The following is a 95,629-nucleotide window of genomic DNA, read 5'->3' as shown; positions in this document are numbered from 1 at the left end:
ATGATGGCGCAGATGGCGTACAGCCTGAAAGGCGTGGAACCTTATCAGATGAGTTTTAAGCAGTCCGCACTGTATCTGAGAAGTCATCTGAGCCTGCTACCGGGCATCTCACCGGGAAAAATACCGCGGATAATGGAAGAGATAATGGCGATGGCGCCAGGGCTGGTGCTGCCGGAAAGAAGAGTGCGGCATTACCCAAGGGCGGTAAAAAAGAGGCCACAACGTTATCCGTTGCGGCCTCCATTAAGATCTTAACTGACAAGCATTACGCAGAAATGCGGCGTTTTTGTTTCTGCGGATCAGGTGCGCACCCATAATCGCTGACTCACCATCCCGCCGAACACGTTCACCAGCAGGCCGAGAATAATCACTGACGCACCGAGAATTTCCTGCGCTGACAGGGTTTCGTCGAGTACCAGCGCAGCGCTAAGAATGCCCACCACGGGCACCAGCAGTGACAGCGGCGCCACGCGCCAGGTCTCATAGCGACCGAGCAAATTGCCCCAGATCGCGTAGCCGACAATAGTGGCAATAAACGCGAGGTAAATCAGCGCCAGCACCGTCTGCAACGAGATATTCAGCAGGCTGGTGACGATTGCTGCTTCGCCATCAAACCACCATGAGCAGGCGAAAAAGGGCACCACCGGCACCAGTGCACTCCACACCACCAGCGACATCACCGGCACCTTACGGTTACGCAGAATGATCTTGTTGGTGATATTGCCCAGTCCCCATGACAGCGCCGCCGCCAGCGTCAGCATCATGGTAGTGAGCGTAATCCCGGCAGTGGTTTGCCCCTGCATGCCCGCCGTTGCCAGCATAAACATGCCAAGTGTCGCCACCAAAATCCCGGCGATGTGGTTCCAGCGCAGTTTTTCCGCCAGCAATAAAGCCCCCAGCAGCAGCGTAAAGAACGCCTGCGCCTGTAACACCAGTGAGGCCAGTCCTGCTGGCATGCCGAGTTTGATCGCCAGAAACAGGAAAGCGAACTGACCAAAGCTGATAGTCATGCCGTACACGATCAGCCAGCGCAAAGGGATCTGCGGCCGCTTCACAAAGAAGATCGCCGGGAACGCCACCAGTGCAAAACGCAATCCCGCCAGCAGAAACGGCGGCATATCGTGCAGACCCAGTTTGATCACCACAAAATTCACGCCCCACGCCACCACTACGCACAGGGCTAACATCATATCTTTTACTGACATACTCGTTCCTTACTACAGCCGTTTCAGGCAGTCGCCGTCATCGGAGTGGCAATGTCTGCACAACAGTCATCGCCGATAACACGAAAAAAATCATCCACATTCAGCGCCATGGAACGCTCCAGCGCGCCGGCGTTAAACCACAGCGTGCCGACATCACGCAGGCGCGCATCGACGCGCAGCGCCAGTCGGTCATCAAAACTAAAGGGCGGCACCGCGCCCATCACACACTGCGTCAGTTCCTGTGCTTTCTCTGGCGCGGCAAAGCTCGACTTCTTGCCACCAATGGCGCGTGCGGCACTTTTGAAGTTGATCTTGCAGTCGCCCGGCACTATCGCCAGCAGGTAACGCGCATCGGCACCGTCAGGCATCGTCACTTCCAGCACCATCGCTTTGGCCGCCTGATTGAGATCGTTGCCGCGAATGCCGCTGATCACATCGGTCTGACCGATGGCCTCATGCTCCACCACGCGATAGTCTGCGTGGTGTTGATCCAGCAGGGCGGTGATTTTTTCATAGGTATTCATCTTCATCTCCTCGTCGAAGGCCCGGTATTAACTCCAGGCAATGGCGTGCTTCATTTTTTTGTCGGTCAGGCCAAAGAAAAAGCCCATGGTGATGCGCGTGTCGCCTTCCACGCGATCAATCTCGTGATAAAACGCAGGATTAAACAGATAGATGTCACCGCTGCGTGGGGAGAACTCACACGCCTCGCTTTGCTCAATCACGCCAGTCTGATAGCCGAGTTCACCTGGCGTTTTGAAGCGCTCATCCACCGGATGCCACTTCTTGTTGAATATCCGCAGTTCCCCGCCCGCGTGACACTCCTGCAAACAGACCACACAGCTCAGTTGATGCAGGATGTGGGTGACGGCCAAACCACTGCCTGCGGCATCGCGTACGATGTTGTCGTTATGCAGTGGATTGGCGACGCCATTGGCATGAAAGCGCACAATCGAACCCGCATAATCGCCCAACTCCGGCTCGCGGGCAGTGTGCAGACTCTCCAGACGCAATGAGTGCTTCACCCAGTTGTAAACCTGATCGCGCAGGCAGTGCAGTGACGCTGGCAGTGCTGGCTGGATGTCGCGCAGCTCGGTGAAGTAATTTTCGGGTGCGCGAGTGTGTTTAGCCAGATAGGGGCCGAGCGTGGTCAGTGCGCCATTTGGATAGCGCGAGACGCGCACCTGATCGCGGCACTGTTGCAGATCGTCCACCACCGCTTCGCGCACTTCAGGCGTCAGGAAATTGCGCAGCACCAACAGCGGCACGCGCGCGGTCACGATGTCATCCAGCCAGGTGCTTTCGACGAACATTTTTGGATGGATAACGCGTATCTGATTGAAAATGGCCATGCTGATCACTCCCCAAGTGGAAATTCATGAAGTTCATGGTTGTTCATGCGACGCCAGTCAGACGCCGTGCCCAGTGCAGCAATAGGTTCAGAAGAGATAAAAGTGGTGCTGTTATTTTGATAATGATGCAACGTGAAATAGTCAGGATAAGGGGTGTCATCGGGATGCCACTGCCACGCCCAGGCTTTATCCCGGGTGACAAAAATCGCATTAGCCGCACTGCCACCCGGTGCCACGCGCGCCATCTTGCTGCGCAGGTAGTCACGGGTAAAATCGGCAGGCGTCACCTGGTCGACGATATATTCAAGGTATTCGGCGGAGTCAAAGCGCGATTCCGCCATGCCCAGTTGCGCATAGACCGTGGGTAAAAAGCCGTTGTGCATCATGTACCACTGCGTCGCGCCGCTGGTGCGCCACAGCGGATGGGAAAACTCGATGCCGTGATTTTTGCTCAGCGTGGCGTGGCGGACATGTACCGCCAGAAAACGACTATGACGCAATGCATCAACATCAATGCCAGGCAGCGCATCAGCAAAGGTGCCAGTGCCATGCAGGGTGCGAATCTTTCCCTGATCCAGCCACAAACAGCCCCAGCCATTCGGGTGCTGTTTGATCGGGCCGTCATGCGTGGCGGTTTCGCCACAGCTCATGGCGCGTGCGGCGTCCAGTACCGCTGCCGCATCAAACTGGCCGCTTGACAGAATCATTCTGCACATAGAAGATCTCTCCGGGGGGCTAAGGACGGAACGTCGAGAATCTGCTGGAACACCGCTAACACATCGTCACGGCTGTCTGCGGCAAGACGGAAGGTGGCGAGGATACCCGCATGGCGGGTGAGATCGGCGTAGAGCGAGGATCGCGGCGAGACGGCCAGCGCGGGCAGATTGAGCGGTGGCAATAACTGACCGCGCTGATGTTGGGCGATCCAGCGTTCCGCAGCGTCGTACTGCAGGCGCTGACGCAGGCGCAGGCGACCAATGGCCTGGGCTTGCTTAGGGAAGTGCAGCACCGGCAAACCCCGTCCGGCTTCAATCTGAAACGCCACCTCCGCCCAGTTAATGCCGGTAACTTCTTCGACCAGATTCACCACGCCCATGCCCGATAAGCGGAAGCCCATTTCGAGGAAGTGCGGTTCACCGTTCACCATGATGAAATCGATGTGGAAGGCGCCCTGGCGATAGCCAAAGGTCTCACAGCAAAAGCTCATCAAACTGGCAAAGGCAGCAGGCAGCTGTTGTGCAGCCATCGCCACATGGCCGGATTCGTAAAAGCTGATACAGCCTTCTGCATCGATGTGGTGCTCGATCACCTTCTGACAGCAGGTCAGCGCCACCGCGTGTCCGTTATCCACCACACCTTGTAGTGAATATTCGTCGCCCGGCAGCCAGCTTTCGACAATAAAGCCGCTAAAGCCGCGCCCGCCGTAGTTCATGGTCTCCACCAGCTTGCCGATCACCGCATCGAGCTGGCTGGCCTCTTCCACCAGCCAGATCCCTAATCCGCCGCCGCCATCTACCGGTTTGATCACGCAGGGATACAGCAGTGCATCACGCGCGTCACGAATGCTCAGCGGTGAGGCAAAGAAGCGAAACTCCGGCTGTGGAAAGCGTGGCCAGGCTTTACGCAAGGCCATGCGCTGTGCGTACTTATCCGGCGGAATAAAGCAAGGTCCGGCATCCGGCCCGGCCAGCAGTTCGCGTACGCGACCGGCGCTGGCGTTGTAGGCTTCAAAGCCTGCCAGCACCACCTGAGGATGTTCCAGTAAGCCCGCGCGCAGACAGGCTTGTAACACATCCCACGGATTTTCCGGGCGATCGAGACGCACAATCAGATCGAACGGCAGCTGAATGCTTAAGCTTTGATAGTCGACAAAGTCGCCCATCTCCGCCAGCACGGTAAAATAGCCCTCACGTTTTGCCACCGCACAGTACGGATTTTGCCCGTCACGCGTGGCACCAATCTGCAGGAAAATCTTTCTCATCGCGTCGCCTTACCGGGTTATCGCCCGGAGATCACTTCAGTGACGATGTCTTGCAAGGCACCGTTGTTGACCTGAATCACTGCTTTGTGCGGATCGAAACGCAGCACGCGTGAAAGCGCATCGCCGCGCGTGCCATCCAGCAGCGTATTGACCTGTGCACTGCGCCAGCACTGGCGCATCTGTGCAATCGTCAGGCCGGAGAGCTGCTCCAGCTGCTGTGCCAGCAGCAAATCATCGCTATCGCCGCATAGCAGCGCCCGCACCGCCTGTTCATCAGGCGCCTGATCGAGCTGTTGTAGCCAGACATTGAGCTGCTGGCCCTGCGCGATAAACGGCGAATAGATCATGCACACCAGCTGGGTTTCGTTGAGGCCAAACGCCTGTTCGGCAAACTGCGCTGCACGCTGGCGAGCACGTTCAATCGCCGCATCGTCCTGATAACGCGCCGCCATTTCCGCAATCAGCTGCGGCGGGAAATCTTTCTTCTCCATCAGGCCGAGCGCAAAGCGCACATATTCGCGAATGCCTTCGGCGTAGCTACGCTGCATCAGCGTCTCCGCTCGCAGACCGCGAATATGTGCCATTAACGTCGGGTTGCCGCAGTCCGATTCAGAGAAGCTGAACATCAGCTCATCGAAGCGGAAGTGCATGAACTCGGTGAGTAGCGACCAGTGCGCACCCGCTTCATAGGCGGTGTCCTGATAGATGTTGAAGAACAGCGGATCGCGTGCCAGCTGCCAGGTGATGCGATGGGCCGGGGTAACCTGCTCGGCGCCGTAAATGTCGGCGAAATAGCGTTCTGCCACGCCATCCAGGGTTTGCAGAAAGCCGCTAAAGCCGCGCGATTTGTCGGCGACCGGCGCATCAAACAGGCGTGAAAGATGGCGTGCCCAGGCGAGGTAAGCGGTTTGCTCCTGCGGCGAATCACCAGTGATGATCACATCCACGCCGCCCTCGTAGTGCGCGGCAAGGCCAAACGAGTTCACCATGCTGAGGTTGCAGGCGTTACAGAAAGTGGAGCGCGCATCGGCACGAAAGCGATGGCCATTCATCAGCACATCGTTGCGATTCTGCTGGCGTACGCTGTCGGGCATCGGCAGATGACGTTCGAAGTGGCGGATTTGCAAGCCATCAGTCACCAGGCATTCGGTAAAGTCATCACCCGGAATGTGCAGTGCACGATATACGCGGTCGATATTTTCCATCACGCTGTCGTTCATCGCCGCATGACGATTGGTGCTGATGCGCAGCTGGAAGGTGCTGCCCTGCTGCTGCCAGATCAGCCCCTGAATGTAGCGCACATACGCCACCATATAGCTGCTGTCTTTCCCGCCGCCATAGGCGAGTAGCACGCGATTGTTAGCGGGATTGTCGCTATCGGGCAGGGCGGCAAGTAAGCGTTGAGAACAGCGTTGAGCAGAATCGATAATCGCGGGCGTCAGATAACCTTCAATTTCTCTCATCATGGTGGACAGATTATTCATTTTTCACTTCATCCTTTGGCTAATAAAATCGCCGTTACCGTGCTGGCGGCAACGGGCAGGAAAAGGGGCCACGAAGTTGCAACGGAATGAATGTCTGAAGCTGAATTAACAGATGCAGCCTAAAGTACTTTGAATGTAATCTGATGGATACGCACAGATCAGCACGATATAGGGTGGAACAGATGGCGGATGGAACGGGTGAACAGGAGAGTCAGAGTAGTCGTTACCGTCAGATTGCAGAGCAGATAAAACAGGCCATTCACAGCGGATCGCTGCCGCCCGATAGCCGTTTACCGTCGGTGCGCACGCTGGCGACGCAGTACAGCGTCAGCATGACCACCGCGCTGAAAACATTACGCACGCTGGAGGATGAGCACTACGCGGTGGCGCGTCCTAAGTCCGGCTTTTTTGTGGCACCCCTTAAGGTTCCGGTGACGTTACCGGCAGCGATCAACAGCGAACAGCCGCGTGAAGTCGCGCCGCTGGACGAGCAAACCGAGCTGCATCTGGCCATGCTGGGCTCCGATTGTCGTGTGCGGCTGGATCTGGCCAATGGCGATATCTCGCTCTATCCGGTCAAGAAAATTGGATTGCTGATGCGCCAGATGGGGTACAGCAAACCGGCACTGCTCGGCAACACGGTGAAAGGCACCGGCTATGCGCCGCTGAAAGCCGAAATTGCGCGCCGTGCGGTGGATTATGGCTGCAATATCAGCGCCGATGACATCCTGATCACCAACGGTTGTATCGAAGCCATCTCACTGGCTTTGCGCGCCACCACCCGCCCCGGCGATATCGTGGCAGTGGAATCGCCGTGCTACTTCGTGCTGTTGCAGATGCTGCATAATCTCAATCTGCGCGTAATTGAAGTGGAAGCCGGGCCGGAAGGTTATGTTAACGTCAGCAAACTTACCGCGCTGTTTCAGCGTAAAGCGGTGCAGGCCTATCTCACCATCAACAACATCAATAATCCGCTGGGGAAAAGCATTCCCAACGAGCAGAAAGCCTATATTGCGCGTCAGGCCGATGAGAATGATGTGGTGATTATTGAGGATGATATTTTCGGTGATACGGCGTTTGGCGATCGCCGTCCGTTCCCGATGCGCGCCTTTAGCCCGAATGCCATTCTGTGCAGCGGCTTCTCGAAAACGGTGGCGCCCGGTATCCGCATTGGCTGGGTGCACAGCAGTAATTACATGCGCAAAATCGCCTCGCTGAAATACACCACCAGCATGGGCACCTCGGTGTTGTCACAGGCAGCGATTGCTGAACTGCTGCGCAGCGGCGGTTACGATGCGCATCTGCGCAAATTGCGTCGTGAGCTGAAGAATCAAATCCACCATATGCGCCAGGCGGTGTTGCGCTACTTCCCTGCGGGCACACGTGTATCGGATCCTGAAGGCGGCTATGTGTTGTGGGTGGAAATGCCCATTCAGTCGTTAAACGTGCGTGCGCTGTTTCTTAAAGCGCGTAACGCGGGTATCGGTATCGCGCCGGGACATATCTTCGCCACCGATCATCGCTACGATCACTGTTTCCGGCTGAACGCCGGTTTTGGCTGGAATGCGGAAGTGGAGGAGGCGATCAAGCAGCTGGCGCAATGGTGCCAGCTATCGCTGGTGGCGGATAAATAGAGATTATTTGGAAGTAGTTCACAAATTTAAATAAACATCGGCTGCTGTGTTTATTATTCACTACCAGTTAATGGAATCACTAATTTATTCTTGTCTGGCTTGGTTTATCATTAAATATATGAAATAGATGACAAGGATAAGTAATGAAAATTTTTGGAAAGGATATCCCTACACGTGGATTCATTATTTTCGCATTGTGGATTTGGACTTTCTTTACCCTATCGCATGAATCCTTACCCTATGTCCCGGTGAATAATCCTGGATGGGTTGGCGTAGTAGCATGGTTATTTATGCTGATCGGAGCCTATGCTTTTTATTCAAGCCTGTTCCGATTTTACGACTGGTACAATAATAAATAATGCATCAACGCCTCCCGATTAATTTCGAGAGGCGTTTTAAAAGATTGGTTTAGCCAATCTTCTCCAGCTCTTCCGCCAGAATCTGCACCGCGCGTTCAATCTTCTCCGCATCCGGTACATAGTTCATGCGCATACATTGATGTGTATGCGGCCATTCCTGTTCCAGACCAGGGAAGAAGAAGTGGCCCGGCACCATCAGCACGCCGCGCGCTTTCAGGCGCTGATACAAGGCTTCGGTGCTGATCGGCAGATCGCGGAACCACAGCCAGAGGAAAATTGCCCCTTCGGGTTTGTGGATCAGGCAGCGTTCTTCCGGCAGATAGCGGCGCAGAATGGCAATCGTCTCGCTGACCTTGGCCTGATAGAACGGCTTGATCACCTCTTCCGACAGACGCAGCAAATCGCCACGCACAATCATCTCAGTGGCGATCGCCGGGCCGATGCTGCCTGGCGCTAAACTGATAATCCCATTCATGTTGCCAATCGCGCTGATCGTGCTCTCATCGGCGACGATAATGCCGCAACGTGCACCCGGCAGGCCGAGTTTCGACAGGCTCATGCACAGAATGGTATTTGGGTTCCACAGCGGACGGGCTTCGCTGAAGATAATGCCGGGGAAGGGCACACCGTAGGCGTTATCGATCAGTAGTGGCACGCCGTGCTGCTGTGCCAGCGCATCCAGCTGCATCAGCTCGTCATCGGTGATCACGTTACCGGTCGGGTTGGTTGGGCGCGACACGCAGATCAGGCCCACGTCCTCATTCAGCGGCAGGTGGTCGAAATCGACGTGATACTTGAACTGACCTTCTGGCAGCAGCTCAATGTTCGGCCTGGCGGAAACAAACAGATCTTCTTCCAGTCCGGCATCGGCGTAACCGAGATACTCCGGTGCCAGCGGGAACAGCACGCGTTTTTTACTGCCGTCGGCGCGACGACCCGCGAACAGGTTAAACAGATAGAAGAACGCGCTCTGGCTGCCGTTGGTCAGCGCAATATTTTGTGCGGTAATCGGCCAGCCCAGCTCTTCACGCAGCATTTTCGCCAGCGCATCCAGCAGCAGCGTTTTACCACGCGGACCGTCGTAATTGCACAGCGCTTCGCTCAGTTTTCCGTCCTGATGCATCTGCAGCAGCAGCTGGTTGAAGTAGTCATTAATGGCCAGGATCTGCGCCGGATTGCCGCCGCCAAGCATAATGGTGCCGGGCGTGCGCAGGCCTTCACCCATGTCTTCCATCAGACGTGAGATGCCGGAATGTTGAGTAAATTTGTCGCCGAACTGAGAAAAGGACATAGGAAGTTAAAACATTGTAATCGGGAATGGGCAACCACCATAGCGCCCGCCACGGGCAGGCGCAATGGCTAAAGCAGCAAGCTTAGGCCTGGATCTGGGGGTTAACGCAGTTTTTCTCGACTTTGCCGCTCAGCGCAGCAATCAGATTGTCCACCGCATCACGTGCCATGCCGTAACGCGTTTCATGGGTGGCTGAGCCGATGTGCGGCAGCGCTACCACGTTTGGCAGCTTGAGGATCTCCGCATCAGCGGGCACCGGCTCCACTTCAAACACATCCAGACCGGCTGCGTGAATCGTGCCGTCCTTCAATGCCGCCGTCAGCGCCTGCTCATCCACCACCGGGCCGCGACCTGCGTTAATCAGGATGGCGCTGGGTTTCATCATCTTGAGCTGTGCAGCGCCAATCATATGATGTGTCTGCTCAGTCAATGGCAGGCTGATACAGACAAAATCACTCTCTTTCAGCAGCGTTTCAAGGTCACAAGCACGCGCACCGAAGCGGGTTTCCGCCTCTTCATGCTGACGGCGTGCGTTGTAGAGAATGTTCATGCCAAAGCCGAAGTGCGCACGCTGCGCCAGCGCCAGGCCGATACGGCCCATGCCAAGAATCCCCAGGGTTTTGTGATGCACGTCGATGCCGAAATGTTCTGGTCCGATGCTTTTCTTCCATTCACCGGCCTTAACCCATTGATCCAACTCGGTGACGCGACGGGCGGTGCTCAGCACCAGCGCCATCATGGTATCGGCCACGGTTTCGGTCAAAACGGTTGGCGTGTGCATCAGCAGTACATTGCGCTGATTTAAGGCTTCGACATCAAAGTTGTCGTAACCCACAGACACGGTAGAACAAGCGCGCAGTGCGGGCATCTTTGCCAGCAGATCGCCATTTACCTTACCACCAGAACCCAGCAAACCCTGTGCTTCAGCAAACTGTGCGGCATGCTGTTGCACAGTTTCGGGGGAGACGTCATGCACTTCGGTGACGGTAAAATGGGCATCCAGTTTAGCGCGCAGATCGTCTGGCAGGCTCTTATAAAGAATCACAGCAGGTTTCATCATTTGCTCCCTGTAGAACGTGTGACGGGCGACCTGAGCCGCCCGGAAAAGTCATTTCTTACGCTTTCAGGCGTGCTTCGCCCCATGAATCGGTGCTGTCTTGTTCTCCGCGGGCTTGACGATTAACGTCAGCCACACCGAGACCAGCAGCGCGGCACCCATAAAGATATAAGAGGCAGCAGGACTGCCGGTTGCGCCATTAAGATAGCCTACAATCCACGATCCGATGAAGGAACCGAGTGCGCCCATGCTGTTAATCAGCGCCATGGCACCGCCAGCAACGTTGCGTGGCAGCATCTCAGTAATCAGGGCAAAGAACGGGCCGTAAGGGGCATACATCGCGCCACCGGCAATCACCAGCAGCGCATACGACAGCCAGAAGTGGCTGGAACCGACCAGATAGGAGCCAAGGAACGCCAGCGCCCCAATCAGCAGCAGCGGCCAGACAAACAGCTTACGGTTTTGCTTTTTGTCAGACGCCCATGACACCACGACCATCGCAATGGTCGCCACCAGATAAGGCACTGCTGAAAGCCAACCCGCCTCGACCATGCCCATCTGTGTGCCGTTACGCAGAATCGAAGGCAGCCACAGTACGAAACCGTACACGCCAATGCTCCAGGCAAAATATTGCATGCACAGAATGATCACATTGCGATTGCGGAAGGCTTCGCCATAGTTACGCACCGCTTTGATGCCTTCCTGCTCTTTCTGCAACTGCGCCTGCAGTGCTGATTTCTCTTCGTCGCTCATCCATTTGACTTGTGCTGGCTTGTCCTGCACCAGGAACCACCAGGCCACGGCCCAGATCACCGCCGGGATGCCTTCGAAGATAAACATTTCACGCCAGCCGAAAGCATTAATCAGATAGCCGGACACCACCGACATCCACAGCACCGTGACCGGATTGCCGAGGATCAGGAAAGTGTTGGCGCGCGAACGTTCCGACTTAGTGAACCAGTTACTGATGTAAATCAGCATCGCCGGCATCACCGCCGCTTCCACCACGCCGAGCACGAAACGAATCGCTGCCAGCATCGGAATGTTGCTTACCACGCCGGTTAATGAGGCACAACCGCCCCACAGAATCAGGCACCAGAAAATCAGCTTCTTCACGCTGCGGCGTTCGGCATACACCGCGCCGGGGATCTGGAAGAAGAAATAGCCAAGGAAGAACAGGGCACCCAACAGCGATGACATGCCTTTGGTGATGCCGAGATCGTCATTAATCCCTGCGGCAGAGGCGAAGCTAAAGTTCGCCCGGTCCAGATACGCCAGACTGTAGGTGATAAACACGATGGGCATGATAAACCACCAGCGTTTTGGCGCGATTGTCTGCGATTTCATGGGTGACTCCTCTGTTTTGAGGCGGGCACATTCAATGGATGCGCCTCGAAATAATCGGGTTGTGTAGAGACAGACGGATTAACCAGGTACACCTGAATGCGTACCCTCCTGCAGGGTCACCGATTAAGGCAACCGCTTAATTAAAAATCGCCCAGCGCCGCGCGCGTCGGCAGGCCTTCACTGTCGCCGGCGACCTGAATCGCCAGCGAACCAATCTTGTTACCGCGCAGAATCGCCTGTGGCAGCGATTTGCCCTCCAGCAGTGCGCTGATCAGGCCCACGGCAAAACCATCGCCCGCGCCGACGGTATCCACCACGTTATCGACGAGAATCGGTGCGACATTGCCCTTTTCACCATCGGCGGTTTTATACCAGGCGCCGTCGCAGCCGGTTTTGATCACCACAGCCCGTACACCTTTATCCAGATAGAAATCGGCGATGGCTTCTGGCTGACGATAGCCGGTCAGAATGAACCCTTCTTTCTCACCCGGCAGCACCCAGTCTGCGTACTCTGCCAGCAGATTCAGCTGCTTACGCATTTCCTCCTCGCTGCGCCATAACACCGGGCGCAAATTCGGATCGAAGGAGATGGTTTTGCCGCGCGAACGCATCTCTTTGGCCGCATGTTTGGTCAACTCAAGCGAGCTGTCGGAGATCGCCGCCGCCACACCGCTCAGGTGCAGATGACGCGCGCCACCAAAATAATCCGCATTAAAATCGTCTGGTGACAGATGGCTGGCGGCGGAGCCAGCGCGGAAATATTCCACTTCAGGATCGGAACCGTCATCGACGCGCGACTTGAGCTGAAAACCGGTGCGATAGCGGGTATCGGTGGTCACACAGTGATGATCGACCTTCTCTTTCGCCAGCTGTTGCAGCGTAAAACGGCCGAAACTGTCATCGCCGACGCGGCTGACCCAGCCGACCTGTAAACCAAGGCGCGCCAGGCCGATGGCTACATTCAGTTCGGCACCGGCAATACGTTTGACGAAGCCCTCTGCGGCGGCGAGATCCCCGCTTTGCTGAGCGATAAACATCGCCATCGCTTCGCCAATCGTGACCACATCCAGTTGCTTCATCATCGACTCCTTACAGCGCACGTAGCAATTCAACGTAATGGCGTGTCACGGCCAGCAGATCTTCGCCTTCGAGTGGGAACTCGATGCCGCGCGGCGCATCAGCAGGCAGTGCGTTAAGCAATGTGCGCCAGCTGCCGTCGGTTTCGTCCAGCGCCACCGCACGGAAGCTCTCGCCATGTGGCACCGCGGCTTTCACGTGAATGTAGCTGACGTAACGGCTGAGCTGCGCCGCTGCCTGCAAGGCGTCTTCGCCGGTCCACTGCCAGTTGCCCATGTCGAAGGTCATATCCAGCGGCAGGGCGGCATCGCAGGCACGATGGAAGAAGGTCTGCATCGGGGCCAGTTTGCTGTCTGGCGTTTGATCGTTTTCCACCACCACGGTTACTGGCGATGCGGCGAGTACCTCAACCAGCGCAGCGTCGGAGAGATCGACAAAATGGCCGAGGGCGATTTTCAAACGCTTAGCGCCAATCTGTTCGGCTTCCAGCAGGAACTGCCCCAGACGAGGGTTGAGCGAGCCATCTTCCAGCCACAACGCTTCCGGCACCGAGTAGCTGGCACTGAGCTGCTGTTGAGCAATTGCCTCGTTGAGCGAATGCAGTCTCAGCAGATCATCTTCGCTGAATAGCTCACGACGGATTTCTACGCCATCCGCGCCAGCGGCTTTGATCAGCGGCAGCAGGGCGGTTTGACCACCTAACTCAGCGACTTTGTGCGTGCCGTAGGCGGCGGTCACCACGATGATTTCCGGATGTGCCATGTTGTCTCTCCTTTGAACTCGGAAGGATGCGGTCTGAGCCGCCCATTGTTTTAAATCGATGTCTTTAAAAAAACCTAAATGGAACCGGTTCCAAATGAAAGGAAGAGAGTGTGGAATTATGATCCTGCTCACGAAGTGAGCCAGAGAAAAGGGGATTAGCGCAGCGGCTGGCTGGAGCCGCGCACAATGAGCTCACCGGGGAAAACCTGCTCATTGATCGGCTGCTCATTACCGTCAATGCGTGAGATCACCTGTTCCAGCGCCGCATAGCCAATTTGCCAGGTGGGCTGTTTCAGGGTGGTGATACCCACGCCTGCCAGTGCGGCCCACTCCAGCTCATCAAAACCAAGCAGGCCAATGGTTTCACCCCAGCGCTGTTCGAGACGCTGCAAGGCGCGCGCCACCTGTAAGGTCAGCGCACCGTTAGCGGCCATCACCGCGCAGCGTTTGTCACTGTGGCGTTGCTGGAATGTCCGCAGCACCTGCTCCAGCTGTTCTGGCTGATGCAGGGGGACTTCGGCGTTTTCCGCCATCACGCCGGCGTGGGCTTTGCTGGTGTCATAGAATGCGCCAAGGCGTTCACGGCGGGTGTTGACGCTACCTAAGGGTTCGCTGAGGAACAGCAGGGCATCGTAACCGTTGTCCAGCAGATGCTGGGTGGCAATTTGCGCGGCTTCGGGGTTATTCAGGCCGACCACATCACAGGCGAAGTCAGGGATTTTGCGGTCGATCAGCACCATCGGCAGCATCGACTGCTGCAGGCGCTTCAGCACCTCTTCGTGCATCCCGACCGCGTTCACCACGATGCCCTCAACCTGATAGCTGCTCAGCAGTTGCAGATAATACTGCTCGCGATCGACTTCGTTGTTGGTGTTACACATCAGCAGCGTAAAGCCCTGCGCGCGGCAGGCCGCTTCGATACCGCTCAGCACATCCACGGAATAGGGATTAGTAATATCCGCGATAATCAGGCCAATCAGCCGCGTGCGGCCACGCTTCAGGCCGCGTGCCATCTGGCTGGGACGATAATCGAGGTCGGCAATCGCCTGTTCAATACGGGCTTTGAGATCGGGCGAGAGCAGATTCACTTCGCCATTAAGATAGCGGGAAACGCTGGTTTTACCGGTTTTTGCCGTGCGGGCAACGTCACTGATTGTGGCTCGTGGCGGCCTGGTTTTCATCGCATACACCTGAATAATAAAATCAGGCGAAGACTATCACAGCGCGGCGCGCACGCAATCATTGTGCATCAGAAGTGAGGCGCAACATCGGTTGCCACAGCGTCTGGAGTTCCTCAAGCGGTGCACCTTCCAGTAGTTGCAGCACCATTTCGGCCACGCGTTCGCCAATGCGCTGCTGCGACAGTTGCAGAATCGCGTTCACCGGATGATCGATAATGGAGTCATGCGGCAAGCCATCATAGACATAAAGTGGGATCGCCCGCGCGCCGCTTAAACGGTCGGCCTGCTGCAACGCGATGGCCGCACCTTCACCCAGCGGGGCACAATCCGTAATGATGGCCTGAGGCGCAATATCCTGCGCCAGCCAGCGTTGCGTTTGCTGATAACCGGCACGACGCGTTACCGGCAACGCGGCCAGCATGGTAGGCGCGATCGGCGGTTGGTGCTGCGTGAGGGCATCGATAAAGCCGTGGCGACGATCGAGGATATACGTGCAGGGCTCGTTGCCGCCAAGATAGGCAAGCCGCGACAGGCCTTGTTGCAGACAGTGTTCAGCGGCCAGCAGGGTGCCTGCATGATTATCGTAATCAAACCAGGCATAAGGTTGCGGCAGCTGGCTGCGGCCCAGTGTGAGAAAGCGATAGCCTTTCTGCTGCAAACGCTGCAGACGGATATCATGCGGTTGGGTATGGGTGAGAATCAGCGCATCCAGCGCGCCACTGCGCAGCAAGCGCATCAGCGTGCGGTGCTTATCCTGCGGTTTATCCGGCAGGATCATCAGATCAATGTCATGCTGAGCAAGGCGTTGATCCAGCGTCAACAGCATTTCACTGTAATAGCTGTCATTCAAAGAGGCGGTGCTGACCGGGAAAACCAGCCCGACGGCATTGGCGCGCCCGGTCTTCAGACGGCGCGCGGCATCATTCGGACGATAGCCGCGGGAAGTGGCTTCTTCTTCAATACGTTTACGCGTGGCGGCCGCAACATCGTCATAGCCATTTAGCGCACGACTCACGGTGGTAACAGAGAGGCCGAGGGCAGCGGCAATGGCTTTGAGCGACATGATGACGTTTTCCACTGATCAAATTTTGATCACGCTAGCATAAAGTATTTCACGGCTCTATTGGTTGACGATTATAGAGCGTTATCTGATACAAAAAGCGTCAATTGCGGTGTAAAAACGTGCGGAAAAGCCGATCTGCAGAAACAGATCGGCGAGCGGGATTAACCCAGTGGACTCAGCGTGATCTCGACGCGGCGGTTTTGTGCTTTACCCGCTTCGGTGCTGTTGCTGGCCACCGGATTATCCGGGCCCATGCCCTGCGTGCGCAGACGGTTCTGGGCTACGCCTTGCAGAATCAGGCCGCTGGCCACACTCTCCGCACGCTGTTGCGACAGGCGCATATTCAGCGCGCGCGTACCGGTGCTGTCGGTGAAGCCCACCACATTGACGGCGGTTTTAGGATACTCTTTCAGCACCATCGCGACACCTGTTAAGGTGTTAGCACCTGCGGGTTTCAGGTTGCTGCTGTTAGAGTCAAAGGTGACGTTATTCGGCATATTCAGCACGATGTTATCGCCCTGACGCGTCACGCTGACGCCAGTACCGCGCATTTTGTCGCGCAGCTTCGCTTCCTGCACATCCATGTAATAGCCGACGCCACCGCCCAGCGCCGCACCGGATGCGGCACCAATCAGCGCGCCTTTGCCGCGATCTTTCTTCGACGATGACAACACGCCAACGCCTGCACCCAGCACGGCACCTAAGCCCGCGCCGATGCCGGATTTCCCGGCCTGCGATTCGCCGGTATAAGGATTGGTGGTACAACCGGACAGCACAACGCTGCCGCTGAGTAACAAGGCCAGCGTCAAACTACGCTTTTTCATTGAAAATCCCTCACAAAGTCACACGGGGAAAATGCCCCAAAACGGCACTATTATGCCGTTCAATAATGGGGAAATGCGTGAGGGTCAGTCTTAAAGTGTAAAGTTTTGCGTTAAAGATTATCGGGATGGCAGAAACAGCTGGTTTGATGATCGTTAATCAGCCCGCACGCCTGCAAAAATGAATGGCAGGTTGTGGGACCGACGAATTTAAAACCACGCTTCTTTAACGCCTTAGAGAGCGCAATGGCAGGCTCGGAGGTGGTGGGCGCCAGCTTGTAATCAGCGAAACGGTGCAAAATCGGCTGATTATCGACGAATGACCAGATAAAGCGTGAAAAGTCTTCGCCTTCCGCTTCCAGCGCCAGCATGGCTTTGGCGTTATTGATGATCGCCTCCAGCTTGCCGCGATGACGAATTAATCCGCTGTCTTGCAGCAAGCGCAGCATGTCTGCCTCATCCATCAACGCCACGGCCTGAGGATCAAATTCGTGGAACGCGCGACGATAGTTCTCACGTTTCTTGAGCACGGTGATCCACGACAAACCCGCCTGTTGTCCCTCAAGGCAGATCATTTCAAATAAGGCCCGCTTATCAGTTTGCGGCACACCCCACTCATTATCGTGGTACGCCAGATAGAGTGGATCCTGTGTTACCCAGCCACAACGTTGCATATTACTCTCCCTAAGCATGAGGAAAATACAGTTAATCCCTTGACGTATTACAGAATCGATTAATAGTTAATCAATGGGTGCCGATAATCAATAAACCTGAATCTTAACGCCCGTTTCCTTTCTGGCTCGTCAGGAGTCTTTCATGTTGCAGAAAAGTGAGTGGACAGGCCAGCACAATCTCATGCTGGCTTTTGGCAGTGTGTGGCTGTTATTTGCGGCGCTGCCGGCTTACGCCTGGGATGAATCGGGCGCGGATTATGTGCCGGATTACAATGCGATACTTGCTGAAAAGATTTCCAGTAATCACCTGATGTTGACAGAAGATCGTGACATCAGCCTGATGGATGCCGCGCTTAATTCACCGGATGAGAGCGCGATGGTGCTGCACAGTGAAAAAGCCAGCGTGGGGAATGCCCCCTTTGCTAACCGCTATTCGGCAGGCTGGCAGATGCCGATGAGTGCGACGCTGCGCACCGGTCCGGTGGCGCAATTCGCGGTGGATGATTCGCGAGTGAGTTGCCCGAAGTGTGAATTTGTCGATGGCAATCACGCCGGACATATTGCCTCACTGGGCTGGCGCGTTGATTCCACCCTTGACTGGATTTCACCCTGGGCACAGGTTAGCTACAGCCATCAATTGAGTGATGAAAATGCGTCATCGCTGCGCGATCGCCCCGAGGAGATCGGCCATGAAAGCAACTGGGTGGATGTCAGCGTGGGGGCCAATGTGCCGTTTGGGCAAAATATGGCGGCTTTCGCCTCCTTCTCGCAAACCGGTGCGGTGATCAGCGGTGAACAGTTTATTTACAGCCTTGGCGTCAGCGCCAGCTTCTAAATCCTGCGCGATCCATCGCGTTAAAACAGGTACACTGACCGCTTAGCGCTGAATCTATCGGCGCTCCGGGTTGGTCAACGTCAGGTTTCTTCATGTCAGTTAAAATCTTATCTTCAACGCTGGTGGGGCTGGATGGCTTTTGCCAGGATCCGCTTGCCGTGTTGCAGCAGGCCGATAACGGCGTGCTGGCGGTGCTGCACAACAATGCGCCCGCTTTTTATGCGCTGACACCGCAGCGTCTGGCACAGTTGCTGGCGCTGGAAGCCGCAGCGCAGCAGCCAAATGATGTCACGCTGGATGACAGCCTGTTCCATACCGATGCGGCACCGATTGCCACACCGGTAGGCAAGTTTGCCATGTACGCGGGCTGGCAGCCGGATCACGATTTTCAGCGGCAGGCCGCCATCTGGGGTGTGGCGCTGAATGAACCGGTCACCGCAGCCGAACTGGCTACCTTTGTGGCTTACTGGCAGGCCGAAGGCCGACTGTTCCATCATGTGCAGTGGCAGCAGAAACTGGCGCGCAGCGTACAAATGAACCGCGCTGCTAATGGCGGTCAGCCCAAGCGCGATATCACCCAGATCAGCAATACTCAATATGATATTCCCGATGGATTCCGAGGTGAGTGATGAAAACGCCGAACGATCTTTTCAGTCGCCTGAAAAAATTTATGCCTGCGGATGTGCAGCCGAAATTTAAAAACGGTGAAGAGCTGCTGGCGTGGAATCAGGAGCAGGGCCGTCTGCGCTCTGAAGCCATCGTGCGCGAAAACCGCGCCATGAAAATGCAGCGTATCATGGGCCGTTCCGGTATCCGTGAGCTGCACATGAACTGCTCGTTTGATAACTATCGTGTCGAGAATGATGGTCAGCGCAAAGCACTCGCGCTGGCGCGGGAGTATGCCGCCGGGTTCGACAACAGTATCGCCAGCTTCGTGTTTTCTGGCCGCCCTGGCACTGGAAAAAACCATCTGGCCGCCGCCATCGGTAACGACCTCATTCTGCGTGGCAAAAGCGTATTGATTGTCACCGTGGCCGATTTGATGTCGAGCATGAAAGGCACCTTCAGCGGTGGCAGCGACATCACCGAAGAGCGCTTGCTGCAGGATCTTAGCCATGTGGATCTGCTGGTGATCGATGAGATCGGCATGCAGAGCGAATCCCGCTACGAAAAAGTGATCATCAATCAGATTGTCGATCGTCGCTCATCGTCAAAACGCCCAACCGGCATGTTGTCGAATCTGGACCCGGCGGGAATGAACGGCTTATTAGGTGAGCGCGTGATGGATCGTATGCGTCTCGGCACCAGTTTGTGGGTGCGCTTCGATTGGGAAAGCTATCGCAGCCGTGTACGCGGTGATGAGTATTGAGTCAGGTGGGCGCGCGATGAAAGCAGCCGGTAAAGGCCCCGCATTACTTCGATTAAACAACCTTAAGCGCGTGATGACGCAACTGCGTAGCACACGTATTACTTCCCGCCAGGATATCGCGCTGGCGCTGCAGCTGAGTAAAAACACCGTATCCCTGATTGTGGATGATTTGCTGGCGCAGGGCCTGATTCACGAACTCGGCCCGGTGAGCGTGGCAGCGGCTGGACGCCCAAAAATCGAAATTTCGCTACGCGCGGAAAAGCTAAAAAGCGCCGGCATCATGGTGGAGCGCAACGCCATTCACTGGCGCGTCTGTGATTATTTCTCGCAGGTGATTGCGGAACAGACCTGGCAAACGGCGACCGCCGATCCTGAGCAGCTGCTGCGTGAGCTGGAGGAAGTGTGCCAGACCTTGCACGCCGCGCATCCTGAACTGCTGGGCATCGCCGTAGGCTTTCCCGGCATTATCGATCCACAGCGTGGCCGGGTGCACTTTTCCGCCCATCTTGGCTGGCAGGATGTTGATGTCCTGACGCCGCTGATCAGCGCCTGCCGTTTGCCGCTGCGCATTATGCATAACGTCAAAGCCGCTGCGCTGCTCTCGGTGGAGCAACTCGATCTGGATAGAGCACAAAGCCATTTTTATCTGCGTATCGGTGAAGGGGTTGGCGGTGCGCTGGTGGAACAGGGCGAAGTGTTTGTCGGCAGCAGCTGGACCGCCGGGGAGATTGGTCATTTGCAGGTGCAACCGAAAGGGTTGCGTTGTAGCTGTGGACGTTCAGGCTGCCTGGAAACGCTGATCAGTCAGCCCGCAATTCAACAGCAGTTGGGGCAGCGTAAAACAGGACTGCGCTGGCAGAATGCCGCCAGTGAACCGCAGATCGTGAGTGAAGTGATGGCGTTAACCGGTCAACATTTGGGCCACGCCCTGAGCCATGTGATGCAGCTGGTGAACCCGGCGAGCATCATTATTGATGGGCCGTGGAATACGCATCCTGCCTTTATCCAGGCGGTTGAAGAAACGGCGCAGGCCAGCACGCTGGCCTTTACCTTCTCCCACACGCAGCTGCATTTCCTGCCGCAGCGTATTGATCCTGCCAACGGTTTGGCGCTGGCGGTGATTGAGCAATATGAGCGCGCCATCTCTTAGGCGCGCTTCATCACATTAATGCCGTGGAATATCAAATGACTCGCTGGGTTTGGTCGTTAAGGTGCTCTGTGGCAAATCAGCCTCAACGTTAAACTTCTCCAGCACCAACCCATGAATTTTCTCCAGCGACACGCCCGCGGTCTCTGGCAGGTAGCGGAAGGTAAAGAAGTACATTCCCAGAGAGAAAATCGCGAACAGCAGCAGAGGGAAACCACCGTGGAACAGATCCAGCAGCATCGGGCTGCTGTTCATGATCGGGAAAGTACTGCTGATCACAAAGTTCGCCAGCGACATGGCACAGATGGAAATCCCGACGCAGATCGAACGAATTTCGGTAGGGAAGATTTCGCCCAGCACGGTCCAGACAATCTGGCCCCAGGTCATGCCAAAGAAAATCATATAGGCAAACAGTCCCACCACCGCCAGCATACCCGGCAGGTGATAATAGAACGCGATGAACGAGTAAGCGAGGCAGATGCAGGAGGTGATGGCCCCCAGCAGCAGCAGCTTACGGCGGCCAATTTTATCAATCACCATCATGCCCGCCAGCACGCCAATAAACTGACAAATCGACAGCCAGAAGGTCTGCAGCAACGCCGAATCGGTGCTGCCCGCCACGTTCTTCAGCAATGTCGGACCGAAGTACTGAATGACGTTAATGCCGCTGATCTGGTTACCGACCGCCAGACCGATACCGATGATCAACAGCGGAATGGTGGTTTTATCCAGGCGCAGGCGCGATTTATGTTGGTGTGCGGTTTTGTCTGAGAACGAGTGTTTGATTTCATTGAACACGCTCTCGGCATGCTCGCGGTTGGAAATTTTGGTCAGCGTATCCAGCGCTTCATCGTATTTGCCCTTGAGCACATTCCAGCGCGGAGATTCCGGGATAAAGGCGATGAAGAAGATGAACAGTGCACAAGGCACCAGTGCAGTAGCCAGAATATAACGCCAGCCCATGTTAATCATCACCTCGGGCAGCGTCGATTTGGTGATGAAGTAGTTGGTCAGTAACACCACCGATTGTCCACCGACACAGCATACCGCATAGAGTGCAGTGGTACGGCCGCGAAATTTCGAGGGCGACAGTTCCGCGAGGTAAATCGGCGAAATCACCGAGGCGAGGCCAATCGCCAGCCCACCAATGATGCGGAACAGCACAAACACCGTGAAGTTGTGGGCGATGGCGGTGCCGATCACCAAAACGGTGAACAGCAACGCGGTAATGGCGAGCGATTTTTTGCGTCCGAGTTTGTCGCTCAGTCGCGGGGCAATAAAGCAGCCCACTAAGCTACCCAGCAGAATGTTGGAAACGGCCCAGCCGGTTTCTGCGGGGGTTAACTGGAAATATTCACTTAAAGGTTCGATTGCACCGGAGATAATTGAAGAGTCATAGCCCATTAGCAGTCCGCCAAATGCCGCGACGGTACAGCAGAGTATGACGTACTTCATGTTGTAGCGTTTTTGCCTGGTATCCATTGTTATAGCCCCTTGTCTCTACGGCCTGAACGTTACGTGTTCAGAAAGAGGAGTGGTGTAGGTTATCGATGTTCAGCGTTTTTCACTCAAGGTCATCACGTTGGAATATATGTTCTAAATGATGGTTTTTGGATCATTTTTTCCAGAAAGTGTGAACGACGTTGCGAAAATTGCTGATGGCAATATTCACGGCAGGGCCATATTTGGCTGAAATGATAGGTTTTTTATCATAAGCGAGAGACGTGATATGACTATTCTTGTTTTTTCTTGCAACGGTGTGAAATTTTTATTCTGTAATATGACGCTGATTTCTCTCCTTGAGGGAGGTTAAGCGTAGGTTTCATTTTTTGCCGGGCAACGGGCATAATACGTTGATTGACAGGCCATCTTTGCGGACGTCGCAATGAAAACGCAGCGCATCACTCTGGACGATATTGCTACCCTGGCGGGCGTCACCAAAATGACGGTAAGCCGTTATTTACGTACCCCGGAAAAGGTTAAAACGGAAACGGCGGAGAAAATCGCCAGCGTCATGGCTGAAATCGGCTACGTCCCCGATAGCGACAACACCACCGCAACCAAACAGAGTCAGCCGCGTATTGGCGTGCTGGTTCCTTCGTTTAACAACCAAATCTTTGCCGATCTGCTGGCGGGCATTGAGTCGGTCACCAGTGCGCACGGCTATCAGACGCTGGTGGTCAATTACGACTACAACGCCCAGCGTGAAGAGGAGCAGATCGCCACCGTGCTGGCGTTTAACATCAAAGGGCTGATCCTCACCGAATCGGTGCACACGGTGCGCGCCGAGAAATACCTCAATGCCGCCAATATTCCGGTGGCGGAAGTGATGGGGCTGACGGAAGCCAGCGGGCGGATCAACGTCGGTTTTGATAACTATCGCGCCGGTTACGATATGACCTCGATGCTGCTGGCCAGCGGCAAACAGCGCGTCATCTATTTTGGTTCGATGTCCGATCGCCGCGATGAGCAGCGCTATGCGGGTTATCGTGATGCGGTGGAAGCGGCGGGCTTCCCGGCGGGAAGAATTGTGCCGAACAAGGTCTCTTCAGTATCGATTGGTACGGGCATGATGACGCTGGCACGCCAGCTCTATCCGGAGATGGACGCGATTCTCTGCACCAATGATGATTTAGCTGTCGGCGTATTGCAGGAGTGTCAGGCAGCCGGAATTGCCGTGCCACAGACGATGGCGATTGCCGGTTTTCACGGGCTGGAGATTGGCCAGGCCACCACGCCACGCTTAGCCAGCGTGATCACGCCACGCTTTGAGATGGGCAAAGTGGCGACGGAGATCGTGCTGAAGAAGATCAACCAGCAGCCGACTATTGAACAGGTCAATCTGCATTATCGACTCTCGATGGGAGCGACTATCTAAATACGACAAACCCCCTTCAGGTTGTCCGGAAGGGGGTTTATTAATGGCCTGACAATTCAGTCAAACGGATCAATCACGCGCGGTGGTGGTTGGCGGTGTAATCGATGGCTGAGCGTGATGCGCACGTTTCAGGAAACGACTCTCCAGCAAATTCCACGAGGTGTAAGCCAGCGCGAGCGTAATCACGATGGTCAATCCCAGCCCCAGGAAGGCATTGGTATCGAACACGCCGAAATGTTGCAGGACCTGAATGATCGGCCAGTGGTAAAGATACATGCCATAGGAAAGATCGCCGTACTGACTGATTTTGATCTCTTTGCACAGATTGGTGCAGAACAGAATCACCACGGAAGAGAACGCTACTGGCTCGACAATAAAGGCATAATCGGTCGACTTAAACAGCAGGAACACCACCAGAGAAATAATCGTAATCTCTTTCAGGCGATCAAAGGTCGGTTGGTGCACCGCCAACAGGCTACCAAAGAAGAAGTAAGATGAGAGTGCGACAAACTGCTTCGCTAAAGTATCGGCTTTCGGCCCGGTGTACACCGAAGTGAAGTAGAAGAACCAGACGCATGAGATAACGAAGATCGCGCCCCACACTTTAAGAGGGTTTTTCTTCATCATCGGAACAATCAATGGCAGCAGGACATACAGCGTCAACTCAGCTTTGATGGTCCACAGCGATCCATCCATCGGCTGATTCGGGTTGTTGGTGAACACGCCGGGCAACGACGCCTGAATGAAGTTTAGGAAAGACAAGTTAGCGACGAGATACTTGATAGTTTCTTTATTTTTCAGGAAATCCATCAGCGGTAGCGTCGTAAGGCACATCCCAATCACAAAGCACATAATGATGACAAATATATAAGCCGGCAAGATACGTTGCGCACGCTTAATAAAATAGGACGTGAGTGATTTGCTTCTTAAGTAACTTTTTGCAATAAGAAAACCACTTATTGCGAAAAACCCTTTTACTGCAAAGTCACTATTTAGGAAGTGATCGAGAAAACGAATATCGACGTTTCTGGTTACTTCTGCGCTATGCACCAGCATCACGATAAAAGCGAGAGAGAATCGGACGATGTCAAAATTGTTTTTTTCGTTCATATTTGCGTTCTTTCATTGAGTGACGTCGCGCCAGAAAAATCAGGGGAAAACAGGTATCGCTCTAATAAGAAAACTCCGAACTCTGCTGGCGCAGATATGACCCTATTAGAGGTTTAAAAAAATCAAAAAGCAAGCAATGACCAGGGCCATAAAAATATTCAGACTTTCCTTATGCGTCCATCAGTTTTATCTGAGATTAAAAGAAAAAACGCTAACCAGAGATTAGCGTTTTGGCGGCTTAGCGGAATATCTTAAAGGTATGCGAAACTTCATAACCGGTAATCGACTGTTTGCTTGAAATGGTATTGTAGTATAGATAATAGAGCACCATTAACACCGTCACGCCAACAGCGAGCAGTTTTTTCAATTTTTTGGTTTCCCAGATACACAGGGAAATAAGCACCGGTTCAACTTGCAGTAGGAAGTTCGCTAAACGACCGCCTGATGCATAATCCTGCAACGCCATCCTCAGTCCCGCACCAAGCGCGAAGGTAATGACCAGGATGTAATAAGTATTAAACTTTACCGGATCGAAGTTTTTGATTCGGTCACTCAGCAGCATAAAGCTGAAGATAAACACAAAGCCAATATTCTTCAGGTTTGATAGGGTAAAAATCCCCTGATCCTGAGTGGATTCCTGATTAGCATAGCCCATGGCCCTGTCACCTAATCCGCCCAGATGACTGGAAAGCAGTGCGATCAGCGCTGAACTCCCCATTAAGGCGAGAGGTAAACTGGCGACGACAATGATAATAGGAATGTATTTGTTTTTCCTGACAATCATCGCCATCGGAATTAGGAGAGCAACAATCCCTGTGGCGTGACTGATGAAGGAAAGAATAAAGGTGGTTATTATCCCGGATTTACTACGACGGGACATGTGATAAACAAAGCCCATTAAGAAGGCGGAACATAAGCCAAATCGAATCTGGTTCATGTCTTTGTTGATAAATAAGTGCGCGGAGTAGACTGCTAAGGCGACAATTGGCAACGGTGTCAGTTTACGGAAATACCATGCGTTAACGCACACGGCAATCACAGTAAAGACATACATAAAGATATCGGGGTTAGCAGTAAATATACGCGTTAATCCCGCAATCGCATATATCGCCGGTTCGTAACGGAATTCATCCGCGGTGCGCCAGAATCCTTCAATAGTAATTTTATCGACGAAATGAACAAAGAAATCACGATACTGGAAATCATCGAGTCCCGTACCCAGACCACGAATGCCGCCGAAAGTAAAAAGCACTACAACGGCAACAAAATAAACGTATGATCTGATTTGTGCTGTGTTTTCATTTTTACTTAACATGACTTCGACGAGAGCGACAAAAGTCAGGCTAAGACTTATGATCCAGTAAATTCCCATTGTCACAGATTCTTATAGTTTAAAATTTACTTATAACATATGGCCTTGTTTCCGTAAACATGAGAAAAGTCTAATTTTTTCTGGCCCGGTATTATACTGAATGCAGGCAGGGGATATTATTTGTTACTTTACTCAGGCTATTCATTTAATTTGGTTATCTCTGGGGTAAGTGTTGCGCTGCAAAGCTTGAGGTTTTCAATCGGCTTTGCCATTTGTCACTGTTTTTATTCAGGATTTGGAGCCATCGAGATGAAGTTACCTCAATTAACTGCTCTTCTTTTTCTTCTGTATCTTCCAGCTGCGTTTGCCAATAAGGAAATTCCTATCTGGCCAAATGAAGTGTCAGTAAATAATAAATTTATTAATTTCAGTAAAAACCCGGACATCAATAATCGTGCTGTCACAAATGTCGATTCTCCAGAAATGATTTATGTTCCTCCAGCGGGAAAGAATAATCACTCTGCTGTGCTAATCATTCCTGGTGGGGGTTTTTCTTATATAATGCAGGACGCTGAAGGGCTGGATGTCGCAAAAGTGTTGAGCCAGAAAGGTTATTCCTCATTTGTTTTAATTTATCGAATGCCGCACGGTGGTTCAGAGGTTAACCGTAATAATGCATTTTCTGATGCACAACGAGCCATGCGCATGATTCGCGGCAATGCGGCGAATTATCATATCGCTGGCGACCAGATTGGCGTGATGGGCTTTTCAGCTGGTGCCTTCCTTGCTGCCAACCTAAGCAACAATGCGGATGCCACCAATTATTCCGCAGTAGATAAGCTGGATCAGATTCCGGCACGACCAGATTTTAGCGCCCTGATCTATCCGGTGCTGTCGTTAAAAGATGGCGTGACGCATGTCGGTACCCGCACGGCGATGTACGGCAAGGATATCAGCGAGGCGGTGATCGATCAGAATTCACAGGAAAACCGCGTCAGCGACAAAACTCCCCCGACCTTCCTGGCACAGGCGCTGGATGATGGCACCGCCTCCCCCAGAAACTCCCTACTGATGTTCGACGCGCTACGTAAAAACAAGGTGAAGGTCGAGATGCATCTTTTCCAGCAGGGCGGCCATGGTTTTGGTACCGGCGAGAAAAAGAATATCCCCGCCAAAAACTGGCTGACCCTGTTTAGTGACTGGCAGGCGAGTCTGGTGAAGCCATAGCGAAAAGGCGGGATAAATTGTTGCTGCCGGGCGGCTTTGGTAAAGTGTCGTGAACTTTAGAGGAATGATCCATGCCCCGCGACAACCGAATGTCCCGCTCACTGCACGCCTTAATTCATCTTGATCGGCACGTTAAACGCGCCACTTCGGAAGCGATGGCGAAGATGTTGGGCACCAATCCGGTGGTGGTACGCCGCATGATGTCTGGCCTGCGCGAAAAAGGCTATGTGGTCTCGGAGAAGGGGCACGGCGGCGGTTGGGAGCTGCGGGTGGAACTCAGCGCGATTACGCTGCTGGATGTGTATCAGGCGATTGGGTCGCCTGCGCTGTTCAGTATCGGGCCTGCTGCCGATCCTTCGCCGTGTTTAGTTGAACATGCGGTCGATGAGCGTCTGGATCAGGCGCTCCATGAAGCGGAAGTGCTGCTGCTTCAACGCTTTAGCCACATCACCGTGGCTGATATTGCCGATGATTACCTCAAGAAAATGGCAAAACTGGGGCTGGAATCTGAGCCCCATCCGCTGTGCAGTGAATAACCTCAATCCTGCTTCTGCAAAGTGATCTGCGCATTGTGCTTCATCACATGCGTGGTCACTGCTGCCTGGAACACCTTAAACATCAGGCCGTTGATAAACGTGGTCAGCGTCAAGGTAATGAACGCCGTCATCACCCAATCCACCAGGGCCATATCACTGTGCAACAGCGCAGGGCGATAAATCACCATGCCCGCGAACACTGTCCAGTGGCTCATACAATAAAAGCAGTGGAACAGATGACCGAGCAGCGCGTGTTTTTTGGCGGTCCACGCGCGTAAGCCAGCAAACAACTCGGTTTGCGTGAGGGTCATCGCGATACTGGCCGCTGCCAGAGCTATCGCGACACAAGTTCCCACGTCTGAAGTCATCCAACTATTCATACATTCTCCTGTCAGGCATTTATCATGTAACTTACAATATTACATGACAGTGTAAGCTGCAAGCGTCGGGTCAGAACGACAGCCATTAAAGTTTGGCGAGATATCGTTATTTATTGGCTTTAACGCTAAACATAGCCAGCTGAGGCTTTTTTATAATGTTGCTGACTTTTTAATCCGCCATCAGGAGGAAAGATGGATATTCAGGCAGCTTGTATGCATCAACTGATGCTCTGGATCGAAGACAATATTGAACAGCGACTGACGCTGGAGACGGTCGCGCGTCGTGCGGGCTATTCGCAGTGGCATCTGCAACGCATGTTCCGCCACCATACTGGTATCGCGCTGGGCAGCTATATTCGCGAGCGTAAACTCACGGCATCGGCGATTGCGCTGATGAACGGTCACATGCCGTTGATGGAGATTGCGATTAAGTATGGCTTTGAGTCGCAGCAGACATGGTGCCGCACCTTCCGCCGCATGTACGATCTGCCGCCCGGCGCGTTTCGTCGCAAATATCATCACAGCCTGCCAGCGATCGATGGACCTACGAGTCTTCTGATACTGCAACCGCAGACGCGTCAGGCGGCGTAAAGTATTTGCCGGGCGTGGAACCAAAGGCGCTGCGGAAGGCGCTGATGTAACTGCTCACGCTATCAAAGCCGACCTGCCACGCTACCTGCTGCACACTTTTGCCGTCGGCCAACCCTTCCAGTGATTTCAATAGCCGCGACACCTGGCGATAGCGCGAGAGGCTCATGCCTACCGCACTGGCCCAGTGACGGCTCAGGCTACGTGGACTCAACCCCGCCCACTGTGCCAGTTCGGGGCCGGTGCGGGTATCCGCCGGATTATCCATCAACAAGCGCGCAATCTGCCGCAGGCGTGGCTCTTCGGGGAGTGGCAGCGTCAGCGCATGCTCGGTGGATTCATACAGCTCATCAAGAAACACATCGCATAATCGGTTGTAACGATCGCTGCCCCAGCTATCCGGCGACAAACTTGCCAGCCGCTCAGCCAGCGGTTCCAGCACCGAAGGGCAGGAGAGTAGCACCGGATGTTTTGGCAGCGGTGCCGTCAGCGCTTCATCCACCAACACCGTCCAGCCGAGCACGCGACCTGGCCCGATAATCGCGTGTTCGAAGTGTGGCGGAATCCACCCCACCAGGCGCGGCGGATTGGCGAAGATGCCCGAGGGCGTGTTGACCGTCATCATCCCTTGCTTCAGACAGTAAAGCTGTCCGGCGGCATGTCTGTGGGTGCGGCTTTCTCGATCAAGCTGTTTCGATAATGCCGCCGCAATCACTTTAGGTGCATTGGGTTGCAGCAGTTTTTTGCGCAGCTCATCCGCACGCGGATCGCCAGAGAAGGTGAGGTTGTCGGTGGGATGGATGAGCATGGGTGATTCCGCAATAGCCAGCGTGAAAGACAGTATAGAATCATGAACAAGCTGATTTTTAAACAGAGCTCAGTTGTTCGGTTTTACCGAATAACTGCATTGTGCAGGCGAGGTAAAGAGATTGGAACAAGTGGTGGAGAATAGTGCAGAAGTAAATTGCCAACCTTGCTCTACATCCTCAGGCTGAAATTTTCCAACTTGTAATGATGACTTACAGGTTGCCTAAGCCAATCATTTAGAAATGAGTAACAGTAAGAGGAAGGTGGCGGAAGATCACAGGAGTCGAACCTGCCCGGGACCGCTGGCGGCCCCAACCGGATTTGAAATCCGGCCGCCTCACCGGAGACGACGATCTTCCTTTGAAGATGCCGCGCAATTATAGCGACAACCCAGCGCGAAATCTTGATCTTAGCCGTGCGCTACAGCACGTTCTCACGCTCTGATATGAAGCGTCGCCGCGCAGAGGTGATTAAATTCTCCACCTAAGGCTACAGTTATGATTTCTCACTGCATCAGGAGCTGAACATGGTTATCGGGATTGATTTAGGCACCTCTGGCGTCAAAGTGGTGTTGCTGGATGCGCAAGGGCAGGTTGTCGCGGTGGAGAGCGCGCCATTGCAGGTATCGCGTCCGCAGCCGTTGTGGAGTGAGCAGGATCCCGAAAGCTGGTGGAGTGCCACGGATAAGGCGATGCAGGCGCTGGCGCAGCAGCACGATCTCAGCGGCGTGAAGGCCATTGGTCTGAGCGGTCAGATGCACGGCGCCACGCTATTGGACGCTGAGCATCAGATACTGCGTCCGGCGATTCTATGGAACGACGGACGCAGCAGCGAGCAGTGTCGGGAACTGGAGCAGCGCGTACCGGATTCGCGCCAGATTACCGGCAACCTGATGATGCCCGGTTTCACTGCACCCAAATTGTTATGGGTGCAGCAGCACGAACCCGGTGTGTTTAAACGAGTGGCGAAAGTCCTGCTGCCCAAAGATTACCTGCGCTGGCGGATGAGCGGTGACTTCGCCAGCGACATGTCCGATGCAGCCGGCACGATGTGGCTGGATGTGGCACAGCGTGACTGGAGTGATGCCCTGCTCAGCGCCTGCGATCTCAACCGCAGCCAGATGCCTGCGCTTTATGAAGGCAATCAGATCACTGGCACTTTGTCGCCTGAAGTCGCCGCACGTTGGAAGATGAATGCCGTGCCGATCGTCGCGGGCGGTGGTGATAACGCGGCTGGCGCAGTGGGTGTCGGCATGGTGGCGCCGGGTCAGGGCATGTTGTCGCTTGGCACATCAGGCGTTTACTTCCTGGTCAGCGACGGCTATCTCAGCAACCCGCAGCAAGCGGTACACAGTTTTTGCCATGCGTTACCCAACCGCTGGCATTTGATGTCGGTGATGCTGAGTGCCGCATCCTGCCTTGACTGGGCAGCCACATTAACGGGCTGTAAAGACGTGCCTGAGCTGCTGGCGGAAGCGGAAAAAGCCAGCGGTGAAGCCGCACCGATTTTATTTTTGCCATATCTGTCCGGTGAGCGCACCCCGCACAACAATCCACAGGCACAAGGCGTATTTTTTGGTTTGACCCATCAGCATGGCCGTCCTGAACTGGCGCGTGCGGTGCTGGAAGGCGTGGGCTTTGCGCTGGCAGAAGGCATGGAAGCGGTGCATGAATGCGGGGTGCAGCCGCAAACCGTGATGCTGATCGGCGGTGGCGCGCGCAGTGCGTACTGGCGGCAAATGCTGGCGGATATCAGTGGATTAACGCTGGATTATTGCCACGGCGGTGAGGTAGGGCCAGCTCTTGGTGCTGCACGTCTGGCGCAATGGGCGATTGATCCGCAGAGCGAGTGGCCCGCACCAGAGTTGGTGCAGCGGCATCAGCCCGATGCGGCTCATCATCAGGCTTATCAGCCGCAGCGTGAGAAGTTTGCGCAGTTGTATCAGCATCTCAAACCGCTGATGTCCTGATTCGGTTAAGTGATGGCCGGATTGGGTCGTGGTTTTTATATTTATTTCGTTATGATGGGCAAATCAGGTTAGTTTCTTATGGCCTGATTTGTCCTTAGCACGCTCCCGTCAAACGGAGGGAAAGACATCCAGAGAGGCTGAGGCAGCAGCAATGTTACGTTAACCCTCGAACAGTTCTCTGCCATGCAGAGGCTGAGGGCAAAACACATCACCTATCCTGGAGCCTTTAATGCCGCAGCCCGTCTATTTTCTGGTTCTTCCTGGCGTGATGGCGCTCGATCTCACTGGTCCGGCGGAAACGCTGCAACTGGCGGATGGCTTTTTTGCTCTGCACTACATTGGCCCGCAAGCCAGCGTGCGCTGCTCCACCAGCATGACGATCGCGGATATTGCGCCACTTCCCGAGCAGCTACCCGATAACAGCCTGCTGGTGGTGCCCGGCGTGTATGACTCCAAAGTCTGGTTCGATACGGCACCTGCCGCCGCCGCGCGCGACTGGCTCCGCTCGCAGCAGTCCGCTATCCAGTCTAAACGCATCACATTAGTCTGCATCTGTTCCGGTGCACTGCTCTCGGCGCAGGCTGGATTGTTGAATGGCGTGCAGTGCACTACCCATCACGATGTGTTACCGCGTCTTAAAGCCGCCGCACCGGCTGCGTTAGTGAAGGATAACCGCGTGTTCGTGGAAGATCATGGCATCTGGACCAGCGCGGGTATCACGGCGGGCATCGATCTGGCGCTGCATCTGATCAACCGGCTTTGCGGCGCACCGCAGGCTCTGAAGGTGGCGCGGGAAATGGTGGTGTGGTTTCGGCGTTCGGGTGACGATCCCCAGCTCTCGCCGTGGCTGCGCTATCGCAATCACCTGCATCCGGCGATTCACCGGGCGCAGGACGTGATGATCGCCCATCCCGAGCATGACTGGTCACTGACCGCGCTGGCCGAGCGCGCGCATGTCAGCGAGCGTCATCTCACGCGCCTGTTCCGCCAGCATCTCGGCATCAGCGTGCGCGAATACCATGAACAGCTGCGTTTGGTAATTGCGCGCCAGCGCCAGCAGCAGGGCGAAGCGGCAGAAAAAGCCGCGCTGGCAGCCGGATTCTCTTCAGCACGCCAGTTGCGTCGCGCGCATCAGCGCTGGGACGATCAGCTCACCAGATGATGTTTATCCACGCGTTTGAGCAGCATCGCTAGCAGCAAACTGCCGATCAGCGTGATGCCAAATACCCACGGCAGATCCAGCCACGGACGTGACATATCGTCGTAATGGTTGGTGCGCAGATAGTGGATAAACAGCGCGTGAAAGCCATATATCGGCAGTGAATAGCGCGAAATCGTCGCCAGCATCGGCAGTGTGCGGCTGTTCAGCACATTCTTGAACAGCACCAGCAAGCTGATAGCAGCGATAAACACCAGCGGGCCGCAGTAAAGATACCAGGTGTCGTTGAATGCGCCGTTGATTTTTAGCATCTGTTTGGTGCCGAGCGTAATGCCAATCCAGCAGGCGATAAAGCCCAATCCCGCCAGCCAGCTGATGCCGCGCTTATCGGTGTCCATGCAACCAATCGCCCGCCCCAGCAGCGCGTACAGCAGGTAGTAAATGCTGTCGCCGCTGACGTAAAGATTCACCGGCAACCAATGAAACGGCCCCAGCGACTGGCTCACGGTGTTGGGATTGGCCAGCACCGCCAGCACCACGACCAGCAATGCGACGTAGCGCGGCTGCACGCTTTTCACCTGAATCAATGGCGACAGCAGGTAGATGCCGATAATGGCGAAGAAAAACCACAGGTGATAGAACACCGGTTTTTGCAGCAGCTTCAGCAGCGAACGGCCTTCGCTGATCGGCGTCAGCCAGGTAATGTAGGCCAGCGCCACCGCGCTGTAGAACAGTAAACACAGCACGATGCGCAGCAGATGGCGCCCTTGCGCGCTGCGTTCGCCAAAGAACAGATAGCCCGAAATCATAAAGAACAACGGCACACAGACGCGCGATGCGGAGTTGAGCAGGTTCGCCACATCCCAGCTAATACCTGTGACGGCCATCGGGCCGGTGATATACCAGGTGGTGGTGTGAATGACGATCACCATCAGGCAGGCAACCGCACGTAAGTTGTCGATCCAGTGTATTTTTTGCGACATGGCTTCCTCGTCGGCAATACGTCCGTGCGAAGAAGGGTAGTCACAGCGTGATGCGTCAACAACCTTTGGGACTGAAATTCGGATCACTCTGTGAACGGGGGACGCTATCTGGCAGCGGCGTGAGGACAGCCCGACAATAGCTGTGGTTCTCTGGTCTGCACGCCGGCATTCTCACCCAAACGAATAAAGCGACCACGTTTCACCGTGGCCGCTTTGGTGAATAAAACGGATGAGCCTCAGGCGATAAATCGCGCCGCAACCGAGTGTGTGCTGAACAATGGATTAATCACGCATCCGGTGTTTGCCTGGCGGTGACTTAATCGCGGACGAGGAACTTCTCGATCACCGCTTCGTTCGGCTCAACGCCCAGACCAGGCTCACTCGGCAACCAGGCGTAACCGTCGGCGATGCGCACCGGGTTTTTCGCCAGCGAGCGACTGATCTCACCTGGCTCCACGCAATACTCCATCACCAGCGCGTTCTCAATCGCACACAGGAAATGCAGCGAGGCGGCGGTGTTGATGTCGGTGGTGAAGTTATGGTTACACACTTTACGGCCACGGCTGTGCGCGTAGCTGGCGATCTCCATCGCCTGAGTAAAGCCGGTGCGTGTCAGATCGATCTGCACGATGTCGATACCGCCTTCATCAATCAGGCGCTGGAAGCCAACCACCGAACACTCTTGCTCACCGGCGGCGATGTGCTGCTGGCAGGCGGCAGACACCTGGCCGTAACCGGCGTAGTTATCCGGGTGCAGCGGCTCTTCGATCCAGAACAGGTTGAGATGTTCATAACGCTGGCTGCGGCGCACGGTGGTCTTCGCATCCCAGACGTGGCCGACATCCAGCATCAGATCCACGCTGTCACCCATCGCGGTGCGCAGCGCTTCCAGATAGCGCAGATCCAGCGCTTCATCGGTGCCAAACGGCTCCCAGCCAAACTTCACGCCAGTGTGGCCAGTATCGATGGCGTGCTGCGCGCGTGCCACCGTCTCTTCGACGCTGTACTGGAACATGTTGGAGGAGTAAACGCGCATCTTGTCGCGCATCGCACCGCCCAGCAGTTCAACAATCGGTTTGCCCAGCGCTTTGCCTTTGATGTCCCACAGGGCGATATCAATGCCCGCCATCGCCTGCAGCACGGCACCGCTGCGTCCGTAATAGATGGTGGCTTCGTGCATCTTCTTCCACAAACGGCCGGTCTCCAGCGGGTTCTCGCCGATCAGCAGCGATTTCAGTCCGGTGACCATGGTGTGCGAATAGGGTGCTTCGATAATGGCTTTGGTGACATACGGGCTGCCATCCACTTCACCCCAACCGGTGATGCCCGCATCGGTGGTGATTTTGATAAGCAGTGCATCCTGCGAGCTATCGGTGCGCTGCTCAATAACCGGCAGACGCAGATAAAACGCTTCAACGTTGGTGATCTTCATCGTGGTTTTCCTGGTGTAAAGGCAATCAATAAAGCATCAGCCCACAGCGGAACGCTGCTGCCGGCGCTGCGTAATCAAGGTCTCGTAATCCACATCCAGTGCCTGAATGCGGATGTGGTTTTCAATTTCATCGGTCATCTGCGCGATATCGCCCTCGGCGAACACGTTGATCAGTCGCTGGTGCTCTTCAATGATGTCGCTCATCGATTTGCCCATGGTGGAGAGGCCAAAAATCACCGTCAGCTGGCGCGCAATTGACTCCCACAAATTGCTCAATACCGGGTTGTGGGCGAAGCTGCACAGCGTGCGATGGAAATCGGTGTCCGCCGAGGCAAAGCCATACACATCATCGTTTTGCATCATGGTTTGCATCTGTGCCACGCCCTGATACAGCTGATTAAGTTGCTCGGCGCCATTGCGTCCGGCTTCAATCGCGCGGCGGCAGGCCAATGTTTCCAGTGGGATGCGCACATCAATAATCTGCTCCAGCCGCTGATGGGAAATCTCCATCAAACGGATGCCTTTATACGGCTCGCTGGTGACGATGCCCTGGCTTTCAAGAATGCGCAGTGCTTCACGAATCGGCACGCGGCTCATGCCGAGTTTTGCCACCAGATCCGGTTCAGCGATGCGGTCACCGGGTAAAATCAATCCGCGCGAGGCGGCGCTGAGAATGGCGTCTACCGCATGATCGACCAGCGTGCGCGGACGCGCAGCTTGCCAGTTGCCGTCTGAAGCGGCTTCCTGCGCCAGCGGTGCGCTGCTTTTACGGCTTGGGGGGGATGATTTTCCTGCCATGGTGATTGTCCTGTTTATACCTGCCGGGTCACGAACTGACCAAAGCCGGGTTCAACCTGCATCTGGTCATCCTGGAATACCGTGACACCACGAATAAGTGTGCGCACCACTTTACCCTGACAGCGCATCCCTTCAAATGCGCTCCACTTGCCGAGTCCCTGGAATTTTTCCCCCTCCACGATCCAGCTCTGCTGCGCATCGATAAACACCAAATCGGCATCGAAGCCGGGTGCAATAGCGCCTTTTTTGCCCCACAGCTGGAAGGCTTTAGCCGGGCCGCTGGCGGTCATGCGGGCAAATTCCGTAAGGGCCAGACCACGATCGATATGCGCCGCGCTGAAGAACATCGGACTTAATGTCTCAACACCGGTTAGCCCCATACCGGCGTCCCAGATGCTGGCTTCACCGGCTTGTTTCTGTGCCGGGGTGTAGGGGCAGTGGTCAGAGGCGATCATGTCGACGTCGCCGCGCAGCAGCACCTGCCACAGCGCATCCACCACCGGACGTGGGCGGATCGGCGGGCCACAGCGCGCATTCGGACCGATGCGTACCAGATCGTCTTCATCCAGAATCAGATAGTGCGGACAGGTTTCGAAGCTGGCGCGCACCTTACTTTTGGCGGCGACGATGGTTTCGGCAGCGCGCGCGGAGCTGACGTGCACGATGTGGCAGCGTGCGCCGGTCTCTTCCGCCACCGCCAAAACGCGACCCACGGCTTCGATTTCGGCGATTTCTGGCCCGGCCAGCGCATGCGCGCGGGTATCTTTGCGTCCAGCGCGGCGCAGTTCGCTGCCGGCACCGATCAGAATGTCGTGGTTCTCAGCGTGGACGCCAATCAAACCGTCAAAGGTGGCCAGTTCACGCATCGCACGCAGCAAGCCATCATCGTCGAGGCGCGGTAAGCCTTTCTCGTCAGTGGCTTCACCATTGGGCGCGCCGCTACACAGGAACGCTTTGAACGCCAGTGCGCCCGCCTGATCCAGCGCCGCTAACTCGTGCACATTGCGGCCATCCAGTCCGGCCCACATGGCGTAATCCACCGAGCAGTTGTCCGCCAGCCAGCGCTGCTTGGCGGTGAAGTTAGCGAGGCTGGTGGCGGGCGGCAGTGAGTGCGGCATCTCAACGATGGTGGTGACGCCGTGCGCAGCCGCACCACGCGTGCCTTCGCGCAGCTCCTGTTCAGGGAAATCGTGCGAGCCGGTGAAATGGGTATGCACATCAATCGCGCCGGGTACGATGATTAGCCCCTGCGCATCAATGATCTCATCGACGCCGTCAGCGAGGGCACCCGGCATCAGCAGGCCGCTGATTTTGCCATTCTCAATTAGCACATCGGCGGGCGCGGCGCGGGTTTCTGTCACTACCAGGCCGTTGATAATTAATTGTTTCATCACTCTGCTCCTGCTTGCGTCACCAGTGCGCCATAGGGCACGGGTTGAGAAGGATCCAGCCAGCCGATAGCGCTCAGCAACTGGCTGAAGTGGTCAAATTCATCGGCTGGAATCAGGCCGCTGGGTGCGAAGACGTGGGCTTGCTGATACGCGGCTAAACCGGTGATCAGCGCATCAAGCGGATAATCGGGGTAATAGCGTTGCACGCTCGCCGCCAGTGTTTCGGCGTCATGGGTGGCGATCCACGCCAGTGCCTGTTTGATGGCGCGTGAGAAGGCAGCAAACGCAGCGGCTTTCTCCGTGAGGACATCGGCGCGTGCAATATAGGCGCTCCACGGCACCTTGCCACACAGTGAGGCGAGGCTGCTGATGCTGCTTAATTGCCCGGCGGCAATCGCTGGTGCCAGCATATGCATGGCGTGCAGCGCGTAATCAGCTTCACCGCTAGCCACAGCCGCGAAATCGCGGGCCTGATCGCCACTACCGGCAATCAGCTCCACCTGATCCAACAAACCATGCTGGGACAGCAGCCAGCGGAAGGTCAGCGTGGCGGTGCCGACATTACCGACATCCAGCACGCGTTTACCGCGCAAATCACTGAGCTGAAAATCGGGCTGGGTCTGTGCTGCCGCCAGAAACCACGGATTAGCGGCGACCGAGGCGCAAAAGCACTGCAACTCAGCGCCGTGCTGCTGGTAATGCTTCATCACCACCATCGGTCCGCCCAGCGTGAGGTCCGCTTCGCGGTTGAGCACCGCAGGCACTTGTCCGCCCTGCACGGTGTGCCCGCCCGATGCGCTGGTGGTGAAGGTGACTTGCAACTGCTCGGCGGCGAACAAGCCGAGGCTGTCGGCCAAATAGTGGGCGCAGTAATAGATGCGGGATTCGCTGGCATCGCCCTGATTGAAGATTAACGTCTGCATCAGCCACGCACCTCCGTAACAAAACTGCCGTTGAGCGCAGCCATGTCGCTGACGCCGCACCAGTGGCTAATGGCGGTGATTTCATTGATCCAGCCGGAGAGCAGATCGAACACCGCGCTTTCGCCACCTGCTACCAGGGCGCTGATGATCGGTCGCACGCTGAGTGACAGCGAGGCGCCGAGGCAACGTGCCACCACAGCATCGCTGCCGCAGCGCACGCCGCCATCCAGCAGCAGCGGCAGACGAGTGACCGCCTGTAAATCGGCGAGCTGATCGACCGGTGTTGCCCAGCGCGCGCTTTGGCGCAGGCCAATATTCGAGGCGATGATGCCGCTCACACCGTGCTGTGCCGCCGGTGCCGCATCGTCATGATGCAAAATGCCTTTTAGCCACAGCGGCAGTTGACGCGCAGCGCAGTGTGCGGCCACCTCGTCAATTTCCTGCCAGCGCCACACCGGAAAGGCCGGCAAGGGTTCAACGCCCGGTTGCATGCCGCCGACGGTGTGCCAGCCGCGCTGTTTGAGCGCTTCACCAATTGAGAAGCCGCCTGGCTGTAATCCCGGCACCGGATGCACCGGTGCCAGCACGGTGAGAACGATATTTTTGAATCCGGCTTGTGCAGCCTGATCGATCAAATCTTTGATACGCCCAACATCACCTGCCGCGCGTAGCTGAAGCCAGCAGCGGTCGTACTCCGCGCCAATCTGTTCCAGCGGCGTGACCGTCTCTTCGGAGATCACCAGCGGCAGTTGCAGACGTTTACAGGCGCGGGCAATCGGCAGCAATCCCTCTTCATGGAAGATGCGATCGCCCGCAAAGGCACCGACGCCGAGCGGAGCAAACCAGCTTTGATTGAGGATGGTGGTCTGGGTGCTGATCGCCTCATTGCCTTGCAGTACACGCGGCAGCAAGCGAAAACGGCGCAGCGCCTGCTGGTTAGCATCCGGTTCGTCAGCGAGCGCATCGGCTGGCTGCCCCTGCATATAGCGGAACAGCGCATCGCCAAGACGTTCACGCGCCGCAAGATCATGCATTGGCATGCTGGGCCTCCGTGGCATTTTCATGTTCGAGGAAGGTGGCAAAAGCCGGCGTTTTGGGATTCTGCAAAATCGCCGGTGGCCCTTCTTCAATCAGCGCCCCGTTCTGCAGGAACACCACGCGATCGGCCACGCCCGCCGCGAAGGCAATGTCATGGGTACTGATAATCATGGTGATGCCGGTTTGCGCCAGGCTGCGCATGGTCTGGTTCACTTCACGCACCAGCTCAGGGTCGAGCGCTGAGGTCGGCTCATCGAACAGCAGGATTTGCGGTTCTGCTGCCAGCGCACGGGCGATGCCGACACGCTGTTTCTGCCCGCCTGATAGCTCATGCGGCAGCGAGGCGGCGAAATCCTGTAATCCCACCATCTTCAGGGCACGCATTGCTTTAGCGCGGGCGATTTCGGGTTGGGCACCCTGCACGCGCAGCAGAATACTCATCACGTTTTCCAGCGCGGTGAGGTGATCGAACAGCGCGAAGTGCTGGAACACGATACCGATGCCGGATTTGGCGCGGTTAGCCGGCAGATGGCGGGCAGCCAGTGGGCGGCCGTTTTCATCGCTGCCCATAAAGTGGCCTTCGGTCTGAATGGTGCCGCTGCTGCGTGGCGTCAGCGCCAGAATCGATTTCAGTAGGGTACTTTTACCGGAGCCGGAACGACCGAGCAGCACCACGACTTCGCCACGGCGTACAGTCAGCGACAGGGATTTCAGTACCGCTTTACCGGCGTATTCGACGCACAGGTTGTCCACTTCCAGCACCGGCGCGGCGGTTTGCGTATCCCAGCGACGTTTCGGCAACTGCATCGACATCACGTCCGCTTCTGGCGGCAGTTTTGCCAGGCGCGCACGGGCACGGCGGGCACGTTCGTCGAGATTATAGAACTTCTCCAGCCACCACTGACCACCCGCCAGCAGCGTAGAGAGAATCAGGTAAATGCCGCCCGAGGCCACCAGTACCGGAATGAACAGGAAGTTCTGCGACACGATGGCCTGGCCGCGCATTGTTAGCTCATTCACGCCTACGACCGATGCCAGCGAGGTGGATTTCAGCAGGCCGACGGTTTCATTGCCCATGGTCGGCAGAATGGCGCGCAGCGCTTGCGGGATCACCACGTGGATCATCTCTTTGGTGCGCGAATAGCCAAAGGCCTGCGCTGCCATGCTCTGATCGCGATCGGTGGCCATAATGCCGCCGCGAATAATCTCGGCGCAGAAGGCGGTTTCATTAATCATCAACGCCAACAGGGCGCTGGTGAACGGGCTGAAACGCAGGCCGAACTCTGGCAGTACGTTGTAGAGCAGAATCAGTTGCAGCAGCACCGGCGTGCCGCGCAGCAGATAGATGTACGTTTTCACCGGCACACGGATAAACCAGTGCTTTGAGGTGCTGGCCAACGCCAGGAAAAAGCCAATCAGGATGCCGCCCGCTAATGCGCCTACCAGCAGCTGAACAGCGATGACGGCCCCTTCCCACAGGTAAGGGAAGGTCAGGTACTTAAGAAAATCATCCAAGGCGTTATCTCCCTCAATGCGATCGCTTGGGTTGCCCGTGATGCAGCAACCCAATTGATCCGACTGAGTTTATGCATTAACCACGTGCAACAACCGGGCGTTCAGCCGCGCTGCCCTGACCCCAGTAATCCAGCAATTTCTTCTGCGCACCGCTCTCCTGAATCACCTTCATAGCATCCATCACTGCACTGCGCAGCGTGGTGTTGTCTTTGGCGATGGGGAAGCCAACCATGATCGGCAGGTCAACGGTAAAGCCGCTTTCCAGCGTTTTGTCAGCTTTGGCGATGGCGATGGCGGATCCGGCTTCAGTCAGATAGATGTCGGCGCGACCACTTTTCACCGCCTGAATACTGTTGTCAGTGTTCTGCACCATCAGCATGCTGACTTCTGGCTTACCAGCGGCGGTGCATTTGGCGCTCTGCTCGGGCACCAACTTGTTGGCTTCGTAAGAACCGGCAGCGGCGGCCACGGTTTTGCCGCACAGGTCATCAACGGTGGTGATTTTCTTTGGATTGCCCTTCGCCAGAATCGAGCCATCCTGCACCTGCATGGAGGCGACAAAAGCGATCTGCTTCAGGCGTTCATCGGTGACATACAGCATCGGACCGATATCGGCACGACCGCTGGAAATGGAGGTCAGCAGCACGTTGAACGAACCGGTCTGATAACTGTGTTTTGCCCCAAGGCAGCTGCTGATACGTTCGAACAGCGAAGGATCGAGACCTTCAATAATGCTTGGGTCTTTTTCGGAAGGGGCTTCGAAGCCTTTGGTGTAGCCACCCAGGCCTACCACCAGATCTTTGCCTTTGAGTGACGGGTATTTGGTCTGCAGCGCCTTGCACTGCGCCATTGCCGCAAAATCGCTGGCGGTTGGCGTAATCGGGTCGGTGCTGGCGGCATGGGCGCTGGAGAGGCCCGCTAACAGCGTGCCGGTGATGCCAGAGATCAGTAATGCGATGCGTGCAAATTTCATAATAAGGTTCCCCTGGTGCTGGTGAATGTGTAAGCGATGACCTTGTGTTTTATGAACGTCTTACGGCTTTTATCGGTACTGCGACTTCAATAACCTCTTGCAACATCAACCTGGTTGCGCAGCGGATGGCCACTGCGGAAACGCACCAGGTTATCGATAAACACCTCAAGGCAGCCCTCAAGGTAGGCACTGTGATCGTCCAGACTGCAGTGCGGTGTCATCACCACGCCCGGCGTGCTCCACAGCGCATCGTCTACTGGCAGCGGCTCTTGCGGATAAACATCCAGAACCGCACCGGCCAGTTCACCGGCGCACAGTTTTTCGCGCATCGCGGTGTAGTCGAACACGGCGGCACGGCCGACAATCACGATGCCGGCGCGGGCAGGCAGCAGATCGAGACGGCGGCGGTCAAACAACTTGTCTGTCTGGGGCGTGAGCGGCAGCGTTGAGACCAGGACATCCACCTGTGGCAGAACATCGTCCATCGCATCAATGCGAATACAACGCGCTACGTCGGCATCACACTGGCCGCTGCGCGTCACACCAATCACGCGGTAGCCCTGCGCGGTCAGCAGTTTCGCCGCCGCGGCACCGATACCGCCGACGCCGAGCAGCAAGACCGTTTTGCCACGCGCGCAGCCGCCGAAGGTGGGGCGCCACAGGCGCTGAGCCTGATCCTGCATAAAACCCGGAATGCCAAAGTTGAACATCAACGCCGCCATCAGAATGAACTCGGCGCCTTTATCGCCGTGCACGCCGGACGCATTGGTCAGCGTCACGCCCTCCGGCAGATGTGCCAGCCACTGCTCGACGCCGGCGGACATCACCTGCACCCAGCCGAGACGTGGTGCGCTGAAGGTATCGAGCGCCAGCTTGCGTCCGCTCCACAAAATGTCGCTGGTGGCGAGGAAATCTGCGGTATGCGCGGCTTGGCTGTTTTCGCTCAGGGTAAAGTGACCGCGCAGTTGCGGATGGGCATCCAACAGCTGTTGCAGGTGCTGCGGGGTCAGATGTAATGCCTGCGGGGCGCTGGCGTCGTTTTCGATATGAATATGCATCAGCGCATCGCCGTGACTTCCATCTCGACCAGCAGGTCAGGATGGTTGAGTTGAATACCGACGGTGGCGCGCGCCGGGAAGGGGAACTGGAAGAACTCGCTATACGCCGCGTTCATCTCACTGAAGGTGCTGAGGTCGGTGAGATAGATCGTCACGCGCACCACGTTATCGAAGGTCATCTGCGCTTCGCTCAATAGATCGCCGACGTTTTTCAATACCTGGCGCGTCTGGCTGGCGATGTCATTGCACTTGATCTCACCGCTGTAGGGGTCAATCGCCACCTGGCCGGAGATAAACAGCATCGGTTCGTGCAGTACGGCGGCGGAAAGCGGAGCCGGGCCCATTGGGCGGTCACTGGCGTTCATTCCTGGATAAGCAATCGCGGTCTTCATGGTGAAATTCCAAGCAAAACTGTTTCACCGCAATTTCGTATACGATTATACAGGTGTCAATGCGCGATTTTTGACCATCGGGTCGAAAAGGTGATGTCTGTCACGTAATAGGATTTGATTATATCGTGGTTAATTTTATGAAAATTAAGGATTAAATTTGTGTTTGATGCATTCGCGGAGGTGTTAGAATGAATCGTATACGATTTTCTTATCGCAAGGTTTTAGCCGGTTAAACCGTGGCAAAACCACTCCCCGGCGCGCCAGGATTTCCGGCTGCACAATCCGCGGTCAAAGGGTATACTGTCGCACTCTTTTTTAATCGACCCTTATCGCGTACTCAACATGCAAAAGTTTGATACCAAGACCTTTCAGGGCCTGATCCTGACCTTGCAGGATTACTGGGCGCGTCAGGGCTGCACCATCGTCCAGCCGCTGGACATGGAAGTGGGCGCTGGCACTTCACACCCAATGACCTGCCTGCGCGCCATTGGCCCAGAGCCGATGGCTACCGCCTATGTGCAGCCTTCACGCCGTCCTACCGATGGTCGCTACGGTGAAAACCCGAACCGTTTACAGCACTACTATCAGTTCCAGGTGATGATCAAACCTAACCCGGACAATCTGCAGGAGCTGTACCTGGGTTCACTGCAAGAGCTGGGCCTGGATCCGACCGTACACGATATTCGCTTCGTGGAAGATAACTGGGAAAACCCTACGCTGGGTGCCTGGGGACTGGGTTGGGAAGTGTGGCTCAACGGCATGGAAGTGACGCAGTTCACTTACTTCCAGCAGGTGGGCGGCATGGAGTGTAAGCCAGTGACGGGTGAGATCACTTACGGACTTGAGCGCCTGGCGATGTATATCCAGGGCGTCGACAGTGTTTACGATCTGGTGTGGAGCGACGGCCCATTTGGCCAAACCACCTACGGTGAAGTGTTCCATCAGAACGAAGTCGAACAGTCGACCTACAACTTTGAATACGCGGATGTGGACTTCCTGTTCTCCTGCTTCGAGCAGTACGAGAAAGAAGCGCAGCAGCTGCTGGCGCTGGAAAAACCCCTGCCGTTGCCAGCTTATGAGCGCATCCTGAAAGCGGCACACAGCTTTAACCTGCTGGATGCACGCAAGGCGATCTCGGTAACCGAGCGTCAGCGCTATATCCTGCGTATCCGCACCCTGACGAAAGCCGTGGCGGAAGCCTATTACGCGTCTCGTGAGGCGCTCGGTTTCCCCATGTGCAATAAAAACAAGTAAGAGGCAGCCATGACCGATAAAACTTTCCTGGTGGAAATTGGCACCGAAGAGTTGCCTCCGAAAGCCCTGCGTAGCCTGGCAGAAGCCTTTGCTGCGCACTTTACCGCAGAACTGGACAGCGCCGGTTTAGCGCATGGCGAGGTGAGCTGGTTTGCCGCTCCACGCCGTCTGGCGCTGAAAGTGGCCCAATTGGCGACCGCGCAGGCCGATCGTGAAGTGGAAAAACGTGGCCCAGCGATTGCTGCTGCGTTTGATGCCGATGGCAATGCCACCAAAGCAGCCGAAGGTTGGGCGCGCGGTAACGGCATCACCGTGGATCAGGCTGAGCGTCTGAGCACGGATAAAGGCGAATGGCTGGTGCATCGCGCTTCAGTGAAAGGCGAGAGTGCTCAGGCACTGCTGCCCGCGATGGTGGCAACCGCACTAAGCAAGCTGCCGATTCCAAAACTGATGCGCTGGGGCGCAAGCGACGTGCAGTTTGTCCGTCCGGTACATACTGTGACGCTGCTGTTGGGCGATGAGCTGATCCCGGCGACGATTCTCGGTATTCAGTCCGATCGCGTGATTCGCGGCCACCGCTTTATGAACGAGTCAGAGTTCACACTCGACAACGCCGATCAGTATCCGCAATTGCTGCTGGAGCGCGGCAAAGTGGTGGCTGATTTTGCGACCCGTAAAGCCAAAATCAAAGCGGATGCGGAAGCGGCGGCGCAGCAGTTGGGCGGTATCGCCGATCTGAGCGACAGCTTGCTGGAAGAAGTGGCCTCGCTGGTGGAGTGGCCAGTGGTGCTCACCGCGAAATTCGAAGAGAAGTTCCTCGCGGTGCCTGCTGAAGCGCTGGTTTACACCATGAAGGGCGACCAGAAGTACTTCCCGGTGTACTCCGCTGACGGTAAATTGCTGCCAAACTTCATCTTCGTCACCAACATCGAATCCAAAGACCCGCAGCAAATCATCTCCGGTAACGAAAAGGTCGTGCGCCCGCGTCTGGCCGATGCCGAGTTCTTCTTCAACACTGACCGTAAAAAGCGTCTTGAAGATAACCTGCCGCGTCTCGAGACCGTACTGTTCCAGAAAGAGCTGGGTACGCTGCGTGATAAAACGGACCGCATTCAGGCGCTGGCGGGCTGGATTGCCGCTCAGATTGGTGCCGATGTGAACCACGCCACCCGCGCGGGCCTGCTGTCGAAGTGTGACCTGATGACCAACATGGTCTTCGAGTTCACCGATACGCAGGGCGTGATGGGCATGCACTATGCGCGTCATGACGGCGAAACGGAAGATGTGGCCGTGGCGCTGAACGAGCAGTATCAGCCGCGCTTTGCCGGTGATGCACTGCCATCGAACCTCGTGGCTTGTGCTGTCGCGATTGCCGACAAGATGGATACCCTTGCGGGCATCTTCGGCATTGGTCAGCATCCAAAAGGCGATAAAGACCCGTTCGCACTGCGCCGTGCTGCGCTGGGCGTGCTGCGTATTATCGTTGAGAAGAACCTGCCACTCGATCTGCAAACGCTGACCGAAGAAGCGGTGCGTCTCTACGGCAGCAAGCTGAGCAACGGCAAAGTGGTGGATGAAGTGATCGACTTCATGCTGGGTCGTTTCCGTACCTGGTATCAGGAAGAGGGCCACAGCGTCGACACCATTCAGGCGGTGCTGGCACGTCGTCCAACCCGCCCGGCGGACTTCGATGCGCGCATGAAAGCGGTTTCCCACTTCCGTACGCTGGAAGCGGCATCGTCGCTGGCTGCGGCCAACAAGCGTGTTTCCAACATCCTGGCGAAAGCCACCGAAACCCTCAACGACAGCGTGCAGGCATCGTTGCTGAAAGAGAACGCCGAGATCCAGCTGGCGACTTTCGTGACGGCACTAGGCGACAAGTTGCAGCCGTACTTCGCGGAAGGCCGTTATCAGGATGCGCTGGTGGAGCTGGCGCAGCTGCGCGAAGCGGTCGATAACTTCTTCGACAACGTGATGGTTAACGCCGATGAAGCGGAAGTGCGTATTAACCGCCTGACACTACTGGCGCAACTGCGCGCACTGTTCCTGCAGGTAGCGGATATTTCACTGCTGCAGTAAGCGATGTGTTGAAGTGAACCGAAGGGACGAGAAATCGTCCCTTTTTGTTTTTTAAAGCCATTGCGGAGTTTTAATATGGGACAGAGCATCCTGGGAATGATGTAAGATACGCAGGATTATCACCTTCTCAGATAGGGTTCGATAAAAAATGACATGTTCGCGATGAGGCAATGCATAAATCCGGTCACCTAAATCAGTACGTCTTCTCCCTAACTCATTCTCTGAGAGTTGATGAAAACGTTGATAAATATCCTGTACATATCTCTCCGTTTTTTCCAAGCCAAAGTTCCAATGTCCATATAGCCAGATTGATGCCAGATCGGTATCAGCTTCCGGCATTACCCTTATCGTCCTTTTCATCTATGCCCGCCCTGGCTTTCATTTTTTTAAGGAAAACATCGATATCCCATTCGATGGGTTCACCACTGTCCATCCCTTCCTGAATCAATCTTCTTAAATTCTCCAGCTTTGACGCTGCTTGCCTTTCCTGCAGTAAACGCAGCGAGTCGCGCACCACCTCGCTTTGAGTACGGTAATCACCGGAAGCCACCAGAGATTCAACAAACTCGCGCAGTTCATCACCTAAATCGATTGTCATGGTACGTGCCATCATCGTGCCCCAATGTAAGAAATATTCTTACATCCTGGCACATTTTTGAGCAATGCGGAATCGGCGTTGCAGCGCAGTTACAGCGACAACTGCGAAGCAACGCGAAGGATTAAGCGCTGGTGTCGAACAGGCGGGCATCGCGCAGCAGGTGATCGTTGCCACGACGGCGGGTGAAACCGCTGCGGTCGAAGAATTCCAGAATCTGTACCGCGATTTTACGCCCGGTACCGAGCTGATTGCGGAAATCGGCGGCGCTAGTGCTGCCACCGTTGGCGTCACGCTGGCGAATCAGATCGGCGAAGATCTGGATCTGGTCGCTGCGATAGTAGCGATCGCGCACGATTGCCGTGATATGACCGAGACGCGCGGCGGAGAGCAGCAGGCTGCGAATGGTTTCTTCATCTTGCTGGGTGGCCAGTGCGATGTCGCGTACCCATAGCGGCTGGTCACTGAACAGTGGGCCAACCTGCTGCCACAGCGCTTCTTCCTGGGGATTGAAGCGCGGTTCGAAATCAGGCAAATGCAACCAGCCTTGCCGGTGCTGCAACTGGCCTTGTGAAAGCAGCCGATCGATCAATGCGATAACCTGTTCCGGCGGCTGGTGGGGGAGAGCCACGCGACGCAATCGATCGCGACCAATGCCCGGCACTTCAGGGTGCTGCTGATGAAACGCGGTGAGCGCTTCCAGCAGTCGCTGCTGCCAGTCATTGGCCTGTTCCACAGCCATGATGGCGCTGCCGAGTCGCACGGGCGCCACTTTGTCCAGCAGGTTGTTGAGTGCATCGTCACTCAGCTGGCGTGCCCAACTCAGCTCGGCCATGTCGACGGGTTGCTGTGCCAGGTGCGCCTGCAGACTCTCCTCATCGGCTTCCGCCGCCGCCAGCTGTTGCAGCCAGTCAAGATAATCAGGATGGCGCTTGCCGCGTTTCTTGCTGTTCAGCAGCAGCACCCGTCCGCCACCGAGCGTGAGTTGTGCATTGCTGTCGCGGATAATCAGCCGATCGTTTTCCGCCAGCCACAGCGGCTCGTTGAGCACCAGTTCCGCCAGTTCGCCCGCAATCAGGTTAAGTCGGCCAGTCACATGACTGGCGGCATGGTGAAGATGTACCGGCTGCGAGGGATTTCTTAACGGCTGTAGCAAACGCAGCGCCACGATCAGTCGCTGGGTGCCCGAGGGTTGCGGTTGTGCCAGCAGCCAGTCACCGCGAGCAATCTGGTCTTTCTCCACATCGCCGACGATATTCAGCGCGATACGTTCTCCGGCCTGCGCACGCGTCACTGACTGATTCTGCGCATGCAGCGAACGCACGCGCACCGGCAAATTGAGGCGGCTGAGCCACAAGGTATCGCCTACGTTGACTTCACCCGAAAGAGCAGTGCCGGTGACCACTAATCCGCTGCCTTTGAGGGTAAACGCGCGGTCAATGGCGAGGCGGAAGCGGCGGCCGCTGTCAAAATCCGGCGCGCGCAGTTCACTCAAGTGCTGGCGCAGCGCGTCGATGCCTTGCTGGGTGGTACTGCTGGTGACAAATTGCGGTACTGCCAGCCAGCCCAGTTGCTGCGTCAACTCCGCCACCTGATGCTGCACTTCAGCGATACGGACGGCGTCGACGCGATCCGCTTTGGTCAACGCCACGCTAAGCGGGGGTTGCCCGACCAGGCTTAGCAGTTGCAGATGCTCACGCGTTTGCGGCATCACACCGTCGTCGCACGCTACCACCAGCAGTGCATGATGAATACCGCCGATGCCCGCCAGCATATTGGCGAGGAATTTCTCGTGTCCTGGTACATCGATAAAGCCCACAACGCGGCCATCCGGTTGCGGCCAGTAGGCATAGCCAAGATCGATGGTCATGCCGCGCCGTTTCTCCTCAGGCAGGCGATCGGCATCGACACCGGTTAACGCCTGTAGCAGTGCGGTTTTACCGTGATCGACGTGTCCAGCGGTGGCGATAATCATGTGGTTAAGGTCCGTATCAGCGCCGCTTCATCTTCAAGGCAGCGTAAATCCAGCCACAGTCTTCCTTCCTGGATGCGGCCAATCACCGGTTGTGATAATGCACGCCAGCGTTGCGCCAGTGCATCCAGCGAGCTGCCGTGAGATTCACGTGGGCTAAACGTGATGGCAAAACTCGGTAAGCGCTCAACGGGTAATGAACCGCTGCCGATTTGCGACGAGCAGGCGGCGATATTAAGGGAAAAATCAGCGCCATAGGCATGTTCCAGCGCAGGCATCAGCCGTTCGGCCTGCTGCAAAATCTCGTGTGACGATCGCGTCAACAAGCGCAGCGTGGGCAGCGCTTCGCGCAACGTTTCCGGTTGGCGATAAAGCTGCAAAGTGGCTTCCAGCGCAGACAGCGTCATTTTATCCACGCGCAAAGCACGCTTGAGCGGATGCTGTTGCAGCCGATCGATAAGCGCCTGTTTGCCGACGATAATCCCTGCTTGCGGGCCGCCCAGCAGTTTATCGCCGGAAAAACTCACCAGATCCACACCGGCGGCAATCAGCTGTTGCGGCATCGGCTCGGCGGGCAAATTAAAAGCGGTCATGTCGATGAGCGAACCGCTGCCTAAATCAGTGATCACCGGCAGCTGATGTTGCGCCGCCAACGCCACCAGCTCGGCTTCCGCTACCGCATGGGTGAAGCCCTGAATCTGGTAGTTGCTGGTATGCACCTTCATCAACAAACCGGTGTTGTCGCTGATGCCAGCACGATAATCTTTCAGATGGGTACGATTAGTGGTGCCGACTTCAACCAGCTGGCAGCCCGCCTGGCGCATCACATCGGGGATGCGGAACGCGCCGCCGATTTCGACCAGCTCACCGCGTGAGACAATCACTTCGCGACCTGGCGCCAGTGCTGCCAGCATCAGCAACACGGCGGCGGCATTGTTATTCACGATACAGGCCGCTTCAGCCCCCGTCAGTTCACACAGCAGCGCACTCACCGCACGATCGCGATGGCCACGTGACGCATCATCCAGCGCATATTCCAGCGTGACCGGCTGGCGCAAGCAGGCAGTGACCGCCTCAATCGCGCGCGTGCTTAACTGCGCACGGCCCAGGTTGGTGTGCAGCACCGTGCCGGTGAGATTGAACACCGGACGCAGCGCGCTTTGTTGCTGCTGTTGCGCGCGGCGCTGCGCTTCCTCTGGCCAGTTAAGATGCCAGCCGGGTAAAGTTTGATGCTGTTGAATATGCGTGCGTGCTTCTTGCTGCATGGCGCGCAGCTGGCGGGTGGTAAACGCGGTGCCCGTCTGCAGCAGCAGCGGCTGCATCGCGGGATCGCGCAGCAGGCTGTCGATAGCAGGCAGTTGTGAATACAGTGTTTTCATCGGGTGGCTTAGCTTAGCTGGAAGGCGGAACGGTGCGGGCAAAACTCTCCCGCGCAAACAACGTATCGGCCAGCTTGATCAATGCCGGGCGGTTCACGCACCAGTTAGGCAGCACCCGGCGGAAGTTGAGATAACCAATCATGCAGCCAGTGGCGATGTCGGCCAGATTGAGCGTACCGCTGTTCAAGAGTTCACCCTGGGCCGCCGCCGTTTCCAGCGCATCCAACCCACGCAAAATTTTCTCGCGATTACGCATTAGCACTTCTTCGGATTGTTGATCGCCGGGGCGCATCTGTTCGCGCACAATCATCACGGCGGCATCGTTGATGCCATCGGCGAGCTTTTCCAGCTGACGTACCTGCAGAGCGAGCAGGGCGTCATCCGGCAACAGAGCAGGGGCGTCACCGCGTAGCTCAATGACCTGGGCGATAATCGAAGAATCAAACCAGGTGAGATGGTTATCGTCTACCAGTGCAGGCACTTTGCCCAGCGGGTTATAGTGCGGCACGTGGCTGTCTTCCACCCAAGGCGACTGGTTAACAAATTCGAACACCAGGCCTTTTTCCAACAGGATCACTGAAATTTTGCGGACAAAAGGGCTGGTGTAGCTGCCAATCAGTTTCATCAGGTGTTTCCTTTGCGACAGAGATAGGTACACAAATTGTAGCGGCGCGATTTATTACACGTTGTTGTCTGGCTCAAAAACAGCGCGATAAATCGTGCCGCGACAGTTCGTAGGAAAGCGGCAATTTGCTCAATCCCCAGGAAACATAAATGGATTCAGGCTGCTGCGCGCAAAGCCTTCCTGCTCCATACGCGCATCCAGCACCAGTGAGGCCAGGTCATCGGCCACCGGTTCCACCGCCGGATCCTTCTCCTGATACAACATCTTCAGATAGGTGCCGCAGTCACCACAGCTTTCGGCTTTCACTGCGGCTCTTTCGCTGTCGAGTGACCAATAGTGCAGGTCGCGCGTTTGCTCGCAGTTGGAGCACTTACTGCGCACCACATACCATTCACTTTCACACAGATTACAGTGTAGATAACGCAGCCCCTGCTGGCCCACATCCATATGCACCACGCTGGTCACCGGCACGCTGGCGCACACCGGGCAGAACTGGCGATGCTCGCCGTATTCTGCGCGGGCTTTGCCTGGGATCAGCGCTGCCATCTGCGCCCAATAGATCGAAAGCGCTGCCCAAATAAACGGGGCTTTATCGCTGCTGACCTGCGCAAAATCACCCTCCAGTAGCGCACTGGCCAGGCCTTCCAGCTCGGAAGAGGAGGCTTTTTCCAGGTTCTCCAGCACCGCCAATGCCTGGCCGCTCATCTCGGGCTTCAGCTCGGCAATCAGCGAATGCAGCAGACGCTGCCAGTGGGCATCGCGGGGATAGGTGTGAATATCGAGCGGCGGCTTGCCCTGTTCGGCGCTTTCGGCCAAACGCTGGCGCAAATCGAGTTGCAGCGGATGATCGTACAGCACGATGTCTTGCGCCTGCGCGATCACGGCAGCAAAGCGCAGATAATCGCCCAGCGGATTCTTCGCTGCCAGCTCACGTAAACGCGCTGCACGGCGGCTGTACAGATTTTTCAGCCGAGGGAAAAGCAACGGCGGAACCTGTTCCGCCGTGTTTTTTTCGCCTTTCTCCAGCTGGTCCTGCGGGATAATGCGAATACTCATCAGGGACGTTTTTCCTGTTGTGTTTGGCGTTGGCGCTGCTCACGATACCAGCGTGGATGATGTTTCTTTGCCCACGCGGCCGGCACCCAGCCCTCAACCATGGCGGTAATGGTACCTTTGACCCACAGGGCCGCATAAATGTGCACCATAATCACCACGATCAATGCCACAGCTGAGACCGAATGCACCACCAAAGCGGCGCGAATCAGCGGAATCGCAAAGGCGCCTGCAAAGTAAGGACGCCAGATAACCACTCCGCTCGCCAGCAGCAAGACTAAGCTGATGATAGCAGCCCAGAACACACACTTCTGCCCGAAGTTGTATTTGCCGGTATCACCCACCTCTTCATTGCGTACGATCTTATTGATGTTTTTCGCCCAGATCAGGTCTTCGCGATTGATCAGATTCTGTTTCCAGTAGCGCAAAAACATGATCAGAAAAGCAGCAAACATCACCACGCCGACAAAGGGATGCAGGATGCGCGCCAGTTGTGGCGTGCCCAAAACGTGCATCAGCCAGTTAAAGGAGGGAAAGAAGAAACCCAGCCCGCTCAGGGCTGCCAGAACAAAACAGAACGCCACAATCCAGTGATTGATGCGTTCCGGTGCGCTGTATCGCACCAGACGATCGCGCTTTTTCATCATTCGCGCTCCTCTTTTTCGTGCAGGTTCTCGTCCTCATCCTCTTCCACCCGGTTCGGCCCGACGCCGACATAGTGGAATACCGAGGCAGCGAAGGTGGCGGCGAAACCGATGGCCGCCAGCGGTTTCCAGATACCTTTCCAGAAGGTGACCGCCGGACTGATGCTCGGGTTTTCTGGCAAACCGTGATACAGCTGCGGTTTATCAGCATGATGCAGCACGTACATGACATGCGTGCCGCCGACGCCTTCCGGATCGTACAAGCCCGCATTCTCATAGCCGCGCGTATTCAGCTCCGCCACGCGTTCTGCCGCCAGCGCCTGCATATCGGTTTTGCTACCAAAATGGATGGCGCCGGTCGGGCAGGTTTTCACGCACGCCGGTTCCTGGCCAACATTGACACGATCGACGCACAGCGTGCATTTATACACGCGGTTGTCGTCTTTATTCAGGCGCGGCACGTCGAACGGACAGCCGGCAATGCAGTAGCCGCAGCCAATGCACTGCTCGGACTGAAAATCGACGATGCCGTTGGCGTACTGAATAATCGCACCTTCGGACGGACAGGCTTTCAGGCAGCCGGGATCGGCGCAGTGCATGCACCCATCCTTGCGGATAAGCCACTCTAACTTGCCATTCTCCTCCACTTCTGAGAAGCGCATCACCGTCCAGGATTTGGCGGTCAGATCCGCTGGGTTGTCATACACCCCAACGTTATGCCCAACCTCATCGCGGATGTCGTTCCACTCTGAACACGCCACCTGGCAGGCTTTGCAACCGATGCAGGTGGTGACGTCGATCAGCTTCGCCACCTCCTGCTGATGATTCCGCGCCTGCGGAGCAGGCGTGAAACCATTGGTGGCGGAGCGGCGGATAATGTCTTGAGATTGATAAGCCATCTACGTTCTCCTACACCTTCTCAACGTTAACCAGGAACGCCTTAAACTCGGGCGTTTGCGTGTTGGCATCACCGACAAACGGCGTCAGGGTATTGGCGATAAAGCCTTTCTTCGCAATGCCCTGATAGCCCCAGTGAATCGGAATGCCGACGGTATCGACGGTTTTGCCATCCACATCAAGTGGGCGCAGGCGTTTGGTGACCACCGCTTTGGCTTTGATGTAACCGCGATTGGAGCTCACTTTCACCGTATCGCCCTGCACGATGCCCAGCTTGTTGGCCAGCTTCTCACCAATCTCCACAAACTGCTCCGGCTGCGCGATGGCATTGAGTAACGCGTGTTTGGTCCAGTAGTGGAAATGCTCGGTGAGACGATACGTGGTGCCGACATACGGGAACTGCTCGGCTTTACCCATCGCCGCCAGATCGTCTTTGAACACGCGTGCTGCCGGGTTCGAAATGACGTTCGGATGCAGTGGATTCGTGCCGAGTGGCGTTTCAAACGGCTCGTAGTGTTCCGGGAACGGACCTTCAGCCATTTTGTCGAGCGCGAACAGGCGGCCCATGCCTTCTGGCTGCATGATAAACGGCCCCACATTGCTACCCGGTGCGGCGGCGCTGTAATCCGGAATATCCATGCCGCCCCATTTACTGCCATCCCACTTGAGGATTTGCCGTTTCGGATCCCACGGATTGCCCTGCGGATCGGCCGATGCGCGGTTGTAGAGGATGCGACGGTTGAGCGGCCATGCCCAACTCCAGTTCAGCGTATTGCCCAATCCACTCGGATCGGTGTTATCACGCCGCGCCATCTGGTTGCCATCTGGCGTCCAGCTGCCCGCAAAAATCCAGCAGCCGCTGCTGGTGCTGCCGTCATCTTTCAACTGCGCAAAGCTGCTGAGCTGCTGGCCTTTTTTCACCAGCAACGTGCCTTTATCATCGAACACATCTGCCAGCGCTTTGCCGTTGCTCTCCATAGCCACTTCTTCCGACGCCGGGTTATCAGGCGTCTGGTAGTTCCAGGTCATGTTCAGCACCTGCTCTGGCAAGGCACCGCCTTCGCTGGCGTACATTTTGCGCAGACGGCTGTAAATGCCGGAGAGGATTTCGCCATCGTTCAGCGCTTCGCCCGGCGCATCCTGACCTTTGAAGTGCCACTGCAGCCAGCGTCCGGAGTTGACGATGGAGCCATTCTCTTCCGCGAAGCAGGTGGAGGGCAGGCGGAACACTTCAGTCTGAATCTTCGCCGGATCGACATCGTTAAACTCACCGTGGTTTTGCCAGAAGGTCGAGGTTTCGGTGTTGAGCGGGTCGATGGTCACCAGGAACTTAAGTTTCGACAGCGAATCGATCACTTTGCGTTTGTTTGGGAACGAGGCCACCGGGTTAAAGCCCTGGCAAAGATAGCCATTCACTTTGCCCTGCGACATCATCTCGAAATACTGCAAGACGTCGTAGCCTTTGTCCCACTTCGGCAGCCAGTCGAAGCCCCAGCTGTTCTCGGCCTGCGCTTTGTCGCCAAAGAAGGCTTTCATCATGCTGACAAAGAATTTCGGGTAGTTACCCCAGTAGTTCACCTGGCCGGGTAGCGTCGGTTTCGGCGTGTTGGCCGCGAGGTAGGTTTGCAGATCGGTCTGTTTCTCCGAAGGCAGCGTCATGTAACCTGGCAAACTTTGCGACAGCAGGCCAAGATCGGTGAGCCCCTGAATATTGGAGTGACCGCGCAATGCATTCACACCGCCGCCGGCCATGCCCATGTTGCCGAGCAGCAACTGGATCATCGCCATAGTGCGGATGTTTTGCGCACCGACAGAATGCTGTGTCCAGCCGAGCGCATACAGGAATGAGGTGGTGCGATCGCGCGCGCTGGTCTCACCGATCAGCTCGCAGACGTGCAGGAAGTCCTCTTTCGGCGTGCCGCAGATGCGTGACACCATTTCTGGCGTGTAGCGGCTGACGTGCTGTTTCAGCAGATTCCACACACAGCGTGGATGTTGCAGGCTGTCATCACGTTTGGCAAAGCCGTCATCGCCCAGTTCATAGTTCCAGCTGGTTTTATCGTATTTGCGATTTTCGTCGTCGTAGCCGCTGAACAGGCCCTCATCAAAATGATAATCCTCGCGCACAATCAGGCTGGCATTGGTGTACGCCTGCACATATTCATGCTGGATTTTGTCATTTTGCAGCAGCCACAGCAGCACGCCCGACAGGAAAGCAATGTCGGTGCCGGAACGAATCGGCGTGTAAAAGTCTGCCACCGATGCCGTACGCGTGAAGCGCGGATCGATAACAATCAATTTGGCTTTGTTGTGAATCTTGGCTTCCATCGCCCAGCGGAATCCCACAGGATGCGCTTCAGCGGCGTTGCCACCCATCACAACGATCAGATTGGCATTACGGATGTCGACCCAGTGGTTGGTCATCGCACCGCGACCAAATGTTGGAGCAAGACTTGCTACCGTTGGTCCGTGTCAAACGCGTGCCTGGTTGTCGACCGCTAACATGCCGAGCGATCGGGTAAATTTTTGGGTTAAATAGCCAGTTTCATTGCTGGATGCGGATGCACACAGCATGCCTGATGAGAGCCAGCGGTTGACGGTGACGCCTGCGGCGTTCTGCGCGATAAAGTTGGCGTCGCGATCCGCTTTCAGCAGTTTCGCGATACGGTCAAAGGCATCGTCCCAGCTGATGCGCTGCCATTTATCGGAGCCTGGCGCGCGGTATTCGGGGTAGTGCAGGCGGCTTTCACTGTGGACAAAATCCAGCAGGCCAGCGCCTTTCGGACACAATGCGCCACGGCTCACCGGATGGTCTGGATCGCCTTCAATGTGGAAAATGGTCTCTTTGGCGTTTTTCGCGCCGTCACCGAGGCTATACATTAATAAGCCACAGCCCACTGAGCAGTAAGTGCAGGTGTTGCGGGTTTCGCGGGCACGCAGCAGCTTGTACTGTCGCGTTTCCGCCAGCGCCACCTCTGGCGTAAAGCCGAGGAGTGCTGCCGATGTCCCTGCCATACCGCCAGCACAGATTTTGAAGAATTTTCTTCGGCTGACGTTCATGAATAATCCTTGAGTCGACATTGCTACAATTTGCCTGCGTCGTTCAAATGGTCGCGATATGACCTTCACCCATTCGTTTCTGTCGCTTACGGGTGTAAGCTCCCGGTTTGAAGGGGCTTGCTGCCTTGCCACCATCCGAATGACGGGCAAAAATTTTTTTGTGATGCGTTGGGCCGAGATTCACAATGACCCAACTAACAGTGTGAGAATAGCAGTAGAATAATACCACTGCTTTAATAGGGTTGTTGTCCGAGGCGAGCAAAGTGAAAGTCAAAGCACAGGAAAGTCATCAGAGTGTGATTGAGATCTCAGGCGCAGTGCAGGCGCCGGTACGTCAGCGGCGTGATATCCGCACGTCTGAAACCGACTGGCTGGCACAAGAGGTGCCGATCGCGCTGGTGTATAACGGCATTTCCCATGTGGTGATGATGGCCACGCCCAACGATCTTGAGGCGTTTGCGCTCGGTTTCTCACTCTCAGAAGGCATTATTGAGAAGCCTGATGAGATTTTCGGCATGGATGTGGTGCCCGGCTGCAACGGTATTGAAGTGCAGATCGAACTCTCCAGCCGCCGCTTTATGGCGCTAAAAGAGCAGCGCCGTGCCATGGCGGGCAGAACCGGCTGTGGCGTGTGCGGCGTGGAACAACTCGACCAGATTGGTAAACCGCTGCAACCGTTGCCGTTTACCCAAACCTTCGATCTGGCAAACCTCGATAGCGGGCTGGCGCAACTGCGCAATTACCAACCCATCGGCAATCTCACCGGATGCACGCACGCGGCGGCATGGATGTCGCCGCAGGGGGAATTGCTCGGTGGCTGCGAAGACGTGGGCCGCCATGTGGCGCTGGATAAACTGCTGGGGCATCGCAGCCAGCAGCCGTGGCAACAGGGTGCAGTGTTAGTCTCCAGCCGCGCCAGTTATGAGATGGTGCAGAAATCAGCGATGTGCGGCGTGGAGATATTATTTGCGGTATCTGCGGCGACCCAACTTGCCGTTGAGGTCGCCGAGCGTTGTCATTTAACGCTGATAGGGTTTAGTAAACCGGGACGCGCTACGGTGTATAGCCATCCACAGCGCCTGATTTAAACCACCTGTACCTGTGGCAGCGCCTGTTGGAGCGCGGCTAATGCGCCTGGTTTGGCGGAGCCGCTGTCGCAAATCAGCAAATCCACGTCTCCAATCGGCGCATATACCGTGCGACTGATCACCCCTAGCTTGCTGTGATCCGCCAGTAAAAAGGTGCGCGAAGCCTGCTGCACCATGGCACGGGCAATCGCCGCTTCGTGTGGATGGAAACTGCTGGCGCCGTTTTTAGCATCAATGCCAACCGGTGACAGCAGGGCAACGTCGGCGTGATAGCGGTAAATCTCGCTGACCGTGATTTCGCCGCGCGTCTGCTGTGCACCTGCCATCATCATCCCACCGAGCAAAATCACCTGATTATTCAGCGTTTCATGTTCTTCGGCGGCGCTTAGCGCCAGTGCAGCCTGCAAACTGTTAGTGATAATGGTTAAGCCGGCCATGCTGCGTAGCTGCTCCGCCAGCATGGTGGTGGTGGTGCCGGCATCCAGAAACAGCGTCTGGCCCGGCTGCAAGTGCTGTGCGGCCGCCACGGCAATCGCACGTTTCTCTTTGGCTTGAGCACTGCGGCGCACTTGCAGCGGTGCTTCCGGCTGGCTATCTACCGCGACTAAACCGCCGTGCACCCGTCGTGCTAAACCCTGCGCTTCCAGCTCAATAATGTCTCGCCGTGCCGTTTCCCGTGAAATACCCAGCTCATTGATAATGCGCTCGGTGCTGACCTGATGCTGCGTGGTCAGCAGGGCTCGAATGCGGTGTAAGCGGGTTTCCTGCAGCATGACTTTTCCCTGTAGCGTAATAATCTGAGCCTAAGCTTACCTGAGTGTCATTACGGCGTCATGTGTATTTGGTTGTATTTGTGTATTTGGTTGCATTTCTCGTTAAAGCAGGCATGATGGTGACAACGGTCACACATCATGCACCCCTTTCACCTTCGCAACGGGAGTTACCATGGCTACACGTTCCACCATCATGGACACCAACAGTTTTCGTGCTGAGCACGCCGACGGTCTGGATGCAGCAACCCGCCAGCTGACGGACAAGCGCAGCAAAGTGTTGGGCGAGTCGTATCGCCTGTTTTATCGTAAGCCGGTGCATCTGGTACGCGGTGAAGGGCAGTATCTATGGGATGCTGCAGGTAACAAATATCTCGATGTGTACAACAACGTGGCCAGTATTGGCCACTGCCATCCGGCGGTGATCGAAGCGGTAAACCAGCAGATGAAGATGCTGAATACCCACACCCGTTATCTGCACGAACGCATTCTCGATTACACCGAAGAGCTGCTGGCAACCACGCCAGACGCCATCGACCGTGCTATGTATATGTGCACCGGGTCGGAAGCTAACGATTTGGCGATCCGCGTGGCGCGTGCTTTCAGCGGCGGCACGGGCATTATCGTGTCGCAGGAGGCCTATCACGGCACCAGCGATCTCACGTCTGGCGTCTCCCCGGCACTGGGCAGCGGTCAGCCACTGGCGGCCACCACGCGTTTGGTTTCGCCACCCGATGCTTACCGCGTCAACGCACCGGATCTCGGCGAATGGTTTGCCAACGAAATTCAGAAACAGATCGATGACATGAAAGCACACGGCATTAAATTTGCTGGCTTCCTCGCGGATTCGATCTTCTCTTCCGATGGTGTGTTACCGAATCCACGCGGCTTCCTGCAGAAAGCGGTGGATGTGGTGCACGCTAATGGCGGTATCTTCATTGCGGATGAAGTGCAGCCTGGCTTTGGTCGTACTGGCGATGCGTTCTGGGGCTTTGCCCGTCACGGCGTGGTGCCGGATGTGGTGACCACTGGTAAGCCGATGGGTAACGGCATTCCGGTTTCCGGCCTGCTGGCAAAGAGTGATGTGCTGGCGGCGTTTAGTGACGATATCCCTTACTTCAACACCTTTGGCGGTAACCCGGTTGCTATGGCGGCGGCGCAGGCGGTCCTGACGGTGATTAAAGAAGAGGGCTTGCAAGAGCACAGTCGCGTGGTGGGTGCCAAACTGCTCGCCGAGTTGCAGAAGTTAATGGATCGCCATGAAAGCATTGGCGATGTGCGCGGAGCGGGGCTGTTTATCGGCTTCGAACTGGTGCAGGACCGCACCAGCAAAACGCCGGATAAAGCGCTGGCGCTGGATCTCACCGAGAAGCTGCGCGATCACCATGTGCTGACGTCGGTGGCCGGGCCGTACGGCAACGTACTGAAGCTGCGTCCACCATTGGCGTTCCAGGAATCGGATATTGATTGGCTGGTGGGTGCGCTGGATAAGTCACTGACCGAGCTGGGTCGGTAAAAGGCTAAGGTTGCCCCAAAGCAGTATCAGGAAGATGAAGCGGGTCGCCATTCCTGGCGACCCGGCTGAGAATCTGCACGTTTCACTCAATGTGCACGTGGATGCGCACCTGGAAAGGATTACGCGGCTGCCGTTTCCTGGGCAAAAATACTTTCCATCTTCTGCCACGCCTGCGCCACATCGTCATCCAGATTGAACAAACCTGACGTGCCAACGATAAACACATCCACACCAGAAGCCGCAATCTGCTTAAAGGTGCGCGCATTGCAGGAACCATCAATCTCGGTCAGATAGTGATAACCGTGCTCTTCGCGCATGGCAATCAGCCGGCGAATCTTGTTCAGCGTTTCCGGAATAAATTTCTGCCCCGCAAAGCCAGGATCCACCGACATCACCGTAACCTTATCCAGCAGATGTGCATACTCACGAATGCTCTCGGCAGGTGTCGCCGGGTTTAATACCACGCCGCAGCGACGGCCCGCTTCTTTGATTTGAGTCAGCAGGCGGAATATTTTGTTATTCGCGGTTTCGGGATGGAAGCTAATAATATCCGCCCCCGCTTCAATGCACATCGGAATAATATCTTCCGGGTGATTGACCATTAAATGCACATCAATTGGCACATCGGTAATTTTACGCAGGTTCTCAATAAAGAACGGCGATAACGTAATATTTTTAACGTAGCTGCCATCCATAATATCGACATGATAAAAAGCCGCAGTAGTATTCATCGCTTCGATCTGTTCACGAAAGCGGGTGAGATCCATACACATTAATGACGGTGAAAATTGAGCGTTCATTGTTTTTTTCCTCATTACATAAACAGCGCCCGCAGGCGCTGTGTTATGACATCAATGGAAGAACGAAATAATGTGGCCGAGTACGATGCCGACAATACCGAAGTCCGCGTCGCCGAAGGTGGTCGAGGCAAAGCCCAGGTCGCCCATCAGCGGCAGCAGAATCGCTGGCAGGAAGGAGATCAGCAGCCCTTGTACAAAGGAGCCGACCACCGCGCCACGACGTCCACCCGTGATGTTGCCGTATACACCCGCGGTGGCACCGCAGAAGAAGTGGGGCACCAGACCAGGAACAATCACGCTCAGACCAAACAATGGGCACAGGAACATGCTGATCAGACCGGCGGAGAAACTGCACAGGAAGCCGATGATCACGGCATTCGGCGCGAACGGGAACACGGTTGGGCAGTCCAGCGCCGGTTTGGCGTTCGGTACTAACTTATCTGCGATGCCTTTAAAGGCCGGCACGATCTCGGCAATCACCATACGCACACCGGCGAGGATGATATAAACGCCCGCCGCAAAGGTGATGGACTGAATAATCGCGAACACGATGAAGTTCTGACCGCCGCTCACCTGGCTTTCGGTGAACTCTTTACCCGCCACCAACACCAGCGCGATAAACAGAATCATCATGGTCAGCGAAATCGCGACCGAGGAATCACGCAGGAAGTTGAGGGTTTTCGGCACCTTCAACTCTTCGGTGGATGGACTGCCTTTGCCCACTGCTTTACCGACCAGCGCAGACAGCAGATAACCGGTTGAGCCGAAGTGGCCGAGCGCCAGATCGTCCGAATTGGTGATTTTACGTGTGAACGGCTGCAGAATCGCCGGGCACACCACCATCATGGTGCCGAGAATCAGTGAACCGATTAGCACCAGCCAGAAGCCATGTACGCCGCCGACGGAAAGAATCACCGCCAGCATCGCCGACATATACAGCGTGTGATGACCGGTCAGGAAGATGTACTTCAGCGGGGTGATACGCGCCAGCAGGATGTTCACCAGCATACCGAACACCATGATCATCGCGGTTTCAGTACCGTAACTCTTCTGCGCCAGCGCGGCCATTGCATCAGTATTTGGAACGACACCCTGAATATTAAACGAGTGCTCAAACAGCTGGCTGAAAATGGTCAGTGTTGCCGCAATCAGGTTGGCCCCTGCAATAAGAATCACAAAGCCCATGATGGTTTTCAGCGTGCCGGAAATCACATCCGACACCGGTTTCTTTTGCAGTAATAAACCAATCAGGGAAAAAAGGCCGACAAGTATTGCGGGTGTTCCGAGAACATCCTTGATGATAAATTGCAGCATAATTACTCCATGTGAGTAAAATCGGGCTATTACAGATTTTCCGCCAGGATTTCTTTAATTTTGGCGTTATCTAATAAATTCGTCAGACCAAATACCTGCGCGCTATGCCCGGATAACTGATCGGCAATATCTTTGGCGCTGATAATGAGATCGGCCTGTTCAGATTTCGCCGTGGTTAAATCGGTATGGCCCACTTCGGCCTCTTTCCCTAATTCCGCCACAATTTTTTTCACGTTCATTTCCACAATAAAGCTGCTGCCTAAACCATTACCGCACACAATCAGGACTTTTTTCATAATAGGATTCTCTGGTGGTTAATTTGTAATAACAGCTTCAATCGCTGGTAGGGTTGCCGCCGTCAGCAACTGCTGCAGGCGAGATTCGTCACTGAATACTTCGGCTAACGCTGTGATCATCTGGATATGATCGTCGCCAGAAACGGCGCACAGCATAATCACCACATGCACCGGATCGTTTTCATCCGCTGCAAAGCTCACACCGTTCTTCACATGCAGCAACGACAAGCCATTCTTACGCGCGCCCTGTTCCGGACGGGCATGCGGCATCGCCAGGCCGGGTGCCAGTACGTAGTAAGGTCCCAGTTCGGCATGCGAAGTAAAGATGGCATCGAGGTAAGCCGGGGTGATCGCCCCTTCGGCCAGCAGCGGCTCAGCGGATAAACGTACCGCGTCCTGCCAGTCGCTGACCTGTTCTACGATGCGAATATGTTGCGGTGTCAGCCATTGAGTGAGCATCAGTAATTCCTGGTTATTCGTCGATGGAGTGCACTTTAGGTGATTTTCTCAGCGCTTTTCTGTGATGTTTGTCGCAAAAGTTAGCGCTAACACGGATGTTGTTAAAAACTGTGTTATCGCTAATATTTTTGTGCAGTCCGTTTGTCATCGTTGCAAGCACCTGACATGCTCCGAGAATCTGAAAATCCTCAGCAGGTGAGGCGTGCCCGAATCTGTGGTGATTAACGTGGCACGTTGACGCATTTGGTTTTAAGCTGCGTGCGGGCATTTGTAGCGAGTCAGTTAGGAGAAGGCATGGCAGAAAAAAAACGGCGCGGTACCGGCAAAAGCACACTGGCCGATGTTGCCCGTTTGGTCGGCGTGAGCACCATGACGGCATCACGTGCGTTGCGCATGCCGGAGAAAGTCTCACCTGAAATTCGCGCCAAAATTGATGCGGCCGTCGCCGAACTGGCTTACGTGCCCAATATCCAGGCGCGTAATCTGGCGTCGGCATCGTCGAAGCTAGTCACCATGGTGGTGCCTTCGTTCGCCACGCCGGGCAGCGCGATTGTGTCGGAAGCGCTGCAGGAGATCCTGCGTCCGCAGGGCTACAACATGATGCTGGCGGAAGCCAACCACTCGGCGGCGGAAGAGAGCGAATTAATTGAGATGTTGCTCTCGTACAATCCGGCGGCGATGGTGCATTTCAACTTCGACAATGCCGCTGAAGCTCATCGTTTGCTGAGTAATTCCGGCCTGCCGGTGATGGATATCGGCGGGGTACATCAGGAATCTGCGGGTATTAGCATTGGTGTCGATTACGCTAAAGCGATTCGCCAGCTGGTGCAGAGTTTGGTGGAACGTGGCTATCGCCATCTCGGCTTGTTGTGTACGCAAACCAATACCACGATTTTCCGCCAACTGCTGAATGGCTGGCACAGTGGCATGCTGGCATCAAATCAGGCGCCGCACCGCGTGGTGACCTCGCCGAAAATGCCGACCTTTGCCGCGGGACATAGCCTGCTGGCGGAGATCCGGCTGACCTGGCCGGAACTGGATGTGCTGATTTGTACCAGCGATGAAGTGGCCTGTGGTGCCATCATGGCTTGCCACGCCGCAGGCATCTCCATTCCCAGCCAGCTGGCGATTGCCAGCATCGGTGGCGGCCCATTGGCAGCAGTCTGCTCACCGCCGCTCACCAGCGTTGTCCTGCCTTATGAAGAGATGGGGCGCACGGCGGGCAAGCGCTTACTCTCCGCATTGAAAGGCGATGAACCACCTGCCATCAACGAACTGCCGGTACAGCTCAAGCTGCGTGCCAGCACCCACAAGATGTAATCCTGCGGCATCGCGTGCATGAGATGTGACTCTGCGTGCGGTGCTTTTCCCAGATTCATCAAATCCTTATCATTACTAAGGCATTGATAACCCTTTTACCGATCATGATTTTAACTATAATGATCCGACTGCTTACGCGGCACCCTGCTAAGGTGATGCTGCAAAACACTAAATGGAGAGGAAGAACATGAGTTATTCACTGCCATCCCTGCCTTACGCGTACGACGCACTGGAACCACACTTCGACAAGCAGACGATGGAAATCCATCACTCTAAACACCACCAGGCTTACGTTAACAACGCGAATGCAGCGCTGGAAGGTACCGAATTCGCTAACCTGCCGGTTGAAGAATTGATCGCTAAACTGGATCAGCTGCCAGCAGATAAAAAAGGTCCACTGCGTAACAACGCAGGCGGCCACGCTAACCACAGCTTCTTCTGGAAAGGCCTGAAACTGGGCACCAGCCTGCAAGGCGAACTGAAAGCCGCTATCGAAAAAGATTTCGGCAGCGTTGAAGCTTTCCAGGCTGAGTTCGAGAAAGCCGCTACCACCCGTTTCGGTTCAGGCTGGGCGTGGCTGGTGAAAAAGGGCGATAAACTGGCTGTGGTTTCAACCGCTAACCAGGATAGCCCGCTGATGGGTGAAGCCATCTCTGGCGCATCCGGTGAGCCAATCATTGGTCTGGATGTGTGGGAACACGCTTACTACCTGAAGTATCAGAACAAACGTCCTGACTACATCAAAGCGTTCTGGAACGTGGTGAACTGGGATGAAGCGGCTGCGCGTTTCGCTGCTGCTAAGTAAGTTCAGGCGATAGCCAACGCACAGAACCGGTGAAGCTGCTTCACCGGTTTTTTTCTTTACGAAAGCTAAACACTTCTTAAACCACTTCGAGATTACCTCTGCTGACAATACCGTTACGTTCGTTATTAACCTGCCGTTGATAATTTGGGGCATACAGTAGCCGCAGTTGATCACACGAAAGTAAAATAACTATGTCTACTATCACTACCCCTGTGGCGAATAAAGATTCGTCGGCATCCCTGTTTTTGCCGTTAATTAGCGGAAAAGTCAGACCTGATAAGTTATGGAATAGCAGTATGTTCCGCTTTAAATTTGCTTTAAGGTCTTTAATCTTTCCTGTTACAACATTTAATTACCTTAACGCATTAGCGAAACTGCCGTTTCTGCCGCAACTGTTGAAAATGCAGGGATTGCTGCCGGCTAAACCGCATCGCCCTTACCTCCGCGCAGGCTTTAGCGTGGCACAACGTGCGCAGGCGCTGCTTGACCATTACACGTTGATGGATCAACTGGATAATGCCAAACTGCGCCAGTTACTGCTGAGTCCGGTATTAAATGTGATTGCCACTTTTAACGGAAAAAATGATGAGGTGTTTGCTATTAATTGTTGCCCGGGACATTTTGACCGTGAAGGTGAAATAACCCTGACACTGCATTATCAAACCATGAATATTGCCTCGCTCTCTTTTTCCATTATTCAGGAAAAGGGCAAGCGCACATTATTGATTGGTGGATTGCAGGGGCCGCGCAAACACATCTCAAATGATGTTATTCGCGATGCAACCAAAGCCGCACATGGCGTATTCCCGAAACGTCTGTTAATGGAAGCGGTATTTATTCTGGCGCAACAATGTGGCGTGCAAGCGATTTGCGCAGTAGGAGATACCACGCATGTGTTCCGCAGCATGCGTTATCGCCACAGTAAAGGTGATAAGTTCTTTGCCAGCTACAGCGAGTTCTGGCTGTCACTGGGCGGTGAAGCCCGTGCCGACGACCTGTTTACGTTGCCGCTGCAGATGGAAAGGAAAGCACTGGAAGAGATCGCCAGTAAGAAACGTGCGGAGTATCGTCGTCGCTATGCACTGTTGGATGCGTTAAACACCCAGGTATTGCTGGCAGCAGGGGGTGAACCCGTGGCAGGGGTTGAAGCAGTGCAGGAACAGAGCGTGGAACGCGACGTATCACACGCCGCGTAATCGGGTATCAGAACGGCTGCTTCGCGTAGCCGGTCATCACCTTCAGCCCCATCTCACGTCCCAGCGCGGTCATTGGATGCACCACCACCAGGCCGCGCACGCTCTTCTTAAATGCGCCCATGTTGGCTTGTTCTTTCCTGGTGATCTCACGGCTGAAACCCAGCTTCTGCAGCTGTTGCGCTTCTTTACTCAGTTTCTCATCGCGAACACTGCGCAGACGTTCAATTTCCTGCACCAGCTTCTCTTTTTCACGCAGCAGCTCGCCGAGTTTTTCGGCATCGCCAGATTCCAGCAGCTGGGGTTCTTTGCGATTCAATGCGTCCAGTTGATCACTGAGCAGTTTGATCTCGGCTTTTTCTTGTTCTTTCATCAGGGGAAACTCGTTAAGGAAAACAGGCAAAGGATACATCAAAACGGGGCGATTTTGCAGCGGAGCGGATTCGACCGCGACAGAGCCCCTAAACGGCCGGCTTCTTGAAGGCTTGCTTGTGGGAGATGCGCGATATCAGCTCGGTGAGCGACAGCACCATGGTGGATCGCACCATCTGCAGATAGCGCTGCTGCTGCATACTGCGTAATGCTTCGTCATCCCGGGTGAAGTCAGGTTGTGGCGGCCACGCTACAACACAGTGCAGTTCACCAAATGGCCCCAAAATCTCATCGTCAGTAAAGCGGTAGTCGCTGGTGTCGTGATTGAGTTCTTCACGCAGCGCCAGCAGCAGCTCACAATCTTCATATTCATGGCGATTAATCACGCCCAAACCGTAAATCAGTTTCAAACGCACCGATAGCTCGCCCAGCGGACCGTCACCGAGCAGCAGCGGTTCAACCGCGTACTTTACGGCATAATCGTCTTTACGGAAAACCTGCAACACAAGCAGGTTGACCGCTTCAGCCAATAGCTCAACGGCGGCGATCAGGAAGCTTCTCACCGATCGACCGGCGTTCAGGCGCTCAAGCACCCGGTTTTCAAAAGCTTGCTTCTCTTCCATTATTGCCTGCATCGTTCCGCTACCGCCGACGGGCACGGTTGGCACCGCGCCCGAGTGAGCTATTAAAAGGCGCGCATTATGCCATAGCGTTGTAAGCACTCACCACTGAGGTGACCACTTCGCTATTGGCTTCCAGTTCAGAGATCTCGGCCAGCGTTGCCTGCGGGCCTTTTTCAGCCAACAGGGCAGCCAGTTCCTGCGCCTGCGGATCGGCTTCGCTGCGGTAGTGCATCGCGGCAGCAATACCCTGCACCAGGTTGGCGTGTGGCAGGTGGTACTCAAGGGTGCCGAGCGTGGGTTTGATCAGACGATCGCCCGCGCTGAGTTTACGCAGCGGCTGGCGGCCAACACGTTCAACATCATCTTTCAGGTACGGATTTTCAAAACGAGTGAGGATTTTCTGGATGTAAGCGGCGTGCTTGTCGGCATCAAAGCCATAGCGCTTGATCAGCACCTCGCCGCTCTCCTGCATCGCACCCTGCACCACGGCACGCACTTTCTCATCCAGAATCGCATCGCGGATGGTGGCGTGGCCAGCTAACTGGCCAAGATACGCGGTGATGGCATGGCCGGTATTCAGCGTGAAGAGTTTGCGCTCGACAAATGCCATCAGGTTATCAGTCAGCTCCATGCCAGGAATGTTTGGCAATTCACCTTTGAACTGCGTTTTATCGACAATCCATTCGCTGAAAGTTTCGACTGTCACTTCCAGCGGATCGTTGCTGCCGGCCTCAGATGGCGGCACGATGCGGTCAACGGCGGAGTCGACGAAGCCAACGTGCTCTTCAACCCACGCGTGATACTGTTCTGGCAGCGCTTTCAGAACGTGCTGCTTCAACTGACTGGTGCCGCGCACCATGTTTTCACAGGCGATGATATTCAGCGGACGGACATTACCGTTGTCGCTGCGTTTGGCCAGACCTTTCGCCACACCGCCTGCGATGCGCTCCAGAATTTGCGGACCAACCGCCGTGGTAACGATATCAACCTCAGCAATCAGCGTGACGATGTCGTCGCTGGTGCTGTTCACTGCGCTAACGCCGGTAACGATTTCGACCTTTGCCTGCTCGCCAACTACATGAACCGGATACTCATGACGGGCGTTAAGGGCATCCAGAACCACCTGATTCACATCCGCGAAGACCAGTTCGATACCGGCATCAGCCAGCAACTTACCGATAAAACCGCGACCGATGTTACCTGCTCCAAAATGTAACGCTTTCATAAATTTGACCCATATCAAATGACGAAAGGGCGGGCAAATCCGCCCCGGAAATGTGGGACGGGCTTGCCCGCCCCAGGGAAGTTAAAACGTGGTATTACGCTTTCGCGGTGTTACCTGAAAGCAGATCCAGCACATCCTGCACGCTGGTGGTGTTCGCCAGCTTCTCAATCACGCTGTCATCATCCAGCGCGTTGGTCAGGCTGGTAATCACCTGAATGTGTTCGTTATTGCGAGCCGCAATACCAATCACCAGGCGCGCCACGTCATCGGCTTCTTCGCCAAACAATACGCCCGCAGGGTACTGGCAGAACACCACGCCAGTTTTCAGCACGCGATCTTTGGCTTCCACGGTGCCGTGCGGCACAGCGATAGACTCACCGAGATAGGTCGGGGTCAGCTTTTCACGTTCCAGCATCGCTTCAACGTACTCTGGCTGGACATAACCGCCTTTCACCAACTGCTCACCAGCAAAGCGAATCGCCTGCTCTTTGTTGCTGGCGCTCAAGCCGAGGAACACGTTGTCCGCGCCCAATTTAAACAAGTTAGCGCTGCCATCGTCGTAGCTGTCTGCCAGCGTGGTCTGCACGGTTTCACGATGCGCTTCGCTGCGGTTAGCGGCGATCAGACGTTCTGTCAGATTGCTGTACAGCGCGCTATCGAGGAAGTTGTTCAGCGAAATATGCTGCGCCTGCGGTGCCTGGCGCATCGCACGCTCGGTCAGATCGCGGTGAGTAATCACCAGATCCACATCGCCCGGCAGTGAGTTAATCGCACTGTTGGTGACCGAGATATTGCTCAGGCCGGCATCCTGCACTTTCTTACGCAGCACACCTGCACCCATGGCGCTGGAACCCATACCGGCATCACAGGCCACGATGATTTTACGCACGTGGCTCACATCAACGCTGTTGGCATCGGCGATAACCGGAGAACCGGCAACGGCCTGACCTTTAGACTGCGCTTTCATATCACGCATACGCTGAGTCGCAGCTTCGATATCGTCATCTTCTTTTACTTTGCTGGTTTTCAGCAGGATAGAAGAGACCACGAAGGAGACGGCAAACGCCGCGATGATGGCCGCGATGTTGGCGAAGTATGCGCCTTTTGGCGTCATCGCCAGTACTGCGAGAATAGAACCCGGAGACGCTGGAGAGACCAGACCGCCATTCAGTACGGTCAGGGTGAACACGCCTGTCATACCACCGAGGATCACCGCCAGCAGCAGACGTGGCGCCATCAGCACGTACGGGAAGTAAATTTCGTGGATACCACCGAGGAAGTGGATGATTGCCGCACCGCCTGCAGACTGCTTAGCGCTACCGCGACCAAAAATCATGTAGGCAACCAGTACACCCATACCTGGGCCTGGGTTCGCTTCAATCAGGAAGAAGATGGATTTACCGGCTTCGCTAGCCTGCTGGATACCCAGTGGCGAGAAGATACCGTGGTTGATGGCGTTATTGAGGAACAGGATTTTCGCCGGTTCAACAAAGATAGAAGTCAGTGGCAGCAGGTTGTTCTGCACCATCAGGTTTACGCCCGCCGCAAGAATGTGTGACAGACCTTCAACCAATGGACCGATGCCGATGAACGCCAGCAGCGCCAACAGCATACCGATGATACCGGCTGAGAAGTTGTTAACCAGCATCTCAAAGCCGCTTTTGATTTTACCATCAACCATACGGTCAAAGGTTTTGATCGCCCAGCCGCCCAATGGACCGGCAATCATCGCGCCGAGGAACATCGGCATATCTGCACCGACAATCACACCCATAGTGGTAATCGCACCGACCACGCCACCGCGATCGCCGCCCACCAGACGTCCACCGGTGAAACCGATCAACAATGGCAGCAGGTAAGTGATCATTGGGCCGACGAGTTTCGCCAGCGTTGCGTTTGGAATCCATCCGGTTGGGATGAACAGTGCTGTGATGATACCCCAGGCGATAAACGCACCGATGTTTGGCATCACCATGTTACTCAGAAAGCGACCAAAGCTCTGGACCTTGACCTTCGCTGATGAGGACATAAACCCACCCCTTATTGAGACGCGCTGCAATAAGAGCGCGGTTGTTTTTGTTAAGACTTTTATTGAGCCGTTCCGGCGCGGGCCGTGGCATCACTGTATGCACGCGGACTCTAGCACTAGTTTATTACGCTGCGTAGCATCCGGGATAAGTGTGATGCAGATCACTCAAAATTGGGGTGGTCAGGGTGCTATAAGGTGATGAAGATCACATAAATAGAGTGTAAGAAAAGTACGAAGGCGAAATTTTAAGCAAAACAACGGGATAAATGTGACTTAAGTCACCTTTGCAGCTCTCAGGTTTGTTTCATAAGTGTGATGGAGATCACAAACTATTTTTGGTTGAAAATGCGTCAGATCACACAATAGCGATGCTGATAAGTAAGGTGTAAGGAAGTGACGAAAAATCTGAAAGATGCAATGAAAAGTATGTCAGGAAAAGGGCGACCTGTTAGTCGCCCCTGAACGCATTCAAAGCGAGGTTACAAACCACCCTGCACAGCATTCTGTGCCTGAGTCAAGGCTTGAGCATTGCTGGAAAGGTTGCTCATCAGGGTGTTGTACTGCGTGGCCTGATCCTGCGTTGGGAACTGAACGCCACCGTCATTGAAGGTCACACGCGTGCCCTGCGACTGCAGATAATCACCGGTTTGCACCGCCGCCTGGCTTAACGCCTGCAGCTGAGGCAGTAGCGGAATCAGTGTACCCGCTGGCTGCGTCACCACTTTGGCGTAGACGCTGTCATACACTTTCTTCAGATCGTCAGGCTGCTTCAGCGTGGCTTTGCTGCTGTCGGCCTGCATTTTGGCGCTCTGAATCTGCTGTGACAGCACACTGAGGTTGCCGCTCGCCTGACGCAGACTATCGCGACGGGTCAGATAATCTTGTGGCACACGAATCGCAGCCAGTTCATCAACCACAGGGCGCATGCCTTGCTCAACCGCCTGATTGGCCTGCTGTGAGAAGCCATACAAAATGGCGTAGTCGCTGGCGTAGTTACCGAAGGTTTGCTTCTGGTTTTCGCTCAGGCTTGGCAGATGTTCGCCGCTACGCATCGCGGTGTTCTGCAGGAAATCGGTGAAGGCTTTACGCTGATCACCTTCTTTATCGCCACAGGCGGTAAGTTGCAGCACAACCAGTGCGCTGATCATAAGCATGCCGGTACGCATCCAGATGCGGGATAATCCTGACGCCATGTTGAACTCCTGTTATGGCTAATTTCGATTCGGTGGGAATGGTCCTAAAGGATAGTGCAATGGCCTGGCGTGTACAACGGGTTGAGGCGCGGCAAACTGTGGGAAAAGGCGCACTCTGGCGCGCCGGATTAAGGTCATGAAAGAAATGTGCGGGTAGTCGGCCCTAAAGGTTGTGCTCCATCGACACCAACGAACGCAGGCAAAAACCGAACCCAAAGGCTGAAATCACCTGGCGGCATCTGGCAGTCCGCACTGATGCCGCCAGATTGTGATTTAAAACACCAGCGCCTGCCCATCTTTCCGGCTTTCAGTGGCGGCTATGTAGAAGCCCTGCGGGTCACGCACAATCGCCTGCGCACCGCCGAAGTTGTAGCTCTGTAATGGATCCTCCACCGTAATCTGGTGACCCATCTCGCGCAGTTTCGCCAGCACATTACGGTCAATACCCGGTTCCACCACTACCGCACGGCCTTGCTCAACACGCCAGCGCGGCGCATCAATCGCTGCCTGCGGGTTTTGCTTGTGCTGCATGATGCGCAACGCCAGCTGTAAGTGCCCCTGCGCCTGCATCGGGCCGCCCATCACGCCAAACGACATCAATGGCTGTCCCGCCGCATCCAGCGCAAACGCCGGAATAATGGTGTGGAACGGACGTTTGCTACCGGCCACTACGTTCGGATGCTGCGGATCGAGCGAGAAGCCGCAACCGCGATTCTGCAAGCTGATGCCGGTGTCCGGCACCACCACGCCTGAACCGAAGCCCATATAGTTGGACTGAATAAACGACACCATCATGCCGCTGGCATCGGCGGTCGAGAGATACACGGTGCCGCTCTGCTGTGGGGAGCCGAAGGTAAAATCACCGGCCTGATCGGGATTGATGAGTTGGGCGCGCTGCTTGAGGTAGCTGTCACTCAGCAGCAACTCTGCCGGGAATTCCAGATGGTCGTAATCGGTGACGTAACGATCCAGATCGACCAGCGCCAGCTTCATCGATTCAATCGACAAGTGCAGCCACGGCACGGAATCCGGCGTGTAGCTGCCGATGTCCCACTGCTCCAGAATGCCGAGCGCAATGAGAGTGGCGATACCCTGACCGTTGGGCGGTAATTCCTGCACCGAGCCGTTGGCAAACGGACGCGATAACAGATCTACCCAGTCGGCGCGGTGGTTGTTGAGATCGCTCATGCTGAGCGCTGCGCCGTGCTGCCCGGCAAATGCCACCATTTTCTCCGCCAGCTCGCCCCGATAGAAGGCTTCACCTTTGGTTTCGGCGATTTTCTGCAGTGTGGCGGCCTGCGCCGGGTTACGGAACAGCTCACCAGCACGCGGCGGTCGGCCATCTGGCGCAAAACACTCAACAAACCCCGGCTGAGACTTCAGTTTGTTGTAGCCGCGCTGCCACAGATGGGCGATCAGCGGCGAAACCGGGAAGCCGTCACGGGCGTATTCGATAGCCGGTTGTGCCAGCGTGGTCAGCGGCAGCGTGGCAAAGCGCTCGGCCAGCGTGACCCAGGCAGAAACGGCACCCGGCACGGTCACCGCTTCCCAACCGATTTCCGGCATGGTGCTCTGTCCGGCAAAGCGTTCTGCATTCCAGCTGGCGGGGGAACGGCCGGAGGCATTTAAGCCATGCAGCTCTTTCCCATCCCAGATAATGGCAAAGGCATCGCTGCCAATGCCGTTGCCGGTCGGTTCCAGTACGGTGAGCGCCATCGCCGTAGCAATCGCCGCGTCTACCGCATTACCGCCCTGTTGCAACATGCGCATGCCCGCCTGTGCTGCCAGCGGTTGAGACGTGGCAACCGCATTGCGGCCCATCATCGGGGCGCGGTGCGAGGCATAGCTAACGTTGAAATCCAAATCGCTCATAACGGTTCCTTAATGTGAGTCATTGCGCGGATCAAGTGCGTCGCGCAGTCCGTCACCCAGCAGATTGAAGCCCTGCACAGTGAGAAAAATGGCCAATCCAGGGAAAATCGACATCCAGGGTGCCTGCTCAAGATAGCCTTTTGCGGTGTTCAGCATCGCGCCCCAGGAAGGTGACGGCGGCTGCTGGCCAAGGCCGAGAAATGACAAGCTGGCTTCCGTGATGATCGCCGAGGCAATCGCCAGCGTGGCCTGTACCAGAATCGGCGACAGCACGTTGGGCAGCACATAACGCAGGATGATCCAGCGGTCCGGCAAACCGATGGCGCGCGCCCCGTCGATATACTCTTCATGGCGGATGGCAATCACCTGGCCGCGCGTCAAACGGGCAAAGATCGGCATGGCAGAAAGCCCAATGGCGATCATCGCATTGGATAAACTCGGCCCAAGAAAAGCACCCAACGCAATCGCCAGAATCAGAAACGGGCAGGCAAGCAGCGCTTCGATAAAGCGCGAGATAATGCCATCGCACCAGCCCTGCCAGTAACCGGCAATTAAGCCCAGCGGCACACCAATCAAAATGGCGATCATCACGGAGATGCAGCCCGCCAGCAGTGAGGTGCGCGCGCCCCAAATCAAACGTGACAGAATATCGCGGCCCAGTTCATCCGTGCCCAACCAGAACAGCGCGGAAGGGGCTTTGCGAACGGCAAGGAAGTTCGCTTTAATCGGATCGGCTGGAGCCAGCCAGGGCGCCAGCAGCGCCACGGCTACAAACAGCAGCACGATCACCGCGCCGATCAGCGCACTCTTATTACGCAGAAATTTCTTCAGCACCCGGCGGTTGGGCTTTGCAACCGCAGGCACTGCGCCTGCTGTTAACACCTCGCTCATGGTTAGCCTCGCATTTTCGGGTTGATTAACAGATAGAGCACATCGGCCAGCAGATTCAGCAGCAGAAAGCCGATCGCCACCACCAGCACCACACCTTGTACCACCGCGTAATCACGGTTAAACACCGCATCGACAATCATCTTGCCGAAACCGGGTAGGGTGAAAACCTGCTCGGTTAACACCGCACCGCCCAGCAGCTCACCAAACAGCAAGGTGGTGAGCGTGACGATCGGCATCAGTGCGTTACGAAAGGCGTGCTTCAGTACCACTTTCGGGGCCAGCAGACCTTTGGCGCGCGCGGTACGGATGTAATCGGCCTTCAGCACGCTGATCATTGACGCCCGCGTATGGCGCATCAGCGTGGCGGCGAGGCCGGTACCCAGCACCAACGCCGGCAGCAGCAGCGTTTTCAGGTTCTGCGCCACATCTTCACTGATGGGGACAAAGCCTGAGGCTGGCAGCCATTGCAGATGCACGGAAAACAGCAGGATCAGCAGAATCCCCAGCCAGAAATGCGGCACCGATATGCCGGAGAGCGCGACAAAATTGGTGGTGTGATCGACCCAGGTGTCTTTGCGCACCGCCGCGATAATGCCCATGCTGATGCCAATACCTAGCGCAATCACCATCGCCAGCAGCGACAGTTCCAGCGTTACCGGCAACTTACTGGCGATCAGCGAGGTCACCGGCTCTTTGGTGCGCAGTGACATGCCTAAGTCACCCTTCAGCGCATTGCCGATCCACGAGAAATACTGCGTGGGGATCGGATCATCCAGATGGTATTCCGCCCGCAGCTGCGCGATGACCGCGGGATCACGCTCCTCACCCGCCATCGCCAGCACCGGATCGCCCGGCAGCAGCTTTTGCAGCGCAAACACCATGATGCTCACCAGCAGCAGCGTGGGGATCGCCAGCAATAAGCGTTTAACAATCAGTTCCAGCATCATCGCTCCTCAGCGGTTTACTGCGCCAGGCTCACACCCGCGAGGCGTACTAAGCCATCAGGCCAGGCTTTAAAGCCCTGCAGTTTTTTCGTCATGCCGAAGATGCGCGGCTCGAAATAGAGATAGGCGATTGGCATATCGGTTTGCAGCTGATTCACCACCTTGGTGTACAGCGCCTGACGCTGCACCTGATCGTTGGTGAGGCGTGCGGCGCTCAACCACTCATCAACCTGGGCATTGCTGTAGCGACCGTCGTTGAGCGTGCCTTTGCTGTTGATAAATGAGTAGATGCTGCCGTCGGGATCGGGACGGCCGGACCAGCCGGATAAGCTAAGCTGGTAATCGCCACGCTGCTGACGATCCAGCAAGCTGGCGAACTCACTCATCTGCAAGTTGAGGTTAATGCCCGCTTCACCGACCATCGCCTGAATCACCTGGCCTACCTGCTGTGCGGTTGGATTGTTGGTGACCAGCAGCGTTAGATTGAGCGGCGTGGTGACACCCGCCGCCTTCAGCAACGCTTTGGCTTTCTCCACATCACGTGTACTGATTGGGGTGTTGACGTGATAGGCACTGACCGGTGAGAACGCTTGGTTGGACGGGGTATATAACCCTTCAAACGCCACCTGATTCAGCGCGTCGCGGTCAATTGCCAGCGAGAAGGCTTCGCGTACACGCGGATCTTTCAGCGGACTGTTGGCGTCTACCTTGCCGTTATTGATATTGAAAGTGATGCCCTGATAGCCGAGGCCGGTGACTTTGGCCAGCGCCAGCTTGCTGTCGTCTTCTACCGTTTTCACATCGCTGGCCGCGACGCCTTCCGTCAGGTCGAGATCGCCTGCGCGCAGGTTGGCGAGACGCACCGAGGCATCCGGGATCGGCAGGAAAATCACTTTATCGAAGTGGTAAGCGCTTTTGTTCCAGTAGTTTTCAAAGCGGGTTAGCACGATTCGGTCCTGCTGCACGCGGCTGGAAAACTGATACGGACCAGAGCAGACAGGATGCGTCGCGAAATCTGGTTTTTTGGCCGCTTCCGGTGCCAGCATCGCGCCAGCGCGGTCGGTGAGTTGGCTGAGCAGCGCGGCATCTGGCGTTTTCAGGTGGAACTTCACCTGCATCGGCCCGCTCACTTCCACGCTGTCGATGGAAGAGATTTCGCTTTTACGCAGCGAACCCGGCAGCGTCAGCGCACGCTCAATATTGAACTTCACCGCGTTAGCATCAAACTTCTCGCCATCCTGGAAGGTCACGCCCTCACGCAGGTTCATAGTCAGGGTTTTGCCGTCATCACTCCACGCCCAATCGGTTGCCAGGCCAGGCACCACTTTCAGGTTCTCATCCACATCCACCAAGCGGTCGCACATGGCAGCAAACACAAAGCGACCGTAATAGGTGCGCGCCAGATGCGGATCGAGCATGTCCGGGTCGGCACCCAGACCAATGCGAATCACACTTTCCGCCTGGCTGTGTGCACTGGCACCGAGCAAGAGCAGGCCGCTTAAGGCCGTGAGTAAGGATAAACGAGCTTTCTTCACAGGCGAATCTCCAGAGGGTTAGGCTTGTTGCTTGACCGCCTGCTCAAATAGCGCGCGGCGACGTAAAAAGGCGGCAGAAGGAGGTGCAATCACGATGACGCTGCGATCGCGGTTAATCTCTTGCCAGCGATGACAGGCAATCTGGCGGCCACCGCTCAGCACCTGGTTAATCGGTTCAAACTGACGGCAATCCGATGCCGCCCATGGGCAGCGGGTGTGAAAACGACAACCACTGGGCGGATTGGCTGGATTGGGCAGATCACCTTGCAACATCGGAATCTGGCGGCTGACACCCGGTTGCATCTGCGGCGCGGAGGCGATCAGCGCTTGGGTGTAGGGGTGCAGCGGCGCATCAAAAATCTCGTCCACGGTGGCGACTTCAACAATCTGTCCGAGGTACATCACCGCCACGCGATCGCTCATATGGCGAATCACCGCCAGACCGTGCGCCACGATGATCATCGTCAGGCCAAACTGCTGTTTCAGGCTTTCCAGCAGATTCACCACCTGCGCCTGTACGGAAACGTCTAAGGCGGAAACCGGCTCATCGCCCAGCAGCAATTTGGGTTGGGAGGCGAGGGCACGGGCGATGCCGATACGCTGACGCTGACCGCCGGAAAATTCGTGCGGATAACGCTCTGCCCAGGCCGCAGGTAAACCCACGGTGCGAAGCAGTTCCGCAACACGAGCATGGCGCGCCTCTCGGCTCAGTTTTTCATGCAGCCACAGCGGCTCGCCGACAATCTGTTGCACCGTCATGCGTGGATTCAGCGAGGCAAAGGGGTCCTGAAAGATGATTTGCAGCTCACGGCGTAGTTGATTAAGGCGTGCGCCGCTGGCATCGGTAATGCTTTCACCCTGGTAGAGTACTTCCCCGGCGCTGGCGGCCAGCAGACGCAGCAGCAAACGTCCCAAGGTCGATTTGCCTGATCCTGATTCGCCGACAATGGCCAGCGTTTCGCCCGGCATCACCTGTAACGACACGCGATCCACCGCCGTGACGCCGCGATTGCGTTTGAGTAAGCGGTTGGGCCCGGCGAAGGTTTTGCTTAAATCGCGGCACTCTAAAATCGGTTTCATGCGGTCTCTCCCAGCGTGACATGCTGTTCCAGTGGGGCGCGGAAACAGGCAACCTGATGATCGTTCGCCAGTGCACGCAGTGCTGGGCGGTTGTGCTGACAGCGGAGTTCGGCAAACGGGCAACGATTGGCAAAGCGGCAGCCCGCAGGCATGTTATCCGGCAGCGGAACCTGGCCGGGAATGGTCGCCAGGGCGCCGCTGCGCGCGCTCAGGCTGGGAATCGACCCCATCAGACCAATGGTGTACGGATGCTGGGGATCGTTGAAAATCGCTTCCACGCTGCCGGTTTCCACCACCTGACCGGCGTACATCACCGCGACGCGCTGCGCGACTTCGGCCACCACGCCCAGGTCGTGGGTGATCATCAATACGGCGGTACCGGTTTCCTGCTTCAGGGTATTCAGCAGCGCCAGAATCTGTGCCTGAATGGTGACGTCGAGCGCGGTGGTTGGCTCATCGGCAATTAGCAATTTTGGATTGTTAATCAATGCCATGGCGATCATCACACGCTGGCGCATGCCACCAGACAGTTGATGGGGATAGGCTTTCAGACGCATCTCCGGCGCGGGGATTTGCACTTTTTGCAGGATCGCCAGTGCCGCTTCCATCGCGGTGCGGCGATTAACATGGCGATGGCGCATCACTGCTTCACTCAGCTGGTCGCCTAGGGTAAAGGCCGGGTTGAGCGAGGTCATTGGCTCCTGGAAAATCATCGCCAGCTGATTGCCGCGCAGGCTGGCGTAGTCGCTGGCGCTGAGATCGCGCAGGCTGCGCCCGTCGAACTGCATCTCGCCCTGTAAAATCTCAGCGCTGGCGGGTTGCAGGCCCATCAATGTGAGTGAGGTGATGCTTTTGCCGCAGCCCGATTCCCCAACCAGTGCCAGCGTCTCACCGGCATGCAGCGTCAGAGAGATGTCGTCCAATACCGTGACGGGCGAACCGCGAAACTGCACACGCAGATTGCGAACGGCAAGCACCGGATGATCGTTCATGGCGTCTCCTCTTGATGGCTGTAGAGCGCTTCAAGCAGCGCCTGTTGCAGCGCCAGTAAGTGTTCGCGCATCGCGGCAGCGGCTTCATGCGGCTGGCGTTGCGCGATGTGATTCACCAGGCGCTGGTGATGGTCGTCGTAGTTGTTGAGGCGAGCGGGCGTGCGCGCCTGCACCCGCAGATGCTGCCAGCCCGGATCGCGGCGCACGGCATCCACGGCATCGAATAATCCCAGCATCAAGCGATTTCCGGCGGCTTCGGCGATGGCGCGATGAAAGGCGCTGTCCCACAGTTCGTGCTGGTCGCCATCCTCTGGGGCAGTGATGCCATTCATGCGTTCCAGCAGGCGCTTCATCAGTGCAATCTGCTCTTTACTGGCGCGCAGGGCGGCCAGTCGCGCTAACCCTGGCTCCAGTTGCAAGCGCGCTTCCATCACTTCCAGCAGATTCGACTGCTGCGGCAGGTCGTGCAGCGCCAGCGGCTGCACCGGTGCAGCAGGACCAACAAAGGTGCCTTTACCCTGTTTGCGCCAGATGCGTCCCTCCTCTTCCAGCACATCTAGAGCACGGCGGATCTCACGGCGTCCGACGCCAAAACGCTCCGCCAGTTCACGTTCCGTGGGCAGCGCGCGGTCGGGCTGCTGCTCCTGTTGCTGGATCAGTTGGCGCAATTGCTCCAGTGCAGAACTGGAGTTGCGGGCGCTATCTGACGTGTGACTCATGATTGGTTCGCCTGTTTAAGCATCAGAAAAAGATCGGTAATCCCGGATTAACCAGCACTTTTACTGATGAAAGGCTGAGCAATCGGCTTTATCAGCTTAGGCAAGAAGCGAACCAATATTGAATTGGTTCAAAGATGACAGGCACGTGACAGGAGTAACCCTTTGAACAGTAAGTAAAAGTTTTTTCGGGCTTCGTTTAAAACTGCGAGGTGCATCAATATTCGCGGAGGAAGGTGCGCTTCATGTTGGTGCGCTCACGCTGCATTGCTGTGCACGAGGCGAGCTGTTCGAACTGGAAATAACGTGAATGATGTTATTTTTCAATGGATTGAAATATTGGCACTTTTTTTGAATGTGTTTATGCAGATGCAGGAGCGATAGCGGGCAACCGATGTCGCCAGACAATTTGCAATGGGTCACTAGGGTTCCGGTCGAAAGATGCTGGTCCGAGAGTGACCGACCGTCCTCTGACGGTTACACGGCGGGACAAAAGCCCGGGAGGAAAGCGAGATCGTTGCTCGCCGCCTCCTGCTTTTATTTCGCCCGTTAACGCCAGAGGAACCATCATGATCAAAGCCTGCCTTCGCTTGCTGTTGCTTTGCACCATCGCACTGTTCAGCGTCAATACGCTGGCCGCCGACAAACCCTCCTTCAAGATCTGTTGGTCCATTTACGCGGGCTGGATGCCATGGGATTACGCCCAGCAAAGCGGCATCGTGAAAAAATGGGCCGATAAATACGGCATCGACATTCAGTTTGTGCAGGTCAACGACTACATCGAATCGGTGAACCAATACACCGCCGGTGGCTTTGACGGCTGCACCATGACCAACATGGATGCCCTGACCATTCCTGCCACCGGCGGCGTGGACAGCACCGCACTGATTGTCGGCGACTACTCCAACGGCAATGACGGCATTCTGCTGAAGGGCAAAGGCAACATTGCCTCGCTCAAAGGCAAGCCGATCAATCTGGTCGAACTCTCGGTCTCTCACTATCTGCTGGCGCGTGCGCTGGAGAAATCGGGCATGAGCGAGAAAGATGTCAAAGTGGTCAACACCGCCGATGCCGATCTGGTTGCGGCGTTCGGCACGTCTGACGTGCATTCCATCGTCACGTGGAACCCGCTGCTGGCCGAAGCGGAAAAGCAACCGGATAGCCATCTGATTTTCTCTTCTGCACAGATCCCGGGCGAAATCCTCGACTTGCTGGTGGTGAATACCGCCACCCTGAAAAAGTATCCGCAGCTTGGCAAAGCCCTGACCGGCGCATGGTATGAAACGCTGAAAACCATGTCCGGCGCCAGTGACAGCGCCAAAGCTGCCCGCACGCAAATGGCGCAGGCTTCCGGCACCGATCTGGCGGGCTTCGATCAGCAGCTGGCAGCCACTCACCTGTTTAGCGATGCCAAAACCACCCTCGATTTTGTCGACAGCCCACAGCTGAAAGCCACCATGCAACTGGTCGCGGAGTTCTCCTTCAAACACGGATTACTGGGCGAAGGGGCACCGAGCGCCGATGTGGTGGGCGTGGAAACGCCAGCAGGCAATTGGGGCGATACCAACAACCTGAAACTGCGCTTCACCGATGAGTTCACCAAACTGGCCGCTGCGGGTCAGCTTTAAGCGAGACGATGCCGATGCGTAAATTGATCAACTACCAACCGCTGCCGCTCGGTCGCCTGCTGCTTGGCATCCTGCCGCTGCTGGCGCTGCTGCTGGTCTATCTGTTCGCGTCGGATGCGCGTCTCAGCCTGAACGCCGCAGACAAACTGTTGCCAGGGTTTAACGCGATGGGGGACGCCATCAGTCGCATGGCGTTTCAGCCCAGCCCGCGCACCGGGGAATACCTGCTGTGGACCGACACCGCCGCCAGCCTGATGCGCCTGCTGAGCGGGGTGGCGATCAGCGCACTGCTGGCGCTGGCGATTGGCCTGTTCACCGGCGCGCTGCCGGTGGTGCGGGCAGTGCTGGCACCGCTGGTGACGGTAGTCGCGCTGGTGCCGCCGCTGGCGATTCTGCCGATTCTGTTTATCTGCTTTGGCCTCGGTGAAGTGTCGAAAGTAGTGCTGATCGTGATCGGCATTACTCCGCTGATTGCGCGCGATTTGCAGCTGCAGGTGGAGAAAATCCCACGCGAGCAGCTGGTGAAAGCGCAGACGCTCGGTGGGCACAGCGCGCAGATTTTGTGGCGCGTGATCCTGCCGCAGATGATGCCGCGTCTGCTGGATGCGGTGCGTCTGTCGCTGGCGTCAGCGTGGTTGTTCCTGATTGCTGCTGAAGCGATTGCCGCCACCGAAGGGCTGGGGTATCGCATCTTCCTGATGCGCCGTTATCTGGCGATGGATGTGATTTTGCCGTACGTGGCGTGGATTGCGCTGCTGGCCTTTGTGCTCGACCTGCTGCTGCGGCTGATCAGCCGTCGTTGCTGGCCGTGGTATCACGCGAAATGATTCAGGAGCGAACCATGCCATTACTGCAACTGAAAAACCTCGAAAAGCATTACGGCGATCAGGTGGTGCTGGAACGTCTCAACATCAACGTCGAGCAGGGCGAGTTTGTGGCGATTGTCGGGGCGTCCGGCTGTGGCAAAACCACTTTCCTCAACATGCTACTTGGCACCGAATCGCCGACCAAAGGCCAACTGCTGCTGGACGGTGAACCCATCCCCGACGAACCCGATGCCCATCGCGGCGTGGTATTCCAGCGCTATTCGGTGTTTCCCCATCTGACGGTGCTCGGCAACGTGATGCTGGCGGAAGAGTTCAGCAGCGCCCGCTGGCTGGGACGTGTGTGGGGCAAAAAGCGCCAGGCGATTCGTCAGCGTGCGCAGGCAATGCTGGCGCAGGTTGGCCTGGAGCATGCGCAAAACAAATACCCGCACCAGCTCTCGGGCGGCATGCAGCAACGCCTGGCGCTGGCACAGGCGCTGATGAAACAGCCGCGTATCCTGCTGCTTGATGAGCCGTTTGGTGCGCTCGATCCCGGTATCCGCAGTGAAATGCACCAGTTGATTACCCGCCTGTGGCAGCAACACAACCTGACCATTTTTATGATCACACATGACCTGAAAGAGGGCTTCAGCCTGGCTTCACGCCTGCTGGTGTTCGACAAACTGCGTCATGACCCGCACGCGCCGCAAGCCTGGGGCGCGACTATCACTTACGACCTGCCGCTGGATCGCACACAGCCTGATGTTGCGCTGCCATCTGAGCCGCAGGTGGCTTAAAGGAGCAACACATGAATGCTTATCAAACCCTGTTACCGGCGGGATCGCACTGGTCGCTGGTGATGCGCAGCGGTACGGCGCTGACACTGACCGATATTGAAGGCGGTGCCAACATCGGCATGCTGTTCTACAACCCGGAAAATCTGCTGGAGCGCTACAACGCGCCCGATACGCTGAAGTGCCAGCACACTTTCCGTCTGACAGCCGGGCACTGCCTTTATTCCGATATGGGGCGCATTTTTTGCGGCATCGAAGAAGACAGTTTCGGCTGGCATGAGAGCGTTTGCGGCACCTTGAATGCTGAGCACACTGCCGCACGCTTCGGCGCCAGCGACTATCAGCAGGCGCGCAATCTGCGCCATCAAAACGGCTACGACAGTTTCCTCGTCGAGCTGGCGAAATACGGCCTCGGCCAGCGAGATGTTGCCTCCTGCCTCAACCTGTTTGCCAGGGTGCGCGCCGATGATAACGGCACGCTGCAACTGGAGCAGCAGGGTGCACCTGGCGCACAGGTGCGGCTGCGCTTCGCCATGGACACGCTGGTGATCCTACACACCTGCCCGCATCCGCTGAATGTAAGCAGCGAATATCCGCGCCAGCCGGTGCAGATCGCACTGGACGCCCAGCGCGCGCCGCTGCCGGACATTTGCCTGGCGCGTGCCGAAAATCAGCGCGGACTGCGCAACAACGCTCTCTATCAGCTGCAAGGAGAAATCTGATGATCACTGAAAGCTTACTCAATCTCGCCGAAGCTAAATTCCAGCAGCAGGTGAACGCAGGTGATTACTGGCTGCAGCGCATCGAAGCGGGCCAGACCTTGCGTATCACCGATCTGGAAGGGAATCAGGCTGCCGATACCCTGTTCTTCAACGCCGACGACACTGCCGAGCGTTACAGCATGAGCGATACGCTGCGCGGGCAAAAGAATGTGTTCCTCAGTGCGGGCAGCGTGCTGCGTTCCAACTTAGATCGCCCGATGCTGACGATAACTGCCGATACCTGTGGTCGCCACGATACGTTGGGCGGCGCCTGCTCCTGTGAAAGCAACACCGTGCGTTACGATCTGGAGAAGCGCCATATGCACTCCTGCCGTGACAGCTGGATGCTGGCGGTGGCCGAGAAGCCGGAATTCGGCCTGACGCGTCGCGATATTACCCACAACATCAACTTCTTTATGAACGTGCCGGTGACGCACGACGGGGGTTTGACCTTCGCCGATGGCATTTCTGCACCGGGTAAATACGTCGAGATGGTGGCGGAGATGAATATCCTGGTGCTGATCTCCAACTGCCCGCAGCTCAACAACCCCTGTAACGGTTACAACCCGACGCCGATCTTAGTCAGCGTGTGGTGAATCTTTGACGCAACGGGACGACCCGTTTTTAAGCCGTCATTGTCCCTGCAGGACGACCTGCCGTAATAAGAGATTTCACTCATGATTGATCGCGTATTGATTGCCAACCGTGGCGCGATTGCTGTGCGCATCATCCGTACCTTGCAAGCGATGAACATCCGCGCGATTGCGGTGTATGCCGAAGCCGATCGCCACGCGCGCCATGTGCGACTGGCCGATGAAGCCTGGTCGCTGGGCGAGGGGCAGGTGCGAGACACTTATCTCAATCAGCAAAAAATACTGGAAATTGCCGCACAGAGCGGGGCGCAGGCAGTGCATCCCGGTTACGGATTCCTCAGCGAAAATCCCGAGTTTGTGACGCGCTGTGAAGCGGCCGGCGTGCAGTTCCTCGGGCCGAGTGCCGGGCAGATGGCCGCGTTCGGTTTAAAACATCGTGCGCGTGCGCTGGCACAGGAGAATCAGGTGCCGCTGCTGCCGGGCAGTGGTTTACTGACTTCGCTGGACGAAGCGCGAGTGATGGCGGAGAAGATTGGCTACCCGGTGATGCTGAAAAGCACCGCCGGTGGCGGCGGTATTGGCATGCAGCGTTGTGATGATGCCAAACAGCTCAATGCGGCGTTTACGCGTGTAAAACGACTGGCAGGCAATAATTTCGCCGACGATGGCGTATTTTTAGAGAAGTTTATCGCCCGCGCGCGCCACATTGAGGTGCAGATCTTTGGCGATGGTGCTGGCAATGTGATTGCCCTTGGCGAGCGTGACTGTTCTGCTCAGCGCCGCAACCAAAAAGTGCTGGAAGAGACGCCCGCACCGGGATTGAGTGCGGCGGTTCGCGCTGAGCTACAAGCAACTGCGGTGCGACTGGCGCGTGCGGTCAACTACCGCAGCGCGGGCACCGTGGAGTATGTCTACGATGATGCCAGCCAGCAGTTCTGGTTTCTTGAAGTGAACACCCGTTTGCAGGTGGAGCACGGCGTCACTGAAATGGTGTATGGCGTGGATTTGGTACGCTGGATGGTGGAGCTGGCGCAACAAACGTTGCCGCCGCTGCACACCTTATCGACCGAAGCGCAAGGCCATGCGATTCAGGTGCGCCTGTACGCTGAAGATCCGGCCAAACAGTTCCAGCCCAGTGCCGGTTTGCTCAGTCACGTCCAGTTCCCGACGGAAAGTGAAGACGCCACGCTGCGCATCGACAGCAGCGTGGAAACCGGCATGGAAGTATCGCCGTTCTACGATCCGATGCTGGCGAAAGTGATTGTGCATGCGGCCAGCCGTGAGGTGGCATTGCGCAGTCTGGCACAGGTGCTGGACGCCACCGAGCTGTACGGTATCGAAACCAATCTGCTGTGGTTGCGCCATCTCTGTTCCTTGCCGGAAGTGCAGCAGGGCCGCATCATCACCGCCACGCTGGGCGGCGTGCAGTGGCAACCGCCCACGCTGGATATCCTCAGCGGCGGCACCTTGACCACGGTGCAGGATGCGCCTGGCCGTGTCGGTTACTGGCACGTCGGTGTGCCACCGTCTGGCCCGTTTGACAGCCGCGCTTTCCAGTTGGGTAATCGCTTATTGAATAACGACGCGCAGGCGGCGGGGCTGGAGATTACCTTGCGCGGTCCCACGCTGCGTTTTAATCAGGCGTGCAGTTTTGTTCTGACCGGCGCACCGATTGCCGCGCAGCTGGATCAGCAGCCGTTAACTCTGCACCAGATTGTCACCGCGCAGGCCGGGCAAACCCTGACGCTGGGCGATGTGAGCGAAGGGTGCCGCAGCTATCTGCTGCTGGCGGGCGGCTTGAATACGCCGCGCTATCTCGGCAGCCGCAGCACCTTTACGCTCGGCAAGTTTGGCGGTCACGCCGGGCGGGCTTTGCGGGCGGGCGATGTATTGCATCTTGCCGATCCGCAGGTGCTGGCAACGGCAGACTTGCCTCGCGAGTTGGTGCCGGAACTCAACGGCGAATGGCAGCTGCGGGTGATTTACGGCCCGCACGGCGCACCGACCTTCTTTACCGATGATGACATCGAGGCGTTCTTTGCCGCCGAGTGGCAGGTGCATTATAACTCCAGCCGTACCGGCATTCGCCTGATCGGACCGAAACCGACCTGGGCGCGCAGCGACGGCGGTGAAGCGGGCATGCATCCTTCCAATATTCACGACAACGCCTATGCCTTTGGCACGGTGGATTTTACCGGCGATATGCCGGTGATCCTCGGCCCGGACGGTCCTTCGCTCGGTGGCTTTGTCTGCCCGGCCACGGTGATCGAAGCCGATCTGTGGAAGCTGGGACAGCTCAAAGCAGGGGATCGCGTGCGCTTCCTGCCGATCGATCTCAGCAGTGCGGATCAACTGGCGCAGGCAGAGCGTGAAGCGATCATCAAACTGCAATCCGTACCGCTTACAGTGAACGCTGCGCTGCCCCTTATTGATCCACTATTGCACCATCAGGCGGCAGAAAATGGCCGCCCATCGCTCAGTGTGCGTGCGGCAGGTGACCGTTTCCTGCTGGTAGAGTATGGCGATTTGATGCTGGATATCGCGCTGCGTTTTCGCGTTCACGCGTTGATGCAACAGCTGGAAGCCCATTCTCTGCCGGGACAGCTGGAATTAACGCCGGGCATCCGTTCGCTACAGGTGCATTACGACGCACAACACTGTGTGAGAAGTGAGCTGTTGGCGCAAATTTTGCACATTGATCATGCGCTGGGCGACCTCAGCGAGGCCGCTGTGCCCTCGCGTACTGTGTGGTTACCGCTCAGCTGGGACGATGCGGCCTGCCGTGAGGCGATAACCCGCTACAGTCAGTCGGTACGCCCCAATGCGCCGTGGTGCCCTAGCAATATAGAATTTATCCGCCGCATCAATGGTCTGGCCAGCATTGATGAGGTGAAGGAGATCGTGTTCAGCGCCGCCTATCTGGTGATGGGGCTGGGCGATGTCTATCTCGGTGCGCCCGTGGCGACGCCGCTCGACCCGCGTCATCGCCTGGTGACCACGAAGTACAATCCGGCGCGCACCTGGACAGCAGAAAACTCGGTAGGTATTGGCGGCGCTTACATGTGCGTCTATGGCATGGAAGGGCCGGGCGGTTATCAGTTTGTCGGGCGCACCATGCAGATGTGGAACCGCGATCGACAAACCTCGGCCTTCACACAGCCGTGGCTGCTGCGCTTCTTTGATCAAATCCGTTTTTATCCGGTCAGCGCCGAGGAATTGCTCAGCATTCGCGAGCGTTTCCCGTGGGGTGACTATCCGCTGCGGAGCGAAGAGGGCGAATTCCGCCTCGCAGATTATCAGGCGATGCTGGTGGAGCAGGCGGAGGAAATCGACGCCTTCCAGCAGCAACGTCAGCAGGCTTTTGACTGTGAACTGGCGCGCTGGCGAGCAGAAGGGCAATTCACCTTCGACAGTCAGCTGCAGGAACAGAGTAGTGAAGAGATTACGGTGCCTGCAGGGTGTAGCCCGGTAGAGAGCCAGGTGGCGGGCAGCGTGTGGCAATGGGTGGTTGACGAAGGCAGTGAGATTGAAGCGGGTGCCACGGTAGGCATTCTCGAATCTATGAAGATGGAAATCCCGATCGTGGCGCCAGTCAGTGGAAAAATCCATTGCTTCTATCGCCAGGCCGGGCAGCAAGTGCAGGCGGGTCAGTTACTTATGGTGATCGATCCTTCAGCGGCATAAGTAAGAATAAAAAATAATCAGTAATCAGGCAGCAAAGCCGGGGATCTGACCCATAATTAGTAACCCGGCTGATTGTTGCATTGCTATGACATCTTTCGCAGTGTGCAACAGGCTGTGTCCCGTAACGGTTTTATAAAAAATTGAAAAGACCGCTGCGGGATACAGCCTGATATGGCCGAGTTTCAGCGCCTGGTGGCGCTTACCTCTCTACTTTCACGTGCTTCATAGTGAGTTTTTAAGGAGTTCTCTATGGAAATAAAAGATCCAATGGTCGAGTTATTGAGTAGCCTTGAGCAGATTGTTTTGACACGTGATGCACAGCCTTCCGTATCAGAAATTACACTCAACGCAGTATCCGTTCCCGAGCCACAGCGTTTACGCGAAATGACCGGCATGCAGGTGGATGAGTTCGCCCGCGTGATGGGGGTGAGCGTTTCATCTGTAAAAAGTTGGGAGGCGCAACGCACGCGCCCATCCGCTACGGCGCGTAAACTGATGAAACTGCTGCAAGCCAATCCCTATCTGGGGCGGCAGTTGCTCGAGTAAAAAGACTATCGGTTCTCTGACCCGCCTGCACGGCGGGTTTTTTTTCAGCTTAATCCGCCGTATTTTGCCGCCTGTTTCACAAACCAACTCTCTGGCACGCTGTGTGGTGGCTGCGCCAGCTGATCAATGCCTTGCTGAATGATCTGCTCTGCCTGCTGCCACAATTGCGGATCGCCCTGATTCAACAACTGAATCTGGATCTGTTTTTCAATCAGGTAGATACGTGCAAAGTCGGGATCGAAATGCACAATGGCGCGGGTGTTGTCGATGATATCGGCCAGCTTGATGGTTTGCGCATCGGGACAGGCTTCGGCGGTATGGCGGAAGTGCGCCAGTTTGCGGGCGGTGCGGTTTTTCGCCTCGGGCTGCGCGCTGTCAGTTAGCATATCGACCAGCTGCGCGACGCGCTGTCCAAAATGGCTTTCAATGTCCTGTAACGTGCTCGGGGTATCTTCCACGGTGTCATGCAGCCAGGCGGCGGCAATCATTTGTTCATCATCGGTGACGCTGCGCACCAGTTCGGCCACTGCAGCCGGGTGCACGATGTAAGGCTCATCGGTGTATTTGCGACGCTGACCCGCAGCAGCATGTGCCTGCGTGGCATAACGGCGCGCTTGCTCTTCCAGTGAATCACGCATCTTTAACACTCCGGAATAAAGTTGCTTGCAATTATCTAGCGCGCTATCTATATTGAATCGCATGAACAGTAATCAAGATGACAAAAAAGTGCAGCAGACGCCACTCCAGGTTGATCAACACCTCTGCTTCGCGCTCTATTCGGCGAATCTCGCGATGCACAAAGTCTATCGCCAGCTGCTGGCTGAGCTGGAGATTACCTATCCGCAATACCTGGTGATGCTGGTGCTGTGGAATCAGGATGATGTGACCGTATCGGAGATTGGCGAGCAGCTGTTCCTTGATTCAGCCACGCTGACGCCGCTGCTGAAACGCTTAGAAGCCGCTGGTTTGTTACGCCGTCAGCGTTCGCGTCGCGATGAGCGCCAGGTGGTGGTGACCCTGACAGATGAAGGTCGTGCGCTGCGTGAACGAGCACAAAGCATTCCCGAGGCGGTACGCTGTGCCACCGCCTGTGACGATGACACCTTGATTGCATTGAAAAATCAGCTGGACGATTTGCGCACCAATCTTAACCGCGCCAAATAAAGCATTTTGGATGTCGCTAACGCGGCGTCCTGGATATCAACGTCAAAACTGCGCATAGATATATAGTGCGCGATTATATAGCGAATAGTGAGGTTAATATGTCTTTAGATAAAGTTGTTTATACCGCAAAAGCCAAAGCCACCGGCGGTCGTGATGGTCGTGCCACTTCGTCTGACAACGTGCTGGATGTGAAACTGGGCGTGCCAAAAGAGATGGGCGGCGCAGGCGGCGAAGTCACTAACCCAGAGCAGCTGTTCGCCGCGGGTTACTCAGCGTGCTTCCTCGGTGCGATGAAGTTTGTGGCTGGCCGTGACAAAATCACCATGCCAAAAGATGCGTGGATTGAAGGCGAAGTCGGTATCGGCCCAATTCCAACCGGTTTTGGTATCGAAGCTAAACTGAACATCCACCTGCCAGAGATGGATGCAGCCGAAGCACAGAAACTGGTGGATGCGGCACACATTGTTTGCCCGTACTCTAACGCCACGCGCGGCAACATTGATGTGACTCTGAATATCATCAACTAAGGTCGCTGCCAGTCCAAAGAGAGGCTCCAACAGGGGCCTTTTATCATTTTATGGGGTCAGATCAATTATTGTCTGGTCTTACCATTGGTTAAATGTTCTACTGCTGCGCTGCATGCGCCTTCATTGCCGTTCCGGTTCAGATTCGTCCCGTTCCTGCTCGTTGCTTGCGCTTTTCTCGCTCACGGACGAACTCTATTGACTTTAAATAGTCACATTTAAGGTTGGTTTATTGACACCGGGTCAGGAATGAATAAGTAAATGAATTATATCAAAACGTTAACGCAGCAAAAGCTGTCGCTGTTGCTTGCGCTCTATCTCGGCATCTTGTTGAATTTGCCAATTTTTTATCGCCGATTTGACGGCTTCCTAACGAAATCCACCCTCTCTAACTGGCTTTCTGCGGTCGCAGAAGTGACCGCTGCGGTGCTGCTGACGTTTTTCCTGATGCGTCTGCTATCGCTGGGCGGTAAGTGGGTTTATCGCATCCTTGCCACGTTAACCGTGGTAATTTCCGTGGCTGCCGCCTATTACATGGCTTTCTTTAATGTGGTGATCGGCTACGGCATCGTGGCCTCAGTGATGACCACTGATGTCGATCTCTCTAAAGAAGTGGTCGGCATGCGCTTTGTGCTGTGGATGGTGCTGGTCAGCGCGCTGCCGCTGCTGCTGATTTGGCGTAATAACCTTAGCCAGACCTTGATTGAGCAATTGAAAACGCCGGGCCAGCGTCTGAAGCCTGCGCTGATCATGCTGTTGAGCGTAGCGCTGGTGTGGTTGCCGATTCGCTACTTCGACAAACTGCAAAAAGTGAATGAAGAGATCACCAATATCGACCTGCCAAGTTACGGCGGGGTGGTGGCGCACTCGTATTTGCCTTCTAACTGGATTGCGGCGCTAGGTCTGTTTGCCTGGACCAAAGTCGATGAAGAGATGGATGGGGCGGAACTGCTCGATCCAGCGAAGAAGTTTACTTACGTGGCACCGCCGGGCATTGATGATACCTATGTGGTGTTTGTGATTGGCGAGACCACGCGCTGGGACCACATGGGGTTGCTGGGCTATGACCGCGATACCACGCCGAAGCTTTCTAAAGAGAAAAACCTGGTGGCGTTCCGTGGTGAGTCTTGCGATACCGCCACTAAGCTGTCGCTGCGCTGCATGTTCGTACGCGAGGGCGGCACCATGGATAATCCTGGCCGCACGCTGAAAGAGCAGAACGTTTTTGCGGTGATGAAGGAGCTGGGCTTTACCTCTGAGTTGTTCGCTATGCAGAGTGAAGTGTGGTTCTACGATAACGCCGATGTGAATAATTTCTCGTTCCGTGAGCAGATTGGTTCTGAGAAGCGTAATCAGGGTAAAGCGGTGGATGACATGCTGCTGGTGCCAGAACTGCAGGCCTCGCTGCAACGTTTCCCGAAAGGTAAGCATCTGGTGGTGTTGCACACTAAGGGTTCGCATTATCTGTATTCACAGCGCTATCCGCGCAGCTTCGCCCGTTATCAGCCGGAATGTATGGGCGTGGATGAGACCTGTAGTAAAGCGCAGTTGATCAATGCTTATGACAACTCGATTCTTTACGTCGATACCATGCTGGATAGCGTGCTGGATCAGCTGCGTGATAAGAAGGCGATTGTGTTTTATGCCGCCGATCATGGTGAGTCGATCAGCGATAATATGCACTTACACGGCACGCCGCGTGAGATGGCGCCGCCGGAGCAGTTCCGCGTGCCAATGATGGTTTGGGCTTCTGATAAGTATCTTGAGGATCCTACCAACCGCAGTAACTTCGAGCGTTTACAGGCGCAGCAGCGCGTGGGGAAAACCCATCGTCATGTTGAGTTGTTCGATACCATTTTAGGCTGCCTGGGCTACAGTTCGCCGGATGGCGGGATTAAAGCGGCGAATAACTGGTGTCAGGCACCGGCGGCGACACCTGCTAAAGCGTTGTAAGGGTTTTCTGGAAGGTGTTGAGCGGCAGGGCTTTTTGCGGTGCTGTTTGCTTTCCAGGCGATCGGGCGGATTTTACGGAAAAGGGATTGACGCTCCCAAGGGGGAGCAGTAATATTCGCCCCCATCGGCGAGTAGCGCAGCTTGGTAGCGCAACTGGTTTGGGACCAGTGGGTCGGAGGTTCGAATCCTCTCTCGCCGACCATATTTGAAGAAACCTGCTTGAAAAAGCAGGTTTTTTTTCGTCTGTCGATCGCGGAGTCGGTGCAGCCAGGAGTGAATACGGGGCCGCTGCGTAAAGTCGCTGTCTCGTCCCTGATCGCTCGACACACGCCATCCCTGGCGTGTAACGCTTTACTCCGCGGCCCCGCATTCCCTCCCTCATCTGATTCTGTGCGCGCTTTTGGAAGTGAACATTTGGCTTTGTGTTTGTTGCCAGGGGCGGAGTTGTTAAGTTTGTGCGCGCTTTTAAAAGCGGAACCGGTGTAGTCAGGAGTGAATACGGGGCCGCTGCGTAAAGTCGCTGTCTCGTCCCTGATCGCTCGACACACGCCATCCCTGGCGTGTAACGCTTTACTCCGCGGCCCCGCATTCCCTCCTTCGTTTGATTATGAGCAGGCTTTGAGAAGCTGGCATTCGGCTCTGTGCGTGTGTCCAGAGGTTAAACTGTTGCTTCTGTGCGGGGTTTCAAAAGCGAAACCGGTGTAGTCAGGAGTGAATACGGGGCCGCTGCGTAAAGTCGCTGTCTCGTCCCTGATCGCTCGACACACGCAATCCATGGCGGGTAACGCTTTACTCCGCGGCCCCGCATCCCCTCCTTCATCTGATTCTGTGCGCGCTTTTGGAAGTGAACATTGGACTTTGTGTTTGTTGCCAGGGGCGGAGTTGTTAAGTTTGTGCGGGGTTTCAAAAGCGGAACCGGTGCAGTCAGGAGTGAACACGGGGCCGCTGCGTAAAGTCGCTGTCTCGTCCTTGATCGCTCGACACACGCCATCCATGGCGTGTAACGCTTTACTCCGCGGCCCCGCATTCCCTCCTTCGTTTGATTATGAGCAGGCTTTGAGAAGCTGGCATTCGGCTCTGTGCGTGTGTCCAGAGGTTAAACTGTTGCTTCTGTGCGGGGTTTCAAAAGCGAAACCGGTGTAGTCAGGAGTGAATACGGGGCCGCTGCGTAAAGTCGCTGTCTCGTCCCTGATCGCTCGACACACGCAATCCATGGCGGGTAACGCTTTACTCCGCGGCCCCGCATCCCCTCCTTCATCTGATTCTGTGCGCGCTTTTGGAAGTGAACATTGGACTTTGTGTTTGTTGCCAGGGGCGGAGTTGTTAAGTTTGTGCGGGGTTTCAAAAGCGGAACCGGTGCAGTCAGGAGTGAACACGGGGCCGCTGCGTAAAGTCGCTGTCTCGTCCCTGATCGCTCGACACACGCCATTCATGGCGTGTAACGCTTTACTCCGCGGCCCCGCATTCCCTCCTTCGTTTGATTCTGTGCGTGCTTTAGGAAGCGAACATTCGGCTTTGTGCGTGCTGTCATAAAGAAAACATGCTGTTGCTTAGATGCGTGCTGCTTTTCAAAACAGCAGCATCAATGCTGATGAGCGATGGGAAGGGGGCTCGGGGAGCAAAGCGTTCGCCGCAGGGATGCGGCGACCGAGGCTACAGGGATGTATTTACGCCGTCTTTGCGATCGAGCCGCCTTCCCGGAGCAGCGCACCATTTAAAAGCGATGCTGTTTGCACCTAACCTTATAATTTACCCATCCCATCCGATAAATCACATTTACCCGCCATTATTACCACTTTACCGACTCGACCCCTAACGCAATCAACCCTGCACGCTTAATTCGCGACACATTCTTCTTATGACCGATTAATGCTTTTTGCTGATTTCTTATGCCATTACACCAGCATATTTCGCTGCCTGAACGTCATAACGCACGACGAATCGTTCAGTTATTCGACGTTTACCAATAACTTTTGTGTGTTTTTTAGCGGTGATAATCACTGTCATTTGACTGTATAGCCAGACAATCACGCGGCATTGCGCGCTTTATCACCTTTTTAAATTTTGGCTCAGCGCAATAACCCTGTTTTTTATCGTTGCTTGCACTTACTCACACTCTGTGTAAATAACCCCACCTTGTATTGACGTTCTTTGCAACTGTTGACAAATTGATGCGTCAATAACATGCAGAGTAGGGCGATTCTGAGGAGCCATTGGCTATCGGATGACAAAATAAACCACTCGCATGCTGCCCGAACCGCATAAAAAAATTCAGAGGTCGGGCGACGCACACAACATCACATCACAATGGAGCAAAACATGATCAACTCCCTGGCTAAATCCAGGATGCTGAAGGTCGGTCTTAGCCTGATTGCTATGACTGTTGCCGCGGGTGTCCAGGCGAAAACCCTCGTATATTGTTCAGAAGGTTCGCCGGAAGGCTTCAACCCACAGCTCTTCACATCGGGTACCACTTACGATGCCAGCTCCGTGCCGATCTACAACCGTCTGGTTGAGTTCAAAACCGGTACTACCGAGCTGCAGCCTGGCCTGGCTGAAAAATGGGACGTTAGCGAAGATGGTAAAACCTATACCTTCCATCTGCGTAAAGGCGTGAAGTGGCAAACCACCAAAGACTTTAAGCCAACGCGTACCTTCAACGCTGACGACGTCGTGTTCTCCTTCGAGCGCCAGCTCGACAAAAACAACAAGTACCACGGTGTATCGGGCGGCAGCTACGAATACTTCGAAGGTATGGATATGCCGAAGCTGATCGAGAAAATCGAGAAAGTTGACGACTACACCGTACGCTTCACCCTGAGCCGTCCTGAAGCGCCGTTCATTGCTGACCTCGGCATGGACTTCGCCTCGATCCTGTCAAAAGAGTATGCGGACAACATGCTGAAAGCCGGCACGCCAGAGAAGCTGGACCTCAATCCAGTGGGCACCGGTCCATTCGTGCTGCAGCAGTATCAGAAAGATTCACGCATTCTGTATAAAGCCAACCCGGACTTCTGGGGCACCAAGCCGAAGATTGATCGTCTGGTGTTCTCTATCACGCCTGATGCGTCTGTGCGTTACGCCAAACTGCAGAAGGGTGAGTGCCAGGTGATGCCGTACCCGAACCCGGCTGACATCGCCAGCATGAAGAAAGATGACAAAATTAACCTGATGGAGCAGCCTGGTCTGAACGTCGGTTACCTGTCATTCAACACCGAGAAAAAACCGCTGGATAACGTGAAAGTGCGTCAGGCACTGACCATGGCGGTGAACAAACAAGCCATCATCGACGCTGTGTATCAGGGCGCTGGCCAGGCCGCGAAAAACCTGATCCCACCAACCATGTGGGGCTACAACGATGATGTGAAAGATTACGCTTACGATCCTGCCAAAGCGAAAGAGCTGCTGAAAGAAGCCGGCATGCCGGATGGTTTCTCTATCGACCTGTGGGCGATGCCGGTACAGCGTCCTTACAAC

The 95,629-nt window shown here is 55.8% G+C and carries 87 protein-coding genes, 2 tRNA genes, 1 pseudogene and 1 riboswitch (1 of these 91 running past the window's edge); of the genes and pseudogenes, 32 read left to right on the top strand and 58 right to left on the bottom strand.

Annotation, left to right across the window (positions count from 1 at the left end):
• A pseudogene (locus WFP70_RS14100) lies at positions 1–255 on the top strand (IS4 family transposase); the annotation flags it as partial.
• A gap of 44 nt (positions 256–299) precedes the next feature.
• Here the strand turns inward: WFP70_RS14100 and WFP70_RS14095 are convergent.
• The 6 genes from WFP70_RS14095 to WFP70_RS14070 are packed head-to-tail and all read right to left on the bottom strand — an operon-like array spanning position 300 to position 6,022.
• Positions 300–1,205, bottom strand: coding sequence for an EamA family transporter (locus WFP70_RS14095; protein ID WP_034829990.1), 906 nt, complete (start codon positions 1,203–1,205; stop codon positions 300–302).
• 23 nt (positions 1,206–1,228) lie between these two features.
• On the bottom strand, positions 1,229–1,729 hold the full coding sequence (locus WFP70_RS14090) for a YbaK/EbsC family protein (RefSeq protein ID WP_160833310.1): 501 nt from the start codon (positions 1,727–1,729) through the stop codon (positions 1,229–1,231).
• A gap of 27 nt (positions 1,730–1,756) precedes the next feature.
• Positions 1,757–2,557 carry a 2OG-Fe(II)-dependent halogenase WelO5 family protein gene (locus WFP70_RS14085; protein WP_097118435.1) on the bottom strand — a complete coding sequence of 267 codons (801 nt, stop codon included), beginning with the start codon at positions 2,555–2,557 and terminating at the stop codon, positions 1,757–1,759.
• A gap of 5 nt (positions 2,558–2,562) precedes the next feature.
• Positions 2,563–3,273 carry a class II glutamine amidotransferase gene (locus WFP70_RS14080; protein ID WP_337023548.1) on the bottom strand — a complete coding sequence of 237 codons (711 nt, stop codon included), beginning with the start codon at positions 3,271–3,273 and terminating at the stop codon, positions 2,563–2,565.
• Positions 3,261–4,538: an ATP-grasp domain-containing protein gene (locus WFP70_RS14075; RefSeq protein WP_097118437.1), complete on the bottom strand. Its 1,278-nt coding sequence runs from the start codon at positions 4,536–4,538 to the stop codon at positions 3,261–3,263. Before WFP70_RS14075 ends, WFP70_RS14080 begins: the two co-directional genes overlap by 13 nt.
• 17 nt (positions 4,539–4,555) lie before the next feature.
• Positions 4,556–6,022 (bottom strand): hypothetical protein, encoded by a 1,467-nt coding sequence (locus WFP70_RS14070; protein ID WP_211728891.1) that lies wholly within the window; start codon positions 6,020–6,022, stop codon positions 4,556–4,558.
• A gap of 182 nt (positions 6,023–6,204) precedes the next feature.
• Here WFP70_RS14070 and WFP70_RS14065 point away from each other — a divergent pair, with 182 nt between their 5' ends.
• Positions 6,205–7,656, top strand: coding sequence for an aminotransferase-like domain-containing protein (locus tag WFP70_RS14065; RefSeq protein ID WP_337023549.1), 1,452 nt, complete (start codon positions 6,205–6,207; stop codon positions 7,654–7,656).
• A 143-nt stretch (positions 7,657–7,799) separates the two neighbouring features.
• Positions 7,800–8,015 carry a hypothetical protein gene (locus tag WFP70_RS14060; protein WP_058961171.1) on the top strand — a complete coding sequence of 72 codons (216 nt, stop codon included), beginning with the start codon at positions 7,800–7,802 and terminating at the stop codon, positions 8,013–8,015.
• A 49-nt stretch (positions 8,016–8,064) separates the two neighbouring features.
• Here the strand turns inward: WFP70_RS14060 and WFP70_RS14055 are convergent, their stop codons facing one another.
• The 9 genes from WFP70_RS14055 to WFP70_RS14015 all read right to left on the bottom strand — a co-directional run bounded on the left by WFP70_RS14055 (position 8,065) and on the right by WFP70_RS14015 (position 17,288).
• Entirely contained in the window at positions 8,065–9,306 is a 1,242-nt protein-coding gene (locus tag WFP70_RS14055; protein ID WP_337023550.1) for a valine--pyruvate transaminase, read from the bottom strand.
• 82 nt (positions 9,307–9,388) lie between these two features.
• The gene (gene ghrB, locus WFP70_RS14050) at positions 9,389–10,363 is read right to left on the bottom strand and encodes a glyoxylate/hydroxypyruvate reductase GhrB (RefSeq protein WP_058961168.1); all 975 of its coding nucleotides are present in this window, start codon (positions 10,361–10,363) and stop codon (positions 9,389–9,391) included.
• Between the two features lie 66 nt (positions 10,364–10,429).
• Complete coding sequence (locus WFP70_RS14045) at positions 10,430–11,710, bottom strand: MFS transporter (RefSeq protein WP_337023551.1); 1,281 nt, start codon at positions 11,708–11,710, stop codon at positions 10,430–10,432.
• A 140-nt stretch (positions 11,711–11,850) separates the two neighbouring features.
• On the bottom strand, positions 11,851–12,792 hold the full coding sequence (locus tag WFP70_RS14040) for a sugar kinase (RefSeq protein WP_034829978.1): 942 nt from the start codon (positions 12,790–12,792) through the stop codon (positions 11,851–11,853).
• Positions 12,793–12,799: 7 nt separating this feature from the next.
• Positions 12,800–13,549 carry a sugar phosphate isomerase/epimerase family protein gene (locus tag WFP70_RS14035; protein ID WP_097118442.1) on the bottom strand — a complete coding sequence of 250 codons (750 nt, stop codon included), beginning with the start codon at positions 13,547–13,549 and terminating at the stop codon, positions 12,800–12,802.
• Positions 13,550–13,704: 155 nt separating this feature from the next.
• Positions 13,705–14,730, bottom strand: coding sequence for a LacI family DNA-binding transcriptional regulator (locus WFP70_RS14030; RefSeq protein ID WP_058961163.1), 1,026 nt, complete (start codon positions 14,728–14,730; stop codon positions 13,705–13,707).
• A 58-nt stretch (positions 14,731–14,788) separates the two neighbouring features.
• The gene (locus WFP70_RS14025; protein ID WP_337023552.1) at positions 14,789–15,793 is read right to left on the bottom strand and encodes a LacI family DNA-binding transcriptional regulator; all 1,005 of its coding nucleotides are present in this window, start codon (positions 15,791–15,793) and stop codon (positions 14,789–14,791) included.
• Between the two features lie 161 nt (positions 15,794–15,954).
• Complete coding sequence (locus WFP70_RS14020) at positions 15,955–16,617, bottom strand: OmpA family lipoprotein (RefSeq protein ID WP_034829973.1); 663 nt, start codon at positions 16,615–16,617, stop codon at positions 15,955–15,957.
• 110 nt (positions 16,618–16,727) lie between these two features.
• Positions 16,728–17,288 (bottom strand): DNA-3-methyladenine glycosylase I, encoded by a 561-nt coding sequence (locus tag WFP70_RS14015; protein WP_166933332.1) that lies wholly within the window; start codon positions 17,286–17,288, stop codon positions 16,728–16,730.
• Between the two features lie 142 nt (positions 17,289–17,430).
• Here WFP70_RS14015 and WFP70_RS14010 point away from each other — a divergent pair, with 142 nt between their 5' ends.
• The 4 genes from WFP70_RS14010 (at position 17,431) to WFP70_RS13995 (ending at position 20,642) form a co-directional block, all read left to right on the top strand.
• Positions 17,431–18,123 (top strand): autotransporter domain-containing protein, encoded by a 693-nt coding sequence (locus WFP70_RS14010; protein WP_337023553.1) that lies wholly within the window; start codon positions 17,431–17,433, stop codon positions 18,121–18,123.
• Positions 18,124–18,215: 92 nt separating this feature from the next.
• Positions 18,216–18,752, top strand: coding sequence for a primosomal protein DnaT (gene dnaT, locus WFP70_RS14005; RefSeq protein ID WP_337023554.1), 537 nt, complete (start codon positions 18,216–18,218; stop codon positions 18,750–18,752).
• Positions 18,752–19,492, top strand: coding sequence for a DNA replication protein DnaC (dnaC, locus tag WFP70_RS14000; protein WP_034829969.1), 741 nt, complete (start codon positions 18,752–18,754; stop codon positions 19,490–19,492). The genes dnaT and dnaC overlap by 1 nt, the downstream gene beginning before the upstream one ends.
• 16 nt (positions 19,493–19,508) lie before the next feature.
• Positions 19,509–20,642, top strand: a complete 1,134-nt coding sequence (locus WFP70_RS13995; protein WP_337023620.1) for an ROK family protein — start codon at positions 19,509–19,511, stop codon at positions 20,640–20,642.
• 15 nt (positions 20,643–20,657) lie between these two features.
• Here WFP70_RS13995 and WFP70_RS13990 read toward each other — a convergent pair whose 3' ends face one another.
• Positions 20,658–22,121 carry a sugar porter family MFS transporter gene (locus WFP70_RS13990; RefSeq protein ID WP_337023555.1) on the bottom strand — a complete coding sequence of 488 codons (1,464 nt, stop codon included), beginning with the start codon at positions 22,119–22,121 and terminating at the stop codon, positions 20,658–20,660.
• Positions 22,122–22,524: 403 nt separating this feature from the next.
• Here WFP70_RS13990 and WFP70_RS13985 point away from each other — a divergent pair, with 403 nt between their 5' ends.
• Positions 22,525–23,517 carry a LacI family DNA-binding transcriptional regulator gene (locus WFP70_RS13985; RefSeq protein WP_034829964.1) on the top strand — a complete coding sequence of 331 codons (993 nt, stop codon included), beginning with the start codon at positions 22,525–22,527 and terminating at the stop codon, positions 23,515–23,517.
• Positions 23,518–23,586: 69 nt separating this feature from the next.
• Here the strand turns inward: WFP70_RS13985 and WFP70_RS13980 are convergent, their stop codons facing one another.
• Positions 23,587–24,627, bottom strand: a complete 1,041-nt coding sequence (locus tag WFP70_RS13980) for an acyltransferase family protein (protein WP_337023556.1) — start codon at positions 24,625–24,627, stop codon at positions 23,587–23,589.
• Between the two features lie 238 nt (positions 24,628–24,865).
• Positions 24,866–25,999, bottom strand: coding sequence for an EpsG family protein (locus tag WFP70_RS13975; RefSeq protein WP_337023557.1), 1,134 nt, complete (start codon positions 25,997–25,999; stop codon positions 24,866–24,868).
• Between the two features lie 120 nt (positions 26,000–26,119).
• On the opposite strand from WFP70_RS13975, the gene WFP70_RS13970 reads away from it, so the two are divergent.
• Together WFP70_RS13970 and WFP70_RS13965 are read left to right on the top strand one after the other, a co-directional pair.
• A complete protein-coding gene (locus WFP70_RS13970; RefSeq protein WP_337023558.1) occupies positions 26,120–27,166 on the top strand; it encodes an alpha/beta hydrolase in 1,047 nt (348 codons plus the stop codon).
• A 71-nt stretch (positions 27,167–27,237) separates the two neighbouring features.
• Positions 27,238–27,702 (top strand): Rrf2 family transcriptional regulator, encoded by a 465-nt coding sequence (locus WFP70_RS13965; protein ID WP_034829963.1) that lies wholly within the window; start codon positions 27,238–27,240, stop codon positions 27,700–27,702.
• Positions 27,703–27,704: 2 nt separating this feature from the next.
• Here WFP70_RS13965 and WFP70_RS13960 read toward each other — a convergent pair whose 3' ends face one another.
• A complete protein-coding gene (locus tag WFP70_RS13960) occupies positions 27,705–28,082 on the bottom strand; it encodes a DUF1360 domain-containing protein (RefSeq protein WP_337023559.1) in 378 nt (125 codons plus the stop codon).
• A 192-nt stretch (positions 28,083–28,274) separates the two neighbouring features.
• On the opposite strand from WFP70_RS13960, the gene WFP70_RS13955 reads away from it, so the two are divergent.
• The gene (locus tag WFP70_RS13955) at positions 28,275–28,673 is read left to right on the top strand and encodes a helix-turn-helix domain-containing protein (RefSeq protein ID WP_038643912.1); all 399 of its coding nucleotides are present in this window, start codon (positions 28,275–28,277) and stop codon (positions 28,671–28,673) included.
• Here WFP70_RS13955 and WFP70_RS13950 read toward each other — a convergent pair.
• Positions 28,627–29,478 carry a helix-turn-helix domain-containing protein gene (locus WFP70_RS13950; RefSeq protein WP_337023560.1) on the bottom strand — a complete coding sequence of 284 codons (852 nt, stop codon included), beginning with the start codon at positions 29,476–29,478 and terminating at the stop codon, positions 28,627–28,629. The genes WFP70_RS13955 and WFP70_RS13950 overlap by 47 nt on opposite strands.
• A 263-nt stretch (positions 29,479–29,741) precedes the next feature.
• Positions 29,742–29,836 (bottom strand) — tRNA-Sec (locus WFP70_RS13945).
• Positions 29,837–30,003: 167 nt separating this feature from the next.
• On the opposite strand from WFP70_RS13945, the gene xylB reads away from it, so the two are divergent.
• Together xylB and WFP70_RS13935 are read left to right on the top strand one after the other, a co-directional pair.
• Positions 30,004–31,446: a xylulokinase gene (gene xylB / locus WFP70_RS13940; protein ID WP_337023561.1), complete on the top strand. Its 1,443-nt coding sequence runs from the start codon at positions 30,004–30,006 to the stop codon at positions 31,444–31,446.
• 229 nt (positions 31,447–31,675) lie between these two features.
• Entirely contained in the window at positions 31,676–32,608 is a 933-nt protein-coding gene (locus WFP70_RS13935) for a GlxA family transcriptional regulator (RefSeq protein ID WP_313374778.1), read from the top strand.
• On the opposite strand, the gene WFP70_RS13930 is transcribed toward WFP70_RS13935, so the two are convergent.
• The 10 genes from WFP70_RS13930 to WFP70_RS13885 all read right to left on the bottom strand — a co-directional run bounded on the left by WFP70_RS13930 (position 32,593) and on the right by WFP70_RS13885 (position 43,108).
• Positions 32,593–33,588: an acyltransferase gene (locus WFP70_RS13930; RefSeq protein ID WP_200574062.1), complete on the bottom strand. Its 996-nt coding sequence runs from the start codon at positions 33,586–33,588 to the stop codon at positions 32,593–32,595. The genes WFP70_RS13935 and WFP70_RS13930 overlap by 16 nt on opposite strands.
• 316 nt (positions 33,589–33,904) lie before the next feature.
• The gene (locus tag WFP70_RS13925) at positions 33,905–35,020 is read right to left on the bottom strand and encodes a mandelate racemase/muconate lactonizing enzyme family protein (protein ID WP_337023562.1); all 1,116 of its coding nucleotides are present in this window, start codon (positions 35,018–35,020) and stop codon (positions 33,905–33,907) included.
• A 36-nt stretch (positions 35,021–35,056) separates the two neighbouring features.
• The gene (locus tag WFP70_RS13920; RefSeq protein WP_337023563.1) at positions 35,057–35,818 is read right to left on the bottom strand and encodes a GntR family transcriptional regulator; all 762 of its coding nucleotides are present in this window, start codon (positions 35,816–35,818) and stop codon (positions 35,057–35,059) included.
• Between the two features lie 14 nt (positions 35,819–35,832).
• Complete coding sequence (locus WFP70_RS13915) at positions 35,833–37,209, bottom strand: dihydroorotase (RefSeq protein WP_160868652.1); 1,377 nt, start codon at positions 37,207–37,209, stop codon at positions 35,833–35,835.
• Positions 37,209–38,132, bottom strand: coding sequence for an ABC transporter substrate-binding protein (locus WFP70_RS13910; RefSeq protein WP_337023564.1), 924 nt, complete (start codon positions 38,130–38,132; stop codon positions 37,209–37,211). The genes WFP70_RS13915 and WFP70_RS13910 overlap by 1 nt, the downstream gene beginning before the upstream one ends.
• Complete coding sequence (locus WFP70_RS13905; protein WP_337023565.1) at positions 38,132–39,172, bottom strand: alpha-hydroxy acid oxidase; 1,041 nt, start codon at positions 39,170–39,172, stop codon at positions 38,132–38,134. Before WFP70_RS13905 ends, WFP70_RS13910 begins: the two co-directional genes overlap by 1 nt.
• Positions 39,159–40,685 (bottom strand): amino acid ABC transporter permease/ATP-binding protein, encoded by a 1,527-nt coding sequence (locus tag WFP70_RS13900; protein ID WP_058961135.1) that lies wholly within the window; start codon positions 40,683–40,685, stop codon positions 39,159–39,161. The genes WFP70_RS13905 and WFP70_RS13900 overlap by 14 nt, the downstream gene beginning before the upstream one ends.
• 76 nt (positions 40,686–40,761) lie before the next feature.
• Positions 40,762–41,658, bottom strand: coding sequence for a transporter substrate-binding domain-containing protein (locus WFP70_RS13895; RefSeq protein WP_034827693.1), 897 nt, complete (start codon positions 41,656–41,658; stop codon positions 40,762–40,764).
• An 86-nt stretch (positions 41,659–41,744) separates the two neighbouring features.
• Complete coding sequence (locus WFP70_RS13890) at positions 41,745–42,716, bottom strand: D-2-hydroxyacid dehydrogenase (RefSeq protein WP_337023566.1); 972 nt, start codon at positions 42,714–42,716, stop codon at positions 41,745–41,747.
• The gene (locus WFP70_RS13885) at positions 42,716–43,108 is read right to left on the bottom strand and encodes a RidA family protein (RefSeq protein WP_337023567.1); all 393 of its coding nucleotides are present in this window, start codon (positions 43,106–43,108) and stop codon (positions 42,716–42,718) included. Before WFP70_RS13885 ends, WFP70_RS13890 begins: the two co-directional genes overlap by 1 nt.
• 342 nt (positions 43,109–43,450) lie before the next feature.
• Between WFP70_RS13885 and glyQ the strand changes: the two genes are divergently transcribed.
• Positions 43,451–44,362, top strand: a complete 912-nt coding sequence (glyQ, locus tag WFP70_RS13880) for a glycine--tRNA ligase subunit alpha (protein ID WP_034827699.1) — start codon at positions 43,451–43,453, stop codon at positions 44,360–44,362.
• A gap of 9 nt (positions 44,363–44,371) precedes the next feature.
• The gene (gene glyS, locus WFP70_RS13875; protein ID WP_337023568.1) at positions 44,372–46,441 is read left to right on the top strand and encodes a glycine--tRNA ligase subunit beta; all 2,070 of its coding nucleotides are present in this window, start codon (positions 44,372–44,374) and stop codon (positions 46,439–46,441) included.
• Positions 46,442–46,492: 51 nt separating this feature from the next.
• On the opposite strand, the gene WFP70_RS13870 is transcribed toward glyS, so the two are convergent.
• The 9 genes from WFP70_RS13870 to fdnG all read right to left on the bottom strand — a co-directional run bounded on the left by WFP70_RS13870 (position 46,493) and on the right by fdnG (position 56,666).
• Positions 46,493–46,780 (bottom strand): type II toxin-antitoxin system RelE/ParE family toxin, encoded by a 288-nt coding sequence (locus WFP70_RS13870; protein WP_337023569.1) that lies wholly within the window; start codon positions 46,778–46,780, stop codon positions 46,493–46,495.
• Positions 46,767–47,051: a type II toxin-antitoxin system ParD family antitoxin gene (locus WFP70_RS13865; RefSeq protein ID WP_337023621.1), complete on the bottom strand. Its 285-nt coding sequence runs from the start codon at positions 47,049–47,051 to the stop codon at positions 46,767–46,769. The genes WFP70_RS13870 and WFP70_RS13865 overlap by 14 nt, the downstream gene beginning before the upstream one ends.
• Positions 47,052–47,160: 109 nt before the next feature.
• On the bottom strand, positions 47,161–49,011 hold the full coding sequence (gene selB, locus WFP70_RS13860; protein WP_337023570.1) for a selenocysteine-specific translation elongation factor: 1,851 nt from the start codon (positions 49,009–49,011) through the stop codon (positions 47,161–47,163).
• A complete protein-coding gene (gene selA / locus WFP70_RS13855) occupies positions 49,008–50,387 on the bottom strand; it encodes an L-seryl-tRNA(Sec) selenium transferase (protein ID WP_337023571.1) in 1,380 nt (459 codons plus the stop codon). Before selA ends, selB begins: the two co-directional genes overlap by 4 nt.
• Before the next feature lie 13 nt (positions 50,388–50,400).
• Positions 50,401–51,012 (bottom strand): glutathione S-transferase, encoded by a 612-nt coding sequence (locus WFP70_RS13850; protein ID WP_034827706.1) that lies wholly within the window; start codon positions 51,010–51,012, stop codon positions 50,401–50,403.
• Between the two features lie 129 nt (positions 51,013–51,141).
• Positions 51,142–52,068: a formate dehydrogenase accessory protein FdhE gene (gene fdhE / locus WFP70_RS13845; protein ID WP_034827709.1), complete on the bottom strand. Its 927-nt coding sequence runs from the start codon at positions 52,066–52,068 to the stop codon at positions 51,142–51,144.
• A complete protein-coding gene (gene fdoI, locus WFP70_RS13840) occupies positions 52,068–52,709 on the bottom strand; it encodes a formate dehydrogenase cytochrome b556 subunit (RefSeq protein ID WP_034827952.1) in 642 nt (213 codons plus the stop codon). Before fdoI ends, fdhE begins: the two co-directional genes overlap by 1 nt.
• Positions 52,709–53,608 carry a formate dehydrogenase subunit beta gene (fdxH, locus tag WFP70_RS13835; protein ID WP_058961125.1) on the bottom strand — a complete coding sequence of 300 codons (900 nt, stop codon included), beginning with the start codon at positions 53,606–53,608 and terminating at the stop codon, positions 52,709–52,711. Before fdxH ends, fdoI begins: the two co-directional genes overlap by 1 nt.
• 10 nt (positions 53,609–53,618) lie before the next feature.
• Complete coding sequence (gene fdnG, locus WFP70_RS13830) at positions 53,619–56,666, bottom strand: formate dehydrogenase-N subunit alpha (protein WP_337023572.1); 3,048 nt, start codon at positions 56,664–56,666, stop codon at positions 53,619–53,621.
• 305 nt (positions 56,667–56,971) lie between these two features.
• Between fdnG and fdhD the strand changes: the two genes are divergently transcribed.
• Complete coding sequence (gene fdhD / locus WFP70_RS13825; RefSeq protein WP_337023622.1) at positions 56,972–57,754, top strand: formate dehydrogenase accessory sulfurtransferase FdhD; 783 nt, start codon at positions 56,972–56,974, stop codon at positions 57,752–57,754.
• Here the strand turns inward: fdhD and WFP70_RS13820 are convergent.
• Entirely contained in the window at positions 57,751–58,527 is a 777-nt protein-coding gene (locus tag WFP70_RS13820) for a DeoR/GlpR family DNA-binding transcription regulator (protein WP_337023573.1), read from the bottom strand. The genes fdhD and WFP70_RS13820 overlap by 4 nt on opposite strands.
• A 172-nt stretch (positions 58,528–58,699) precedes the next feature.
• Between WFP70_RS13820 and WFP70_RS13815 the strand changes: the two genes are divergently transcribed.
• Positions 58,700–60,040 (top strand): aspartate aminotransferase family protein, encoded by a 1,341-nt coding sequence (locus tag WFP70_RS13815; protein ID WP_034827718.1) that lies wholly within the window; start codon positions 58,700–58,702, stop codon positions 60,038–60,040.
• A gap of 119 nt (positions 60,041–60,159) precedes the next feature.
• Here the strand turns inward: WFP70_RS13815 and alsE are convergent, their stop codons facing one another.
• Genes alsE through WFP70_RS13795 form a run of 4 tightly spaced genes read right to left on the bottom strand, consistent with a single transcriptional unit; the run spans position 60,160 to position 62,909 of the window.
• The gene (gene alsE / locus WFP70_RS13810) at positions 60,160–60,840 is read right to left on the bottom strand and encodes a D-allulose 6-phosphate 3-epimerase (protein WP_337023574.1); all 681 of its coding nucleotides are present in this window, start codon (positions 60,838–60,840) and stop codon (positions 60,160–60,162) included.
• A gap of 51 nt (positions 60,841–60,891) precedes the next feature.
• Entirely contained in the window at positions 60,892–62,154 is a 1,263-nt protein-coding gene (locus tag WFP70_RS13805) for a PTS ascorbate transporter subunit IIC (protein WP_034827723.1), read from the bottom strand.
• A 29-nt stretch (positions 62,155–62,183) separates the two neighbouring features.
• Complete coding sequence (locus WFP70_RS13800; RefSeq protein WP_034827725.1) at positions 62,184–62,450, bottom strand: PTS sugar transporter subunit IIB; 267 nt, start codon at positions 62,448–62,450, stop codon at positions 62,184–62,186.
• An 18-nt stretch (positions 62,451–62,468) separates the two neighbouring features.
• On the bottom strand, positions 62,469–62,909 hold the full coding sequence (locus tag WFP70_RS13795; RefSeq protein ID WP_034827726.1) for a PTS sugar transporter subunit IIA: 441 nt from the start codon (positions 62,907–62,909) through the stop codon (positions 62,469–62,471).
• 294 nt (positions 62,910–63,203) lie between these two features.
• Here WFP70_RS13795 and WFP70_RS13790 point away from each other — a divergent pair, with 294 nt between their 5' ends.
• From WFP70_RS13790 to WFP70_RS13780, 3 genes are all read left to right on the top strand, one after another.
• Positions 63,204–64,229 carry a LacI family DNA-binding transcriptional regulator gene (locus WFP70_RS13790; RefSeq protein WP_337023575.1) on the top strand — a complete coding sequence of 342 codons (1,026 nt, stop codon included), beginning with the start codon at positions 63,204–63,206 and terminating at the stop codon, positions 64,227–64,229.
• Between the two features lie 187 nt (positions 64,230–64,416).
• Positions 64,417–65,034: a superoxide dismutase [Mn] gene (gene sodA, locus WFP70_RS13785; RefSeq protein ID WP_034827730.1), complete on the top strand. Its 618-nt coding sequence runs from the start codon at positions 64,417–64,419 to the stop codon at positions 65,032–65,034.
• 191 nt (positions 65,035–65,225) lie between these two features.
• Positions 65,226–66,230: a VirK/YbjX family protein gene (locus tag WFP70_RS13780; protein ID WP_337023576.1), complete on the top strand. Its 1,005-nt coding sequence runs from the start codon at positions 65,226–65,228 to the stop codon at positions 66,228–66,230.
• 7 nt (positions 66,231–66,237) lie between these two features.
• On the opposite strand, the gene WFP70_RS13775 is transcribed toward WFP70_RS13780, so the two are convergent.
• The 12 genes from WFP70_RS13775 to WFP70_RS13720 form a co-directional block, all read right to left on the bottom strand.
• Positions 66,238–66,600, bottom strand: coding sequence for a YibL family ribosome-associated protein (locus WFP70_RS13775; RefSeq protein WP_058961117.1), 363 nt, complete (start codon positions 66,598–66,600; stop codon positions 66,238–66,240).
• An 88-nt stretch (positions 66,601–66,688) separates the two neighbouring features.
• Positions 66,689–67,222, bottom strand: coding sequence for an MltR family transcriptional regulator (locus WFP70_RS13770; RefSeq protein ID WP_034827734.1), 534 nt, complete (start codon positions 67,220–67,222; stop codon positions 66,689–66,691).
• A gap of 76 nt (positions 67,223–67,298) precedes the next feature.
• Positions 67,299–68,447, bottom strand: a complete 1,149-nt coding sequence (gene mtlD / locus WFP70_RS13765; protein ID WP_337023577.1) for a mannitol-1-phosphate 5-dehydrogenase — start codon at positions 68,445–68,447, stop codon at positions 67,299–67,301.
• A 94-nt stretch (positions 68,448–68,541) separates the two neighbouring features.
• Entirely contained in the window at positions 68,542–70,476 is a 1,935-nt protein-coding gene (locus WFP70_RS13760; protein WP_034827738.1) for a PTS mannitol transporter subunit IICBA, read from the bottom strand.
• A 479-nt stretch (positions 70,477–70,955) separates the two neighbouring features.
• Positions 70,956–71,669 carry a DUF3053 domain-containing protein gene (locus WFP70_RS13755; RefSeq protein WP_034827740.1) on the bottom strand — a complete coding sequence of 238 codons (714 nt, stop codon included), beginning with the start codon at positions 71,667–71,669 and terminating at the stop codon, positions 70,956–70,958.
• 273 nt (positions 71,670–71,942) lie between these two features.
• Positions 71,943–73,541: a gamma-glutamyltransferase family protein gene (locus WFP70_RS13750; RefSeq protein ID WP_337023578.1), complete on the bottom strand. Its 1,599-nt coding sequence runs from the start codon at positions 73,539–73,541 to the stop codon at positions 71,943–71,945.
• 9 nt (positions 73,542–73,550) lie between these two features.
• Positions 73,551–74,432: an ABC transporter permease gene (locus tag WFP70_RS13745; RefSeq protein WP_034827744.1), complete on the bottom strand. Its 882-nt coding sequence runs from the start codon at positions 74,430–74,432 to the stop codon at positions 73,551–73,553.
• Positions 74,433–74,434: 2 nt separating this feature from the next.
• Positions 74,435–75,376, bottom strand: coding sequence for an ABC transporter permease (locus WFP70_RS13740; protein ID WP_034827746.1), 942 nt, complete (start codon positions 75,374–75,376; stop codon positions 74,435–74,437).
• Between the two features lie 17 nt (positions 75,377–75,393).
• Positions 75,394–76,911 carry an ABC transporter substrate-binding protein gene (locus WFP70_RS13735; protein WP_337023579.1) on the bottom strand — a complete coding sequence of 506 codons (1,518 nt, stop codon included), beginning with the start codon at positions 76,909–76,911 and terminating at the stop codon, positions 75,394–75,396.
• Positions 76,912–76,929: 18 nt separating this feature from the next.
• On the bottom strand, positions 76,930–77,991 hold the full coding sequence (locus WFP70_RS13730) for an ABC transporter ATP-binding protein (RefSeq protein WP_337023580.1): 1,062 nt from the start codon (positions 77,989–77,991) through the stop codon (positions 76,930–76,932).
• Positions 77,988–78,983 carry an ABC transporter ATP-binding protein gene (locus tag WFP70_RS13725; protein WP_167141168.1) on the bottom strand — a complete coding sequence of 332 codons (996 nt, stop codon included), beginning with the start codon at positions 78,981–78,983 and terminating at the stop codon, positions 77,988–77,990. The genes WFP70_RS13730 and WFP70_RS13725 overlap by 4 nt, the downstream gene beginning before the upstream one ends.
• Positions 78,980–79,702: a FadR/GntR family transcriptional regulator gene (locus tag WFP70_RS13720; RefSeq protein WP_167141170.1), complete on the bottom strand. Its 723-nt coding sequence runs from the start codon at positions 79,700–79,702 to the stop codon at positions 78,980–78,982. The genes WFP70_RS13725 and WFP70_RS13720 overlap by 4 nt, the downstream gene beginning before the upstream one ends.
• 408 nt (positions 79,703–80,110) lie before the next feature.
• Positions 80,111–80,205, top strand: a riboswitch (guanidine-I (ykkC/yxkD leader).
• Between the two features lie 63 nt (positions 80,206–80,268).
• Here WFP70_RS13720 and WFP70_RS13715 point away from each other — a divergent pair.
• The 7 genes from WFP70_RS13715 (at position 80,269) to WFP70_RS13685 (ending at position 88,511) form a co-directional block, all read left to right on the top strand.
• The gene (locus WFP70_RS13715; RefSeq protein ID WP_337023581.1) at positions 80,269–81,327 is read left to right on the top strand and encodes a putative urea ABC transporter substrate-binding protein; all 1,059 of its coding nucleotides are present in this window, start codon (positions 80,269–80,271) and stop codon (positions 81,325–81,327) included.
• Positions 81,328–81,341: 14 nt separating this feature from the next.
• The gene (locus tag WFP70_RS13710; protein WP_058961099.1) at positions 81,342–82,154 is read left to right on the top strand and encodes an ABC transporter permease; all 813 of its coding nucleotides are present in this window, start codon (positions 81,342–81,344) and stop codon (positions 82,152–82,154) included.
• Between the two features lie 14 nt (positions 82,155–82,168).
• Positions 82,169–82,930, top strand: coding sequence for an ABC transporter ATP-binding protein (locus tag WFP70_RS13705; RefSeq protein WP_097118480.1), 762 nt, complete (start codon positions 82,169–82,171; stop codon positions 82,928–82,930).
• An 11-nt stretch (positions 82,931–82,941) separates the two neighbouring features.
• Positions 82,942–83,649, top strand: a complete 708-nt coding sequence (locus WFP70_RS13700; protein WP_337023582.1) for an urea amidolyase associated protein UAAP1 — start codon at positions 82,942–82,944, stop codon at positions 83,647–83,649.
• Entirely contained in the window at positions 83,649–84,284 is a 636-nt protein-coding gene (locus tag WFP70_RS13695) for an urea amidolyase associated protein UAAP2 (RefSeq protein WP_337023583.1), read from the top strand. Before WFP70_RS13700 ends, WFP70_RS13695 begins: the two co-directional genes overlap by 1 nt.
• 81 nt (positions 84,285–84,365) lie before the next feature.
• On the top strand, positions 84,366–87,965 hold the full coding sequence (uca, locus tag WFP70_RS13690) for an urea carboxylase (RefSeq protein ID WP_337023584.1): 3,600 nt from the start codon (positions 84,366–84,368) through the stop codon (positions 87,963–87,965).
• A gap of 249 nt (positions 87,966–88,214) precedes the next feature.
• Positions 88,215–88,511 (top strand): HTH-type transcriptional regulator, encoded by a 297-nt coding sequence (locus WFP70_RS13685; RefSeq protein WP_034827767.1) that lies wholly within the window; start codon positions 88,215–88,217, stop codon positions 88,509–88,511.
• Positions 88,512–88,555: 44 nt separating this feature from the next.
• On the opposite strand, the gene WFP70_RS13680 is transcribed toward WFP70_RS13685, so the two are convergent.
• Positions 88,556–89,149 (bottom strand): HD domain-containing protein, encoded by a 594-nt coding sequence (locus WFP70_RS13680; RefSeq protein WP_034827769.1) that lies wholly within the window; start codon positions 89,147–89,149, stop codon positions 88,556–88,558.
• A 61-nt stretch (positions 89,150–89,210) separates the two neighbouring features.
• Here WFP70_RS13680 and WFP70_RS13675 point away from each other — a divergent pair, with 61 nt between their 5' ends.
• The 5 genes from WFP70_RS13675 to dppA form a co-directional block, all read left to right on the top strand.
• Positions 89,211–89,675 carry a MarR family winged helix-turn-helix transcriptional regulator gene (locus WFP70_RS13675; protein WP_034827771.1) on the top strand — a complete coding sequence of 155 codons (465 nt, stop codon included), beginning with the start codon at positions 89,211–89,213 and terminating at the stop codon, positions 89,673–89,675.
• 98 nt (positions 89,676–89,773) lie between these two features.
• Complete coding sequence (locus WFP70_RS13670) at positions 89,774–90,202, top strand: organic hydroperoxide resistance protein (RefSeq protein WP_034827959.1); 429 nt, start codon at positions 89,774–89,776, stop codon at positions 90,200–90,202.
• 258 nt (positions 90,203–90,460) lie between these two features.
• Positions 90,461–92,152: a kdo(2)-lipid A phosphoethanolamine 7''-transferase gene (eptB, locus tag WFP70_RS13665; RefSeq protein ID WP_097118486.1), complete on the top strand. Its 1,692-nt coding sequence runs from the start codon at positions 90,461–90,463 to the stop codon at positions 92,150–92,152.
• A gap of 125 nt (positions 92,153–92,277) precedes the next feature.
• A tRNA-Pro gene (locus WFP70_RS13660) sits at positions 92,278–92,354 on the top strand.
• A gap of 2,117 nt (positions 92,355–94,471) precedes the next feature.
• Positions 94,472–95,629, top strand: partial view of a dipeptide ABC transporter periplasmic-binding protein DppA gene (gene dppA, locus WFP70_RS13655; RefSeq protein ID WP_034827775.1) — the 5' portion only. The gene runs 453 nt beyond the window's last position; the window shows 1,158 of its 1,611 coding nt (coding positions 1–1,158); the start codon lies at positions 94,472–94,474; its stop codon lies off the right edge, out of view.

This window comes from Pantoea sp. USMM079 (assembly GCF_037153115.1).
Taxonomy (GTDB): domain Bacteria; phylum Pseudomonadota; class Gammaproteobacteria; order Enterobacterales; family Enterobacteriaceae; genus Pantoea; species Pantoea communis.
Note: the sequence above shows the minus strand (reverse complement) of the source record. Positions and strands in the feature narration are given on the sequence as shown.

Bases quoted from the DNA above. Each gene is read 5' to 3' on its own strand.
- WFP70_RS13775 (WP_058961117.1), bottom strand. From the start codon at position 66,600: ATGAAAGAACAAGAAAAAGCCGAGATCAAACTGCTCAGTGATCAACTG.
- WFP70_RS14010 (WP_337023553.1), top strand. From the start codon at position 17,431: ATGTTGCAGAAAAGTGAGTGGACAGGCCAGCACAATCTCATGCTGGCT.
- WFP70_RS14085 (WP_097118435.1), bottom strand. From the start codon at position 2,557: ATGGCCATTTTCAATCAGATACGCGTTATCCATCCAAAAATGTTCGTC.
- WFP70_RS13885 (WP_337023567.1), bottom strand. From the start codon at position 43,108: ATGAAGACCGCGATTGCTTATCCAGGAATGAACGCCAGTGACCGCCCA.
- WFP70_RS14060 (WP_058961171.1), top strand. From the start codon at position 7,800: ATGAAAATTTTTGGAAAGGATATCCCTACACGTGGATTCATTATTTTC.
- sodA (WP_034827730.1), top strand. From the start codon at position 64,417: ATGAGTTATTCACTGCCATCCCTGCCTTACGCGTACGACGCACTGGAA.
- WFP70_RS13905 (WP_337023565.1), bottom strand. From the start codon at position 39,172: ATGCCAATGCATGATCTTGCGGCGCGTGAACGTCTTGGCGATGCGCTG.
- WFP70_RS13960 (WP_337023559.1), bottom strand. From the start codon at position 28,082: ATGAATAGTTGGATGACTTCAGACGTGGGAACTTGTGTCGCGATAGCT.
- WFP70_RS14075 (WP_097118437.1), bottom strand. From the start codon at position 4,538: ATGAGAAAGATTTTCCTGCAGATTGGTGCCACGCGTGACGGGCAAAAT.
- WFP70_RS13800 (WP_034827725.1), bottom strand. From the start codon at position 62,450: ATGAAAAAAGTCCTGATTGTGTGCGGTAATGGTTTAGGCAGCAGCTTT.
- WFP70_RS13720 (WP_167141170.1), bottom strand. From the start codon at position 79,702: ATGAGTCACACGTCAGATAGCGCCCGCAACTCCAGTTCTGCACTGGAG.
- WFP70_RS13915 (WP_160868652.1), bottom strand. From the start codon at position 37,209: ATGAAACAATTAATTATCAACGGCCTGGTAGTGACAGAAACCCGCGCC.
- selA (WP_337023571.1), bottom strand. From the start codon at position 50,387: ATGAAAACACTGTATTCACAACTGCCTGCTATCGACAGCCTGCTGCGC.
- WFP70_RS13965 (WP_034829963.1), top strand. From the start codon at position 27,238: ATGCCCCGCGACAACCGAATGTCCCGCTCACTGCACGCCTTAATTCAT.
- WFP70_RS13955 (WP_038643912.1), top strand. From the start codon at position 28,275: ATGGATATTCAGGCAGCTTGTATGCATCAACTGATGCTCTGGATCGAA.
- WFP70_RS13790 (WP_337023575.1), top strand. From the start codon at position 63,204: ATGGCAGAAAAAAAACGGCGCGGTACCGGCAAAAGCACACTGGCCGAT.
- WFP70_RS13670 (WP_034827959.1), top strand. From the start codon at position 89,774: ATGTCTTTAGATAAAGTTGTTTATACCGCAAAAGCCAAAGCCACCGGC.
- WFP70_RS13975 (WP_337023557.1), bottom strand. From the start codon at position 25,999: ATGGGAATTTACTGGATCATAAGTCTTAGCCTGACTTTTGTCGCTCTC.
- WFP70_RS13745 (WP_034827744.1), bottom strand. From the start codon at position 74,432: ATGAGCGAGGTGTTAACAGCAGGCGCAGTGCCTGCGGTTGCAAAGCCC.
- WFP70_RS13750 (WP_337023578.1), bottom strand. From the start codon at position 73,541: ATGAGCGATTTGGATTTCAACGTTAGCTATGCCTCGCACCGCGCCCCG.
- WFP70_RS13725 (WP_167141168.1), bottom strand. From the start codon at position 78,983: ATGAACGATCATCCGGTGCTTGCCGTTCGCAATCTGCGTGTGCAGTTT.
- WFP70_RS14030 (WP_058961163.1), bottom strand. From the start codon at position 14,730: ATGAAAACCAGGCCGCCACGAGCCACAATCAGTGACGTTGCCCGCACG.
- WFP70_RS14065 (WP_337023549.1), top strand. From the start codon at position 6,205: ATGGCGGATGGAACGGGTGAACAGGAGAGTCAGAGTAGTCGTTACCGT.
- WFP70_RS13710 (WP_058961099.1), top strand. From the start codon at position 81,342: ATGCGTAAATTGATCAACTACCAACCGCTGCCGCTCGGTCGCCTGCTG.
- WFP70_RS14095 (WP_034829990.1), bottom strand. From the start codon at position 1,205: ATGTCAGTAAAAGATATGATGTTAGCCCTGTGCGTAGTGGTGGCGTGG.
- WFP70_RS13695 (WP_337023583.1), top strand. From the start codon at position 83,649: ATGATCACTGAAAGCTTACTCAATCTCGCCGAAGCTAAATTCCAGCAG.
- fdxH (WP_058961125.1), bottom strand. From the start codon at position 53,608: ATGGCTTATCAATCTCAAGACATTATCCGCCGCTCCGCCACCAATGGT.
- WFP70_RS13935 (WP_313374778.1), top strand. From the start codon at position 31,676: ATGCCGCAGCCCGTCTATTTTCTGGTTCTTCCTGGCGTGATGGCGCTC.
- WFP70_RS13700 (WP_337023582.1), top strand. From the start codon at position 82,942: ATGAATGCTTATCAAACCCTGTTACCGGCGGGATCGCACTGGTCGCTG.
- WFP70_RS14080 (WP_337023548.1), bottom strand. From the start codon at position 3,273: ATGTGCAGAATGATTCTGTCAAGCGGCCAGTTTGATGCGGCAGCGGTA.
- WFP70_RS13925 (WP_337023562.1), bottom strand. From the start codon at position 35,020: ATGAAGATCACCAACGTTGAAGCGTTTTATCTGCGTCTGCCGGTTATT.
- WFP70_RS13870 (WP_337023569.1), bottom strand. From the start codon at position 46,780: ATGCCGGAAGCTGATACCGATCTGGCATCAATCTGGCTATATGGACAT.
- WFP70_RS13850 (WP_034827706.1), bottom strand. From the start codon at position 51,012: ATGAAACTGATTGGCAGCTACACCAGCCCTTTTGTCCGCAAAATTTCA.
- mtlD (WP_337023577.1), bottom strand. From the start codon at position 68,447: ATGAAAGCGTTACATTTTGGAGCAGGTAACATCGGTCGCGGTTTTATC.
- WFP70_RS13755 (WP_034827740.1), bottom strand. From the start codon at position 71,669: ATGGCGTCAGGATTATCCCGCATCTGGATGCGTACCGGCATGCTTATG.
- WFP70_RS13910 (WP_337023564.1), bottom strand. From the start codon at position 38,132: ATGCAGACGTTAATCTTCAATCAGGGCGATGCCAGCGAATCCCGCATC.
- dnaT (WP_337023554.1), top strand. From the start codon at position 18,216: ATGTCAGTTAAAATCTTATCTTCAACGCTGGTGGGGCTGGATGGCTTT.
- WFP70_RS13760 (WP_034827738.1), bottom strand. From the start codon at position 70,476: ATGTCCTCATCAGCGAAGGTCAAGGTCCAGAGCTTTGGTCGCTTTCTG.
- WFP70_RS13680 (WP_034827769.1), bottom strand. From the start codon at position 89,149: ATGCGTGATTCACTGGAAGAGCAAGCGCGCCGTTATGCCACGCAGGCA.
- alsE (WP_337023574.1), bottom strand. From the start codon at position 60,840: ATGAACGCTCAATTTTCACCGTCATTAATGTGTATGGATCTCACCCGC.
- fdhE (WP_034827709.1), bottom strand. From the start codon at position 52,068: ATGAGTATTCGCATTATCCCGCAGGACCAGCTGGAGAAAGGCGAAAAA.
- WFP70_RS13950 (WP_337023560.1), bottom strand. From the start codon at position 29,478: ATGCTCATCCATCCCACCGACAACCTCACCTTCTCTGGCGATCCGCGT.
- WFP70_RS14015 (WP_166933332.1), bottom strand. From the start codon at position 17,288: ATGCAACGTTGTGGCTGGGTAACACAGGATCCACTCTATCTGGCGTAC.
- WFP70_RS13990 (WP_337023555.1), bottom strand. From the start codon at position 22,121: ATGGATACCAGGCAAAAACGCTACAACATGAAGTACGTCATACTCTGC.
- WFP70_RS13740 (WP_034827746.1), bottom strand. From the start codon at position 75,376: ATGCTGGAACTGATTGTTAAACGCTTATTGCTGGCGATCCCCACGCTG.
- WFP70_RS13820 (WP_337023573.1), bottom strand. From the start codon at position 58,527: ATGCTGCAGGAAACCCGCTTACACCGCATTCGAGCCCTGCTGACCACG.
- WFP70_RS13995 (WP_337023620.1), top strand. From the start codon at position 19,509: ATGAAAGCAGCCGGTAAAGGCCCCGCATTACTTCGATTAAACAACCTT.
- WFP70_RS13980 (WP_337023556.1), bottom strand. From the start codon at position 24,627: ATGAACGAAAAAAACAATTTTGACATCGTCCGATTCTCTCTCGCTTTT.
- WFP70_RS14090 (WP_160833310.1), bottom strand. From the start codon at position 1,729: ATGAATACCTATGAAAAAATCACCGCCCTGCTGGATCAACACCACGCA.
- fdoI (WP_034827952.1), bottom strand. From the start codon at position 52,709: ATGAAAAAGCGCGATCGTCTGGTGCGATACAGCGCACCGGAACGCATC.
- WFP70_RS13985 (WP_034829964.1), top strand. From the start codon at position 22,525: ATGAAAACGCAGCGCATCACTCTGGACGATATTGCTACCCTGGCGGGC.
- xylB (WP_337023561.1), top strand. From the start codon at position 30,004: ATGGTTATCGGGATTGATTTAGGCACCTCTGGCGTCAAAGTGGTGTTG.
- WFP70_RS13730 (WP_337023580.1), bottom strand. From the start codon at position 77,991: ATGAAACCGATTTTAGAGTGCCGCGATTTAAGCAAAACCTTCGCCGGG.
- dnaC (WP_034829969.1), top strand. From the start codon at position 18,752: ATGAAAACGCCGAACGATCTTTTCAGTCGCCTGAAAAAATTTATGCCT.
- WFP70_RS13895 (WP_034827693.1), bottom strand. From the start codon at position 41,658: ATGAAATTTGCACGCATCGCATTACTGATCTCTGGCATCACCGGCACG.
- WFP70_RS13685 (WP_034827767.1), top strand. From the start codon at position 88,215: ATGGAAATAAAAGATCCAATGGTCGAGTTATTGAGTAGCCTTGAGCAG.
- WFP70_RS14040 (WP_034829978.1), bottom strand. From the start codon at position 12,792: ATGATGAAGCAACTGGATGTGGTCACGATTGGCGAAGCGATGGCGATG.
- selB (WP_337023570.1), bottom strand. From the start codon at position 49,011: ATGATTATCGCCACCGCTGGACACGTCGATCACGGTAAAACCGCACTG.
- WFP70_RS14035 (WP_097118442.1), bottom strand. From the start codon at position 13,549: ATGGCACATCCGGAAATCATCGTGGTGACCGCCGCCTACGGCACGCAC.
- ghrB (WP_058961168.1), bottom strand. From the start codon at position 10,363: ATGAAACCTGCTGTGATTCTTTATAAGAGCCTGCCAGACGATCTGCGC.
- WFP70_RS14045 (WP_337023551.1), bottom strand. From the start codon at position 11,710: ATGAAATCGCAGACAATCGCGCCAAAACGCTGGTGGTTTATCATGCCC.
- WFP70_RS13865 (WP_337023621.1), bottom strand. From the start codon at position 47,051: ATGGCACGTACCATGACAATCGATTTAGGTGATGAACTGCGCGAGTTT.
- WFP70_RS13715 (WP_337023581.1), top strand. From the start codon at position 80,269: ATGATCAAAGCCTGCCTTCGCTTGCTGTTGCTTTGCACCATCGCACTG.
- WFP70_RS13890 (WP_337023566.1), bottom strand. From the start codon at position 42,716: ATGCATATTCATATCGAAAACGACGCCAGCGCCCCGCAGGCATTACAT.
- glyS (WP_337023568.1), top strand. From the start codon at position 44,372: ATGACCGATAAAACTTTCCTGGTGGAAATTGGCACCGAAGAGTTGCCT.
- WFP70_RS13930 (WP_200574062.1), bottom strand. From the start codon at position 33,588: ATGTCGCAAAAAATACACTGGATCGACAACTTACGTGCGGTTGCCTGC.
- eptB (WP_097118486.1), top strand. From the start codon at position 90,461: ATGAATTATATCAAAACGTTAACGCAGCAAAAGCTGTCGCTGTTGCTT.
- WFP70_RS13795 (WP_034827726.1), bottom strand. From the start codon at position 62,909: ATGCTCACTCAATGGCTGACACCGCAACATATTCGCATCGTAGAACAG.
- WFP70_RS14020 (WP_034829973.1), bottom strand. From the start codon at position 16,617: ATGAAAAAGCGTAGTTTGACGCTGGCCTTGTTACTCAGCGGCAGCGTT.
- uca (WP_337023584.1), top strand. From the start codon at position 84,366: ATGATTGATCGCGTATTGATTGCCAACCGTGGCGCGATTGCTGTGCGC.
- WFP70_RS13675 (WP_034827771.1), top strand. From the start codon at position 89,211: ATGAACAGTAATCAAGATGACAAAAAAGTGCAGCAGACGCCACTCCAG.
- glyQ (WP_034827699.1), top strand. From the start codon at position 43,451: ATGCAAAAGTTTGATACCAAGACCTTTCAGGGCCTGATCCTGACCTTG.
- WFP70_RS13815 (WP_034827718.1), top strand. From the start codon at position 58,700: ATGGCTACACGTTCCACCATCATGGACACCAACAGTTTTCGTGCTGAG.
- WFP70_RS14025 (WP_337023552.1), bottom strand. From the start codon at position 15,793: ATGTCGCTCAAAGCCATTGCCGCTGCCCTCGGCCTCTCTGTTACCACC.
- WFP70_RS14070 (WP_211728891.1), bottom strand. From the start codon at position 6,022: ATGAATAATCTGTCCACCATGATGAGAGAAATTGAAGGTTATCTGACG.
- WFP70_RS13920 (WP_337023563.1), bottom strand. From the start codon at position 35,818: ATGGCAGGAAAATCATCCCCCCCAAGCCGTAAAAGCAGCGCACCGCTG.
- WFP70_RS14055 (WP_337023550.1), bottom strand. From the start codon at position 9,306: ATGTCCTTTTCTCAGTTCGGCGACAAATTTACTCAACATTCCGGCATC.
- WFP70_RS13805 (WP_034827723.1), bottom strand. From the start codon at position 62,154: ATGCTGCAATTTATCATCAAGGATGTTCTCGGAACACCCGCAATACTT.
- WFP70_RS13770 (WP_034827734.1), bottom strand. From the start codon at position 67,222: ATGGAAGAGAAGCAAGCTTTTGAAAACCGGGTGCTTGAGCGCCTGAAC.
- WFP70_RS13705 (WP_097118480.1), top strand. From the start codon at position 82,169: ATGCCATTACTGCAACTGAAAAACCTCGAAAAGCATTACGGCGATCAG.
- WFP70_RS13780 (WP_337023576.1), top strand. From the start codon at position 65,226: ATGTCTACTATCACTACCCCTGTGGCGAATAAAGATTCGTCGGCATCC.